This is a genomic window from Sphingobium sp. FG125, assembly GCF_057809795.1.
The window spans coordinates 111,683-223,658 of sequence record NZ_JBMDKQ010000001.1; the positions used below are offsets into that span (position 1 = coordinate 111,683).

Genomic DNA, 111,976 nt, shown 5'->3' on the forward strand with positions numbered 1-111,976 from the left:
CGCGATCTACAGCGTCGAACCAAGCGACTTTGACGACACCGCCCGGTCGCTGCGCAGCGGCGAGCGCGAACAGGTTGCCCCCGGCGCAAGATCGATCTGCGACGCTTTGCTGTCGCCCAGCCCTGGCGAACTGACCCTGCCGATCATGCGGGCGCTGGTGACCGATGGCCTGACCGTCAGCGACGATCAGGTGCGCGACGCGATGCGCTTTGCCTTCTCCACGCTCAAGCTGGTGGTGGAGCCAGGCGGCGCCGTCGCGCTGGCGGCGATGCTGGCGGGGCTTGCGCCGCCGTGCGATGGGGCGAGCGTCGTCGTCATGTCGGGCAGCAATGTCGATCCGGCGATGTTTGCGCAGATCATCGCCCAATGATCGACCCGCGCGCCATCCGCACCTTCCTGGCCGTTGTGCGCAGCAATTCGATCAGCGGTGGCGCGCGCCTGCTCAACATATCGCAGCCGTCCGTATCCAACGCCATCGCCCAGCTGGAACAGACGCTGGGCGTGTCCCTGTTCGAACGGTCGCGCAGCGGCATCCTGCTGACCCCGGAAGGAGAGGCGCTGCTGCGGCGCGCGGAATCGATCGACAGCCTGTTGCGCGATGCGGAGGCGGAGGTGAAGCTGGCGAGTGCGGGGGTCGCCGGGCCGTTGCGCGTGGGTGGTACGCCCGGCGCGCTGGTCAGCCTGTTGCCCGATGCGGTCCGGCGGCTGGAGGAGCAATTCGGCCAGTTTGCGCTCCATGTGGTGGAACGGCCCGACCATGATCTTGCGGCCATGCTGCACCGGGGGGAGATTGAACTGGCCTTCGTCACGACGGGGATAGAGGAGCCGCCGGAGGGGATAGAGGAACGCACCTTCTCACGCGATCCCTTCGCGCTGATCGTCGGGCGACAGAATGATCATCTGCCCGCGCGGGTTTCGCTGCGCGAGATGAAGGCGATGCGCTGGGTGCTGCCCGAAGCGCGCGGCGCATTCCGGCGGCAGATCGATGCTTTGTTCATGGCTGCCAACGTACCCGCGCCGCAGGACATCATCCGCTGCGATTCCCTGCTTACGACCAAGGCGCTGGTGCGGGGCAGCCGCCGCGTGACGATATTGCCCATGCAGGTCGCGTCTGCCGAACTGTCGATCGGGGTGCTGCGCGCTATTCCGATCGAGGAAGCGCAATTTCCCCGCGCCATCGGTGTCCGGCAGGTGGCCGGGCGTCGCTTGTCGCGACTGGGCACGGCACTACTCGACGTGCTTATCCATAGCTCCAAGCTATGACATTGCCAAAAATCATTATTTTTCTTGTGGATCAAATCGCGTCATAAGAAACGCCAACAGAGAGGCTTTCGGGAGAGCGCGCCGTGCGGCAACTGATCCGCAACATCAGCATATTCGACGGCACCGGCAGCGCCCCCGCGCCCGGCGCGGTCCTGATCGACGGCGACCGCATCGCCGCGGTGCTGCGCGACGACGCTGACATTGTGCAGCTCACTGTCGACAAGGTGATCGACGGGCAGGGCGGCACGCTGATGCCGGGCATGGTTGATGCCCACACTCACCTGACCTGGGGCAGCTCGGTCGAAAAAATCTACCACCAGTTCATCCTGCCCGCCAACGAACTCAAGGTCGCGGCATGGCGCAATGCCCGCGTGCTGCTCGACCATGGTTTTACCAGCGCCTATTCGGCGGGCGCGCTGGGCGATCATATCGAACCCGAACTGGCCCGCGCCATTGCAGCGGGTGAAACCCCCGGCCCGCGCCTTGTCCCCTCGACGCTGGAACGCAGCCCGGAAGGCGAAGAGGGGGTGGAGACCGGGGACGTGTTCAACGGTCGTGGCGCACAGTCGATGCGCGACTTCGTCGCCTATTGCGCGGACCAGGGCGTCCAGTCGCTCAAGCTGGTGATTTCGGGTGAGGATGCGTTGAAGCCGGGTTCGTCGGGCGATATCCTCTACACTGACGATGAAATGCAGGCAGCGGGCGAAGCCGCGAGGCAAGCGGGCCTGTGGATCGCCACCCACGCTTACTCGCCCCGCGCCATCCAACTGGCGCTCGAAGCAGGGGCAAGGATTCTCTACCATTGCTCCTTCGCTGATGAAGCCGCGATCGACGCCATGGTCGCGCACAAGGACCAGATTTTCTACGCCCCCGGTCCCGGCGTGTCCGTCGCCGCGCTGGAGGCGACCCCGCCGCCCCATATCAACATGGCGTCGATGAAGGCCAGCGCGGCACAGCGGCTGGAGTTGGAGGCGAAGCTGGTGCCAGAACTCAAGCGTCGCGGCGTGCGTGTGTTGATCGGCGGGGACTATGGCTTTCCGTTCAACCCCAATGGCCGCAACGCCCGCGACCTTGAACATTTCGTGACCCGCTTCGGCTTCACCCCGGCAGAGGCGCTGAGCGCTGCGACGATGCTGGGCGGGCAGCTGATGGGGCTGGATGTGGGCCAGGTGAAGGCCGGTTATCTCGCCGACCTATTGCTGGTGGATGGTGATCCGACGCAGGACGTCACCATTCTGCAAGATGCCAGCCGCCTCAAGATGATCATGCAGGGCGGTAAATTGCACAAAGCCCCCGCGCCCCAGCCGGTAACGGCCTGATAGGGCCCCAAGAAAGACGATCATGTTCGATGTTGCGATTATCGGCTGCGGGCCGGTAGGGGCCTTTGCGGCCAATTTACTGGGCAAAAGCGGCCTGTCGGTCCTGGTGATCGAGAAGGAAGCCAACCCCTATCCGCTGCCCCGCGCGGTGCATCTGGATCATGAGATGATGCGCCTGTTCCAGTCGGCTTGTGTCATTGACCGGGTCGCGGGCGACATGCGCGATACTGAGGGACATCTGCATGTCGGCGCGGACCACGGCGTCATTCGATATATGGGGACGGTTGGCCTGGCACGCCCGTTCAGCTGGTCCAACGACTATTTCTTCTACCAGCCCGAACTGGAACAGCATCTGCGCGACGCGCTGGCGGCCCATAGAAATGTGGCTGTCCAGCTTGGTGTCGGGTTTGAAGGATTGGCGCAGGATGCCGATGGCGTAACCCTGCACCTGTCGGGCGGAGACACTGCGCGGGCGCGCTATGTCATCGCCTGCGACGGGTCGCGTAGCGCCGTGCGCAAGGCGCTAGGGATCGCGCTCGACGATCTGGACTTCGAGGAACCCTGGCTGGTGGTCGATGCCGAAGTCGATGGCCCTGTCCGCTTTCCTGACCTGTGGGGCGTGCCTGAAGCCGCCGACCTGCAAAAATTGTCGGTGATGATGTGCGACCCCAAGCGCCCGGCAACGATCGTGCCGGGGCGTGGCAATCACCGCCGCTGGGAATTCATGTTGCTGCCGGGTGAAGATGACCGGGCGATGATGGAACCGCAAAATGTCGCTGCCCTGGTTGCGCCCTACCTCTCCGGGGTGCCGCACAAAGTGGTGCGCGCGGCGACCTATCGCTTTCATGGCCTGGTCGCCGAACAGTGGCGGCAGGGCGGTGTCTTTCTGGCTGGCGACGCTGCGCACCAGACGCCGCCCTTTTTCGGGCAGGGCATGTGCCACGGCCTGCGCGATGTCGCCAATCTGGCCTGGAAGCTGGCGGCGGTGGTCAAGGGCAACGCGCCCGATGCGCTGCTCGACACCTATCAGCCCGAACGTGACCCCCATGTTCGCGCCGTGATTTCTGCCGCTGTAGGTGCTGGCCGTTACATCTGCGTGCTGGACCCGCAGGCCGCCGCTGCCCGTGACGCCGAGATGCGCGAAGCGGCCAAAGTGACGCAGCAAGGCACGGCTGCCGACCTGATCCCCGCCATTTCGGCTGGCATCGTGGCGCTCGGCACGCCGGGCGCTGGCGAACGCTTCATCCAGCCGCGCGTTGGCGACCAATTGCTGGACGATGTGACCGGCCATGGCTGGCGGTTGTTCGCACGCCACGCCGTCCCGGCGCCCGGCGATTTGACCGTGGTCGCGCTCGACAGGCTGGACGATGGCGGCGCGATCGCCGCCTGGCTCGACGCGAGGGGCGCGAACGCGCTGCTGCTGCGTCCCGACCATTATGTTTTCGGCACCGGCGAACCGGCGGACCTGATCGCGCTGCGCGATGCGCTGATCGCCGGAGCCGTTGCTCAGGAGATTGCGGCATGACGTTGACCCTTGCCCAGGCACGGACGATTATCGACACGGCTTTGGCGCAACCGCGCGGCGACAATCCACCGGCGCTTGCCGTCGTCGTGCTTGACGCGGGCGCACATCCCGTCGCCTTCGCACGGGAAGATGGTGCCAGCCTGTTCCGCTTCGACATTGCCAGGGCCAAGGCCACGGGCGCGCTGGGGATGGGCGCGGACACCCGCGTCATTGCCGGGCGTGCTGCCAACAATCCGGCCTTCTTTCAGAGCGTGGTGGCCGTCACGGGCGGTCAGCTTGCTCTGTCACCCGGCGGCGTCCTGATCCGTGAGTTGGAAGGTGCGGTGATTGGCGCCGTCGGGATCAGCGGCGACACCGGCGATTGCGATGAGGCTTGCTGCATTGCGGGCATATTGGCCGCTGGTCTGACCCATGGAGACGCAAAATGAAGTTGCGCAGCATCGAATTGTTGCTGCCCGGCGCGGCACATGCGGCAGCCTTCCTGACCGACATCTGGGGCATGGCGCCTGCGACAGTCGAAGGCGAAACCCACTATCTGCGCGGGTCGGGCAGCTTTCCCTATCTGATCGCGCTGGAGGAATCGGCGGACTGCTATGTGCGCTCGACGACTTTCGTCTGCACCGCCGATCGGCTGGATCATCTCAAGCGATCGGTGACCGCAGCAGGTCTGAACGCCGCGCCGGTCGTGTCCCAAGATCCGGGCGGCGGCCATGGCATCATCGTCGAACTGGCCGAGGGTGAATTGCTGCGCTTTCTGGTCGATGCGCAGGAAGTCGCCCCGATCGAAGGGCATGATCTGCCGGTCAAGCTGACCCATGTGGTGTTCAACAGCATCGACGCTGAAATGACCGGCCATCTGGTCGAGGATGCGCTGGGCTTCCGCGTGTCCGACCGGACCAAAGGCATGGTGTTCGTGCGCTGCAATGACTCGCACCATTCGACGGCCTTTGCCCGCGCGGGCATTTCCAGCCTGAACCATATCGCGTTCGAGATGGAAGATCTGGACGCGGTGATGCGCGGCATCGGTCGCCTGCGTGATCAGAATATGGCCCCGGCCTGGGGTCCGGGTCGCCATGGTCCGGGCGCCAATGTGTTCGCCTATTTCATTGCCCCGTTTGGCCCGGTCATCGAATTTTCGACCGCCGTGAACAAGGTGCCCGACGATTATCCAGTGGGCGGCCCGGACGACTGGACCTGGCCTGCCAAACGGATCGACCAGTGGGGCATGTCCGACAAGGATTTCGATGGCCTGCGCGCCGCCGAGGAAAAATTCCGCCATCGCCGCGACTGGGAAGCCCGGTCGCTGGACGTCCTGACAGAGGGAAATATCTAATGCGTTACGTCAGCTTCCGCCGCCCCGACGGTACTGCCAGCTTCGGTCGTCTGGACCGCGAAACCATCGTCGAACTGGCGAGCAATGCCGTGCCGAGCCTGAAGGCCGCACTGACCGACGGCAGCCTTGCTGCGCTGGCCGATGGCGCGTCCTTTGCCGCTGCCGATGTCGTGCTGCTGCCGGTCATACCCGATCCCGCCAAAATCCTGTGCGTCGGCCTCAACTATGCCGAGCATGTCAAGGAAACCGGTCGTGAGCAGAAGGCGCATCCCGCCATTTTCGTGCGTTATGCCGACAGCCTGGTTGCCGATGGCCAGCCGATGGTGAAACCCGCCGTGACCGAGCGTTTCGATTATGAAGGTGAGCTTGCGGTCGTGATCGGCAAGCCCTGCCACAAGGTCGCCGCTGCTGACGCCATAGCCTATGTGGCAGGTTATAGTGCGTTCAACGACGGGTCCGCCCGCGATTGGCAGCGCCACAATATCCAGTTCACACCGGGCAAGACCTTCCCCGGCACCGGCGGCTTTGGCCCGGCGCTGGTGACGCCGGACGAGATTGCCGATCTGGGCGCGCTGCGTGTCCAGACCCGGTTGAACGGCGACATTGTGCAGGACCAGCCGGTCAGCGACATGATCTGGGATGTCCCCACGGTCATCGAATATATTTCCACCTTCACCCCGCTCAGCCCCGGCGATGTCATCGCCACGGGTACGCCCGGCGGTGTCGGCGATAAGCGCACCCCGCCGCTCTACATGAAGGCCGGGGACAAGGTGGAGGTCGACATCGGCACCATCGGCACGCTGACCCACCGCATCATCGACGAAGCCTGAATATCTACGGACGACCCAATTAAAAGAAGGGGAGGAGTTACCATGCGTAAACTGACTATTTCGATCGCGGCGCTCGCCAGCGCGAGTGTCTTTGCTCTGGCTGCACCGGCCATGGCGCAGGATGGTGCGCCGCAGGCGGCAGCTGAAACCGCTAACGGCGTCGACATCGTCGTCACCGCCACCCGCCGCGCCGAACGCTTGCAGGATGTGCCGCTCGCCGTATCTGCGATTGGTGCCGATCAGTTGGCCGCGACCGGGTTCAAGGATCTGACCAATATCGCCTACACATTTTCCGGCGTGCAGTTCGGCACGACGCCTAACGATGCTGGCTTTCGCGTCCGCGGTGTTGGCACACTGGGCGGTTTCACCAGCGCATCCGAAGCGCCGGTCGGTCTGGTCGTCGATAACGTCGTTGTCGGCTTCGGTAGCCCGGTAAACAGCCTCGGCGATCTGGAGCGGATCGAAGTGTTGAAAGGTCCGCAGGGTACCCAGTTCGGCAAGAACGCCTCGTCGGGTGTCATCAACATCACGACCAAGCGGCCGGAACTCGGCCAATTTGGCGGCAGTGCTTTCGCGTCCTACGGTTCGCTGAATGAGCGCGACATCCATGGTGCCGTGAACGTGCCGCTGGGTCAGAAGGCAGCGCTCAACATATACGCTTTCGACCGCGCCTATGATGGCTTTATCAAGAACACAGTCCGCAACGAAGAGTGGGGCGGTCAGCATTTCTACGGCACCCGCGCGAAGCTGCTGGTCGAGCCGACCGATGGTTTGTCCATCTATGTGATCGGCGACTATTCGCGCCAGAAGCAGAAGGGGCCGGGCCAGACCTGGACGCTCAACAAGCTGTCAGCCGCGCAGACCGCACCGGGTGGCATTGCCGGTCTGCCCTTCGTCAACCTTGCTGCACTGGGCGTGACGCCGGGCCTTCACAACAATGTGTCGATCGAGAACGGCCAGGGTTTCTATGACGTCGAAAATTACGGCGCGTCGCTTCAGGCCGATCTGGTAATGGGCGATTTTACCCTGTCGTCGATCACCGCCTATCGTGAGTTCAACGAGGCCCCCTATGTCTATTCGATCGACGGCCTGCCTTACTCCAAATTTGCCGCAAAATCGAAGGGCGAAACCAAGCGCTTCTATTCGCAGGAACTGCGCCTGACGTCGCCATCGGGTCAGCCGCTCGAATATATTGCGGGTCTGTATGTGTCGCGGCAAAAGACCGGCCTTGGCGGCGGTCAGAGCGCCACGCTCAGCCCGGCCTTGCCCTATTCGGCATTCCCGACCATCTCTATCACCGGCGGCTATAACGTTACGCGCACGACATCGGACAGCGCCGCGCTGTTCTTCGATGGCAAATATCACATCACCGACACGCTCAGCCTGATCGGCGGCGGTCGCCTAACCCGTGACAAGGTCAAGGCCAGCAACTTCTCCTACGCCGATCCGGCCCTTGCACCGTTCGTGCCGCCGATGCCGTCCAACGGCTTCACCCCGTCTGGCACTTTGCCTTACACGGCACGCGCGCTCCAGACTGGTGTTGCGAAAAAGACGGATATTTCCGGCCGTGCAGGTCTGGAATATAAGCCTGACCGCGACCTGCTGTTCTACGCGACCTATGCCCGTGGTTATCTCGGCCCTACCGTCACTTTCTCCGGGCTGTCCGGCACGCGCAGCTCGGTCGCGCCGCAGACGGTGAACGACATTACGGCGGGTGCCAAGATGCAGTTCCTGAACCGCACCCTGACGCTGAACCTCAATGCGTTCTGGGACAAATATAAGGATCTTCAGACGTCCGTGTTCGATGGTCAGGAATTCCTGACCGAAAACGCCGGTGGCGCGGAAGTGAAAGGCTTTGAGGTCGAGGCGGTGGTGCGTCCGGGCCAGGGCTTCAGCTTCAACACCTCGCTCACCTATTCGGACGCGAAGTTTACCGATTACATCACGGCCTGTCCGGGCGTGATCGTGCGCGCGGGTAATGCAGCGACGCAATGTACCGCGCCCGGTTCGACCGCAGCGACACCGCTTTATCAGGCGGCGGGCAACGTCCTGCCCGGTTCGCCCAAGATCAGCGTCGTCATGGGTGCCAACTGGGAACGCCCGATCACCGACACGCTGACCTTCGATGCATCGGCCAACATCTCGTTCCGCAGCAAGACGCAGAATGCGGTGGCCGACAAGAACACGTTGCAGCCCGCCTATGAGGTGGTGAACCTCAATGTCGGTCTGGGCGATGCGGATGGTGCATGGCGGATCGGTGCGTTCGTTCGCAACCTGTTCGACACCGACTTTAACTCGGCGATACTGGGCCTGCCCTTCTCCGACGGTGGCTATGTGAACTGGCGGACGCGCGAAGCCGAGCGTACCTTCGGCGTATCGCTCGAAGGCCGTTTCTAAAGCATGAGCGGGTCGTCGTCCGGCATGGACGACGACCCCTTCGCATGAATGGCCGCAAAAGCGGTTTGGGCAAGAGGATGAAGCTGCGTGCAACCCATCGACATCAGAGACGCGGTCGCTGCTATGGGGACAGGCCTTGGTCCCGACATTCTGACGCAATGCCGTGCGCTGTTCGATACGGAACAGTCCGCCATTCAGGCCGCCGTGCCGGTGACGCACCACGACATTGCCTATGGCCCGCATGATCGGCACCGGCTGGATATCTACGCACCGCTGGACGCGACCGGCCCCGCTCCGGTGCTTGTCTTTGTCCATGGTGGTGGGTTTCTGAAAGGCGACAAGGGCGGGGCGGATGCCTGGCCCAGTGCCAATGTCGGGCGGATGGCGGCGCAGGCGGGCTTTGTCGGCGTGGTCATCAACTACCGGCTCGCACCCGATCATATGTGGCCTGCCGGGTCGCAGGATGTTGCGGCGGTCGTCGCATGGCTCAAGGCGAATGTTGCGCAGCATGGCGGCGATGCTGACCGGATCGTGCTGGCTGGCACATCGGCGGGAGCCGTGCATGTTGCGGGCTATCTCAAGCTGACGGGCGACGCGGACATTTGCGGCGCGGTGCTGCTGTCGGGCCTCTATGGCTACACCCCGCTGGATGAGCGGGATTTGCTCTATTATGGCGACGCGGCGCTCTATCCAGAGCGGATGCCGATGGAGGCGGTTGCCGCCACCACATTGCCGCTGCTGGTCGCCTGTGCGCAATATGATCCGCCGCGCTTTCAGGCTGAATTTCTGGGGCTGATGCAGGACCGGCTGGCCCGTCACGGCGCGATGCCGCGCTCGGTCATCATGACCGGCCACAATCATTACACGATGCCGATGCATCTGGGCACCGCCGACCGGCGGCTGGCCGACGAGATATGCGCCTTCGTGCGCGACATAAGCCAATGAAGTTGGAGGCGATATGATGTTGGACCGCAGGACGATGCTGGCAGCTGGAATGGCGGTTGCTGGCACAATGGCAGCGCCCGCGATCGGTGCGCGCAAGGCGGCGGCGAACCCGGCTTTTCCCAAAGGCTTTCTATGGGGCGTGGCGACTGCGCCGCACCAGATTGAGGGCAATAATGTCGCCAGCGATTTATGGTTTCTCGAAAATCAGCAGCCCACCATATTTGCCGAACCCTCGCGCGACGCCTGCAACAGCTTTGCGCTGTGGGAAACTGATCTCGACATCGTCAAGACCATGGGTCTCAACTGCTATCGTTTCGGCATCGAATGGGCGCGCATCGAGCCGGAGAAGGGCTTGTTCAGCCAGGCGATGCTGGACCATTATCGGGCGCTGATCGAGGGTTGCCGCGCACGTGGCCTCGCCCCGGTGGTGACGATGAGCCATTTCACCGCGCCGCGCTGGTTCAGTGCGCAGGGTGGCTGGACCAACCCGGAAAGCGCGGACCTGTTCGCGCGCTATTGCGACCGGGCGATGCGGGCGCTGGGCGCTGGCATCCACAGCGTCATCACCTTTAACGAACCCAATATCCTGTTGCTGCTCAAACCCATGCTGCCGCCACAGGTTTGGGAAATTCAGAAACTGACGCTGGAAACCGCGGCCAAGCGCCTGGGCGTGCCGAAATTCCTGTCCGCCAATGTTGCGGGGGTCGACGATCTGCCTGCGCTGCAAAAGGGGCTGCTTGCCGCGCACAAAGCAGGGAAAGCTGCAATCAAGGCGGTGCGGTCGGACCTGCCTGTCGGCTTTTCGCTGGCGATGATGGACGATCAGGCGGTGGGCAGGAACAGCCTGCGCGACGCGATGCGGCAGGAACTTTATGGCGCATGGCTGGACGTCGCCAAGGCCGACGATTTCATGGGCGTCCAGAATTACGAACGCGCGCTGTGGACCGACAAGGGCCGTCTGCCCGCGCCCAAGGGATCGATCGTCAACTGGGGCGGCACCGAAGTGTGGGCGCCTTCGCTGGCGGGCGCAGTGCGTTATGCCCATGAAGCCACGGGCGTATCGATTTTGGTGTCGGAACATGGCGTTGGCACCACCGACGACAGCATCCGCCAAAGCTTCATTCCGGCAGCGCTGGCTGACCTTAAAAAAGTGATCGATGATGGCGTGCCGGTGCAGGGTTATTGCCACTGGTCGCTGCTCGACAATTTCGAGTGGATTTTCGGCTATAAGGTCAAGTTCGGCCTGCACAGCGTCGATCCGCTGACCTTTGCCCGGACGGCCAAGCCAAGCGCGGCGGTCTATGGCGCGATCGCGCGCCGCAACGCGGTCTAAATGCGTGCGCCTGTCCTGTCGATCCCGCGTGAGGCGGGGATCAGCTTTGCCATCAATGCGGCGCTGAGCCTTGCCTGTTTCCTGGCAGTGTTCGGGTTGGATGGACGTTCCTTGTCCTGGGCTATGCCCGATGCGTTGGCGTTCGACTTCGTGCCGCAAAGCATCGCGGTGTCGCTGATGAGCGCGCTGGTTCCTGCGTTGATCGCCCGCAAGCGCCTTGCCATGGCTATCGGGCTGAGACCAATTGTGCTGCGTGCCACTGGCTTCGCGATGGCGGGGGCAGCGATGGGTGGACTGATCGCTTTTCTGATGGGCAGAGGCGCTTTTTCTCCGATCGGCTGGCACGCTGCACTCGCCACGAAGCTGACCTATGGCGGGTCGCTCGGCGCACTTATAACCAGCCTGACATTGCAGAGGATGACCCGATGAAATTGCTTCCCCTGGCCCTGACGCTGGCCGTCGCTACACCTGCTTTTGCCCAGTCCAATGTGCGGATGGAGAGCATAGCTGCACCCGACCACAGCAAGGCGATCGCCCTTTATCCCGACCAGCCAGCTGCCGCAGCGGGGCAGGACGAGCAATGGTCGCATATGCAGGTGACGATCGGCACCAATGCAATGGACAACATCATGGTCCGCAATGTCGTGCGACCCACCATCACCCCCTATTTGCCCGATCCGGCCAAGGCGACCGGCGCCGCCGTGATCGTTGCGCCGGGTGGTGCCTTCATGTCGCTTTCGATGACGAGCGAGGGCGCCGATGTCGCGCGCTGGCTGGCTGACCATGGCGTCGCAGCCTTTGTCCTTAAATATCGGCTGAACCCAACGCCACGCGACGACAAGGCGTTTCTGGGCGCGATGGGCGCACGGTTCGCCGACGCGGCCAAGCCCGGTGCTGTCCGCACAATCGAAGAACCGCGCGCGACGCAGGACGCGCTCAAGGCGCTGGAGATCGTGCGCAGTCGCGCGGCGACCTGGGGCATCGATCCCGCCCGGACCGGCATGATCGGCTTTTCGGCAGGCGCAATGACGACGCTTAACGCCACGCTTGAGGGCAAGGGCGATCAAAGGCCCGCCTTTATCGGCTACATTTACGGGCCGATGACCGACGTAGCCGTCCCCGCCGACGCACCACCAATGTTCAATGCGATCGCGATGGATGATGGCCTGTTCAAGGGCCAGGGTTTCGCCATTGTGGAAGGCTGGCGCAAGGCGGGCCGTCCGGTCGAACTCCACGCCTATGAACGCGGCGACCATGGCTTTGGCGCGGGCAAGCCCGGCACCACGACCATGGGCCTTATGCCCCAATTTTTCGCCTGGATGGAGGCGCGCGGCCTTCTGTCCAAGCGTCCATAATCCAGGGAATCAGTCCATGTCCAAAGCCCTCCGCCTCGCCGCGCTGCTGGCCTGCACCGCCTCTGCGACCCCGCTTCGCGCTGATGATCTGGCCGATGGTTTCCGCAATCCGCCGCAGTCGGCGCGTCCGCGTGTCTGGTGGCACTGGGTGAACGGCAATGTGACCAAGGAGGGGATTTCCAAGGATCTCGACTGGATGGCGCGCATGGGGATTGGCGGGGTCCAGAATTTCGACGCCAGCCTCAAGACGCTGCAGATCGTGCCGGAACGGCTGGTCTATATGACCGATGGCTGGAAGGATGCGTTCCGCCATGCGGTCAGGACAGCGGATGCCAAGGGGTTGGAATTTGCCATAGCGGCCTCGCCCGGTTGGAGCGAGACGGGCGGTCCGTGGGTGAAGCCGCAGGACGCGATGAAGAAGCTGGTCTGGTCCGAAACGCTGCTGGCTGGTGGCCAGCGGGTCAAGGGCGTGCTGGCATCGCCGCCATCGGTGACCGGGGGCTTCCAGAGCGCGAAATTCGTCGATCCATTGGCGATGGGCGCTGAGGTGGCGCAGCAACCCGCTTTCTATCGGGACGCTCTGGTGCTGGCTTATCCAGTGGCGGCAGAGCGGCCGCCTGTCCCGACGATCAGCCAGAGCGATGGCCGACCTGTCGATGCTGCGCCGCTACTCGACACTGAGCTGGACAGTGTTGTGCAAGTTTCAAAAGGCGATCCGGCCAAGCCCGGCACGCTCGTGCTGGACTATGGCAAAGCTGTCATAGTGCGGTCGGCCAGCCTGTTCATACCCCATGCGCGACCGCCCTTTGGCGACCCGGAATATCTGCCGGTGCTGGAGGTGGAGAAAGACGGCGCATGGCAACGCATCGGCGCATTTCCGCTGACCGAGGCGACGACGACGATCGGCTTTGCGCCCGTGACCGCGCGTCGCTTCCGTCTGGTTCTGGCCCCCAACAACGGGGTGAAGGCACCGAGCCTTGGCGATGGTGCGCCCGGTGCGATGAAGTTTGATGTCTTTGCCCAGCCTCCCAAGCCGACGCTGGCGATCGGCGACCTGAGGCTATTTGCCGAAGCGAAGATCGACCAGTATGAGGCCAAGGCAGGCTTTGCGATCGTCGCCGACTATAACAGGCTGAGCGATGGCGCGGCGCAGGGCGGCCCGGCTGTCGATCCGGCCCGCGTTATCGACCTGACCAGTCATTTGCGGCCCGATGGCACGCTCGACTGGACTGCGCCAAAGGGGAGCCAATGGCGCATCGTCCGCATGGGCTATTCGCTGACCGGCAAGACCAACCATCCCGCAACCCCCGAAGCGACGGGGCTGGAAGTCGACAAATATGATGCCGCCGCCGTGCGCCGCTATCTGGAAACCTATCTGTCCATGTATCGCGATACGGTTGGTCCCGAATGGATTGGCGACAAGGGCATCCGCGCGCTGCTGACTGACAGTATCGAGGTCGGGGCGTCCAACTGGACACCGCGCATGGTCGAGGAATTCAGGGCGCGGCGCGGCTATGATCCGGTGCCGTTCCTGCCGACGCTGACCGGGACGATCATCGGATCGGCTGCGCAAAGCGACGCCTTTCTGCATGATTATCGCCAGACGCTGGCCGACCTGCTGGCCGACGCCCATTATGGCACGGTGGCAAAGGTTGCGCATGAGCAGGGGCTGACAGTCTATGGCGAGGCGCTGGAAAATGCGCGACCGGTGCTGGGTGACGATCTGGCGATGCGGTCCCATACCGACGTGCCGATGGCGGCGATGTGGACCTTCAATCGCGGCGGCGCGCCGCGCCCGACGCTGATCGGCGACATGAAAGGGGCCGCGTCGGTCGCCCATATCTATGGCCAGAATATCGTGTCGGCTGAATCGATGACGTCGGCCTTCTCGCCCTGGGCCTTTGCGCCTTCGGACCTGAAGCGGGTGATCGATCTGGAGTTTGCGTCGGGCGTCAACCGGCCGATCGTCCACACCTCGGTCCACCAGCCGGTCGATGACAAACTGCCGGGGCTTAGCCTGATGATATTCGGGCAATATTTCAACCGGCATGAAAGCTGGGCGGAAATGGCCAAGCCGTGGGTCGATTATATGGCGCGCACCGGCTTCCTGCTTCAGCAGGGTCGCGACAGCGCGGACGTTGCCTATTTCTACGGCGAGGATACGCCGATCACGTCGCTGTTCGAACATGGCGTGCCAACCGATCTGCCGACGCGCCATGCCTATGATTTCATCAATGCCGACATAGTGGCGAAGAAATTGACGGTTGAGGGCGGGGAACTGGTCGTGGGCAGCGGTGCGCGCTACCGGGCGCTCTATCTGGGCGGCACGAGCCGGGTGATGACGCTGGCCACGCTCCAGCGGATTGCCGCGCTGGTCGATGCCGGGGCGACGCTGATCGGCATGGTCCCTGAGCGTGCGCCGGGGCTGAAGGATGATGCGACGGCATTCAAGGCGCTGGTCGACAAGTTGTGGAGCGGCGGCCCGACCGGCAAGGGCCAGGTGATCGCCAGCCGCGATGTCGAAGCAGCGCTGGCCAGCGCCGGTGTCGGTCCCGATTTCCGGGTGACGCAGGGTGGGGCGGATAAAGATTATCGCTTCGTCCATCGCAAGCTGACCGATGGCGACCTTTATTTCGTCAACAACCGCACCGACCGGGCAGGGCCGATCGAGGCGCGCTTCCGCGTGACCGGCAAGCAACCGGAAATCTGGCGCGCGACTCATGGCAAGGCAGAGCCTGTTTCCTATCGCACCGAAGGGGGCGAGACGGTGATTCCGATCGACGTTGCGGCGGAGGATGCCTTCTTGATCCTCTTCCGCACGCCTGCCGCTGCGCCGTCGATGACGGTTCCGGCGAAGGTTGCACAGACGGTCGGGACGATAGCCACCCCATGGAGCGTGCGTTTCCAGCCGGGGCGCGGCGCGCCCGTGGGTGTCGAGATGCCGACCCTGACGCCGCTGGAGGCCAGCGCCGATACGGGGGTCAAATATTTCTCCGGCACTGCAACTTACACCACCCGCTTCACCCTGCCCAAGGGCGTCAAGCCGGGCGCGCCATTATGGATTGACCTCGGCAAGGTGGGCGATCTGGCGCAGGTCAGCGTCAATGGACAGGCGGCGGGCACGGTGTGGCTGGCCCCTTATCGGCTTGACATTGGCAAGCTGGTCAAGCGCGGCGCTAATGCACTGGAAGTCAAGGTCGCCAATCTGTGGGTCAATCGCCTGATCGGCGATCAGCAGCCCGGCGCGCAGAAGCTGACCTTTACCGCGGCACCAACCTATATGCCTGACGCGCCGTTGCGGCCTTCGGGGTTGATCGGGCCGGTGACGTTGATGGCGCAATAGAGGTTACATGCGCCGGGCGATCGCGCCCGCCGCCCACCCCATGCCCACCGCCAGAGCAATGGCGGTCAGGCCATAGAGGAAGGACCATTGTTCAGCCGCCGTCGCCATAAATTGTTCAAAGCCCGACTTGCGCACGGTGATGTCGCGGACGGCGGCGGCGACCACGCGGCCATCCTGCACCAGAAACGTCTCGGCAGTATAGTCGCCCACGATGACGCGCGCCGATAGCGGCAGGCGCGCCCGGTAAAGTACATCGTCGCTGATTTCGACGGTGCCGGGGCGCTCGACGAACAGGCCGGATCGTTCGCGCAGGTCCACCAGTCCCTGCTGAAACCGGCTGAGTTCGGCGCTTTCGTTGAGCGAGGAGGGAGATAATTGCAGCTTGTCGACCCCCAGTTCGTAGATGGCGGCGGTGCGTTCATCGACGATGCGGTCGATCGGGCGGGACGACGCCATGGCATAGAAACTGGGCGCTGAACGAAAACTGGCACGATCGGCATTGACCCAGATGCCCGCGACCTTCTGTTTTTCGCGCATCGTGATCGACTGTTCCGGTCCCTTCAGCACGACGACGATGTCGGCGGCTTTTTCCGGGCGCGTGCCATCGGGATAGACGATCGCGCCGAACAGCAGCAGGTCCGCGCCGGTAAAGCTATACTGGATTTCGATGTCCCGCTGCGACACGTCCGGCACCAGTTGCGGCGCGGCGGCCGCGCCCAGCAGCAACAGGGGGGCCAGTCGCCAAAGGTCGCGCCGCTGCATCAGCTGAGTTCTATCGTGAAGATTTCATCGGGGCGCCATGCCAGACCCAGCGCCATCCGCGCGGCAACCAGCAGGACGATGAGCGCCAGCAGCACACGCAGATATTCGGGCCGGATCGTCATCGACAGGCGCGTGCCGACCTGCGCGCCGGTGACGCTGCCGATCAGCAGCAGCATCGCCAGCACCAGATCGACGGCCTTGGTCGTCATCGCGTGCATCATCGTCGTCGCCATGGTGACGAACAATATCTGGAACAAAGACGTGCCGACGACGGACTGGGTGGTCATGCCCAGTAGATAGAGCATGGCGGGTACAAGGATGAAGCCGCCGCCCACGCCCAGCAGCATCGTCAATATGCCGGTCGCCATGCCCAGCAAAAGCGGCGCGAGCGGCGAGATATAGAGACCTGAGCGATAGAAGCGCCAGCGCATCGGCAGCGCGGCGACGAGGGGATGGTGCCGCCGCTTGCGGGCCTGCACCCGCTTGCCGGTCTTGAGCGTGACCAGCGCCTGGATCGATTCCTTGGCCATCAGCAGGCCTATGCCGCCCAGCATCAGCACATAGAGGATGCCGATGACGGTATCGATCTGCCCCAGATATTGCAGCAGGCGGAAGATCAGCACGCCCAGCCCCGCGCCGACCACGCCGCCAGCGATCAGCACGCCGCCCATGCGGAAATCGACCGTGCCGCGCGATATGTGGGTGAATACGCCCGAAACGCTGGCCCCGGTGACCTGCGAGGCGGCGGATGCGGCTGCGACGGTCGGGGGGATGCCGTAGAAGATCAGCAACGGGGTCGTCAGAAATCCGCCGCCCACGCCGAACATGCCCGACAACAGGCCGACGACGCCGCCCAGGCCAATAATGACCAGCGCGTTCACCGAGAGATTGGCGATGGGCAGGTAAAGATCCATGGCTCGTCCGGGGGTAGTGGTAAAATGTGTCGAGTGAAAGCGGCGCGACGCCCCGCGCGTCAAAAATCTGCGGCCAGGGTGATGGCAAAGCCGGAGGCAGGGGCTGCGCGACCGGCAATACGCTCCCGCCATTCGATCGCGATGCGGGCGGGGACGTTGGGCAGGGGCAGGTGGATCTGCATTTCCGGGCCGATGTCGAGCCGCTCGATGCCGGGCTGTGCGCCGCCGGACAGGGCCGCGCCGATGCGCAGCCTTGATGTGCTGACTGGCGAGAGCAGGGAGAATTTGCCGTCAATGAAGGCGTCGCGCCGGTTGAAGCCGACCATGCCTGCCTGCGCATAGGCTTCCGCCTCCAGCCCGTGGCCTACTGGTGTGGGGCCGAAACCGCCGACGGCCATCACGGCATTGGCGTTGCGCGCGCCCTCGCCGAGTGCGATGCGGCGTTCGATGGCCAGGCTGACGGGGATGGTGCGGACGGGCTGGATGGCGAGGCCGATGGCGGCTTCTGGCGCAGCCGGGCGCTGAAGCGCACTGGTTGCGCGGGCATAGGCGACGGTGCGGCTTGGGGCGGCGGGTGTCAGGTCATAATCGAAGCGCAGCCCGGCTTGCGATGCGCCCAGTCGGCCGATGGCGGCGTCGGTCGGGGACGTGCCATTGTCCCGCCACAACATCCAGGCGCTACCATGCCAGCGATCCGTGTGGCTCTGGGTGGACAGGAGCAGCGGCGCGGGGGAGGGGGACGGGCTGCCACGATTATAGTCGGGGTCGGTCGCATAATGGCGGTTGGCGAACGCCATGGAGAAGGCGATGAAATCCAGTAGGCTCACCGGCATGGCGGCTTGGGCCTTGGTGGGAGGGGCGGTTGTCACAGCCGGGGTAGCCGGAGAGATGAGGGACGCCATAGGGGTGGCCCATTGCCTGTGCGGCGAAGGGCTGGCTTTTCCATGGGCATCCACCGACACCGCTGGCGATGGCATGGGCAGGCGCGACGCAACCACTGCCGCGATTTTTTGGGGCGCTATCAATGCCAATGGCGGTCCCGGCTGGCTCCACAGGCGCATCGCTACCCAGCCGACCATCACCAGGCCGAAGAAGCGGAGCGGGCGGCCACTGGCGGACGTGATCATGGGTCGGACCGCATGTCGGGAAAGCGATGCTGGGTCTTGTCCCAGACGAGCGGGCGACCGAGCAATGAGCGGACATATTGGAAGATGGCGCGCCGCGCCGCGAGTATGGCGATGAGGTTGGCGATGAAGGTACGCGGCACCGCGCCCAGCCCGTAGCGCCAGCCATAGGCCTGCCCCACGAACAGCGCCCGCATCAGGCCACGCCAGCTCATCAGCCCGACATTGACCCACAGCAGAGCCACAATCGTAGGGGACAGCGGGCGGGGCGGGATCGGCAGGAAAAGGCCGGTCAGCCAGAGCATCCCCCATAAGGCCACAGTCATATAGGCCGCGAACAGGACGAAGGCGGACAGGGCGGCGCGCCGGTCGCGCAGCCGCATCCACCATTCCGCCGGGCCGCCGCGCCAGCCCATCCGGTCCCATCCGGCCAGCGAAATGCCCACGATCCAGCGGGCCTTCTGCTTGACTGCGCTGTCGATCGTGTCGGGGAAATATTCGCGGGTTGCGACCAGGTCACCGTCGGCGTCGCGCATCCGTACGAATATGCCGCGCCCGCCATTGTCGCGGATGCGCAGCCCGGCTTCATAGTCCTCGGTCAGCGATGACGGGTCGAACGGGCCATGGGCAGGATCGTCGGCCAGCGCTGCCAGCGTGTCCCGCTCGAACGCGCAGGCGACCCCGGCTGAGGGGACCGACGCGCCCAGCGCTTCACGCACGGTCAGATATTTTCCATGGCTCTCCGCAAATTCATCGCAATAATGATTGGCGATCGCGCGGGACAGCCATGTGCCTCGACCGGTAAGCGGCAGCACCGGCAATTGCACCAGCTGGAACCGGTCGATCAGGACGTCGAACAGGCGGATTTCATCGGCATGGACGACATCTTCTGCGTCATGCAAAACGACGGCCTTATAGCGGAATCCGTCCCGCGCCTCCTCGTCCAGCATGGCGCGCCACAGGACATTGAGGCAATCGGCCTTGGTCGTGGGGCCGGGATGCGGGTTGATACCCAGCAGGATGCGGGGTTCGCCCTGCGCCACGGCGGCGATGGCCTCAATCGTAGCGGCATCATTGGGATAGGCACCGACGAAGATGCGATAGTCGGCCGACCCCCAGCGACCCAGTGCAAGGCGCAGCATCGGTCCGATCACATCCGCCTCCCGCCAGGCCGGGACGAAGATGGCGATGCGGCCGGGCGTTGAAGATGGTGGTAGCGTCGCCGTCGTCATCCGGGCATGGCGGCCATAGATGAACAGGTCGCGCCACGCCTTGCGCGCCAGAAACAGCAGGTCGATCAGAAAATCGTCGATCCCGCCAATGGCAAGGCCCACCACGGCAAACAGCAGGATTTCATGATGAAGGATGGCAAGGCTTGCAACCAGCATGTCCCCCAAAGCCTTGACCCCCATGCCTCGACAAGGGAAAGGATGGCATTGGTGTCAGCAGCTTCCAAGTCTTTTGCGCAATTTATGCAAAAGGGCCGCGATAAAACAGGATGAACCGAAGAATGACAAAGCCACGCCCATCAGTATTGCGCGAATTTCTGGCGGGACAGGCAGGCAGCGCGGTATTGCTGATGATCGCGGCGGCATTGGCTATGCTGATCGCCAATCTGCCGGGCGGCGGCGGGCATTTCTATCATGACATCATCCATGCAGAAATCGGGCCGGTCCTGACCCCGAAGCTGGGACCGATGACGGTGCATCTGTGGATCAATGACGGGCTGATGGCGATTTTCTTCCTGCTGGTCGGGCTGGAGATCAAGCGGGAGTTTCTGGACGGGGGGCTGTCCACCTGGGAACGGCGGCGGCTGCCGATCATTGCGGCGATCGCGGGCATGGGGGTTCCGGCGCTGGTCTATCTGGCGGTCACCGGCGGGCAGGCGGAACTGGCCAATGGCTGGGCGATTCCCGCCGCGACCGACATTGCCTTTGCCATCGGCGTGCTGGCGTTGCTGGGCGATCGTGCGCCAGCCTCGCTCAAATTGTTCCTGACGGCTGTGGCGATTGTCGACGATATGGGTGCGGTTGCCATCATCGCGCTTGTCTATACGCAGGGACTGGACTTGGCGGCGCTTGGCGGTGCGGCGGCGGTGCTGGCGGTGATGGTCGGCATGAACCGGGCGGGAGTGAAGGCGCTGATCCCCTATCTCATCGGCTTTGCGCTGCTCTGGTATCTGATGCTCTTGTCGGGGGTCCATGCGACGGTAGCTGGCGTGCTCGCTGCGATGACGATCCCCATCCGCTGCACACCTGGCGCGCCTGATGCGGTCGATAGTCCGCTGCACAAGCTGGAGCATGGCGTGCATCCCTGGAGCGCCTATTTGATCGTACCATTGTTCGGCTTTGCCAATGCCGGGCTGACATTGAACGCGCAGGTGTTCGGCGCGCTGCTGGCTCCGTTACCGCTGGGCGTCGCGCTCGGCCTGTTTTTGGGCAAGCAGATCGGCATATTCGGCAGTGTCTGGATTGCGACGCGGTTGGGCATTGCGGAGCGGCCGACAGGTGCCAACTGGACCCAGGTTTATGGCATGGCGATGCTGTGCGGCATTGGCTTTACCATGAGCCTGTTTATCGGGGCGCTGGCCTTCCCCGGATCGGCGCTGCTGATCGAAGAGGCCAAGGGCGGCATATTGATGGGGTCGCTGGCATCGGCGCTGGCGGGCTATATCGTCCTGCGCTGGGTTGCGCCATCAAAGCGTTAGGCGGGTTCGCCAAGGCGCGATTCCTATGGTATAACCCTACTGCTTTCTTGGATGTGTCGAGCGCGAGGGAGCCAATAATCGACCAATTCTTCTAGGCAAGATACCGGAGGAGGGCGAAATGACTATGGAGACGGACGTTAATTATCTGCTGCATCGTCAGCAGATGTCGCTGATCAAGGCGCAGGCCAGCCCCTCACAGGAGGGGCGGAGCGCATACGAGCATCTGGCGCAGCGCTATATCGAGCAGATCGACGCTTACCGGCAGGAAAATGCAAAGCTGATCGTCCGCGCCCATTGAGTGGGGCGGGCGTCAGCGGCGCTCCAGCAACCGCGCGATCGCCAGATGATGGGCGGCGTCGTCGCCACATTCCTTTTCCAGCACCGCCTTGATCCGTTGCAATTCATCTTCGGTCAGATGTTCGATGCCGATAAAATCGTTGCGGGCATTGTCCACGGCGCGGATCAGTTCGTCCAGTTTCGCCTGGATCGCTGATCCATCGCGATTTTGCGCATTCTGGATCAGGAACACCATCAGGAAGGTGACGATGGTGGTGCCGGTATTGATGACCAGTTGCCAAGTATCAGAATAGTCGAAGATCGGCCCGGTCGTTATCCAGACCAGCACGACGGCGCTTGCCAATATGAAGGCCAGCGGCTGCCCGGCCCAACTGGCGACCCGGTGCGACAGGGCTGCGAAAAATTTGTCCATGATGCTGCCATCCTCTGCGCACCGCGCTGCGGCGCATTTATGCTGCGTTCAGGCATGTGTTGCCATGAAGGGTCCATGACAGCCATCGCTTTCCGTGCCGCCGCCTGCGGCCTTACTGCATCCCTGCTGGCCTCCTGCGCCACCGTCTCCCCCGAATCGCGTCTACGCACGGGGTTGCTGGAAGCTGGATTGTCGCCCCGGATGGCGGGCTGCATGGCCGAACGCATGGTCGATCGGCTGAGCCTGATGCAGTTCCGGCGGCTCCAGTCGCTCGCCTCGCTCCGCAAGTCTCACATGGGCGAGATGAGCGTCGATCGCTTCCTCTACAAGGTGCGTGCGCTGGAGGATCCAGAGATTTTCCTGGTCACCAGCAAGGCAGCGATTGGCTGCGCTTTTTAAGCCCTATTTTGCAATAATCCGGGCCAGCGCTTCGCAAGGGTTTTGCAATTTTGCAAAGTCGTTTTGCGAAATCATACTGGCCCTGCAATCCTGTCTGTGCTTTAGCCGTCGCCATCACGGTTCGACGGAAAAGGACGGCACGCTCCATGAATATTCATGAATATCAGGCGAAAGAACTGCTCGCGAAATATGGCGCGCCGATCGCCGCCGGCTATGCCGCCTTCTCGGTCGAGGAAGCTGTCGAGGCTGCCAAGAAGCTGCCCGGACCGCTCTATGTCGTGAAGTCGCAGATCCACGCCGGTGGCCGCGGCAAGGGCAAGTTCAAGGAACTGCCCGCCGAAGCCAAGGGCGGCGTTCGCCTCGCCTTCAATCTGGATGAGGTCAAGGCCCACTCGACCGACATGCTGGGCAACACGCTGGTGACGATCCAGACCGGCGACGCTGGCAAGCAGGTCAACCGCCTGTACATCACCGACGGCGCCGACATCGACAAGGAATTCTACCTGGCTCTGCTGGTCGATCGTGGCAGCAGCGAAGTCGCGTTCGTCGTGTCGACCGAAGGCGGCATGGACATTGAGGAAGTCGCCCATTCGACGCCTGAAAAGATCCACAGCTTCTCGGTCGATCCCGCGACCGGCTTCATGCCGCACCATGGCCGTTCGATCGCCGCTGCGCTGGGCCTGACCGGTGATCTCGCCAAGCAGGCGTCCAAGGTTGCCTCGTCGCTTTATGCCGCGTTCCTCGACACCGATGCCGAGCAGATTGAAGTCAATCCGCTGGCGCTGACCAAGCAGGGCAATCTGCTGGTGCTGGACGCGAAGGTCGGTTTCGACGGCAACGCGATGTTCCGTCATAAGGACATCGCCGAACTGCGCGACCTGACCGAGGAAGATGCAGCCGAAGTCGAAGCGTCCAAATATGACCTCGCCTATATCAAGCTGGACGGTAACATTGGCTGCATGGTCAACGGCGCTGGCCTGGCCATGGCGACGATGGACATCATCAAGCTGAACGGCGAATTCCCCGCGAACTTCCTGGACGTCGGCGGCGGCGCTACGACCGAGAAGGTGACGGCTGCGTTCAAGATCATTTTGCAGGACCCGGCGGTCAAGGGCATCCTGGTCAACATCTTCGGCGGCATCATGAAGTGCGACATCATCGCCGATGGTATCGTTGCGGCGGCCAAGGAAGTGAACCTGTCGGTTCCGCTGGTGGTTCGCCTGGAAGGCACCAATGTCCAGCAGGGCAAGGATATTCTCGCGGCTTCGGGCCTAGCCATCGTCCCAGCGGACGATCTGGGCGATGCAGCGCGCAAGATCGTGGCAGAAGTGAGGAAGGCAGCCTGAGGCCGCTTTTCACCTGAACTGACACCAAAAGGGGTGCGGGTAGTCCGGTTACGGGCTGCCCGCGCCCGTGTTGGCATTTACAGTGGAGGATGTTGAAATGAAGATCCTTGTCCCCGTGAAGCGGGTGATCGATTATAACGTAAAACCGCGCGTCAAGGCCGACGGAACGGGTGTTGATCTGGCGAACGTCAAGATGAGCATGAACCCGTTTGACGAGATCGCGGTCGAGGAAGCCATCCGTCTGAAGGAAAAGGGCGTGGCGACCGAAGTGATCGCTGTGTCGATCGGCGTCGCCAAGGCGCAGGAAACGCTGCGCACGTCGCTGGCGATGGGCGCTGACCGGGCGATCCTGATCCAGACCGATGATGAGGTCGAGCCGCTGGGCGTCGCGAAATTGCTTGCCAAGGTGCAGGAAGAGGAAGGCGCCGGCCTGATCATCCTGGGCAAGCAGGCAATCGACGATGACAGCAACCAGACCGGCCAGATGCTGGCCGCGCTGCTGAACCTGCCGCAGGGCACGTTCGCATCGAAGGTCGAGGTTGAGGGCGACAGCGTGTCGGTGACCCGCGAAGTCGATGGCGGGCTGGAGACGGTCAAGCTGTCCACCCCTGCGATCATCACCACCGACCTGCGCCTGAACGAACCGCGCTATGCTTCGCTGCCCAACATCATGAAGGCGAAGAGCAAGCCGTTGGCGCAGAAGACGCCTGCCGATTATGGCGTCGATATCAGCGCGCGGCTGGAGACGCTCAAGGTCGTCGAACCGCCCAAACGCACCGCCGGCGTCAAGGTCGCCGATGTCGATGAACTGGTTGCCAAGCTCAAGGCCATGGGAGTTGCCGCATGAAAACGCTCGTCTGGGTTGAACATGAGGGCGGGGCCGTCAAGGACGCCACCCTGTCTGCCGTCACCGCCGCTGCCAAGCTGGGTGAAGTCCATCTGCTGGTCGTTGGCGAAGGCGTCAGCGCCGTTGCCGATGCGGCGGCGAAGATTGCAGGCGTGGGCAAGGTCCATGTCGCTGACGACGCGGCTTTTGGCCATGCGCTGGCCGAAAATGTCGCGCCGCTGATCGTGGAACTGATGGGGCATCATGACGCCTTCATCGCGCCCGCCACCAGCAACGGCAAAAATATCGCCCCGCGTGTCGCGGCTCTGCTCGACGTGATGCAGATCAGCGACATCCTGTCGGTCGAAAGCGAGGACACGTTCACGCGGCCGATCTATGCCGGCAACGCGATCGCGACGGTCAAGAGCAAGGACGCCAAGAAGGTCATCACCGTTCGCGGTACGGCGTTCGAAAAGGCTGAACGCGATGGCGGTTCGGGGACGGTGGAAGCCGTGGCCTCGACCGGCGACAAGGGGCTGTCGTCCTTCGTCGGTGCCGAAATCGCCAAGCTGGAGCGTCCCGAACTGACCAGCGCCAAGATCATCGTGTCGGGTGGTCGTGCACTCAAGGACGGGCCGACGTTCGAGGAAGTGATCTTCCCGCTGGCTGACAAGCTGGGTGCAGCTGTGGGCGCAAGCCGTGCGGCTGTCGATGCGGGCTATGTCCCCAACGACTATCAGGTCGGGCAGACCGGCAAGATCGTAGCACCCGAAGTCTATGTCGCGGTCGGCATTTCCGGGGCGATCCAGCATCTGGCGGGCATGAAGGACAGCAAGACCATCATCGCGATCAACAAGGATGAGGACGCGCCAATCTTCCAGGTGGCCGACATCGGTCTGGTGGGCGATCTGTTCAAGGTCGTGCCGGAACTGACCGGCAAGCTGTAATTCAGCGTCATGCAATAGAAGGGGCGCGGGATCGAAATCCCGCGCCCTTTTTTTGCGTCATTCGCAGTTGACGTCATTCCTGTCGATGGCCCGGCCAGCCAGTGCGCCGGCACCGCCGCCCAAGATCGTGCCGAGGGTTTTGGAGCCTCCCGGAGCGATGACATTGCCCAGCACGCCGCCAGCGATGGCGCCGACGATCGTGCCGGTCGTGCCGTCGTCACGCTTGCAATAATAGCGGCCGTCGCGATCACGATAAATCTGTTCATCGTCGCGGATGGGGCGGCGTTGGTAGCGGGGCGGGCCGCGACGATCATTGGGGCGGTCATAGCCATAGCCACGATTGCCGCCACCGTCGGAGACGCAGGCTCCCAGCGGGAGCATAGCGACCAGGGCAACCGCCAGAAGGGGCTTGCGCATCAGGACACCAGCGGCGTGGCGGTGTGGCTCACCGGCGTAGAGACTTTGGTGTCGGCTGCGCGCTGGTCGGACAGGTCGGCCTTGGCCTGGTTATAGCGGCTGACGAGATCGTCGCGAAACTGGTCCAGCTTGCCGTCGTCATACAGCTTCTTGCCGACATAACCGGCGATAGCGCCGAAAATCAGGGTGCGGATCATGGGGTGGCTCCTTTGTTGGTGTCCAAGATGTCGGCCAGTCAACGGGCGGCGACGCCATGGGTTCCGGCAGAGCGGACAACAAAGAGAGCGGATGAATTACTCGGCGGCGTCGGCCAGCCGTTCGGCGCGGGCGTCGGCAGCGGCGGTTTCGCGGCGGGCGCGGGCGGTGTCGGTCAGGTCCTGGCGCTGGGCCATGGCCAGCCAGGCGGCTTCGGCGCGGAGGCAGCGATCACGGACATTGGCCAGGGTCGCGGCGTCGGCGTCGGTGCGGGCCTGCGCGGCGAGGCTGTGATAGTCGGTAACGGCCATGAGGCTCTCCTCAAAATCAAAAGGATGAATGGGCCGGGCGCGAAGGATGACCCCCGCGCCCGATCCGGCCGTCTGAATTATTCAGCGTGGGCGATGTTCACCGCAGCCATCTTGCCGCGCTTGTCCTGCTCCAGATCATAGGACACGCGGTCCTTTTCACGCAGGGTAGCCAGGCCAGCGCGCTCGACGGCGCTGATGTGAACGAATGCGTCTGCACCGCCATTGTCGGGGGCAATGAAGCCATAGCCCTTGTCGGCGTTGAAGAACTTGACGACGCCAGTGATGCTGCTCATTTGGTATTCCTTCTTTCTGTGCGGCGAACCCCGTGTGGACGCGCCGGGTTGCTAAGGGGCAGGGAAAGAAGGAAGTAGGTGCCGCAAAGCGCCGAAAACCGTCGATTTGCGACTGTAGCCACGCCTATGTAGGGCAGGCAGTGGCAAATAGCAAATCGCATGACGGGATGTGCCGTTCCGGGCAACGCGATTTACGTGGTTGGGTGTGCGGCTCTCGTCTCGCGCAGGTATCCGCAATCAGGCTGATCCGGCCGCAATCGACGCGGCAAAGCTGGCGGCTCAGGCGGCGAAGATGGTGACGGCTGAATATAGGAAAAATGGTAGCGGAGGAACGCTCCCGACGGAAAGATACCTATCCAGCGTTCTTTGCTAGGTTGATGATGTTGGCCATGCGGCCAGTGACTTGGATTTCCACGCCGCGACCTTCGGCATTGGGGGTCAGGGTTATGGTGTCGATCAATTCGCGAATGGCGGATGCGGCGCGCTCTCTGGCGGTGCCTTCGGTTGCAAGGGCTGCGTCCAGTTCGGCGATGTAGAGGCGGTAGCGGTCAGCCAGATCGCTCGACAATTCGAGCGGCACCGCTTCATCCATCGTCGCAAGCTGGCGCTGGACGTCTGCTAGATCGGCGCGGGCTGTGCGCAGGCGATCCTTCACCTCGTGAAATTCGCCCGCGCCGTCCGCAATTGCATCGACCAAGCGCGTGATTTTGCTTTTGAGGTCTGCCGCTTTGCGTTCCAACGGCGCGCGATTCGCGCCGGCTTCTGCCTGACGTTTGCGGATCCCGATGTTGTAGCGGTCTACAAAGAGCGCGACGGCTTCGGGATCTAGCAGGATGTGCTTGATCTGGCCCAACACACGCTGCTCATAGAGCCGCGTGGATATGGTGCGGGTATTGGTGCAGATGCCCTTGGCCTTGCGCGCAGAGCAGCCCCATTTGTCAGGGCCGATAACGGTCCATGTGCCGCCGCATTCGCCACATTTGCCGAGCTTCGACAGGAGGCGCTTGGGTCGCTTTTCCAGCTTGCGAATATCGCCGTCAAAGGCGGAATAGCGTTCCTCGATCGTCGCCCATTGTTCGTCGCTGACGATGCGGAGATGCGGCACTTCCATGAAGCGCCATTCGCTCACCGGGTTGACGCGCGCCACATATCGGCGGGTTTTGGGATGATAGACGCGGCGTGTGCGGCCATAAACCATGACACCACGATAGATATTGTTTCGCAGGATGCCGTTCGCCCGTATGCGGTCGCCGTGGATCACGTTTGTCGCCCATAGCTTCCCGCTGGGAGAGGGGACGCCCTCTTCGTTCAGCGCCTTGACGATCGCGCGGGCGGATACGCCTGCGATCGTGTCGTCAAATATGCGGCGCACGATCGCCGCTTCTTCCTCATTCACTTCCAAGATACCGCGCACAATCTCCCCATCGTCGCCGATTTTTTTGACGACGTTATAGCCGTAGGCGAGGCCGCCAGCATTGAAGCCGCGCCCATGCTGGCCGCGTTGGCCGCGCTTAATTTTCTCGGCCAGATCCTTCAGGAATCGTGCATCCATCAAACCTTTGATGGTGCCGGTGATTTCATCGACATAGCCGTCGCTGAGCGTGAACAGACGCGCGCCGAAATGCTCCAAATGCTCACGGATGGCGTGCGCGTCGCCGATGTGCCGGGCGATCCGGTCTGTTGCTTCGGCGAGGATTTGATCGACGTCGCCGCGCTCGACGCGCGCGAGCATGGCATTCAAGCCTGGGCGCTGCATTTCGCTGATGCCTGCGCGACCGCTGACCTCATCATCGAAATAGGTGTCGATGACGGTCCAGCCTTCGCGGGCGGCGCGTTCCTGCATCGACGCCAGCTGGTCGGCGGTCGAGAGTGGGTTTTGCAGATCCGATGAAAAGCGGGCGTAGAGGATGGTCCGCATGCTCTAGCGTGCGCCCTTCATCGATGCAGACCTGCTTTTGCGAGGCGGTGCCGCTATAAACATGGCGAACTGCCGGCCCTCATTGGGGTGCGCACGATCCAGTGTCCGACATGTCGGACAGTCGCAGATCGAGGGCAGACCGGGCTTCATTGATCAATCGTGGTCGCCGCGCGCTGGGCGGCGGGGGTGGGCGTGGCGGCGCGCAGGCGCGTGATGTCGCGATCGACCATCAGGTCGGCGAGGGCTTCCACTATGCGCGCGACGGCTGGGTCGAGGGGGCGGTGTTGTCCCATGGGACGGTATTCCTTATGCGGGTGGCGCGCGGTCAACTCCGCGCAGTTGGACGGACGCCCGGCAGGATGCCGGGCGTTGCACATCACTCCATGCCGAGGGCGGCCAGATAGGTTTGGAGTATGGCTTCCATTTCCTGCCGGTCGTGCGGAGCCATCTTCCGCAGGGCGACGATCTGGCGCATGATTTTCGGATCGTAGCCGGTCGATTTGCCCTCCAAGTAGACATCCTTAATGTCGTCGCCGATGCCCTTCTTTTCCTCTTCCAGGCGTTCGATGCGCTCGATCAGCAGGCGCAGCTGATCCGCTGCGACGTTCTTTTCCGACATGTCAGTTTCCCTTCTGGTTGGTGAGCGCCCAGGCGATGATGAAGGGCGCGGCGAGTATGCAGGCTATGATCAGGATGACGCGGACAAAGCGGCTCACGCGGCGGCCTGCTGTTCGCAGCGGGTGCAGATGGCTTCGTCTTCGCGCGACCAAGTGATGTAGCCGTCGCGATCATCAGGCAGGGTGCTATGGTCGTCCCACCCGCAGTGCAGGCACAGTCGCGGATGCTGATGCGGGGGCAGGTCGGCCAGTTGGCGATAGACGTCTGCGCTGAACGGCAGTGCCACGTTCAGATCTGCAAGGATGCGGACGCGAATGTTCGGGGTTTCAAGCAGGCGCAGATGGCGTTCATAGGCTCGACCGCCCAGCGCCTGCGCGACTTGTTCGATGGACAGTCCAGCGGCCTTCCGGCGCATGGCAACATAGTCCCACGGCTGGACGACCGGCGTCGATGCGACGGAGCGGGACAAGGTGGCGTGACGCATGTTTGAAACTCCCGAAAATAGAGGGCAAGGAAAGGGCGTTTCCGGCAGCGGGGGTGCCGAATGGATTGGCTTGAGACAGGGAGCGCGGGCGCTTACGCCCGCGTCGGCCTAGCTGAGTATCGTTTGAGCGACGGGATGCGAGGGCGGGCCATCATCGTCATTTGCAGCGCGGTCGTTGGCAGCGGCGTGCCATTGGGTGATCGGCAGGGCAATGAGCGGCTTGGGGAAGCGGCTGACCTTGATCGTGCGGACAGCCTCCATCGACACCACAAACTCGTGCGCGCAGGCGTCGGGGTTGCGGCAATGATAATAGAGTTCGCGATAGGTCGCACTGCGCTTACCGATGGCGCGCGCAAAGGCGCGTCCGCCACAGGCAGGGCAGGTCACATGAGGCATTTGATTAGGTCGTCCCGACATTCTTAGCGTCCCCCGCTATATTCCTGCGCGACCCCATTGCCGGGCAAGAAGGATTTGAGTCGACCCAGAAGGCGGGTCAAGCGGACCCCGGCTTCTTCCGTTTCGGCGATGGCGCGATGCACAGCGGTCGGGGACGCACCGGGCTGAATGATCTGAATGCTGGCGCCTATTGCGTCGGCGGTTTCGCGGGAGGCTGCCGCAATGTCTTCGCCGAGGGCTGCGCGGCAGGCCAAGGATGCAGCGAGGGTGACGTCGAGTTGCAGGGCATAGCTTTCGAGGATCGGCGCATAGTCGCCGCCAGCCGCGATAAAGGCGCGGTCCAAGGCGATGGCCTGATCGAGCGTCGGGGTGCCCTTGCGGTCGCTTTCGCTCCAATGGCGCAGAGTCCGATTGGCGCGACGCGTGATGCGTCCAGCATCTGCCCAGCCCACCACGCCGATAACGGTCGTGATGGCGAGAGAGAATGATAGAGGCGCACGGATCTTGGTCACCAGCCCCAATCTCCCTCGCTGCAGCTTTCGCAGATATCGCCTTCATCGGCAGACGTGCCGCAACCGTGGCAGGGGGCGATTTCCTGTTGGCCTTCGATCAGACGGAAGGCCGCCATATTGGGCAAATCGATCTGATTGGCGCGGCAGTCTTCCAAAACAGTGCCGGTGGGATCGACCGTCATCAGACGGGCGTCGCTCGTCAGATTGGGCAGGGCGAATCGATCGACACACACCATGCGATAGGCGTCGATGAAGGTGTCGAGCGGCATGGCGATGCCGTCGTGTCGAACAAGAGCGGACATCATGCCCCTGGCCTCCCGATGGCGCACATGGCGAATAGGGTGCTGCTGCTTATGAGGAGAAAGCAGGCGAGGCTGTACCAGCGCGGCAGTTCGACAGCCGGGGCGGGTTCATCGCGCGCCGTCAGTTCCTCCGGCACCTCGAATGTCTGTTCCGCGGCGAAGCGACCGCGCAGGCGATAGGCGTTGCGCATCATGCTGCCACCGCCGCTGCACCGGCAAAGCTGCGCGCCGCGATGGCGATATGTCCCGATTTAGTCAGTTCCACCGGTTGACCCCGACGCACGTTGCCGAGCCGGTATTGCGCGGTGATGGCGCGGAACAGGTCGCGGCGGGTGCAGCGCAGCTTCATCTCAAGATCGCTGGGGATCATGGGGCGTGCCGCATCGAACAATACATTGAACAGCGCGACTTCGAGATGTTCGGCATGGGTGAAAGATTTTCCGCATTGGCGCGCGGACATGGCGATGACGTGCATCAGGCAGCATCCTTTCGTTGCGTTTTGCTTTCCTGTTCGCAAGCGACGGTGACGAGGCGCGCGGGTATGATGCCGCCACAGTCTTCGCCGGGGTCGATGCCCTGCGGTGCTTTAGAAAGGGGATAGATATCGGGGCGAAGGAGGAGGCGAGATACGCCTGTCGCGGCTTCGACCGCCAAAACATGTTCAGCGGGAAGCCTTTTGCCAGATTGCAGCCATTTCCAGACTGCGGTGGATGACACACCGCAAACACGCGCCATTTTTCCTTGGGAACCCAAGGTGTTGGTAGCTAGGCGCAGTGCCTCGAAGGGGGTGAGTGGAGCAACCATAGTAGCCTTATGGCAACCTTGGTTGCTGTCGTCAACCACTATTCTCTCATGTCATAGTGGCAACCTAAGTTGTAAGTGGTCAGGATGGTGATCATCCCTGATCGACTGATACAAATCATGGCGGTGCGAGGCTTATCGCAAACCCGCTTGGCTCAGGATGTTGGCGTTTCCTCATCCATGATCGGAAAGCTGGCACGGGGAGAATCGAGGGGATCAACGCATCTTTTCAAAATCGCGAAAGCGCTTCGGACGTCGCCAGAATATCTGATCGGCGAAAGCGACGATCCTGATAGAGATGCGATAATTACCCCTTCCAGAGAAGATATTGCGGAAGAGATGGGCCTCATCAAGATCGAGGAGGTGGATCTCGCAATTGGCATGGGATCAGCATATTCGGATGAATTACCGGTCCATGCCGCGTCCCAGTGGATGCCTGAATCATGGGTCCGCCAATTTACCGACGCTCCAGCGAAGTTCCTGACGATCGCCCGGCCGCGCGGTGATTCGATGTATCCGACGATCAACGATCGCGACATCGTCATCATCGACCGTTCACGCAGATCCATTGATGAGCAGGAAGGCATATGGGCGCTGTTCTATGGCGGTCTGGGCACAATCAAGCGTGTGCGCGCTCTGCCCGATGGCAACTATAAGTTGATGGCCGACAATCAGCAGGTTAGCGATGAAATGGCGGTCGATGGTGAAATGTCTGTTTTCGGCCGCGTGGTCGGTGTGATTCGGCGCACCTGACCGCAATTGCCTTGGGGGACAAGTGAGAGACGTAATCGCATTCTGCACGCTGCTGGCGTGCTTAGTTGTGTTCTGTGCATCGGTGGTTGCGCTGATCCGACCGATGCCAAAACTACGAATGGGAACGCGCAAGCGGGCGCTGAGCGGTTTCGGCGTCGCTCTGGCGCTATTCGTAGTAACTGGCATTGTCATTCCCGTGCCCGAGAAGGGCAAAGGCGACACTAAAAAGCCGTCCGCGCCACAACTACAAACCGAAGTAAAAGCAGATGAGGCCAACGCAGAGCAATATCGCTCGGTGAACAGCACCTTTTTCCGAGGTTATTGGACGAATATATTAGCACATGGGAAAAATTGCGACGAGGCAAGCAGCAAGGCTGTCAGTTCTTTAGGGGAAGTAGCAAAGGGTACAGCAACGACTGTAGATGCATATGCTGCCGCACGCGAGAGCCAGAAAGAGTGCGCGAATTCGGCAGACATGATGACCCGCCTCAATGTTCCCCCATCTTTGTCAGATCAAGACCAAGATGCGGCGAAAGAGGCTGCATCAGCGTGCGAATCCAGTTACCGTCTAAAAGCCGCTGCGCTGCAAACCATGATGGAAGTTATAGACGGCGACACCCGTCCATCGAAAATTCAGTCATATAAGGACGGTTTGCAACAAGCGACGGCAATGACGATTTCATGCGTTGCGGGCTTTTACACCTTGGGCCAAAAATTTGGCCTCGACCTCAGCAAATAGTCGAAATCGACTCCACGCGGCTGACAGATCAGTGCCGCCCTTCAATCTCATTGCGGGCGGCCTGCGTCACAAAGGCGCTACGGGTCAGCTTGCGCATAGCAGCGGCACTGTCGATCGCATCGAGCATGGCGCGATCCATGGACAGGTTGACCTTCGCCAGCTTGCCGGTGTTGCGAATATAGGGGACCATCACGACGAACGCGCCTTCAGGCGGGATCGGCATGTTCGCCATATGAATGCTGTCCAGGGTTTCGGGTGGCATGGGTACATCTTCAAAGAAGAGTGACAAGGCCTCGATCGCGTTGGGTACAATATCACTTTTGTCATCGGCCGCCGAAAAGCAGCCTGGAACATCGGGAAACTCAACGCCATAGGCGCTATCATCGTCCTTATGCACGATGGCGTAGAAATAATGCATATTCGGCCCTCCTTGGCCCTTAATCGATCCAGCCCGCCATCTTAGCTATGCTGCGCGCGGTGCCAGTTGGCAGATCTTTTTTCGGGTGCGGCACGATTACGGTGATAGTGCCCTTGCGAAATTTGTGGTGCGATCCGGCGATACTCACCAGTTCAAACCCGTCCGCGACAAGGCGCTTCACGATCTTCTTACTGTCCCGTTCCATGCGCAATTATTTGCACATTGCCCTGTAAAAGTCAAACGGAATGCGCAAATAGATACGTAACTCTAAGGCGCAATCTCCATCTTCACGTCGGTTGTGTAGCCGCCCGCCTTATCGAGCCGATGCGTCACCTCCGCAATTAGCCACGTCGCCGCGTCGATCTGATCCTTGTAGCCGCTGACCTTCACGCGGGCTTCGGGGATGGTGTCGGCGCGGCCCAGCGCCAGTTTCATGTCCAGGGTTTCCGGTGCCCGCTTGAGTCGGTCCCATTCCGCCCTTGCCGCGCGCTTTGCCGATGCTTCATCGGCATGGACCTTGCGGAGCGTCTTTGCCCCATCTGCCTTGCCCACGGTGAAGGTCTGACGTTTCGCCCCCTTTTTGTCGTGCCAGCTGGCCGTCACGCCCTCCTGCCCGTCGCGCTTCTGCCGCTGCCAATTGTGACGATCGCCATCGGCGCGGCGGATCGTCAACGTGGGCAATGCTTTGCCGCTGGTGGTCGCGCCTGCGCCCTTGCGCGCAAAGATCAGGCGCTTGTCCTTGATGGTGGCCACCGCGTCATTCTCCCGCCCCAGACGCCGCAGGAAGGCGATATCGCTTTCGCGGCTCTGGCTGATCGAGGGCAGCGCGATCGATGCCAGATCGGCGGCGATCTTCAGCGTCAGGTCATTGCGCCCGGCGACGTCCTTTAGCACCGCGCCCAGCGTCGTGTTCTTCCAGCTTTGCTGGTGGCGGTTGCGGATCTGGCTGGTGAAGTCGGCCGCGCGCGCCTTGATTGTGATCTGATCGGGCGGTCCGCTATGCGACACATCGTCCACTTTGAAGCTACCCTTGTCTATCAGACCCACGGTCACGTTGCAGCCCTGTTTCCAGCCAAGCTGCACGTGCAGGACCGCCCCTTCCTTCGGGATGCCCAATTGGCCGTCCGTGTCATTCAGCACAATATCCAGCTGGTCGGCTTCGTCGCCGCGCTTTTCGGATATGGACAGAGAGACCAGGCGCGGGCGCAGGCGGTCCGAAAGATCCTTGCCGTCCATCGTTACGCGCCAGTCGGCGATGTTGCTGATCTTTTCGCTCATCCCGTCGCCTGGACGCTGTTACGGGCCGCCGGATCATCTACCCGCAGAAGGTCGATGCCAAAATCGATGCGCCGCGCGCGGCCATCGGCCATCATAAAGGCATGGCGTTCATCAATCGCGGTGATGACGAAGTTGCCATAGACGGTGCCGGTGCCGTCGACCAAGGGCAGCGCCTCGCCATCGTCGGCCATGGACCGCAGATCATCGAGTGACACGCGGCCATCAGCGATTTCGGCATAGACCGTACCCGACAGGCTGATCGTTTCATCGCCGGGGCCGGTGAATTGCGTGGCATCGCGCGCGCCGACGCGGGCAGACCGAGCGTGTTGCCAGTCGGTTTTGCGCTGCATTTCATCGTGGGCCAGCGTTCCGATTTCGAACAGGAACATGCCCAAAGCCATCAGGTGCATAGTCGCTAATCCGCCATCCATGCCATCTTTGACGTTGCCGTTTCGGCGTCGTCGCCTTTATGAAACTGGCCGTATCGCGTAGCCTTTTCCGCCATGTTAGCGATATTGGTGCGGTCTGCCGGAGTGAGTTCAACAGCGATTGGGCGTCCCGGCGCACATTCGAACCACTGATTTCCTACTTTCACGCGCATAGTCTTTGTCCTCGTGTCAGGCCGCTCATTCGTCGCCGAAGCCGCGACCGCGCCGATCGCGCTCGATCTTTTCCAGGGCTTCACGGACTGCGTCGGCGATGTCCTGCGGATCACCGGTGACGCCGTGGAAATGCAGGTTGTAGGTCCGGGGTGGCGCTTGCGGCGCACCAGCGGCAGCGCTGCCCGGCAACTGCGCAGCTGCTGGCGATGCTGTTGCCATGGCCGTCCCGACAGCCCCAATGCTCAACGCCCGCGTCATCTGCCCCGACAGATCGCTAATTCGCGAAAGCGGCCCGGACGTATTCGCCGCCAGTCCCTGATCCAGCCCGGCCATGACGAAGCCGCCCAGCCCGGCGAAGACGCGGGACGGCGAATGAATACCCAGCTTTTCCTTGAACCAATTGGCGACGGAATTGGCCGCGTTGACGATGGTGGATTTGAGCGCGGCGAGCCTGCTGGTGATGCCCCGGATCAAGCCGTCGATCAGGTTGCGGCCGAAACCGGCGAAATCGAGATTGCGCAGATAGCCCAGCGCGGGCGCGAACGCCCCGATCAGGAGGCCAAGCGGGGTGAAGGTCAGGAAAGCGTCGATCAGGAAGCTGATCGCCCCGCTGACCACAGCCTTGACGCCTTCCCACAGGTCGCCAAACCACGCGGAGATCGCGCCCCAATTGTCGTAAATCAGATAGGCGGCAGCGGCGACGGCGGCGATGGCTGCGACGATCAGCAGCAACGGCCCCAAGGCGATGCCCAGGGGCGCGGCAGCAGCAGTCAAGGCGGCGAATGCAAGCGCAAGGCCGCCCAGCAGGATCAGGAGCGCCGACCCGGCCCCCATGAAGATCATGATGCCCTTTGCCAGCATCGGGTGTTCCTGCGCCCAGCCACGCATGGCGGCAGAGGCCGAACTGATGTAGCTCGCCACCTTCACGACGGTAGGCAGGAGAAATTGCCCCATGGTGATATTGAGCGCCGACAGTCCGTTGGTCGCAAGCCCGGTCGCGCCTTCGCTGGTGGCGATGGCCGACAGAAATTCCTTGTTCATCGACCCGGCGTATTTGCTGCGGTCACCGACCATGCCGAAGTTTGTTTTCAGCTGATCGAGGCTGGTCAGCATCGGCGCGATGGCGGCAACGCTTTCCGACCCGAACAATTCGGTGAGCAGTCCGGCCTGCGCTTCCTTTGGCAGTTTCTGGATACGCTCGAGGACATTGGTGATCGCGCCGCCCGCGTCCTTCTGCATGTCCTTCGACATCTGCACGGCGTCCAAGCCTAGTTCCTTGAAAGCCGCCTGCTGCGATTTCGTCGCCGATGTCCCCTTGGTCAGCGCCAGCATCATGTTCTTGATACCGGTAGCGCCTATCTCCGATTCCACGCCGACGCTGGACAAGACCTGACTCATCGCCGCGATCTGCGAGGCGGCAAGGCCGCCGACCTTGCCCAGCGGGCCGATCCGCGTCACCATTTCGGTCACTGCGCCGACATTGCCGCCATAGCTGTTGGTGAGCGCGTTGATCTGATCGGCGAGATCCACCACGCCGCTTTGCGGCAGGCCAAACGCCGTGCGCCATTTGGCCATGGCTTCGCCCGCCTGTTCGGCCGTGCTGTCGAACGCCACGCCCATTTTGGCCGCATCTTCGGCAAAGCGCATCAGTTCGTCACGTGGGACGTTCGCGCGCCCAGCAGCGGCAACGATCTGGGCAATCCCTTCCGCCGCCATTGGGATCCGCGTACTCATGTCCAATATGTCGTTGGACATCTGGTTGAACGCTTCGGGGGTCGGGAAGTCCACGACCTTACGGACGTCCGCCATGGCGCTTTCCAGCGTCATTGCCTGCCTCGTCGCCATCACGATCGGCGCACCGGCGGCGGTCCCAGCGGCGACCATGCCCAGCCCCATGCCGGTGGCCTTCTGGCTGACATCGTTCAGCTTTTGCGTGTTGCGGGTGGCCTGCGCCACCTTCTCAAGCTGGGCAGTCTGCTGACGGAGCGCCTGATTGGCATCGGCGGTTCGATCGGCAAGACGGCTTTCATGGGTGGCAAGGTCGGCAACGTCGATCCCAGCGGCCGACAGCTTACCCGACAGCTGCTGCAGTTCAGCGCCGCCGGTGTCGATTCGCGCGGTCAATTGGGCGGCCTGCTTCTCCGTGCGAGAGAACTCATCGCGCAGCTTCTTTGTCGGCTTTTCCGTTGCCTCCAGCTGTTCGCGCAGGGAGGCAAGCCGTGTCTGGGTTTCCTTATATTTCCGGCTGTCATCGGCGAAGCGGGTTTCGGTCGCCTTATATTTGCCGACCTGCTGCTGCAGGGCATCAAGCGATTTCAGTTCGGCTTGCGTCTTCGCCAGATCCCGACGCGCGGCGGACGACGCGCCGGTGATATTTTTGAGCGGTGATGTGACCTTGTCCAACGCTTCAAGGATGATCTGAAGACGAAGATTCCTGTCCGCCATTATCGCTTTCCAGTTTTCTCAGGGGGTTTGGAGCGGCGCGCGGCCTGTTCGCGCCAGCCCATCAGTTCGGACAAGCCCATTTTATCCATGGCGGCGGGCGGCCAGTGAAAGATGATCGCCACGTCCGCCATCGCGTCATCTACTGAGCGGGGACATCCATGCGCTGCGACTTCTGCAACAAAAAACTGCCGATCTCCGCACCGCAGGCGAGCAGGTCTGCCGGTTCCATGTTCCCGACTTCTGCTTCAGTCAGCGGCGGCACGGTAATGCGGGGCAGCACCTTGGTCAGGGCGTCCACCTTCAGCTGACCCAGATCGACCAGCGACAGGCCGCGCAGTTCGCCGGAACGGGGCTTGCGCAACTGCAGCTTGTCGATCGTGGTTTCGCCGCGCTGGATTGGGCTGTCGAGGGTGACGGTGCGGAAAAGGGGATCGGTGGGTTCGCTCATGATGCTCTCTCTAATTTCAGGTGGGTGGTCGGCCCGGCGACTTGCGCGGGGCTGCAGGGATCAGAAGATGCCGATGGAGGCGCGCTGTTGCGCGGTCCGGTCCACGCCGCCGACGATCTCGACCAGATTGAGGGGGTCAATCTCGATTTCCGTGCGCCCGTTCCAGACCAGCTTGTAATAGGCAACCGCCATGGTGATGCCGAATTCGCCCGGCTCGCCCACTTCCTGATCACCCATTTCGACTTCGGAATAGCGCCCCCGCACGATGACCTCGATCGTATCGACGGCGCTGGTATCGTCCTGCTGATAGGAACCGGCAAAGCGCAGATAGACGCCATCGATGGTCGGCGCGCCCCACTGACGTAGGACATCACGGACCGGGCCGCCGAAGGTGGCGGACAGCTCCATGGCTTCCATGCCCATATCGATCTGGACTTCGCCACTCATGCCGCCACCGCGATAGCCCTCCATCTTGCGGGTGAGCGTCGGCAGCGTGACGGTCTTGGCTTCACCGCCATAGGCAAAGCCCTCGTTGTAAAAATTCATGTTCTTGAGGATGCGGGGCAGTCCCATCGCTGGCTCCTATGCAAATAGAGGGATGTCGGGGTGTGTCGCGTCAGACGACTTCGGTCAGCTGCTTGGCGAAATCGGCGAAATAGCTGTCGGTGATGCGCTGGTTGAAGCCCAGATCCTCCAGCGGCGGCGGGACCGTGTAATCATAGTCGATGCGCAGCTTGCCCGCCTTGAGGTTGGCGACGCTGTTGGCGGCTTCATCGAACCATGCGTTCGCGCCCAGGATGACGCCTGCGCCCTTTAGCTGGCGGAAGAAGCCGTTGATGGTTTCGATGATGTCCTTGGCCAATGCCGGGGTCAGCGGCTTGTCGATCGCCCACATCATGCCGTTGACGATCGTGTCAGCCAGCAACTGGGCCACGCGCACGGTGCTTTCGAAGACGAACTGGCTGTCAGGTTCGGCGGTGGTGCGGTTGCCCCAGAAGCGATAGCCGCTGTCGGTGCGGATCAGCGCCGTGATTTCCTTGGCATTGAGCAGCCCGGCTTCGCTCGCCTGATCCTCGATATCCCAATGGATATCCTTGGTGAGGCCAACGACGCCTTCCACCACGACGTTCGACAGCGTCTTGTGCGGGCCGGTCTGGGTATCGATCAGGGCGCGCAGGCCCATCGCGCGGGCGGCGGCATAGCTGGTGACGGCCGCGTCGGCCGCCGTATCCCACGCGAGAAAATCGGGCATCAGCAGCATGAGTTCGCGCGCGCTGAAATTGGCGCGGTAGGCGATGGCCGCGCCGACCGTTTCGCCGATGGCGCGCGCGTAGCCGAAGCCGCGCAGCTTCTTCGCCACGACGCCCAGCGCCGTGGTGACGGCCTGCGTTTCGAGGCCGGGAGTGCCGAGAATCTTGGGTTTGACGCCAACCTGCGCCTGCGCGGCCAGCAAGGCCTGCATCCCGGTCTTGAGGCCATTGGCATCCGTGGTGCCGATGACATTGCTGGCGGTCTCCGCCGCGTCATCGCCTTCGGCCACGCGCACCACGACGATCATCGGGCGCGCATGATCGGCGATGGCGCGCAGGGACAGGGCCAGCGTGCCGTCCACACCGGCCTTGCCGATCGCGCTTTCCACGTCGGTTATGAGCGCGGGGCGGTCGAGCGGGAAGACGGCGGGATCAGCGTCGGCCGCGATGGCGACCAGACCGATGATGGAAGTGGATACGGCAGTCAGCGTGCGCGGCCCATCGGCCACTTCGATAAGGGTGATACCATGTTTGAAAGCCATGATCGTTTCCTTGGTTCAGAGGGAGAGAGGCAGGACGAGGCGGGTGCGCGCGTTGGCCGGGGCCACATCGGTCCGGTCTGCAACGAGGGTGAGAACAGCAGCACCGGGGCGCTCGCCCGCGGCTATGCCGACCTGTCGCAGCCGAATGCGGTCTTCATGGCGCGACAGGGCGACAGCGGTCGCCGCGTAGATCCGCAGGATGTTTGCCGCCGTCATGGGCTGGTCGATCAAGTCAGGAATCAGCGAGCCATATTCGCGGCGGCCGAGGCGCGTGCCGATCGGGGTGGACAGGATGTCGGCGATCGACTGCCTGATATGATCGATGCCAGCGAGGGCAGCGCCGGAAAGGCGGGACATGCCAGCCATCAGACCGGCGCTCCGGTTTGGGCGGCGCCTGCCTGAACGTCGCTATGCTTGTGGCCTTTGAGACTCTTGCCGCCGCCGACGACGTCATCGGTCGCGGTAGCGGTGCCATTGACCGTCACATCGTCATTGACGGTCAGCAAGCCATTGATGGTGACGGGACCATTGATGACCGCACCGCCGGGTGCTTCGATCGTTGCCATGCCGCCTGCGGGCAGGATCGCGACGAGAGCATGGGTCGAATGATTGTAGCTGATCGTGGCCCCGTCGTGCATGTCGAGCCGAACGACGTAAGGATCATTTGACGGCGGCGGGTTGGCGTCGGAATAGAGGCCCAGCACGACAAAGCCGTTTTCCAGATCGCCTTCGGGGGCTAGCACGACGCACTGTTCGCCCACAGAGGGCGGCGACCAGCAGCGCATCGCACCCGCGCGCTGGGCGATCCAAGGCAATTCTCCGGTGGTCAGATCGCCCAGCGTGACGGTGCAGGTCGCATTGGCATGATCGACAGACGCGATGACGCCATATTGAATGGCATCGCCAAGTTGCTGCTGTGGATCGGAGGTATAGGCCATGGGGCGACCATGGCGCGGGCGGGATCAGCTTTCGCGCCCCTGCATTTGGACAGGCAGCTATCCAAATGCAGGGCGTTGGCGTTTATCCTGCGGCAGGAACGGTGTCGCCCGGCATTGCGCCGGTGCGGTACTGCACAACGGTGGCGTCAATTTCCATGACGTCCAATTCCGTCAGTCCCAGAGCGGTGGCATTGTCGGCGTAGAGATCCCGCCACGCGGCATGAAAGGCGATCATAGATGGCGAGACATGCTGGTTTTCCGCGTCCGCGATCATACGCGCCATAGTCAGCATGTCTTCGCGTATGGTCGTGGTAGCCAATCGCATCGCGCCGGTGGGGTCGAGGTTATCGATGTCGGACGCGGCCAGTCCCAGAAGCTGGGCATGGCCTACGAGGAAGCGCCGATACTGGTCGCGGATCTCTGCAATCCGATCGGCATCGTGCGCCAGTATGATGGTCGCGATTTTCGACAGCAGGGCAAGGGCTGCGGTGGCCAAGGTCATGATGATATCTCCTGTTAAGCGATGAGGATGGCGGGCGGCGTCCAGGCGTCGCCATGCAGGACGCCCCCGGTCGCGGTGTCGCGCGCAAAAATTTCCCGGTGCTGCTCTTCAAATTCAGCATAGCTGCGGCGCGAATGCAGGCCTTCTTCGATCACGGCATCATAGAAGATATGACTGGCCGCCTTGTTCTGCGCCAAGGACGCGAAGTTGGCAGGGCCGCCCCAGATGCAGAGCAGCGCCTGAAAGCCCGCGATGGCACCGGGCAGATTATTGGCAAAGCGCCAGCTGCCCGACGTGATAAGGAAGGGTATCCCCTCCTGATTGCGGGACGATGCGAAAGAGCCGAGCAGATCCTGTGGCTGCGTGGATCCGCGCTCGATCCCGCCATCGTCGCCCATCAGGAACATCGTGAACATGTCGTTGGTGGTGCTGCCCATCATGGCGAGCAGCGGCAGCGCCTGACCGTTGTAGAGCGCTTCGCGGGTGATGAGGCCGCGCAAGGCGAAATAATAGCGCCAGCGCGGATTAGCGATCATGCTAGCCTTGATCGGGTCAGGCAGCGTGATGACCGAACTGCGCCCCGCGTTCATATTGACGCGCGAACATGCGCCCTGAATCCCCAGATTGGCGGAACGCTCAAAGACGATGTCAGTAGGCAGGAAATTGTTGACGATACGGGCCGACAGGCTTTGTGCATCGCCGGATCCGATGATCGCAGCCGCCTGCCGCCATGCCAAATTGTCAATCAGCTGAATGCCGCCCTGCGTTGGCAACAACAGACGCTGCTCCGCCGACATCGAACTATGCACGGCGCTGGCCAGCATCAGGACGCCGTCATTCAGCCGCTCGTCCATCCAGCTATGTCGCGGAAGAGAAAGCGCTTCACCGGCGATGGCACGGCTTGAAAGATTGATGATGCCCATGGACGAAACTCCGGTTTAGAAATTGAGCGCATGCAGCTGAGCGCGGCCGAGCCACCCCACGACGGCATGACCAAAGCTGTTGAAATGCAGGCCGTCGCCGCGCAGCGACGCGGGCACGCGGTCGGCCGCGATGTCGCCAGCATCCTGTGCATGTGGCGCGTATGACAGCCCGAACGGCGCGAAGTAGCCTCTGGCATCGAGCCATGCCGCGATGTCCTGACCGTCATCGACCAACAAGCGATGCACGTCCATGAATCGGGGGCCGTAGATAGCGGCAAGACGGTCGATCGTGCGGCGCAGTTGCGCGTGGCCGGGCGTCCCGCTGCCTTCGTCGGCATAGGCGGATGGTGCGCCGCTGGGATTGACGACTGATGCGTTGGTCGGCCCCATCACCAGCGTATGGCGCAAGGCTGACTGCTGGCGACGCTCGATCGCCTGAATGTTCGCCAGCAGCGTGTAAAATTCAAAGCCTGCGTCGTTGCGGCCGGCAAAGATGATCTGGGTCCGCGTAGGGGCTATGTCGAGCGACAAGGGCGCGTTAGCAGGGACGTTGACCGCTGGCCCATCCATTGCCCGGACGAAACTGCGCGTGCCGTCGTTTGCCCGAAGCAACATCCCAGCAACCCCGGCAATCTTCACGGCGAACAGCTGATCTGACGTAGCGGTCAGAAAGTCAGGCGTGATCGTCGTAACCGCTACCGGAGTGCCATCGGTCGGGATGATGCCGCCTGCTACCGTGACTGCAATGGGGACAGCATCCATTCGGGCGGCGATCTGGCTGCTATTTTGGCCGCCTGCGCCGCGACTCTGGATTTGTCGCTGATCGCCATCAGCCTGCAGAAAATCGCGCAGCCACTGCCACCATTGGTAAACAGGCTGGCCGGTCTCCGTGGGATAGCCCTGCGTCTGGCTATCGCCCCAGCAATCAATGTCCCTGCTAGGGTAAAGCTGGACCATGCGGTCACCCAATCGGCCTCGCAGCGAACGCTGATCGACCGGCATGGCCGCAAAGCCATCATGGCGCAGGATCGGGAGCGTCCGTCCCGCCACCTGCGCCGACAACGCGGCGCGGCCTTCACGGGGAAGCGTGTCGGCAAGGGTGAGCCGAGAGCCGCACAGGCCGCCCGACCGGTCAAGAATAGGGAGCATATGGTCCCCAGCTACGACGCCGAAGGCAAAACCTCCTTCACGCGCCAATGGGCGATCGAAGGCGAGACTGTGAACCTGATGCGCGCCGTCCTCGCGGATCGCGACGATCACGCGACCGTCGGCGTCTCCCTCGGCCGCAACGAAGCAGCTTTCGCGGCTTAATGCGCGGGCGGTGTATTCAGCGCCGCCAAGTCCGCCCATCGGGCTGGTATAGGTGCGCATGGCCGACAGAATGTCTTCCACGCTCTCCCCATCCAGATTGACGCGGTCCGCGCCCAGACCAGCGCCGTCCATAGCTTCGCGCAGGGTGCCGCGCGCAGTTTCGCCATCCTGTTCCAGGATCAGCATTTCCCCGCCGCTGATCGCACCAATGGAAGGCAGGTCGATAATTTTGGGCATAGGTCAGACCTCCGGCCAATAGGGGTGCGCTGCGATGTCGAGCGCCACCAGCTGCGCCGCATCCGCGGTTGCCACTTCGGCCTCGATCCGTTCGGATGCGGCCCGGATCGCGTCGATCGCGACGAAACGCGCAGCGCCATCGCTCGACGGCGCGCGCTGGTCGTTGATCTGACGCCAAAGCGGAGACACCGTCTCGATCCGGCGCGCGGCTTCGCGTTTGATCCGGCGGACGGCCTGTGCGCGCTGGTCGGTGAGCGTCGCGCGGGGGCGATGCAGGCGCGGACGCCCATCATCGCCAGCGACGATCGTGCCGCCCTTCGCTTGGCCTGCCAGCAACTCGCGATGGCGGGCGGCGCTGACAGGCACGACGTCGGCGGGCATCGCGTCGCCGTGGATAGCTGTCGAGAAGAAACCGGCGGCAGAAGCGGAATAGAAAATGTTCATATCAATATCCGATCGCGATCCAGTCGAAGCCGTCGAGCCGGTTATCGGCGCTGTCGGGAGCCTGCACATAGACGGTGAAGGACGATGCAGATCGTTCGCGCATCTGAACAAACATGTCGCGCAAGTTGTCGGCGGCGGCGATGTAACCAATCGGTCCCGCGTAGAGGCAGGCATTGGGGAAGGTGAACGGCAGAGTGATGCTGACCGACTGTTCGGCCGTGTAGAACGCGCGATGCTCGCCGATCTGGACGATGGCGGGCGTGCCGGGGATCTTGAAAACGATCGGCGAGAGGGACCAGCCACCCAGATTGGCGAGTGCGCCAGCCAGACTTGCAGGCGTCACGGCCTTGTCGGCGATGGCCCCTGCCTCGACTTCGGCTACGCTGGCCGCCGCGACCCCCAGCGTCCTGCTGGCGGTCAGGTCGCCGCCGCCCGTCACCAGTCCATCGCCGGTGATGGTCCGAGCGAGCAATGCAGCAAGGGCTGAGGCAAAATCGGATGCGCCCGGCGCGATCAGCTGGCCCAGCGCGTCGAGGATCTGGCGCAGCTTTTTGGGCGAGATGATCCGCTGGTCATCTTCGCCCGCTGCGGCTTCCTGCGCCGTGGCGATTTCCGCCACGCCCTTCATCGTCTCACTGGCGGGCGGCAACAGGAAGCTGGTGTCCCCAAAGCTGATGTCGCCTGCCACCCCATTGGAAAAAGCGATGTCGAGCGCCAGCAGGAAGAAGGCGATGGAAACCTTGCGGAAGAACGGGTCGGGCTGGCTATAGACCGCGAACAACCGCCCATCGCCCAGATACAGGGCGATGCCGCGCAGATCGTAGATATCCTCGCTGACATCCTGCGCGGTCATATGGATGACCGTTTCGCTCACCGACTGGCCGGATACAGCGCTGATGCGCTTGAATTCGCCGGGCAGCGCCGTCAGCGTCGGCGCGACCACGAAATGCGACTGCGTCAGGCCCACTTCGGTAATGATGATCGGTTCGGTTGAGCCTTCCTGCGCGTTGACCAGAGCGTCGAGGCCGCTGATCGTGATCATAAGTTTGATCGGATCCATTTATGCCTCCAGAAATTGCGAACTGGCCGACAGGATCGGTTCGCCGTTGTTGGTTTGCAGGTAGCTGTCCCAGACCGGGTTGGTGGCGGACGCCATGTCGGCATCGCTGTCGAGGCGAGTGAGGCCGCCCGATTGCGCTGCCGAGAGCAGCCATGCATTTGCATCCGCACGCAGCCGATGGACGGCGAACATGTGGGAACGCACGGGCTTGATCTGCGCGATGTCGCGAAGGATCTGGGCGACCGTCTCTTCGTCATAGATGACGCCGCTTTCAGCCAGCAGAGGCAGTTCCAGGCGGAAACAATATGGGTCGAGATTTTCGCGATCCTCGAACCATTCAACCAGCCCGATCAGCGGATCGAAACGATCCAGCACGGTGCGCAGGGACGCAGGCGACCCCTTGCGCCGCTGGAAGGCGATGGCATCTGCGACGGCGGCGCGTTTCGTTGCCTCGCTCCAGCGGGAATCCCACACGTCGATGGAAAGACCCCATGCCAGCCAAGGCAGCAGCGCGGTCGGGCATGTCTGTGGCGACCAGACGTCGCGGATCGGCGTCGGCAGATCCGTGAGGCCAAGGGCGACCTGTTCAAGCGCTTTTTCCAGCGGCGTCGATGCGGGTGGCAGAAGGGTGGGATAGATCATTCATCTGTCCCCGCATGGACGACGGCAATGCCGGTGCAGTATGGCGCCTGGGTGCGCGAGACGACGATGTCAGCGGCGGGTGAGGCAAGGACGACATTCTGGACGCCGGGGACGTGCAGCGCAGCGAAGATGCCGGAACGTGTAATGTCGCGGCCGAGCTTGTGACTGGCCGCCACATAGGCATCGAGACCAGCGCGCGCGGACTGAAGTACGACGGCACCATCGGGTCCGCTGAATGTCGTGATTGATGCGACAACCGCATATTCAAGGATTTCAGCGGACTGGACGGTGACAAAATCGGTGAGCGGGCGGCGGGTCTGATCCGATGAAAATTCCAGCACGGCGGCGATGAGCGCCGGAGATGCCTGCCCAGATCCGGTGCGCGACAGGACAGAAATCAGCACTTCGCCTGGATTGGGGCTGGTCGCGCTGGCGTCCAGCACGTCGGGATCGGCCGAAAGGGCGTGGAAGATATAAGCGCCTTCCGGCCCAGCGACCGAATAGCCCTCCGGTGCCAACACCATGCGCCGACGGAAATCCGCATCACTTTCCATGACCGCCGGAATCCCCAGCGCTACGTCAGCAGGCGTGATGGTCAGACGAACAATGCCGAACAGAGCCGCGATATTGTCGAGATCGCCCCCGACAGCATATGCGGGCATGACGGCGCGGACCGCATCGTTGACGCGTTGGCGCAGCATCTGAGCGGCATAGGAGAAGAGTTGCAGCAGCTTGGTCGCCGGGTCGCTGTCGCGGTTTTCGAAATCCGGCATGATTGCCCGCATCCGCGTGACCGCGTCCGACAGGATCGTCTCGAAATCCAGCGCCTCGATAATGTCGGGCGCAGGCAGTTCGGACAGATTGACGGCGGTGTAAGGGGTTTCGGCCATGCGGGCCATGTCGTTGCAGCGTAGGGGGCAATACCAGTCCCCGCATTTGGACAGGGGCTAGTCCAAATGCGGGGGCGGCGTCAGGCTTCAGCAATATGGCTGTATAGCAGATCCAGCAGGCTATCACGGTCGGGCCCCGTCATGCCCAGCAGTTCGCGCCGTGCATAAGGGACCGCCTGCGCCCGCAACGACGGCTTGTCGCGTAGGCCATATTGGTGAACGCCCGCGATCTGCGACAGCTTGCCCGAAAAGCCGACCCAAAAGCCCTGATCGTCAACGCCCGTGCGCAGGAATCGTGCGCTTGCCAAGCGCCTGAACATGGCGCGGCGGCGCAGGCCACCCCGGCGGCGCAGCTTGCCGCTGCCCGCGTTTCGATGCTCTTCCGGCACAGGAAGCCATTTGACGACTTTGTCGAACTCGAATGAGCGGATCGCGCCCGCCTCGATATCGAAACCGGTCATCATGCGGCCTGTTGTCCAGGCGAAGCTTTTCATGATGACCTTGCGCGGCTCCCCGCCGCCACCGGCAGGATAGAGGAAGCAGGTCGCGCCCCGGCCCGTCACTGGCGGGGCTTTTTCCTTACGTGCTTCAAACTTGCTGCCATCGGGCTGGCGCTGGGAGGCGACGCGGTCGCGCTGGCTCTGGGCCAAGGTGCGGGCCATGCGGCGCATGAGAGTGCGGCGCTGACCTGACGACAAGCTGCGGATCAGCGCCCCGGCAATGCGTTCGACTTCGGCAAGATCGTCCGTCACGACGCCGGATCCGGGAAGACAGGCTGATCGCCTGCCAGAACCTCTGTGAAGGTCGCACCGCCGTCGCCAAAGCCGCCTGAGTAATCAGGCTCTAGCGGGTGCTGGACGTCGTAACCGCTGCCATCTTCGCGGGGCAGGACCAAGACGGGTTCGGTCAGTTCGATCGAAATCACGATGTCCGACACGTCGCTATCGAGCAATTCGGCTTCGAAGCCAAAGGGCTGCGAATCGGAACGATGCAGCAGCTGGGGCTGTTCCTTTTCGATCCACGCCAGCATCGGCACCATGATCGTGTCGGCGTCCCCGGCAAACTCCCAGATACCGACCTTGAGCGTATAGGCATAGGCAAACGACAGGGTGCGAGACTTGCGCGTACCGATCTGGCCGCCTTCTACCCAGATGTGGAGGCGGTCGGGATGGGTTTTCAAATCCGGCAAGAAGGCGGTGAGCCATTGCCGCAGGCTGTCGGCCTTGCGCATCGTCAGTTCCCTTGCGCGTTCGCCATGCGGGCCTGTGCTTGCAATTCGATCAGGGTGGCGCGGATCTGCCCGGCGACGTCATAGAGGGCCGTCAGGCTCCCCATGCATTGCGCGCCGGTCATGCTGCCCGCGTCAGTCCGCTGGACGGTCGGCAATCGGGCGGGTGTCGCCAGATATGCCCCAGAGATCTTCGCTGTTGGCCGTGGCTGCGGCGCGGTCGAGCAGGCCGACGCCATCAGCATCGACACAGACATTGCGATAGACCGGACGTTCGATAACATGTTGCGTCTCATTATGGATTTCCCTGACACTGCCCTGCCGGGCATATTCGGCCGTCTGCGCGCGGATAGTGGAAGCGTCGATCTGACCTTGCAGCTTTTCAGTCGCGGCCCGGCGCGCATCGTCTGCGCGCTTCTGCGCGGCCTGTTCCTGTGTGACGCCAACCCCGGTTCCATAGAGGATGCCGCCCATTCCTGCGGCGCAGGCGGCCAGTGCGGCGGCCAGGACGAGGTGCGATCTACCGATCATGCCAGCAGCCCCTTGAAATAGGCGCGGCGCGAATAGGTCAGCACATCCTTGCGCAGCCGACCATCGCGATAGCTGACGTGAATCCACCCGCTGTTGGGCTGGCCGCGCACATAGTTTTCAAGGATCAGCTGATCGAAAGGCAGACGATCGCGGATGAAGGTGGCGACGGTGACATTGTCGATGCCGGGGATTTCGAAGTCGGCGGCCTCGCCCTTGGCGTGCTGACTGGTAACGGTCGAGCCGATGGCGAGGCACAATTTGGGCGACCGGAAACCGGAGGTGAGGCGGATCGGCTTGCCGAAATGCGCGCGCAGTGGCTCCAGCACTTTGGTGCAGAGCAGCTTCATCGCCACGATTTGCGCGGCGCTGGGCGTGTTATCGATACGCTGGGCAACGGCGGTCGCCGACGCGGTGAATTCGGCCAGGCTAAAATTGGGGGACAGCTGCATGGTCAGTCCTTCTTGGGGAGGAAGCGGTCAGCGATGCGGCCCGGCACGCTGGTCAGCGTGTCGATCGCGGCCTTGGCGATGCGGGGGGTGGCGTCGAAGGCCAGAAGCGCGACGGCAAAGGCGATCGACTGCGCAGCGAAGTGGCTCCATCCAGTCACCGCAATGACGGCGATCGTCGCATAATAGCTGACGGTCGAGCCGACCACCCACTGGAGGAAGCGCTGCCGGAAGGACAGAGCGGGCTTCCAAGCCTGCGCCACGGCTGAACCGATCAGCGACGGGGTAAGGGAGCCGACGACGTCGGCCGATGTTTCGAGGAAGGTGCGCAAATCCATGAATCAATCCCAAAGCTGAATGAGCGGTAGCGCGCGGCGCGCGCGAGTGTCGGCGGTGGCAGGCACGGTGACGACGGTGCCGAGCGGCAGAATGGAGCCAAGGTCAGCAAGGCCGGGATTGGCGTCGCAGACGCGCGAGATCTCGTCGGGGCCAAGCCCCGCGTCACGCCACAGCAGCTGATCCAGCTTGTCCCCGGAGCGGGCAACAAGGCGCTGCTGCGTCGCCATCAGATCAGATCCACACAGGTGCGGTTTTGGCCCAATATGTCGCGGACAGCATGCATGGCGTCGCGGCGCAGTTCTCCGATGGTCGGGGTGAGTTCGTCAGCCTGACTGCCGCCCGCCGCCGTGGTGTCGAAATCCCGGTGGCGGTCGATCAGTTCGGCTTTGGCATAGAGAGCGACGGCGCGATGATAGCGGATCAGCTGCACGCTCTGGCTGTCCAGCTGGGGCGCGGGGACAGCGGCCAGCGATGCATAACCGGCGGCGATCGACGTCGCGGCGAACGCGCGCAGGTCGATTTCCACGGTCATGATCGCGCCAAGGATGGCAGCGCGCAGGCGGGCGGTCGTAATGCTGTTTGGGATACGAGCAGCTTCACGCACAGCCGCTGGGTCGATATCGGGGAAAAAGCCGTCGTTGATAACGTCGGTTTCTTCTGCCGGAGGCTGCTCGATCTCGGACGCGGGCGGGCGCGCAACGAAACTCATGCCGCCATTACCAGACGCGCCATCTGACAGGCGAGCAGGAAGGCAAGCGCCAGCCAAAGGAGAAGGGCCAGCGCTTTCCCGATCGGGAAACCAATCCAGGCATATTGCTGCCACAGCAGCCGACGGATCGACGCGGGCAATTCAGGCGATAGGCGACGATGAAATGCGATCACGTCAGCCATGACCGCGCGAGCATCGGTCGCGAGAGCAAACAATATGGCTGCAAGAACAATGGCGGTGATGAGGCTTTGCATCATTAGATCCTTGGCAACCGGCCCGCCGGCTTACAGGGGTGAGGATCGGGGAGAGTGCGGCCCTGTGGCCCGAAGGCCTTCCCGCATCGCGCGATCCGCCCCTGAGCGCCGGGGGCGAGCTTGTCAGGCGGCGGTGTCGTCGCCCTGTTTTTCATTCTGTTCGGCAATGGCCTTTTCGCGGGCGGCGGTGATGGCCGCCATCAGCTTGAGGCCGCGCTTGATCCGGTCTTTGACGCCTACCCGTTCATGGAGGCGCTGGGCTTCATTGAGGGTGGACACCGCAGCCGTCAGGGCGGCCATGCCTTCATCGGCGGGAAGATCCTCAGCCTCTTGCAACTGCTCGACGCCGATGGCTTTGAGCAGCTTGGCACGCACTTCGTCATGAATGTCGAGATGGCTGGTCAGATCGGCGACGCGATCGAGGATAGCGATCGGGAAGGATGCGCCTACGCCCTGCGCCTTTAGCGCGGCGGTCGCGATTTCTTCCACGACGATCGTCGCCGCGTCACGCTGATAGCGCGACGGCATAGCGACGCGGTGCTTGAACATGAACGGCACGAGGTCGAGCGCTTCGGCATAGCAGCCGGTGTCGATCAGCCAAACCATGCAGGTCGGCAGGACTTCTGCGGCAACGCCGGTGCCGACGCCAGCATCGGCGGCCAAGATTCCAGCGACCCAATTGCGATATTCCGGCAGGATTTCCCGTTTCACTTCGATCTTCTTGTCGATCGATCGGACTTCCTTCAGACGGCGCAGATCGTGTGTGTAGCGCAGGGCGATCTGCGCGGCGGCGCGGTCTGCCGGGGAGGCGTTGACCGCCCCCGCTGCCGGGAGAGGGGCAGCAGCGGGGGCGGCATCCGCTCCATCATCGGGAGCAGACGCAACAGTTTTTGCAGCAAGGATACGGTCCCTGTGACGGCGAGCGAGGCTCATGTGCGTGTCCTGTCAGGTGGAGGGGATCAGGGGGCGGTGGGCGCTACCGGCGATCAGGCCGGTTTCTTGCCCATCACGACATTTTCAACCAGCGCGCAGCGGCCATAGTCTTCGACAACATAGGCTTCGTTGACGCTCTCGTAGTTTTCGATCTGGTCGAGCGCCGGTTCGTCCTTGATCTGACGGCGGCGGGTTTCTTCCTGCCAATAGATCGAGAGGTTATCGAGGCTGGTGATGAGCATCGCGTCTTCGGGGAAGAAGGGCACGATAACGGCGCGCTTGCCTGCCAGCTGCTTGGGCAGGGTCAGAATGCGGTGCGCGGCTTCATGTTCGGTCGCGGTGTCGCCCGATGCCTGGAGCAGATTGGAATATTTGTCCTTCACCAGCTTCCAGCCAACGATGACCACCAGATCGGTGTCGCTGCGGTGCCATGGGTCGAGCAGATCCAGCGCATCGAAGGCTAGCGCGTCGAGATTGGCGAAATCGGCCTCTGCGGTATCGACATTGGTGGCGTCACCGTCGACCACTTCGACGCCGGATGCGACATAGATCGCCTTCGTAGCGCCAGCAGTCAGCGCGCCGTCGTCAAGGACGCGCTCTTCGGCATGGGTGCGGATCTTGTGCAGCCAGCCCTCATTGACGTCCTGCAACAGCGGGTTGTTACCGACATTGGTCGCAGCGGCGGCGGACGTGCCGTTGAAACCGATCATGATGCGGTCACGGCCCTGCTGTTTCAGGATCACGTCGCGCAGCAAGGTCTGGAATTCGGGGCGGTGGCGCCATGCGTCCAGCTTCGCATATTTGATCGCATGATCGAAATTGGTCTGCTTGCAGGTATAGCCGCCGTCGTCCGTGGTGTCGGTCGGATCAGCCGGGGTTCGGCGCTGGCCGCCTGCGGTGTTGGTGCGGCTTGCCAGCGGGCGCGTGACGGTAACACCGACCTTTTCGCCAGTCTGGTTCGGCACCCCGACCACATTGATCTGGCTCAGAAACTCGCTCGATTCCTGAATTTTCTCTTCCAGCTTCTGCTCGACCGCCGGGGCGACGCTGAATTTGACAGTGGCATCGGCAACGCCGCTCAGCATCGCAATCTGGCTGACATAGGCGGTGAAGAGCAGGCGGGTTTCGTTACGCATGGATGGCTCCTGACGGAATAGGTGCGGGCGGTAGGCGGATAGGCTGGGGTGGTGAGGATCAGCAGTCGGTCTGGATGGAACCGTTGCCGCCGGTCGCGGGGGTGCGCTTGAATTTCTGCGGCTCTTCCGTATTGCCCAGCTTCGCCTCCAGCGCATCAAAGCGGGTGTTGAAGGCGGCGACGGCATCATTGGCCGGCTTCACTGCCGCTGCGATCTCGCTGCCGATGATGCTGGCGAATTTGGCGACGTCAAAGCTGTTGTCGTTCGCAGGGGCGGGCGGCGTCACCGGCTCTTCCTTTTGCTTTTCCGGTACCTTGAACAGGGTAGCGAATGCGCTGATGATGCCTGACTTCGCGGCTTCGGCGATGGTCGCGCCGTCTGTTGACGGCAGGATCTCGATGGCGGTTTCGTGCGCAGCGCTGAAGACGTTCGGGCGCGACATAGCTGCGAATTTCAGGGGTTCGGTGCCGAGCGATGCGGGCATGTCGGTGACAGCCAGGCCAACCAGATAGGCTTTGCCCGCGCCCGCGAAATTCGGGTGGATTTCACAGCTTGTGAACAGTTTCTGCCCGGCCTTGTTGATCGCGACCAGCTGATCGTTGGCGTCGATCTCGGCGTAAAGGCCCAGAAGTTCCTTCTTTTCGCCGTTGATCGTGAGTTCGACCAGTTCGGTCTTGAGCGAGAGAACCGACCCATAGGCGTTGAACGGTTTGTCCGGGCTGTAACCGGCAATATGCTCGCAGTTGATGCGCGCGGTGTAGGTCGCCGGGGCATAGCTGGCCGCCATTTGTTCCAGCCATTCGCGCTCGATGACGCGGCCATCGACGGTTGCCCCTTCGACTGCGACGCGGAAAAATTTGGTCTTTGCCATGATCGGTCCGGTTCCCTTGATTTGACGGCGGTGGCCTTGATGACCGCAGAAAGGGGCTGTCGGGCCGACAGTCTCAAGAGCCTGCACTTGGACAGGCGGCTATCCAAATGCAGGGCGTGGCGCGCCGTCATGCTCTGCCCCGACATGTCTCCACTGGCCCCTGCCGCCCCGGAGACATGAACAATGGCGAAGAGCTTACCCGACATTCAGATCACGCATGAATGGCAGGATCTGACGACACTGTCGGACTATGCGGAAATTGCTGGCCAGGCGGTCACGCTGCAGGCGAAGGATGGAAAGTTCAATCATGTCTATTTCGGTGGTTCGGCTGCCCCCGATCCCCGCGATGGTCTGGTGCTGCCCGCCATTGTCAGCGTGACCGGGACATCCGATCATGTCTGGGTGCGCGGCACGGGTCGCATCGCCATCCTGCTGGAAGACTGACGTGGCGACCAGCAACAGCATTAATGGCAGCGGCGGCAAGATCAGCGAAGCGAAGCTGGATGCGCTGATCGCGGCGAAGAGCGCCGACATGACCACCAGCGCAGCCGCGTTCAAGGCGGATGCACTGGTGCTCGGCTTGTACCGAGGCAGCGCGGCGACTCCAAGGCCGTCAAGCTGGCAGATTATCGGCCAATATAATGACACCGGCATCGGCCCGCAGGTCACGAACAGCATCACCATCCGCGCGCTGACCGTGTCGAAGGCGAAGCTGGCGGCGGACAATGTCACGGCGCTACGATGCTTGGGGCAAGCCTATTATGTCGGCGGGTCGGGCGGGCTGGAAGTCGGCGTCGGCAACGATATACCGAGCCGGGCCGCCGCGATGCACGGTTCGACCCTGCTGGGCATGTCACCATCCCATGTGTCGATCCCCAATGGTGCGGGCGCGGCGCTGGTCGCGGAATTCACTGGCCTGTCGCTAACTGTCGGCGACATTGTAACGCTGCAAAAGGAACGCGTGCTGACGGCGGGACAGCAGTCCGTCCAAACCATTCCCTATGTGGCAGGTTCGTTGCTGCCGGGCGTGGGGCGAAAAGCCGATGACGGGACGGCGGCAAGTGCGCTGGGGACGGCCAACCCAGCGGGCTTGGCAGCAGGCACATTGGAGGGCGGTCTCTGGATCGCCCATGGCGAACATCCGGCCTACACCTTTGGCGCGCTGCTCGACAGCATCGGCTATGGCACTGGCGATGCCGCTTTGGGCGATGGTGGCCTGATCGGGGCTGATGGGCGCACCGCAGAGGGCGGCGGCATGTACCGTCGCGGTTTCAGGGCCGCCGCGCTTGCCACCGGCATCGAAACGCCGTTGCTGATGATGGGCAAGCCTTCCGCGCAGCTGGCCGTCTATCATGCCAACAATGCTGCACGGCGGCAGAAATACCCATTTTTCAACACGCTGATCATCCAGCCCTGCACCAACGATTTTGACACCAGCGCCGGTAACAAGACCGTCGACCAGGTGAGAATGTTGGCCGAGGCAGTGGCCGCAGACCATCGCGCGGCATGGGCGGCAGGTCCAAATGGCGCATTGCCTAGCCATGTCGTCATCGTGACGCCGTTGCCGCGTGGCGCGAATGTCGGCGCGCTGACCACCATGCAGCAGCGCATTGCCGACTTCGTCGCGCTCATCAAAGCCGGTGGCGTCGCCAATATCGACGGCTATTGGGACATTAACAGCCTTTTCTCCATTCCTGGCGAACCGGGGCGGATCGCCAATACAGCGCAGTATAATGGCGATCTGCTGCATCCCTCGCCGATGGGGCATGGGGACGGTCAGGCCTATATCTCGACCATGCTGCAGCAGCCTGTCCCATGGATTGCGCTGTGACGGCCGCCGCATCCCTCAACCGCGCGCTGGCTGGACTCAAGCCGGGCGACACATTCCAGTTGCCAGATCGCGACATCATCGGGAACATCGTGCTGCCGCGCGGCCTGTCAGGCGCACAAGGCAAGCCGATCATCATCCGGGGCGGCCCTGCCACCCGGATCATCGCTACTGACAGGGGCAGGGCGGCGATCGGTGGCGGCGGCTGCAAATGGCTGCGGCTGATGGACTTTGACACCTTGGGTGGGCGGAATGGTGTCCATATCGGGCAGAATGGCGACGACTATGATCCGGCGACAATGATTGCCCATATCTATGTCGTGCGGGTCAACGCATCAGGCCACGCCGAGGATGGGATCAAACTCAACGGGGGCATCGAGGCGCACGTCCACAGTTGCGGCATCGATGGCGGCAAGGATCAGGGGATTGATCTCCTGGGCATCAACCGTGGCAGCGTGCGGAAGAACCTGATCACGCGGTCGCCATGCGCGATCGTCGCCAAGGGTGGCTGCCTCGACATCGATATCATTGGCAACCAGATCAGCGACTGCGTCGATGGTGTGCATATCGGGGAGCGCACGGCCCCGCGCTGGCAGGCGCCCTGGACCGATCGCAACACCGTCCGGGTCCGGCTGCGCGGAAACAAGATCAGCGTGAGCGGCAACCCGGTCTCCGTCGCGCAGTCCGATGAGTGGGAAGTGGACGCATCCAACAGGCTGTGGACCAGCAAGCGTGCCAGGGGCGATATGGCACCGCTGATCGAGACGTTCGGACAAAGAATAGGCTGACAGGTGCCTCCGCCGATCAGCCACCACGCGCTCAATGCCAGCGATCCACTGTCGTCTCTAGCGCGGTTCGATCCGCGCCGCCATGCGCGTAGCCTTTATTGGCGCGGGTGGGGCATCACCCAGATCGCCGACGAATTCGCGCTGCATGGCATCGTCAACGACAAGGGCGCAGCCATCGCCCGCCCGACGATCGAGTCATGGAAACAGCGCGACCGCTGGGATGATGCGCCATCTATCCGCAAGATCGAAGATGGGCTGGAAATCCGGCTTCTGACCCTGATCGCCAAGGAAAAGAAGACCGGTGGCGACTATGTCGAGATGGACGCGCTGTCGCGTCAGATCGAGAGCCTTGCCAAGGTCCGCCGCTATTCCGAGCCGGGCGGCCATGCAGGCGATTTGAACGACAAGGTTGCCAATCGGAACAGCGGCCCGCGCAAGAAGCCCAAAAAGAACCATTTTACGGCCGAACAGGCGGAAGAACTCAAGCGCATCTTCCTCGACGGACTGTATGATTATCAGCACCGCTGGTGGCAGGCGAAGGATCAGCGCACTCGCATGATTCTCAAGTCGCGCCAGATCGGCGCGACCTATTATTTCGCGTTCGAGGCGCTGATCGACGCGATCGAGACGGGCCGCAACCAGATCTTCCTGTCGGCATCAAAAGCCCAGGCGCATCAGTTCCGGTCCTATATCGTCAGCGTCGCAAAGCTGGTCGGGGTGGCGCTGACCGGCGACCCCATGCTGATTACGTCGGATCTGCGTCCCGAAGAGGAAGCTGCAGCCGAGATGCACTTCCTGGGCACCAATTTCCGCACCGCGCAGGGCCGCCACGGCAATTTCTATTTTGACGAATTCTTCTGGGTCCATTCATTCGAGGAACTGAACAAGGTCGCCTCCGGCATGGCGACCCATACGAAGTGGCGGAAGACCTACTTTTCAACGCCGTCCAGCATCGCTCATCCGGCTCACCCCTATTGGACCGGCGAGCGGCGCAACCGGCGGCGCAAAAAAGAAGAGCAGATCAAGATTGACGTCAGCCATGCAGCGTTGGCGATCGGCAGCGTCGGCCCCGACCGGATCTGGCGCAACATCGTCAATGTCCGCGACGCCGAGGCGGGCGGGTGCGACCTGTTCGACATCGCGGAACTGGAAGACGAGTACGCGCCCGACGAATTCGCCAATCTGTTCATGTGCGATTTCGTGGACGACACGCTGTCAGCCTTCAAATTCAACGACATGATCGCCTGCGGGTGCGACAGTCTGATCGACTGGCCCGACTTCAATCCCGAAGCGGCGCGGCCCTATGGCAGCCGGTCGGTCTGGGCCGGGTATGACCCGCAGAACAGCGAGAATGGCGACAATGCCGCGCTGGTCATCATGGCCCCGCCGCTGGTCGAAGGGGGGACATTCCGCGTCCTGGAGCGTCACCAGCTGCGCGGCCTCGATTTCGAGCAGCAAACGGAATTCATCAAGGCGATATTGAGCCGCTACACCTGCACATATCTGGGCATTGACGCCACCGGCGTAGGCAACGGTGTCTATCAGCTACTCGCCAAGCCGGGGGCTTTGCCGGGATGTTCGGTCGCCAAGATCGAATATTCGCTGGAGGTGAAAACCGGCATGATCATGAAGGCGCAGAATGTCATCCGCCGGGGCCGCTTGGCTTTCGATAGCGGGATGCTCGACATCGTGTCGGCCTTCGTTTCGATCAAGAAAACCATGACCAGCAGCGGTCGCAGCGTCACCTTCCAAGCGGGGCGCGGTGGCGCTGACGGCCATGCCGATCTGGCGTGGGCTGCCATGCACGTCCTGATGAACGAGCCGCTAGACGGCAAGGAACAGCCCAAGGGCACAATGGAGATTATCGAATGAGCAAGCGCGCACGCCGTATGAACCGCCGGGAATCGGCCGCCGCGTCTGCTGGTGCGATCGTCGCGGCCAACGATAATCGGTCGCAGGCCGTCGAAGCTTTCACGTTCGGGGATCCTGAGCCAGTGCTGAGCCGGGCGACGATGCTGGACATGCTGGAATGCTGGCACAATCAGCGCTGGTATGAGCCGCCGGTGTCGCTGGACGGGCTGGCGCGAGCGTTTCGCGCATCGCCGCATCATTCGAGCGCGATCATCCTCAAGCGCAACATGCTGGCCGCCAGCCTCGACCCGACGCCATATTTGTCGCGCCGCGCTTTTTCGGGGCTGGTGCAGGACTATCTGGTCATGGGCAACGCCTATGTGCAGGAGGTCCGCAACCGACTTGGCGGGGTGATGCGCCTGGATCATTGTCTGGCGAAATACACGCGGCGCGGCGTCATGCCGGGCAGCTTCTGGTGGGTGCCGGGTTATCGTAATGAGGTCGAGTTCGACGCGGGCACTATTCACCAGCTGATGGCCCCGGACATCAATCAGGAAATCTATGGTCTCCCGGAATATCTGTCGGCGCTGCAGTCTGCCTTGCTCAATGAGAACGCGACGCTGTTCCGCCGCCGCTATTTCGAGAATGGCAGCCATGCGGGCTACATCCTCTACGCCACCGGACAGTTCGCCAACAATGACATCGACAAGATGCGGGAAGCGCTTAAACGCGCCAAGGGACCGGGCAACTTCCGCAACATGTTCGTCCACTCGCCCGAAGGGAAAGAGAGCGGCATCAAGATCATCCCGATCGCCGAGGTCGGAGCCAAGGATGAGTTCCTGGGCATCAAGAACACGACTCGCGATGATGTGCTGGCCGCGCACCGTGTCCCGCCTCAGTTGCTGGGCATTATCCCGGCCAACGCAGGCGGCTTTGGCGATCCGGCAAAGGCGCTCGACAGCTTCTTCGAACTGGAAATCCTGCCATTGCAGTCCGTGTTTCTGGAATTGAACGACCAGCTGGGCTTTGAAGCCGTGCGATTCGGCCAGCGGGTGCGCGCGGCAGAATAACCCTATTTCCGTGAGAACGGGGATGACCGCGCTGCAACGCGGCCACCGACGAGGATCACTCTCGCCACTACCAATCGGCCACCCCGGCCGCCCCGCCCCCTCACCGGGGCGGTGGATCAATTGAGCGAGAAAATCCTACATGTCACTAGAAAATGTTCTCCCTGTGTTCCCGGCTGCTGGATATATCGGCGGCAAGCGCAATCTGGCGCGTCGCCTCATTTCGATCATCGGCCAAGTGCCGCACAGCAGCTATGCCGAACCGTTCGTTGGGATGGGCGGCATCTTCCTGCGGCGGCCGACGCGGCCGAGGGCGGAGGCGATCAACGACATCAGCGGCGACGTCGCGACCTTCTTCCGCATCCTTCAGGAGCATTACCCCTATTTCATCGACATGCTGCGCTGGCGCGTAACGAGTCGCGCCGAGTTCGACCGGCTGCGCGCTCTGCCCGCTGACCGGCTGACGGATCTGCAACGGGCGGCGCGGTTCCTATATCTGCAACGGCTTGCGTTCGGCGGGAAGGTGTCGGGCAGAAATTTCGGTGTCGATCGCGTCGGCGGCGGGCGGTTCAATGTGACGAAGCTGGAGCCGATGCTCGCGGACATCCACGAACGATTGGCGGGCGTCGTCATCGAGCAGCTGACCTATAGCGACTTCATCCGGCGCTATGATCGGGACGGCGCACTGTTCTATCTCGACCCGCCCTATTGGGGATGCGAGACAGACTATGGCCAGGACGTCTTTTCCCGCGACGACTTCGCCCAGCTGGCCGATCAGCTAGCGGGGATCAAGGGCAAGTTCCTGCTATCGATCAACGCTACGCCGGGCGCGCGCGATACGTTCGCTCGGTTCCATGTCTCCGAAGTCCCGACCACCTACACAGTCGGGGCGCAGGCCAAGCCGGTCGCCGAACTGATCGTGAGCAACTTCCCGCTGCCCGGCTGATACTTCGCCAATGCTGAGATGATGAAAGGGTGGTCCGCATAGCGCGGGCCGCCCTTTCTTTTGGCGCGTAACAATATGTCGTCGCCTGCCGGGCCGGTCTGCTGTCATCTTCGACCGTCGAGGCCCGCGGCGACCCCTGACCCCCGGCCACGGCGGCCCTATCGGGCAGGCAGGGGGTGCTGCCCTCGAAAGCGCGCTTTTCCCCCCGCCTCGCCCGCGCGCTTTTTATGTCCCTTTTGATGCAGTGACGGCATGGGCCGCGAGCCGGGGCAAGTCCTAGGCGGATCTAGGTTCCGGTAGGCCGGTCGGCTGATGCGAATAGATGCACCTGAACGCGCTGATCGCGCGGCAATCTCGACGAGGAAGATTTAGGCTCGTTTCGACCTGGGCGCCCCCTGGGAAGCCCCCGGTGGCGCGTAAGCGACACCGGCCCCCGACGGTGCGTCGGGAGTGCTTCTTGGCCCAATTGGACGACGGTGATGGGGTTCCCCTCAAATTAACGTCTCGCGGAGCGAGTCCATTTCCCCTTTTATATTCCTACCCCTGGATAGTGTCGGGACTCCCGACTAGCGCTATCCCGATCATCGAGCGTGTTTTCGAGAGAATTCAAAGCGGCGAGAAGTACCGGATCATCGACCCGTGAGGCCGCCTGCATGCCCTCTGGAGCCTTGCCGCGTCGCTTGATGACCTTGCGCCGTAGTGCCGCTTTGAATGTCGCCCAGACCCGCTTGGGGGCAGAACTGAGATCGAAGAAAAATGCGTTGCTGATCTGCTCACGTTGCGGACCAGCGAGGCCCACCGTCTCTGCGACGACGGTGCGCCTGACCCAGCGAAGGCCGAGCCATTTCGCGAATCGCTTGCAGGCCTCGATAGCGGTGGCGCGATGGCAGCCCGCGCGGTCCGCCAGTTCCTGATAGCTGGGGTCAAGCTGGCCCGTCTTGAAATCGATCAGCTTCAGGAAGCTGAGCAAGATTCGGCGGTCGCCATCCTGAAGCCGGTCGCCTTCCTTATAGCGGCTGACTCGCTGGTCATGCAGCAGTTCATCAAATGCCTGGAGGACAGCGCCGATCCAGTCCCAACCATGATGCACTGGTTGGAAGACCTGCGCTCGCTGATCGTCAATATCATAGCTGTTGCGGCGGGGGGTCCGCTTGCGATCAGGATCTTTGCGATCGGTAAAAGCACCAGCGATGTCACCAAAGGACAGCGCGGTCATGCGCGCGATCCTTCACAATGTGCGGAAAAGTGGAGTTGCGTCTTGCGTTCGGCGAGCACAGTATGCCCCTTAGAAACGCAAAGATCTGGATAGGTATCTTATCGTTGGTAGCGGAGGAGGGACTTGAACCCCCGACACGCGGATTATGATTCCGCTGCTCTAACCAGCTGAGCTACTCCGCCCCATGGGGCCGCGCGGGGCGTGTCGCCCTGCGGTGAGGCGGCGCTATACGCAGCGGGGGCGGGTCGGTCAACGGGGGTAATGCGGGTGGCACGCAACTTATTTGCGGCGTACGCTCCAGCCTGTGGGCAGCGCCGTGGGATAGGCCGCCATTGCGCCCGAATCGATCGCGCCCACGGCTTCGCTCACCAGCGGGCCAAGCTGGCTCATGTCGGGATTATGGCCTGCGCCCGGTACGGTCAGCAGGGTGGCGGGCTTGCCCGCGGCGGCGAACAGCGCGTCGGCCTGGCTCAGCTCAACCCGGTCATCGGCGGTGCCAAGCATCATGACGAGCGGCGCATGAATCTTGGTCGCCGCGTCCAGATTGTTCCATTTGTCCGGCAGCAGTAGTCCGACACCACCGGATGCCGATTCCTCCAGCTTGTCGAACGTGGAAAGTGTGACCACGCCTGTCACTGGCACGGTCGCCCCGACATGCAGCGCCACTGCACCGCCCAGCGAATGGCCGACCAGAAAGACATGCACGCCCGGTCCGATGAGTTCTCGCGCCCGCGCCACGAAGGCGCGGCCATCGGCCATCAGCCCGGCCTGCGTAGGACTGCCCGGATTGCCGCCAAAGCCGCGATAGGACACGACGATGACATGATCGCCGCGCCCGGTCAGATGTTCGGCATAGCGGGCCGCGACCCCCTGGTTCGATCCGCGGCCGTGAAAGAAGAGGATGATGTCGGGATCGCCCGGATCACCCGGCCAATAATAGCCGGTCAGCGCCAGCCCATCCTCGGTCCGCACCGGCAGCGATTGGGGCGGTGCCTTGGTCCATTGCGCGACGCTGATCGGCGTGGCGTCGGCTTTATAAATCTGTTCCCGCACGCCCGAAGCGCAGGAGGCCAGCATCAGTGCCGCCGCAATAAAAGCCGTTTTCCCGCCCCGCATCATCGTCCCCGTGCCGTTCTGTGCCAAGAATAGCGCAATCACGGGGGTCTGCGTCATTTTTCTGTTGCAATCCGTTTTGGGCCAAGTCCTAATGCTGCAATGCACAACCGGCCATGATGGCTGAGGGAGGATCGACAACTTGCCCTTCCATGAAATGTTTGAGCCTGATGGTTCGATACGCCCCTGCTACGCTGAAGTGCAGAAATGGGTGGAGCGAACGGGCATTTCCGGGCTTAACCGTCGACTGGACGAGGCAGAGGCGATTTTCCGCCGCATCGGCATCACCTTCGCCGTCTATGGCGAGGGGGGCGACCCGGAACGGCTGATCCCCTTCGACCTGCTACCGCGCATCTTCACCGCGCAGGAATGGCGCGTGCTGGACAAGGGCATCCGCCAGCGCGCCCGTGCGCTCAACGCCTTTCTGCACGATATCTATCATCGCGGCGAAATCGTGAAGGCCGGCATCATGCCCGCCGACATCATCTATCAGAACAGCGCCTATCTGGCGGAAATGGCCGACTTCTCGCCACCCGGCAAAGTCTATAGCCATATCGTGGGCATCGACATCGTCCGCACCGGGCCGGGCAGTTTCGAGGTGCTGGAGGATAATTGCCGCACCCCGTCCGGCGTGTCCTACATGCTCGAAAATCGCGACATCATGACGCGCATGTTCCCCGAACTGTTTGCGCAGGGGATCGTAGCGCCGGTCGATGATTATCCCGCCGAACTCTTGAAAAGCCTCAAGGAAGTCGCGCCGCCCGCGTGCAAGGGCGATCCGGTCGTCGTCGTCCTCACTCCCGGTTCGCTCAACAGCGCTTATTATGAGCATAGTTTCCTCGCCGACCTGATGGGCGTCGAGCTGGTCGAACCGGCGGACCTGTTCGTCGATGAAGGCCGGGTGTGGATGAAAACCACGCTGGGACCAAAGGTGGTCGACGTCATCTATCGCCGCATCGATGATGAATATCTCGATCCGTTGGTGTTCCGCCCCGACAGTTTGCTGGGTGTGCCGGGCATCTTCAACGTCTATCGCAGCGGCGGTGTCACGCTGGCGTCGGCACCCGGTTCGGGCATTGCCGATGACAAGGCGGTTTATATCTATGTGCCGGAAATGATCCGCTTCTATCTGGGCGAAGCGCCGATCCTGGACAATATCCAGACCTGGCAGTGCAGCAAGCCCGACGAATGTGCCTATGTGCTGGAAAATCTGCACGATCTGGTCGCCAAGGAAGTCCATGGATCGGGCGGCTATGGCATGTTGATCGGGCCGAAATCGTCGAAGGATGAGGTGGAGGCCTATGCCGCCCGCATCCGCGCCGATCCGGGCAAGTTCATCGCCCAGCCGACGCTGGACCTGTCCACCGTGCCAACGCTCGGTCCGGCCAGCGTCGTCGGTCGCCACGCCGATTTCCGTCCCTACTGCCTGGTCGGTAAGCAATTGCGGCTGGTCCCCGGCGGCCTCACCCGCGTCGCGCTGACCGAAGGATCGCTGGTGGTCAACTCCAGCCAGGGCGGCGGGGTGAAGGACACATGGGTCATGCAGGATTGATGATGGCTCGCCACACACACTCACATCCGTTCGGGCTGAGCTTGTCGAAGCCTTCGCCTGAGCGTCAGCGAAGGCACCTCGCTTCGCTCGGTGTAGTCCTTCGACTTCGCTCAGGACGAACGGAATATGGGATAGTCACATGCTGAGCCGGACCGCCGAAAATCTCTACTGGATGGCGCGCTATATGGAGCGGGCGGAGGCCACCGCGCGGCTGCTGACCATGGGGCAGCGCATGGCCATCCTGCCCGGCGCGCATCATCGCGACGAATGGCGCTCCGTCGTGCGCGCCACCGGCAGCGGGCACCAGTTCCCCGAAGGGGTGCAGGTGACAGAAAGCGATGTCGTGTCCTTCCTGATGCTGGACCTCGACAATCCCAGCTCGATCCGATCCTGCCTGCTCAAAGCCCGGTCCAACGCCAAATCGGCGCGCACCATGCTGACGCAGGATATGTGGGAAGCACTCAATGATGGCTGGCGCAAGCTGGACAGCTATGATGTCGGCGAAGCGCGGCAACAGCTGCCCGCCCTCATTGACTGGGTCAAGACGCGGGTGATGACCTTCCGTGGAGCCACGCATTCGGGCCAGCTGCGTAATGAAGGCCATGATTTCCTGCGTTGCGGCTCCGCACTGGAGCGGGCGCAGATGACGCTGCGGCTGCTGGACGTCAAATATTATGTCCTGCTGCCCGAAACCGAAGTCATCGGCGGCAATCGGGATCATTATCAATGGACATCGGTGCTGCACGCTTTGTCGGGCAGCCGCGCCTATCATCATGTCTATGGCGGCACCTATACGCCCTGGCAGATCACCGATTTCCTGATGCTCAACCGCATGTTCCCGCGCAGCGTTGCCTATTGCTACGACCAGCTGGCCTATCGCCTGCACCGGCTGGAGGGCTGGCACGGCACGCGCAATCCCTGCCATGACACGGTGCAGCAGATGGTGGCCGCGCTGGAACAGCTCGACAGCGGTGAAATCTTCCGCTTCGGCCTGCACGAAACGGTGCAGCATGGGCTGAAAATGACCAACCAATTGGGCGGGGAAATCGCCCAGGCCTATCATTTCGGCTGAAGCGGGGAAGGGGGGGCTTTCATGAAATTGCTCGTCCGCCACCAGACCGTCTATCGCTATGACGCCTCGGCCGGGCGGGTGGCGATGCGGTTCAAGCTGATGCCGGTTAGCACACCTGCACAAACGGTGCTGGACTGGCAGGTCAGCGTGAACGGTGATGTGCTGACCGGTTTTCGTCCCAACAGCTATGGCGAGATGGAAACCATCTGGATTCGCCACGACCGGCAGGATCATGCCGTGATCGTCGCCGAAGGGCTGGTCGAGACCCGCGAGACTCATGGTGTGGTCGGCGCGCCGGCCAGCCGCGTCAATCCACTATACTATCTGCGCGAAACCGCGCTCACCCGCGCGTCGGATGGCATCGCCGCCATGGCCCGCGCCACGCCCGAAGGCGACGGCCCGCTGTCAAGGCTTCATGCGCTGTCCGCCGCCGTCATCGAGGCCGTGGGCTATCGCGCGGGTGTCACCAATTCCGCCACCACCGCCGCGCAGGCCTTTGCGCTGGGGGCAGGGGTGTGCCAGGACCATGCCCAGATATTTATCGCCGGGGCGCGATCGCTCGGCATTCCGGCGCGCTATGTGTCGGGCTATCTGCTGGCGGGGGATGGCAGCGAATTGCACGAAACCCATGGCTGGGCCGAAGCGCTGGTGCCGGAACTGGGCTGGGTCGGCTTCGATCCGTCCAACCGCGTGTGCGTGACCGAACGCTATCTGCGGGTAGCCAGCGGGCTGGACGCCGACGAGGCCGCGCCGATCCGCGGGACGATCACGGTTGCGGGCGATATCTCGATTGACGCGGACGTTCGTATCGCGCAGGCGGATGACGGCGTCGAGGAACGGCAGTTGCAGCGGCAACAGCAGCAGTCTATCCCGCCGTCCGACGCGCAGCATTGATCTAAGCTTTCGGGGACGGCGACGAATGACCTATTGTGTGGCGGTGCGGGTTGACCAGGGATTGGTCATGCTGTCCGATACCCGCACCAATGCGGGCATGGACAATATCGCCCGCTTTCGTAAGAGCTTTACCTATCTGGTCGAGGGCGAACGGGCCATCACCCTGCTCTGTTCGGGGAACTTGTCCATCACCCAGGGGGTGAAGGCCACGCTCAGCAAGGCGATCAAGGACGCCAAGCTCGACCCCGACGTCGAAACCATCCTTAATTGCAGCACCATGCACCGCGTCGCGCAGATTGTCGGCGATGCGATGCGCGCGATGCAGACCCGATACCGCGAAAGCATCGAAATGGGCGGCTCCGGCGCCAGCGCCTCGATCATGATCGCGGGCCAGCGGCGGGGCGGCAAACCGCGCCTCTACCTCGTCTACAGCGCGGGCAATTTCATCGAAGCGACCGAGGACACGCCCTTCTTCCAGATCGGCGAGCATAAATATGGCAAGCCGATCCTGGACCGCATCATCAAGCGCGAAACCACGCTGGAGGACGCGACCAAGGCGGTGCTGGTATCGATGGATTCAACCCTGCGCTCCAACCTTTCGGTCGGCATGCCGCTCGACCTGACGGTCATCCCGACCGACAGATTCGACTTCCGCGTCCGCACCCGCATCGAAGCCGATAATGAAGAATTCGCCATGATCTCCCAAAGCTGGAGCGCCGCGCTGCGCAAAGGGTTTGAGGATCTGCCCAACGTATTGGATTGAGCCGGGCGGGACATCGACGAAGCCCGTTTCAATGCAGGATTTTCTCCGATTTCTGGCCGCAGATGGATCATCCGGCGTGCCACCAACACCCCCGCTTCCCACGCCCCAAGCAAATCCTTCGCTTGCCTGTGCGCCGTCACGGCCTATCTCTCCCATCAACACGAATCGCAGTTGAAAGCCTGATATGACCGCCACCCACTCGACCCGTATGCTCATCCTCGGTTCCGGCCCGGCCGGGCTTTCCGCCGCCATTTACGGCGCGCGCGCGGGTCTGGCGCCGATCGTTGTGCAGGGGATGCAGCCGGGCGGGCAGCTCACCATCACCACCGACGTCGAAAATTATCCCGGTTTCAAGGATGTGATCCAGGGACCATGGCTGATGGAGCAGATGCAGGCGCAGGCCGAGCATGTCGGCGCGCAGATGATGTATGATCAGATCGTCGATGTGGACCTGTCGCAGCGCCCGTTCCGGCTGACCGGCGACGGCGGCGTGGTCTATGTTGCCGACACTTTGGTGATCTGCACCGGCGCGCAGGCGAAATGGCTGGGCGTTCCGGGCGAGGAGCATTTGCAGGGCAAGGGTGTGAGCGCCTGCGCCACCTGCGACGGTTTCTTCTATCGCGGCAAGAAGGTGGTGGTCATCGGCGGCGGCAATACCGCGGTCGAGGAAGCGCTGTACCTCACCAACCACAGCCATGACGTGACCCTGATCCACCGCCGCGACACGCTGCGCGCCGAAAAGATCCTGCAGGAACGGCTCCACGCCCATCCGAACATCAAGGTGCTGTGGAACAAGGCGGTCGATAAATTCGTCGGCGGTGGCACGCCCGAAGGGCTGGTCGGCGTGGACCTGATTGACACGGTGACCGGCGAAAAATCGCACGAGCCGACCGACGGCGGCTTCGTCGCGATCGGCCATCACCCCGCGACCGAACTGTTCACCGGCAAGCTGCCGATGGATGAAGGCTATCTGCTGGTCGAAAAGGGCACCACCCGCACGTCCATCCCCGGCGTATTCGCGGCGGGCGACGTCACCGACAAAATCTATCGTCAGGCGGTGACGGCAGCGGGCATGGGCTGCATGGCGGCACTGGACGTGGAGAAATTCCTGGCGGAGGCTGATTTCGAGGCGATGGTCGAGGCGTAAGTTACCGCCGTTCGCCCTGAGCGAAGTCGAAGGGGTCCGCCGAGCGTAGCGAGGTGCCTTCGCCTCCGCTCAGGCAAGGGCTTCGACTTCGCTCAGCCCGAACGGTTAAACACGATATTGAGCAGATCAGCCTGCCACCTTGCCCCGCGCAAAAGCCACCAGCGACCCGAATGTTTCGAACGTATCGCCGTCGATATCGTCGTCCTCGATCAATATGTCGAAGCGATCTTCCATTTCGGTCAGCAGTCCCGCGACCGCCATCGAATCCAGTTCCGGCAGCGCGCCGAACAAGGGTGTGTCGGCGTTGAAACCGTCCACCTGATCCTGCGAAAGGCCCAGCACGTCGCGCAACAGCGCCCGTGTCAGAAGTTCGATGTCGTCGGCCTCTCCGACCGGCTGAGGATTTTGCGCCCGCATGATGGGCGATGTCCTAGTGGCTCGCGGCCTATCCGACAAGCGCGGAAATGGCGGTACGGGCCGCGGGCAGCCAGTTGGACGCATGACGCGGGTTGAAGGCATCGATGCGATGGAGCGGCACCCGTTCCTCCATCCAGTCGGCCTTATAGGCATTGTCGCCGGTGCCATAGTCGATCATCGCCACGCCATCGCCATCAATCGCCTGCGCAAACATCGCATGGCTCAGCAGCGTGCCGGGCGACCCGGCGTCATGGGCGCGATCATGGGAGAGTTTGTGAATGAGGGCCACGTCCTTCTCGACCGTCCACAATTGAGTGGCGACTGCGCGGCCCCTGTCCCCCACTGCGTCCCGCGCAAAGCCCAGCCGCAAGCGTCCTGCCTCACTCTCCCGGTCGGCCAAAGCGCGCAGGAAATCGAGGCCTGGCTCCGGTTGCTTCCAACTGCGCCCATGCACATCGACATAGTCGCGCCACAGATCGTCAGTCAGGTGATCGCTGATCGACAGGTCATAGCGACTGCCCCGCGCCCGGCGCTTGACCAATGTGCGCAGCCGTCCGGGGCGGCTGGCCCAATAGGTTGCGAAATCGCGCCCCGCTACCCGCAACATATGCCGCCCGCCCATTGGCCGCGACAAAGCGAACCATCCGGTCCGGCGCAGGCTGGCGAGCAGGTCGGCACCTGCTTCGACCGGGTAGAGATCAATCTGGCTGGTGGTGCGCAACAGGTGGCCGCTCAGCGCATCGAGCAACCGCGCCCGTTGCCCGGCATCGGGATCACCCGTAAATTGCGGCGACCAGTTGAAACTATACCAGTTGGCCAGCGCCGACACCCGGCGACTGTCGCGGCCAAGCAGGAACAGCCATGCCTGTACGCCGTCAGATTCTGCCACGACCACCCGAACCGGGACGTCGGCAAAGCAATGACGGTGCAGCAAATCGAACCAGTCGAACCTTCCAAACAGACAGGGCATAGCTTCACGGTCGAGACGGCCATGCAGCGTGTCCCGCACATCTGCGAGGCTGTGATATTCCCTTGTCGTCGGCAACCGACTATCTCCGCATTCGTCAGAGAGCGGTTTAGGGGTAAAGTCTGGAAATGGAGTTAAGCGTGCCCCAAGCAGACCAGCCACCGATGATCCTGCCGATCGACCATCTGCTGCTGCGCGCTGATCCGACCCGCGCGGCGCTGGACGGGCGGTCGGGCAGCTATAATTTCGCTGAACTGGAAGAGACGCTGGGGCGGCTGGCGGGCTGGCTGGCGGGGTTTGGGCTGGAGCCGGGCGCGCGAGTGGCCAGCTGGATCGCCAAGGGACCGGTTGCCGCGCTGATGCCGCTGGCTGCGCCGCGCGCGGGTCTGGTCCATGTGCCGGTGAACCCGCTGCTCAAACACGCGCAGGTTGCGCATATATTGGCGGACAGCGGGGCGGCGCTGCTGATCGGCACGACGGCGCGACTCGCCACGCTGACGCCGGGCGAAGTGCCAGACGGATGCCAGCTGCACCGCGAGGATGACGCCGCCTGCGCCATGAGCGGCGGCACCGCGCTGGGGCCGTCGGAAGGCGCGCCGGACGATCTCGCCGCCATTCTCTACACCAGCGGATCGACCGGACGGCCCAAGGGGGTGATGCTCAGCCATGCCAGTCTCTGGCTGGGCGCGGTCGCGGTGGCCGATTATCTCGGCCTCACGCCACAGGACCGCACCGCCTGCGTCCTGCCGTTCAGCTTCGACTATGGGCAGAATCAGCTATTTTCGACATGGATTGCGGGTGGCTGTGTTTATCCGCTCGATTATCTGACGGCGCGTGACGTCATGAAGCTGGTCGACCGGCGCGACATCACGACGCTGGCAGGCGTCCCGCCGCTCTGGGTGCAGCTGACCGAACTGGACTGGCCGCCGGAGGCCGCGGCCAAGCTCAAACGCCTGACCAACAGCGGCGGTGCGCTCACCCGGCCGCTGGTGGCCAGGCTGCGCGCGATCTTCCCGAAGGCCGACCTCTATCCCATGTATGGCCTGACCGAAGCCTTCCGCTCGACTTATTTGCCGCCAGCACTGGTCGATAGTCATCCCGACTCGATGGGATCGGCGATTCCCTTTGCCGAGATACTCGTGGTCCGTCCCGATGGCAGCATCACCGATGACGACGAGCCGGGCGAACTGGTCCATTGCGGCCCGCTGGTGGCGCAGGGCTATTGGCGTGATGCCGCCCGCACCGCCGAACGCTTCAAACCCGCGCCGCCCGCGTCCCGCTATGGCGGGATGGCGGTCTGGTCGGGTGACACGGTGCGGCGCGACGCTGAAGGCTTGCTCTATTTCGTCGGGCGCGATGATGCGATGATCAAGTCGGCGGGCAACCGTATCAGCCCAACCGAAATCGAGGAGGCCGCCGTCGCCGTGTCGGGCGTGGCCGAAGCGGTGGCGCTGGGGATGAAGGATGAAAGGCTGGGGCAGGCGGTGAAACTCCTGTTGCGAGCCTCCGGCCCGGACGTCGCCCCGGCGGTCGCCGCCCACCTCAAGGCGGAACTGCCCAATTTCATGCAGCCGCGCGAAATCCTTGTGCTGGCCGCTTTTCCCCGCAATCCCAACGGCAAGATTGATCGAGTCGCATTGGCGCGGGAGTATGGCATTTGAAACCGATGGGACCGATCCCGCCTTGGTTTGCGGGCGAAGAGGGGATGTTGCTGGTCGGCGGCTATGGCGCGGCCAGTCTGGTGGACGAGGCGGGGGATACGCCGCTTTTTGCCTATGACATGGATATAGTCGCGGCGCAGATCCGCCGCTTCCGCGAAGCGATGCCCAAAGCGCTGCACCTCCATTATGCGATCAAGGCGAACCCCTATGCGCCGCTGCTGAACGCGATGGCAGGACAGGTGGACGGCTTCGATATCGCGTCGGGCGGTGAACTGGAGATGGCGCTGGCGGCGGGGATGGACCCGGCGCGGATCAGCTTTGCCGGGCCGGGCAAGCGCAATGACGAACTGGAAGCGGCGATCTTTGCCGGGGTGACGCTCAACCTCGAATCCGAAGGGGAGGGGCGGCGCGCGCTCGCCATCGGCAGGCGGATCGGCAAGACCCCGCGCGTCGCGGTGCGGGTGAACCCTGACTTTGATCTTAAGGGATCAGGGATGCGGATGGGCGGCGGTGCCAAGCCCTTTGGCGTCGATGCCGACCGTGCCGCCGCTCTCGCCCGCGCGATGATAGACGGCGGCGCGGACTGGCGCGGCTGGCATATCTTTGCGGGCAGCCAAAATCTGGACGCGATGGCGATCATCGAAACGCAGGCAGCGACGATCGCTCTGGCTGCTCGCCTGTCCGAAGCGGTTGGCCTTACCCCGCCGCTGGTCAACCTGGGCGGCGGCTTTGGCCTTGCCTATTTCCCCGGCGATGTGTCGCTCGATATTCGCCCGATCGGCGTCGCGCTCGATACCGCGCTCGAATCGCTGCCGGATAGTCTCAAGGGCAGCGCCTTTGCGATCGAACTGGGCCGCTGGCTGGTCGGGGAGGCGGGGGTTTACCTGACCCGCGTGGTCGATGTGAAGGTCAGCCAGGGCGAAACCTTTGTCATCGTCGATGGCGGACTGCATCATCAACTGGCGGCCAGCGGCAATTTCGGCACCGTGGTCCGCCGCAACTATCCGATCGCACTCGCCAACCATTTTGGCGCAGCACCCGCGGGCGATCCGGTCACGGTGGTGGGCTGCCTCTGCACGCCGATCGACCGGCTGGGCGACAAGATCGCGCTGCCGCCGGTGCAGGAGGGCGACCTGATCGCCATTTTCCTTGCCGGAGCCTATGGCGCATCGGCCAGTCCCGCAGCATTTCTTGGCCATCCAAGTCCTCGCGAAGTTTTACTTGGATGAGTTGTTGGTGACTTAACTCCTAACGGTATCTTTACCCTTTCCCGGCAAGAAGAGGTCGGAAGCCCTGTGCTGACCGACCCGCCTTGCCCTCTTTGGCGGCTGGTCGCGCATGGCCGCACAAAGAGGTGAGATTATGCGTTTCGTGTCGGTTTCCAGGCTCCTGATCGGTGCATCGCTGCCCGCTTTTGTCCTGTCAGGCTGCGCTTCGGGTGGTGCCAGCGGACCGCAACTGCCGCCAGCCTCCTTCGTTTCGACGCGCGAAGGGCCGGGCGAGGAATATATTATCGGCCCATTGGACGACCTCACCATCTTCGTGTGGCGCAATCCTGAATTGGGCGCGAAGGTTCAGGTGCGCCCTGATGGCCGCATCACCACGCCGCTGATCACCGACATGCCAGCCGTGGGCAAGACGCCCAAGATGCTGGCGGACGACATCAAGCTGGCGCTGACCCAATATATTGAAAATCCGCTGGTTTCGGTGATCGTCAATAATTTCAGCGGCACGTTCAGCCAGCAGGTGCGGATTGTCGGCGCGACTGAAAAGCCCGCTTCCATCCCCTATCGCGCGAACATGACTTTGCTCGACGCGATGATCTCGGTCGGTGGCCTATCCGAATTTGCAGCGGGCAACCGCGCGCGGCTGGTCCGGTTCAACAAGAATACCGGCAAGCAGCAGGAATATCAGGTCCGCCTCAACGACCTGCTCAAAAAGGGCGACACCAAGGCGAACGTCATGCTCGCCCCCGGCGACGTCATCATCATTCCCGAAAGCATGTTCTGATCATGGCCGGTCTCTACGACGAATTGCTGCTGCTGCTCCACGGTGTCTGGAGCCGACGCTGGGTCGCGCTGGGCGTGGCCTGGGGCGTGTGCATGTTGGGCTGGCTGGGCGTGGCGCTCATCCCCAACAGCTATCAGTCCAAGGCGCGGGTCTATGTGAACACCCAGTCGCTGCTGGAGGACAAGGTGGGCATCACCCAGGTCCAGTCGCAGCAGGATCTCGACCGGGTGCGCAGCACACTGGCGAGCGCGGAGAATTTGGAAAAGGTGGTGCGCAACACCGACCTGTCGCAGAGCGTGTCCAGCCAGCGCGACATCGCGGCCAAGATCTCCAAGCTGCGTGAGAATATCACCGTGATGGCGCAGGCTGACCCCAGCATGATCGACATCAGCGCGACATCGGCTGACAGCAGCCTGTCGGACGGCGCGAACGCGCGGATTTCGCAGCAGATCGTGCAGAAGCTGATCGACATTTTCCAGGAGGAAAATCTTTCCGGCGACCGCAACGAAACCAAGCAGAGCCTCGCCTTCCTCGACCAGCAGATTGCGGCGCGGGGCAAGCAGCTGGAGGCCGCCGACCAGCGCCGCGTCGAATTTGCGCAGCGCTATGTCGGGCTGTTGCCCGGTGCCGGTTCGATCAGTCAGCGGATGGATGCCGCGCGGCAGGAAATCAACACGATCGATTCGCAACTGGTTCAGGCACAGAGCGCGCTGAGCGCGATGAACGGCCAACTGGCGGGCACGCCGCAAAGCCTGCCGGGCGTTGGCCCGTCGGGCGGGCCTTCGGCACTGGGTCAGGCGCAGGCCAACCTGGCCGGGATGCGCGCACGCGGCTGGACCGCCAATCACCCTGACGTGATCGCCGCCCAGCGTGAAGTCGAAGCCCTGCGCAAGGCAGGCGGCGGCGCGAACGGTGGTGGCGGCAGCACGCCCAACCCTGCTTATCTGTCGATCCGTTCGATGCAGGCCGAACGCGCCGCCACGGTGCAGGCGCTCGGCACGCGCAAGGCCCAGTTGCAGGCCGATCTCAACACGATGATGGCCAAGCAGGTCAATGAACCCGGCGTCGCGTCGGAGCAGGAAAAGCTCGACCGCGATTATGAGGTCCTGAAAACCCAATATGACAAGCTGCTCGCCGACCGAGAGGAAATCCGCCTGCGTGGCGAGGTCAAGACCGAGACCGGCTCCGTCCAGTTCCGCGTCATCAACCCGCCCAGCGTGCCCACTGCGCCTGCAGCGCCCAACCGGCCTTTGCTGTTGCTGGCTGTGCTGATCCTGGGGATTGGCGCAGGTGTCGGCGTCGCCTTTGCGATGGGCCAGCTCAAGGGGACATTCCCTACTGCCGCGCGGCTGGAACGGGCGATCGGCCTGCCGGTCGCAGGCTCCATCAGCCAGACGATCAGTGCGGCGCAGGTTGCCATCGATAAGCAGCGGATGAAATGGTTTGCCGGGGCCAGCGGTGGCTTGGCCGCTGTCTGCCTGCTGCTGATCGTCGTCGAATTCGTCCAGCGCGGTATGGCGTGAAGGAGCCAGGGAATATGAACCAGCATAGCTCCATCAAGGGCGGATCGCTGATCGAGCGGGCGACGGAAATCTATGATTTCTCCGCGGCCCTGCGTGGTCGTGCAGCCCCCGCCGTCGATATCCCCGCCGACCTGCCACCCGCGCCGGTTGCGGCTGACCCTGTGTCGGCTTCACCGTCGGCCTTTCGCGCTTTGCCCTGGACCGGCCCGGTCCAGCCGATCGACCGCATCAAGCTGGAGGAGGCCGGTTTTCTGCGCCCCGACGGCGCCGTCACCGCGATGAGCGAGGAGTTTCGACTGTTGAAGCGCGACCTGCTCGCCCAGCTACAGGGGCAGGAGCGCGGCAATCGCATCCTGATCTGCTCGGCCCATAGCGGCGAGGGCAAGACTTTTTGCGCGATCAATCTGGCGCTCAGCCTGGCGGCGGAAAAGGATCGCGAAATCCTGCTGGTCGACGCCGATTTCGGCAAGCCCGGCATACCTGAAACTTTGGGGCTGGCGGGTGGTCCCGGTCTGATGGACGCGCTGGCCGATCCGACGATTGCGATCGAGGATATCGTCATCCGTACCGACCTGCCGTCGCTGTCGGTCCTACCCGCCGGGCAGCGCAGCAATGCGGACACCGAATATCTCTCATCCGCCCGCACCGAACAATTGCTCGCGCGGCTGACCGAGGGGCGGCCTGAACGCATCATCATCTTCGATTCGCCGCCCTTGCTGGCGGCATCGCCCGCCGCCGTGCTGGCCAGCCATGTGGCGATCGCGCTGCTGGTCGTGCGTGCCGACAGCACATCGGAAAGCGCGCTGCGCGACGCTGCCGGAATGCTCAAGGGCGGGGCGCAGGTCCAGCTTCTGCTCAATGCCGTCCGCTTCCATGGCGGCGGTCGTCGTTTCGGCAGCTATTATGCCAAGGGGAATAGTGCGTCATGACCGTCCGTCAGTGGATCTGCGGCGCTTCGCTCGCCGCGCTGGCCGCAGCGAGTGCGCCAGCATTCGCCCAGACGACCAGCGCGAATCGGCGCGTCAATGTCACGCCCTATATCGGCGTGGATCAGGTGGTGATGGGTCCGCTCAAGGGCGATGGCGACGTGCTGACCTACACCAATGTGACTGCCGGAGTAACAGCCGAAGTCCAGACCCGCCGGGTCGAGGCGGTGATCGACCTGCAATATAATCACAGCTTCAGTTGGAGCAAACAGGTGCCCGATCAGGATGTGCTGAGCGGTATCGCCAGCGCAACCGTCAATGTTGCGCGTGGTCTGTCGCTCCACACCGGCGGCATGGCGTCGCGGGTGCGGACCGATGGCTTGTCGGGCGCATCGACGCTCAATGACAGCTACACCAGCCAGGTCTATGCTGGTTATATCGGCCCGGCCTACACGACGCAGATTGGCGACATCACCGTCAACGGCTCCTATCGGCTGGGCTATGCGCGGGTCGAGGATGACCTTGATTCCAACTTCTCCAACGCGCCCGTCAGCGGCTCTTTCGCAGATAGCTGGACGCATAACCTGACCGGATCGGTCGGCTTTGCCCCCGGCACATTGCTCCCGGTCGGCCTGATCGCCAGCGCGGGCTATGACCGCGAGGATGCAAGCCAGCTCGACCAGCGGTTCGAGGATAAATGGGGTCGGGTCGATGCCACGCTGCCGGTATCGCGCACGGTCGCGCTGATCGGCGGCATCGGCTATGAGCAGATCGAGATCAGCCAGCGTTCGCCTCTGCTGGACCCGGCGGGCGTGCCGGTCATCAGCAACGGTCGCTATGTCACCGACAAAAGCTCACCCCGCGCGCTGATCTATGAATTTGACGACATCATCTGGGACGCGGGCGTATTGTGGCGGCCCAGCCGCCGTACCTCGCTTCAGGCACAGGTCGGCCAGCGTTATGGCGGTATGACCTATCAGGGCCGCTTCACATGGCAGGGCGCAAACAGCAGCTTTGCCGTCATAGTGTTCGACGGTATCGACAGTTTCGGCCGCCTGATCACGGCCAACGCCGCCGCGCTTTCGGGCAACAGCTTTGATGTGGCGCGCAACCCCTTCACCGGGGACATTACCGGCTGCGCCTTCTCCACCACCGGCGGGGGACAGTGCTTCAACGATGCGCTGGCAGGCATCACCGACGCCAATTTCCGCTATCGCGGCGTTTCGACCCAATATTCGCTGCGGCGCGGTCAATGGGGCTGGGGCGTAGGTGCCGGCTATTCGCAGCGCAAGTTCATCACGCCGCAGGGGCAGAGCGTCCTTGTGCGCGGGTCGAAGGACGAGAACTGGTACGGCAATGCGTCGATGACCTATATGTTCAACGATCGCGACAGCATCGATACGGTCGCCTACGTCAATTATTTCGACGCCAGCGGCGGTCGCCCCGACGTTCTCAATTATGGCGCGTTCACCAGCTATTACAAAAGTCTGACCCGTCGCCTGTCGGCATCGGCATCGGTCGGTGTGGATGGCGTGCAGGCTGATGACATCGACACGGTGATCAACGCGATGGGCCAGGTCGGCCTGCGCTACAGCTTCTAACGGGTCGGTTGGAGAATTTAGATGTACGATCAATATTATGGATTGCAGGGCCGCCCGTTCCAGCTGACGCCGGACCCGCATTATTATTTTGAAAGCGCGACCCATCGCAAGGCATTGTCCTATCTGGGCTATGGTCTGGCGCAGGGCGAAGGCTTCATCGTCATCACCGGCGACATTGGTGCGGGGAAGACGACCCTTGTTGGCCATTTGATGCAGACGATCGACCCGGTGCGGCTGACGGCGGTGAAGATCGTATCGACCCAGGTGGAGGGCGACGACATGCTGCGCCTCGCCGCGCAGAGCTTTGGCCTGACGACCGATGGCCTGCCCAAGGCCGCGACGCTGCAAAAAATCGAAGGCTTCCTTCACGCCCAAGCGCGCGCCGGACGGCGTACCCTGCTGATCGTGGACGAGGCGCAGAACCTGCCCGTGTCCGCGATCGAGGAATTGCGGATGCTGTCCAATTTTCAGCTGGGCGGGCAATCGCTGCTCCAGATTTTCCTGCTGGGTCAGCCGGAATTTCGCGACCTGCTCAAATCGCCGCAGTTGGAGCAATTGCGCCAGCGCGTCATCGCCACCCACCATCTCGAACCGATGATGGCCAAGGAAGTCGAGCCTTATATCATCCATCGCCTGACCGTGGCGGGCTGGGTCGGCAACCCGACCTTCACGCCTGCCGCCTTCGCCGCGCTCTATGCCGCGACCGGTGGCGTGCCGCGCCGTCTGAACGCGCTGGTCAGCCGCGTGCTGCTGATGGGCGCGATCGACCAGTTGCGCGAGATAGACGCAGATGTGGTGCAGGCTGTCGTCGCCGACATGGGGCTTGATGTCGATGTCGCCCCCGAACCTGTTGCGCCGTCGCTGCTCGACACGGTCGAAGAGGCTGAGGAAGCAGCTGTGGCGGAAGCCGAGGTAGAAGCTGTCGCCGAGCAGGAAGAGGCAGAAGAGGCAGCACCAGCGCCTTTCGCTGCCCCCTTTGCCGCGCCAGTGATCGATGATGCGCCGACGGTTGAGCTATCGCCGGACATCGAAATGGACGAACCCTTTTATACGGCGTTCGACGCTGTGGAGGAACCGGCTGAGATCTGGGCCGCCGAGGACGAGCCAGCGGTGGAAGAGCCGGTGGCTGTCGAACAACATCAGCCGGAACAGGCCATGCCGCAACCCGTCGCCACGATCGACGCGGCACAGGTCGAAGCGCTGCGCCACGACATGCTGGCGGAGATTGAAGGGCTGCGGGCGGAAATCTCCTCGCTGCGGGCGGTGCAGGCCCATGTGCCTTTCGCCCCTGCGCCGACGGTCGATCCCGAAGCGCTCAAGGACTGCTTCACCCTGATCGAGGAACGGCTGCAATCGCTGGAGTTCCGCGCGGAGGAACAGGACACGGCGCTGCGCCGGGTGCTGACGCTGCTGGTCGACTGGGTCGAGCGGGAAGAACGAATGGCCGCGCCGCGCGACAGCGCTGCCGCCTGACACAGGACTTGCCCCCGGCGGGCGGCCCGACCAAGGTGCGCAACATGATACAGAACGCCCTGTCCGTCGATGTCGAGGACTGGTTTCAGGTCGGCGCATTTGAGCGCACGATCCGGCGCGCCGACTGGGACGGCCTGACCCACCGTGTCGAGGGCAATACCGACGCGGTGCTGGACCTGTTCGCGCAAGCGGGCGTAACCGGCACCTTCTTCACGCTGGGCTGGGTCGCGGAACGCTATCCCGCGCTGATGCGCCGCATCGTCGAGGCGGGCCATGAGGTCGCCAGCCATGGCTATGATCATGCCCGCGTGTTCACCTTCACGCCGGAGCAGTTTCGCGCCGACCTGCGCAAATCACGCGCGATCCTGGAGGATGCCAGCGGGCAGGCCGTTACCGGCTATCGTGCGCCCAGCTTCTCCATCGACCCGCGCACGCCATGGGCGCATCCCATATTGGCAGAGGAGGGCTATCGCTATTCCTCCAGCGTCGCGCCGATCCGGCACGATCATTATGGCTGGCCCGATTCGCCGCGCTTTGCGTGGAAACCGGTGCCGGGGTCCGATCTGGTCGAACTGCCCGTAACGACTGCAAAGCTGGGCAAGCGCACGCTGGCGGCCGGGGGCGGGGGCTTCTTTCGCCTCTTGCCCTATGGCTTTTCGCGCTGGGCGATCCGGCAGGTCAATGCGCAGGCGGGGCGGCCCGCGATCATCTATTTCCACCCATGGGAGATCGACCCCGACCAGCCGCGCCGCGCCGACGCGCCGCTGCGGTCGCGGGTGCGCCACTATACCAACCTGTCGGTCATGGCGGCCAAGCTGCGCCGCCTGACCCGCGATTTTGCCTGGACGCGGGTGGATGCGCTGGCCGATGCGCAGGCGGCGCTCGCGCCATGATGCTGGGCAACGGCGCAGGCATGGCCGTCACCATGATGGACCTGGCCGATCCGGCGCAGGCGCGCGCGGTCGATGCTTTTGTGCTGGGTCATGCCGACGGATCGCCCTTCCATCGCCCCGCCTGGCTGAACGCGATCGAACAGGCCACCGGCAATCGCGCGCTGCTGCTGGCGGCGGTCGGGCCGTCGGGGCGGATCAGCGGCATCCTGCCTTTGCACCATGTGCGCAGCCGCCTGTTCGGTGCGGCTCTGGTGTCCACCGCCTTCGCCGTCGATGGCGGGATATTGGCGGACGACCACCGCGCCGTTGCTGTGCTGGCGGCGGCGGCCCAGACTCTGGCGAGTGAGCGCGGTGGCCTGTCGCTGGAATTGCGAGGTGGCCCGGCGCCGGGCGACCATTGGCAAAGACTGGAAGGCGCGCATGTCGGTTTCGTCCGTTCGCTGGCCGCCGATGACGAGGCGGAATTGCTGGCCGTCCCGCGCAAGCATCGCGCCGAACTGCGCAAGGCGCTCGCCAATCCAGCGCTAAACGTGGATATCGGTCGCGAGGCACGCCATCTGCACGACCATTTCCATATCTACGCCACCAGCGTTCGCAATCTTGGCACCCCGGTTTTCTCGCCGCGCCTGTTCCGCGCGGTGCTGGACCATTTCGGCGAAGATGCCGATATATTGATCATCCGGGAGGATGAGCGGCCAGTTTCCGCCGTCCTGACGCTCTATCACAATGGTCGGGTCATGCCCTATTGGGGTGGCGGTCTGGCCGACGCGCGGCGGCTGCGGTCCAATGAACTGATGTATTATCGCCTGATGGCCCATGGCCGCGCGCGCGGCATGACCCATTTCGACTTTGGCCGGTCCAAGGTCGGCAGCGGGCAGGCGGCGTGGAAAAATAGCTTCGGCTTCGAACCCCGGCCTCTGGTCTATCATGGCTGGTCGGCGGACGGCGCGCAGCGCGACGTCGATCCCGGCAGCGCCCGCTATCAGCGCCGCATCGCGCTGTGGAAAAAATTGCCGCTGCCGATCGCCAATCTCATCGGCCCGTTCATTTCACGCGGTCTTGGTTGAAACGGATACGAAATGTTCAGCCCCAGCGTGTAGATCGGGCGGCAGGGTGGTAACAGGAATGACGTCCATGAATATGATTAGCGGACTGGCCGTCATCGTCGAGGAGGCGCGTCTGACCGACGCCGCCTGCGTCGCTGAACTGGACGCCTGGGTCTGCGCGCATCCCGATTCGACGCCCTTCCACCGCCCCGCCTGGATCATGGGCGTGGAGGCGGGAACGGGCCAGAAAGCCAAGATGCTGGTCGCGCGGATGGCGGATGGAGAGATTATCGGGCTGCTGCCGCTCACCTATATCCGGTCCGCCCTGTTTGGCCGGGCGTTGGTCGGCAGCGGTTTTGCCGTCGATGGTGGCCTGCTGACAACCCATCGCAAGGCTGGCCCTGCGCTCACCGATGCCGCCTGGACGCTGGCTGAAAAACTGGGCTGTTCGACGCTGGAACTGCGCGGCGGGGAGGCGCCCGATGGCACGGTGTGGCAGGAGAAAGCCGACGCCTATCTGGGCTTCTCCCGACCGCTGGCCGCCGATGACGAGGCGGAACTCAAAGCGGTGCCCAAGCGCCATCGCGCCGAAATCCGCAAAGGGCTGGGCAATGATCTGACCTTTGAATGTGGCCGCGACAAACGGCTGCGTGACATTCATTACCGGCTGTACGCCCACAGCGTTCATAATCTGGGGACACCGGTTTTTCCCCGCGCGCTGTTCGACGCCATGCTCGACCGGCTGGGCGAGGACGCGGACATTGCTGTGGTGTCGAAGGACGGCAAGCCACTGTCGGCCGTCATCAGCTTCTATCATCGGGGTGCCTGTATGCCATACTGGCACGGCGCGGCGGAAGGGGCGCGGCCGATGCGTTCCAACGAAGTCCTTTATTTCCTGCTGATGCGCCAGTCGCGTGAGCGTGGCTTGACGACCTTCGACTTTGGCCGGTCGAAGGTCGGCACCGGCCCTGCCGCCTGGAAAAGGACCTGGGGCTTTGAAGGCGAACCGCTCGGCTATTATCTGCGCACCGCGCCCGGCAAGGAGACGCGCGACGTCAATCCGCTCTCGCCGCAATATCGGCGCAAGGTGGAATTGTGGAAGAAGCTGCCCGAATCGATCGCGACCTGGATCGGCCCGCATATTGCGCGGGGGCTGGGATGACCGGCGACATATTGTTTCTGTGTCATCGCATCCCGTTCCCGCCCGATCGCGGCGACAAGATCCGTTCCTACCATTTGCTCAAGCGCCTCGCGCAAATCGCGCCGGTCCATGTCGGCTGCTTTGGCGATGATGATCGCGACATGGGCTATGCCGCCGAACTGGCGCAGGTCGCGGCCAGCCAATGCCTGCTTCGCCGCGACCGGTCGAAGGTCGTGGCGGGGCTGACCGGCCTCGCCAAGCGTCAATCGTTGCTGGTGTCGCTGTTCGATCATCCCGGCCTGCATCAATGGGTGGCGCAGACATTGGCGCAGCGGCCCATCCGCGCGGTCGTCGCTTATTCGGCGCAGATGGCGCATTTCGTGCCGACACTGGCCGCCAATGTCCGTTTCCTGATGGATTTCGTCGATTTCGATTCGGCCAAATATGCCGCTTATGGCGCGGAAGGCTCCGGCCCGATGGCCTGGATCAACCGGCGCGAAGGGCGGGTGCTGCTCGATTTCGAGCGCGCCATCGCTCAGCGCGCCGATGCCTGCTCCTTCGTCAGCGAAGCCGAAGCGGCACTGTTCCGCAAGGCCTGCGGCCTTGGACCGGACCGTATCGTCGCGCTGGAAAATGGTGTGGCGCTGGATTATTTCGATCCCGCCACCGCCTTTCCCACTGTTGACCATGGCACCGGCCCGCTGCTCGTTTTTACCGGCCAGATGGACTATCGCCCCAATGTCGAGGCGGTCGAAAGTTTCGCGCGCCAGACTTTGCCCGCCATCCAGACCGTCCACCCGCAGGCCCGCTTCGCTATCGTTGGCCGTAATCCGACCAAGCCTGTTGAAGCGCTGGCCGACCTGCCCGGCGTGATCGTAACCGGCGGTGTCCCCGATGTGCGCGGTTGGCTGGCGGCGGCAGATGTCGTCGTCGCGCCATTGCGGATCGCGCGCGGTATCCAGAATAAGGTTCTGGAGGCGATGGCGATGGCCCGGCCCGTCGTCGCCTCTCCGCAGGCTGCCGAAGGGATAGACGCTGCGGACGTCACCGAATTTCTGGTCGCCGCCAATCCGGCGGAAGAAGCCGCCAAGGTCATCGCCCTGCTGGCCGATCCCGCGCGCGCTGGCCGGTTGGGTGTGGCTGCGCGCGAACGGATGGAGGCGCGCTATCGCTGGTCGGCGACGCTGGCCGGATTGCCCGATCTGCTGTTCGGGCGCGAAGCGGGGTCGCAGGCCGCATGACCGTTCGCGCACTTCCCCTTGGCCGGTTGCCGCTGGTTGATCTGACCGGATGGCGCGGCCATCTGATCGCGCTGGGCGTGGTCGCCTTTGCCATATTGGCGCTGTTCCATGCCGATGTCTGGTCGATGGTCTCGATCTGGTGGAACGCCTCCACCTTCGGCCATTGCCTCTTCATTCCGCCGCTGATCGCCTGGCTGGTGCAGCAACGACTGCCCGGCCTGCGCCAGTTGGAACCGGTTGCGTGGACGCCGGGCTTGATCTGGCTGGCGCTAGGCGCACTCGCCTGGCTGGTCGGCGCGGCAGCGGGCGTGGCGATGGTGCGCCATGGCGCGCTGGTCGTGATGCTACAGGGCGCGACCATTGCGCTGCTGGGACCGGCGGTGGCGCGGGCGCTGATCTTTCCGCTCTTCTACGCCTTCTTCATGGTCCCGTTCGGTGAGGAGATCGTCCCGCCGCTCCAGCTGGTGACGGCGCGCCTGGCCATGATCTTCCTCGACCTGTCGGGCGTGCCTGCCCATATGGAGGGCATATTCATCACCACCCCGACCGGCTATTTCGAGGTCGCCGAAGCCTGTTCGGGCGCGAAATTCCTGATCGCCATGACCGCCTATGGCGTCCTGGTCTGCAATGTCTGCTTCCGCACCTGGCCGCGCCGCATCCTGTTCATGACCGGCGCGCTCGGCCTGTCGGTGCTGGCCAATGGCGTGCGCGCCTTCGCCACCATCCTCGTCGCGCACCTGACCAGCGTGGACGCCGCGGTAGGCTTCGACCATGTCGTCTATGGCTGGGTCTTTTTCGCGATCATCATGGTCGTAGTCATGGCCACCGCCTGGCCCTTTTTCGATCGCAAGCCGGGCGATCCTTGGTTCGATCCCTCGCATTTGCAGGGCGCGGTCCGGCATCGGACATCGACCGGCACGGTGGGGGGGATCGCCCTCGCGTTGATCGTCGCCGCGCCGCTTTGGCTGACAGCGACTGCCGCGAGCGCCGATCCTTTGCCTTCACGAATCGATCTGCCGGTCGTGAAGGGCTGGACCCGCACCGACCCGGCGCGAATCTACCCCTGGAAGCCCCGCTTCGACGGCGCGGATCATCGCGTCACAGGCCATTATCGCAACGGCGCAGGGCAACTCGTCGATCTCACCATCGTCGCCTATGCCCGGCAGGATGAAGGCCGCGAACTGGTCGGCTTTGGTCAGGGCGCGGCAGACCCCGACAGCCAATGGGTCTGGTCCTCACCCGCCCGCGCGCCCGCCAACGCGCGCGGTGAACAGATTACAGCGCCCGGCCCGGTGGTCCGCCATGTCGTGAGTTTCTATATCGTCGGGCAGGGCGCCCCCACCGGCAGCAGGCCCAAGGTCAAGATCGAAACGATGAAGGCGCGCCTGCTGGGGCAGGACCAGCGCGCCATTGCCATCCTCGTGTCGGCGCAGCAGGGTGAAGGCCAGCCCGCCGACGCCGCGATCAGCGCCTTCCTGACTGATTTGGGCGACGTGCAGCTTTTGGCTGACCGCGCCATGGGCTTGCGCTAGGGCGGTTGCCATGTGCGGCATAGCAGGCATCTTCCATCTCGAAACGGCCAAGCCCGTCGATCCCGCGCGGGTGCGCGCCATGCTCGACGCGATGCCACATCGCGGGCCGGACGGCAGCGGCATCTGGACCGCGCCCGGCGTAGGGCTTGGCCATCTGCGCCTGTCGATCATCGACCTGGAGGCCGGCGCGCAGCCGATGCTGACCGAGGATGAAAGTCTGGCGGTCATCTTCAACGGCGAAATCTATAATTTTGCCGAAGTGCGCGCCGAACTGGAGGCCAAGGGCCATATTTTCCGCACCCATAGCGATACCGAAGTCATCCTCCACGGCTATCGCCAATGGGGGGAGGATTGCGTCCATCGCTTCAACGGCATGTTCGCCTTCGCCCTGTTCGACGCGCGGGCGCAGTCGCTCTGGCTGGTGCGCGACCGGCTGGGGGTCAAACCGCTCTACTATGCACTGCTGTCCGACGGCAGCCTGATCTTCGGTTCCGAACTCAAGTCGTTGCTGGCCCATCCGCTGCTGCGCCGCGCGCCGGACCTGTCAGCGGTCGAGGATTATATGGCCTATGGCTATGTCCCCGACGACGCTTGCATGGTTGCGGGCGTGCGGAAACTGGGCGCGGGCGAAACGCTGCGGCTGGTGCGCGGTCGCCCCTTGCCGCAGCCGCAGCGCTATTGGGACGTCAGCTTTGCCGATCGGACGAAGGCGAAGCCGCAGGAACTGGAAGAAGAACTGGTCGCGCTGATGCGGCAGGCGGTCCGGTCCCGCATGGTGGCGGACGTGCCGCTCGGCGCGTTCCTGTCGGGCGGGGTGGACAGCAGCAGCGTGGTCGCGCTGATGGCCGAAGCCTCGTCACAGGCGGTCAAAACCTGCACCATCGGCTTCGACGTCGCCTCGCTCGACGAAACCGCCTTTGCCGACCGCATCGCCCGCCGCTTTGCGACCGACCACCGCACCCGCATCGTCTCCCCCGATGATTATGGCCTGATCGACCGGCTCGCCTTCCATTTCGACGAACCCTTTGCCGACGCCTCCGCCCTGCCGACCTTCCGCGTGTGCGAACTGGCGCGCGAACAGGTAACGGTGGCACTGTCGGGCGACGGCGCGGACGAGGCGTTCGCAGGCTATCGCCGTCACCGCTTCCAGATGCAGGGGGAACGGCTGCGCGGCCTGATCCCGGCTTCTCTCCGTCAGCCCTTGTTCGGGACGCTCGGCAAATATTATCCCAAGGCCGACTGGGCACCGCGCGCTCTGCGGGCCAAATCGACCTTCCTCGAACTGGCGGGAGAGGGCGGGGCCGCCTATGCCGCGTCGGTCGGGGTGACGCCGCACGCGCTGCGCCATCGTCTCTACAGCCAGGACATGAAAAGCCGTCTGGGCGCCTATCGCGCCGAAGATCGCTATATCAAGGCGATGGCCGACGCCCCCGCGCGCGATCCGCTCGACCGCGCCCAATATGCCGACATCCGCATCTGGCTGCCCGGCGACATCCTCACCAAGACCGACCGGATGAGCATGGCCGTCAGCCTGGAAGCGCGCGAGCCATTGCTTGACCACCGGCTGGTCGAATTTGCGGCGCGCCTGCCAGTCAACCAGCGTATCCGGGGCAATAGCGGCAAATATCTGCTGAAAACGGCGATGGAACCCTATCTGCCGCAGGACATACTCTACCGCCAGAAAATGGGCTTCGTGACCCCGATCAGCGCCTGGTTCCGCGGCGCACTGGCAGGCGAGGCGACGGCGATCGCGGGCGGATCGTCACTGGCGCGGACGGGCTGGTTCGATACCAAAATGCTGGCGAAGGTCGCGGCGGATCATAAATCCGGCATGGCCGATCATGGACGGTTACTGTGGCAATTGCTGATGCTCGACAAGTCGCTGGAGCGGCTGTTCGGGATTTAACGCGAATATACGCCCACAGCCGTTCGTTTCGAGCGAAGTCGAGAAACCCTGCGATGCGCCATCGGCTTCTCGACTTCGCTCGAAGCGAACGGATGGAGTGGCGAGTCTCCCCCCTTGCAACCGGCCGCGCCCGGTGCCAACGGGGCGCATGGCGATAATCGGGGCGCACCAGTGACAGTCTCCAAGGAAATGGTCCGGCTGCGGCTTTACGCCTTGTGCCTGGCTGGCGACATGGCGGGGCTGTTCGGCGCGTTTCTGGCGGCCAACTGGTTCGTGCTGGGCGCGCTGTGGGGGGAGCCGGGCAAGCCGCACGGCCTTGTCATGTTCGCGATGATCGCGCCGCTCTATGCGCTGCTCGGCGTGCAGGGCGGTGGCTATGGCATCCACAGTCTGGAAAATGTCCGTCGCGGCATAGTCCGCGCGCTGCTGGCGCTGGCGCAGGCGGCGTTGCTGATGCTGCTGATCGTCTATCTGGGCAAGATTGCCGAGCAACTGTCGCGCCTGACCTTCATCGCCGGGCTGGCGCTGGGCGCGGTTTCGGTCGCGCTGGTGCGGCTTGTCGTCGTGCGACTGGCCAAAAGGTTGTTGGGCGAAGTGCCGCATCTGACCGCCGTGATCATGGATGGGGTCGCCATCGAAACCGGCCCCCACATGCTGATCATCGAAGCCGACGCTGCCGATCTGCGCCCCGAACGCCATGACGCCGATATGGCGGCGCGGTTGGCCCAGGCGGTCGGTATGGCGGAGCGAGTCATCGTCGCCTGTCCGCTCGATCGGATGGACGACTGGTCCGCCGCGCTCAAATCGCTGTCGGCGCGGGGCGAGATCGTCGTCCCCGAACTGCTCCGCTTCGCGCCTGCGCGGGTCGATGAATTTGACGGCCAGCCGACTATCATCGTCGCGGGCGGCCCGCTCCAGTTCCGCGACCGGCTGATCAAGCGCCTGTTCGACCTGATCGTCGCGGGTGCTGCGACCATCCTCCTGTCGCCAGTGTTGATCGTCGCTGCGCTGGCGGTAAAACTCACCAGTCCCGGCCCGGTCATCTTCCGCCAGCCCCGCATCGGCAAGGATGGGCGATCTTTCCAGATCTACAAATTTCGGTCGATGCACGCCGACGCCAGCGACCGCAAGGCCGAGACGCTGACTGCGCGCGACGATGACCGGGTCACCCGCGTCGGCGCCTTCCTGCGCAAATCCAGCATCGACGAACTACCCCAGCTTTTCAACGTGTTGAAAGGCGATATGAGCATTGTTGGCCCGCGTCCCCACGCCGCTGCGGCCAAGGCAGGCGACACGCTCTATTGGGAGGTTGATGCACGTTACTGGGCGCGCCATTGCATCAAGCCGGGCATGACCGGCCTGGCGCAGGTGCGCGGCCATCGCGGATCGACCGACCATCATCAGGATCTGATCGACCGGCTCCAGTCAGACCTTGAATATGTCACCGCCTGGTCGGTCTGGCGCGACCTGCGCATCATCGTCGCGACGCTGGGCGTGCTGTTTCACCACAAGGCCTATTGAGCATGACCGACCTGTGGCTTGGCGCACTGCTTATCGTCTCGCTGGCCGCCATAGTGTGGCCGTTCCTATTCTATCCGCTCATCCTGCGCGTGCTGCCGACGCGCCCGGAACAGCCGGTCACGGGGCCGGTGCCGACCGCGTCGCTGCTCTTCTGCGCCTATAATGAAGCCGATGCGATGCCCCAAAAGCTCGCCAATCTGGCGATGCTCAAAGGGCTGCATCCGACGCTCGAAATCCTCGCTTTCGATGACGGATCGTCCGACGGCACGGGCGACCTGATCGCGGCGCAGAGCGATCTCGTCACGCTGATCCGTGGCCCCGGTCGCAGCGGCAAGGCGCACGGCATGAAGCAGCTTGCCGCCCGCGCACGCGGCGATGTCCTAATTTTCACCGACGCCAATGTGCTGCTGGACTCGGAAGCCGTCGAACGGTTGTTGGCCCGCTATGCCGACCCCGACGTTGGCGGGGTGCTGGGGTCGCTCCATTATGTCGGGCAGGGCGAAAGCGCGACCGCTTCGGTCGGTTCGCTCTACTGGCGGATCGAGGAGCGGTTGAAGGATGAGGAATCGCGCACCGGCAATGTGCTGGGTGCGGATGGCTCGATTTTCTCGATCCGCCGCAGCCTCTATCCCGATTTCCCCGACAGCGTGCTGGATGACCTCACCGTCTCCATGGCGGTGGTTTTTGCGGGCAAGCGCCTGGTCAAGGCGAAGGACGTGATCGCGCGCGAACGGCTGGTGACGGCGCGCAAAGATGAATATCGCCGCAAGGTCCGCATCGCCGCCCGCGCCTGGCATACCCACAGCCATTTGCGCCCGCAATTGCGCCGCATGGCCGCGATCGACCGGTTCAAATATGCCTCTCGCAAGATCGTGCGCTGGTTCGGCGGGCTGTTCATCCTGACAGGCGCCGTCGCGGCGGGGGCGCTGGCGATGCGTTTTTCGCCGATGCTTTATATGGTCGGTGCGCTGGCTGTGGCGCTGGTCATCTGGCGGGGCATCCGTGCCAAGAGCGGACCATTCGCTGCGCTGGTCGATGTGCTGATAGCCTACGCCGCGACCCTACAAGGCGTTACCAAAGCGATGACCGGTCGCACCGTCACCATCTGGAATCCCGCCAAGTCGCGCTGAGTGATTCAGCGTCCAGTTCAATAAAATTTGAACGGCTTTCAATCCTCCCCTGCAAGGCAGGGCTATCGCATATGAAAATTCCGTTCGTCCTGAGCCTGTCGAAGGACTGTCCTTTTCTTGGCGCGGACGCTCGGAACAAAGAAAAAACGGCCCTTCGACAGGCTCAGGGCGAACGGAGACTTTGCCAAATCCTTCTTCACACCAAGGGCAAATTCCATATGCGATAGCCCTGCCCTGCAAGGGGAGGGGGACCGCTGGCGTAGCCAGTGGTGGAGGGGTGTCACCCTATCGAGAGCGCAACACCCCTCCGTCATCGCTCCGCGCTGACACCTCCCCTTGCAGGGGAGGATGCTTCGATTGCACAGTCTTGATCGGTTTTGCCTCCAGCATGTGCGAAGGCAGACAGTCAAATATGCTGACCCTCTCGTCAAAGCCGTGCGATCTTGTATAGCGCCAATGCTGTTCCCCAGTCGGAGAATGACGTGATTACTGTTCAGCGGGTGGCCAAGGCTGCCGGCAAGCATCTGACCCGAAGCGCGCTCAAGCTGCGCAAGGCGCTGGGCGCGCGCGCCAACCGGGGGTGCCCCGCCTGTGGCGCGACCGTCGTGGGCTTCTTCCGCTATGGCGATAACGGCGAATGGGGCTGCCCGGACTGCGGCGCGTCGCCGCGCGAACGGCTGATGAACTGGCTGATCGCGCAGGGGATGCTGACTGTGCCGACCGACGGCGCGATCCTGCACATGGCGCCCAATGAAGCTAGCCTCGTCCGCCGTTTCTCGGCTGCTGCCGATTACAAACCAGCCGATCTTGATCCGGCACGCTACACCGTGCCGAACATGCACCGCGTCGACCTGATGGAACTGGCAGACGCTGATCACTACGACCTCTTCTACGCCAGCCATGTCATGGAGCATGTCCCGGACGATATGGCCGTGCTGCGCAACATATTGCGCGCGCTCAAGCCCGGCGGCGAAGCCTGGCTGATCGTGCCTTTGTGGGAAAAACCAACCGAGGATGGCAGTTTCGCGATGCCCCCGCGCGAACGCGAACGCCGCTTTGGCCAGTGGGACCATGTCCGCCAATATGGCCCGGATTTCGCCGACCGCATCCGCGCGGCAGGCTTTGATCTGGAGGAGATCGACGCCGCCGGGATCGACGTTGCGACCCGCCATTTCTATGCGCTGGACGACCGGCTGTTCCGCGCTCGCAAGCCGATCGCCCAGTGAGCATAGTCGCGCGGATGGAGGCGTCCGCCCGCATCCTTGCGCTGGTCAAACTCGCCAATGTCGGCCTCGTGCTGGTCTGGGGTTTCGCCGTTACCTTCGTGTTCGTGCGTGCACTGCCGCTGGCGGAATTCCAGTCCTTCCTGCTCCTCGTTGCCTTCGGCAATTTCACTATCTCGGCCGAATTTGGCCTGACCAGCATCATCTATGCCCGGTTGCGGCGGCACTGGCTGGGCGACGGTGAAGCCGACATAGGCGCGTTCCGGCTGGAGGAGATGGGGGTGCTGTTCCTGTTCCTCGGCCTGATCGTCGCGGGCGGCACGCTGATCCTGCTCATGGCGCTGGCCGCGGGTTGGATCGGTACGGCCATGCCATTGTTATTCCTACTCTTCTTCCTGTCTGCCTGCCTCAACCTGCCTGGCCTGCTTGCCAAGCGGGCGCTGGCGGCGGTGGACGGCAATTTCCTGTGGGAAGCGCTCGATTGCGGGCGGCGGGTCATCACCATCGCGCTGCTGCTGGCGATATTGGTAGGCCTCGATCCGCGCCTGTCCCTCGCCCTGCAACTGGCGGTCAGCATCCTCGTGATCGGTTGGGCGATCAGCCATGTCCACCACCGCCTTGGCATGAAGCCGCGCCACTGGATTGCCTTCCGCGTCGGCGGCGGCCATGTCCGCGCCCATTATCTGCGCGACATAGGCGCGTCCGCGGCTTTCACCGTCTCCGACATCATCGCCTATAATGCGCCCTATTTCACCATCGCCCTGGCGACCAGCGATGCCCGACCGATGCTGCTGTTCGATTTCTTCTTCAAGATGTCCAGGTCACTGTCGATGTTGGTCCGCGCCCTTGTGGAAGCCGCGTTGCCGCGCATCACCCGCGCCTATCATGCCGGGGACAGAGTGCGACTGCGCCAGCTGCTGGGCCGGGCGCTGGGCGCGGCGATGGTCTTTGCGCTGGCGCTATCCGCCGTGCTGCTGAGCGGCGGCGACTGGCTGTTCGCCGTCCTGTTCGACGGCCGCGCCAGCATCGACCAGGCCGACCTGATGCTGATCATCATCGCTTTGCTTGCCCTCGCGCTGCTGTGCGTCTCGGTCTATGTGCAGGCGGCGCTTGGCCGCTTCTCGCATCTTCTCGCCCGCTCGCTTCCCTTTCTTGCCGGATCGCTGCTCAGCGTCCCACTGGCCCGGCTGCTCTGGCCGGAGCGGTTCGACCTCGCATTCCTCGGCCTCTATGCGCTGACCCTGCTGTTGGCTGCGGCCCTGCACGCCGTCTCACTGCGCCGACTGGTGCGGTCATGAAGGTGGCGATGCTCGATCCTTCGCTCTTCACCGGGCGCTATGACGACAGCCTGTGTGCGGCGCTGGCGGGAGAGGGGGCGGACGTCACCCTATGCGCCCGCCCGATGCGAACGACCGACGCGATTGAACCGCAAGGCTACAGCTACGCCCCGCATTTCTTCCGCCGCAGCGAAGCGTTGCGTAATCGGCTTGGCGAAGGCCGCGCCTTTCGCCTCGCCAAGGCGGCGGAATATGGCCTGTCTTGCGCGCTGGGCGACCTGACGCCGCTTGCCGCTGCCGATGTCGTCCATGTCCAGTGGCTGCCGCTGGCGCCCGCCGATCAGCTTATGCTGCGCCGCCTGAAGGGGCGCGCCGCGCTGGTCCATACCGTCCATAATGCCGACGCTTATCATGCCGATGCCGGGGTGCAGGGCCGGGGTTACCGCGCGCTGCTCGACGAGTTTGACGCGCTGATCGTTCATGGCGACACCACCCGCGCGGCGTTGGTGGGGCAGGGCATCGACCCGGCACGCATCCATGTGACGCCGCATCCGCCGATGCGTCTCGCCGCAGCCACCCCCGCAGACCTCGCCGCCATTCCCGATCCGGCGATACCGCGCATCCTCTTCTTCGGCACGATCCGCCCCTATAAGGGCGTCGACCTGCTGATCGATGCCTGCCTCCAACTCTTGCAGTCGGGCCACGCCTTTGAACTGGTGCTAGCGGGCAAGCCGTTCATGGATGTCGCGCCTCTGCTGGAGAAGGTCCGCGCTGCCGGGTTTGCCGACCGCCTGTTGACCGATTTCGGCTTCCTGACCGAAGGCCGCCTCGACGCGCATATGGCCAAGGCCGACATTATCGCCTTCCCCTATCGCCACATCGATTCCAGCGGTGCATTCCTGTCCGCACTCCACCATGGCAAGGCGATGGTAACGTCCGACGCCGGCATGTTCGGCCTGTTGCCCGATGGCGTCGCGACCCGCTTTCCGGTCGGAAATGCGACAGCGCTTGCCCAAGCCCTCTTGCCGCTGGTGCAAAGCGCCGCCATCAGGCAGGAACAAGGTGCGCGCGCGCGCGCCCATGGAGCGAAAATGGGGGACTGGACGGATATGGCGGTGGCGACGATCGGCATCTACGAAGCAGTGCTGGCCGCGCGCGCATGAACCGCTACGTTCGTGAAGCCGCCGACCGCCTGCTCGCGCTGCGTCTCGCGCTGGCGGGGCGGGTGCATCAATATCCCGAAATTCAGGCGTTGAAGCGCTTTCTGTCCGGCTTCCATGTCGACTGCCTGTTCGACGTCGGCGCCAATCGCGGCCAATATGCAACGATGGCGCGCAAGGATGCAGGCTATCGCGGCCTGATCCTCTCGTTCGAGCCGAACCCTGCCGTGTTCGCCGAATTGCAAAAGCGCGCAGCATCCGATCGTCACTGGCATGTGTTCAACATGGCGCTGTCCGATTTCGACGGGACCGCTGATTTCAACATCATGGCCGCCGATCAATTCTCCTCGCTCAAGACTCCGTCGGGCGCGCAGGATGATATTTTCGCGAACCGTAACAAGGTGACGCAGACGGTCGCGACGCCCTGCCGCCGCCTCGATACGCTACTGCCTGAATTGGTGGGCCAGCATGGCTTTGCCCGACCATTTCTGAAGATGGACACGCAGGGCCATGACCTGTCGGTCTGCCAAGGGGCGGGCGCTGTGCTGGCGCAGATGACGGGCGTGCAGACCGAATTGGGTGTGCGCCCCATTTATGAAGGCGGCACCGGCTATCGCGCGATGATCGACTGGCTGGAGACGCGGGCTTTCATCCCTTCCGCCTTCTTCGCCAATAATAAGGGCCATTTTCCGCTCCTCGTCGAAATGGACGGTATATTCGTCAATAGGGCGCTGGTGCAGGGCTGACCATGGGGGAAGCCGCTTCCTTTGTCAGCGCGCGCCGCCTGTTTCTGGCAGGGGCGATCGGCCTGACATTATGGCTGGGCGCGACTTTCCTGTGGCATGTCACCTACCGGCAGGGGATCAGCCTGGCGGTGATCCTGTTCCTGGATCAGGATTTCCCGGCGCTTATCGTCCCGCTGTTGTTGTTGGCGCTGGCGGCGCCCTTTGCCGAAGGGCGCGGGATCATCCTGCCGCGCCCGACGGCGCGGATCGTCGTGCCTTTGATCGTACTGATGGGGCTGGCCGCCTGGGCGGGCCATTATGCCCTGTTTCAGGATTATGCCATTTCTCGCGATGAGGAGGTTGCCCGTTTCGCCGCCGCCTATATGCGCGAAGGGCTTTTTGCGCGCCCGATCCCGGTCGAATGGGAACCCTATCGCCGCGCGATCATGCCCGAATTCTTCTCCCCCTTCGGCGCGGCGGATTATTGGACGGCGGCCTATCTGCCGGTGAACAGCGCGATCCAGGCGCTGTTCTGGCAGTTGGGCGATCCCAATATGGCAGGACCGGTGTTGCTCTTCACCGGCCTGTTCGCGCTCTGGCGCGTGGCGCTGCATCTGATGCCCGATCGGCCGGATGCGGTGTGGGTGACGGTGCTGCTGGGCTGTTCGTCCAGCCAGCTATGGATCACGGCGATGACGCCCTACGCCATGACCGGGCATTTCGCGCTCAACATGGTGTGGCTGGCGCTGGTGCTGCGAGGCGGGGTGGTCGGTCATGGCAGCGCGGGCCTGGTCGCATTGGTCGCCGCGGGGCTGCACCAGTGGCATTTCCCGCCCATCTTCATCGCCCCCTTCATCCTGTGGATGCTGCTCGCCCGCCGCTGGACCGTCGCGGCCTTCCATGCACTGACTTTGGTGGCGATCGTGGTGGTGTGGGCCAAGATCTGGCCCGCTTTCCTGCTCGATATGCTGGGCGCGCCTGCCGATGTCCGCCCCTCCGCCGGGGTGGCGGACAAGGTGGGCAGCTTGTTCCAGCGGCTGGGCGATCGCTGGCAACCCTTGGTCAATCTCAGCCGCTTCGTCGCGTGGAACAACATATTGATGGTTCCGTTGGCGGCGCTCGGCATCGCCGCGATGCGCTGGCGGCGGGCGATACGGGGGCAGGAAATCGCGTTACCGCTGGCGCTGGGCTGTGTGGCGGGATGTGCGCTGGCGCTGGCGCAGGGCTATGGCTGGGGTTTCCGCTATGCCCATGGCTATATCGGTCCCTTCTGCCTGCTGGCGGGGCTTGGTTGGGCGCGCTTTCGGCAGCAGGGCGCGCTCCGGCCACTGGTCATCGGCCTGGTCATCACGGGGCTTGCCAGCATCTTCCTGGTCTGGCGCACCCATGCATTCGTCGCGCCCTATGCCGCCAGCCACCGGCTGATCGATTCCAGTCAGGCCGATGTCGTATTGGTCGATCCGCGCGGTGGCCTCTATGTCACAGATCTGGTGCGGGGTCGCAATGGCGTGCCGGGCAAGCCGATGGTCATGAACATGGCGATGCTGACGCTCGATCAGGTCGATGAGCTATGCCACAATTATGTCGTCGAACTGTTCGATCGCGCCGAATTCCGGCCCTTGGGCGTCCCGCTGGCGCGCTGGAATCTGGGCCGGATGGACGCCCTGCGCGCGCATATGAAGGAAGAAGGCTGCGACAAACCGGTTCAGCCACCGCTGCCCGAAAGCTTCGAGGATGCGCTCAATGCAGCCGATAACGCGATGTAATTATTGCCCCTTCACATAGACCCGCTTGCCGCCGATCCATGTTTCCAGCACTTGCGTGGCGCGAATGTCCGCAGGGCGCGCCGTCGAAATATCCCGGTCGATCAGCAGGAAATCTGCCCGCTGCCCCGGCACCAGACTGCCAAAGCGTTTCTCGGCGAACCCGGCATAGGCCGCCTGCCGGGTGAAGCCATCCAGCGCTGCCTCGAAAATAACCCTTTGCTGCGGCAGCCAGCCGCCAACCGGATCGCCCCTGGCGTCCTCGCGGCTCATGGCGACGGCGATGCCTGCAAAGGGGTTGGGACTTTCGACCGGCACGTCGGATCCGAAAGCCAGTGGCACCCGATTGTCCAGCATCGCCTTCCACGCATAGGCACCCGCCAGCCGGGTTTCGCCCAGGCGCGCGGTCGCCATGCGCCAGTCCGACGCCTCATGCACCGGTTGCATCGACGCGACGATGCCGAACTGGCCGAAGCGGGGAAGATCGGCAGGGCTGACGATCTGCGCATGTTCGATCCGCCAGCGCCTGTCGCCCTTGTATGTTTCCGACAATTCCTGAATCGCGTCGAGTATCTCGCTATTCGCCGCGTCGCCGATGGCATGGGTGGCGATCTGGAAATTGTCCATCGCCGCCCGGCTCATGATGTTGCGCAGCTGCGTGTCGGGGATCATCGGCAGGCCGCGCTGGCCCGGCGCATCGGCATAGTCGGCCTTCAGCCACGCGCCGCGCGACCCCAGCGCGCCGTCCAGCACCAGCTTGATCCCGCCCAGTCGCAGCCTGTCGTCATAGAGCCATGGGGTCGGTTCCGGCCCCGCGATCAGCGTCATATTTTCCAGCCCGGCGGCATAGGCCATGATCCGCACGCGCAGCGCCCCGCGATCGGCCGAGCGGCGGAACGCCTGCCAATCCTCTATGCTGGTCCCCATGTCGGCAATGCCGGTAATCCCGGTCGCCAGCAGCGCACGCTGCGCCTTTTCAAAGGCGATGTCGCGGTCCTTGGGCGCAGGCGCTGGAACGACCTTGGCGATAAGGTCCATCGCCTTGTCCACAAACACGCCAGCCGGCTTGCCCGCTGTCATTTCGATCCGCCCGCCGACCGGTGCCTTGGTGGTCGCTGTCACGCCCGCCGCGCGGATCGCGGCGCTATTGGCCCAGCCCGCATGGCCGTCGATCCGCTCCAGCCATACCGGAATATCGCTGACCGCGGCATCCAGATCAGCCGCCGTTGGGAATCGACCTAGCCCCCATTGTTCCTGATTCCAGCCCGTGCCGATGATCCATTTGCGCCCTGCGCCATCCTGCGCATAGGCCCGGATTTTCGCTTGCGCCTCGGCCAATGACGTTGTGCCAGACAGGTCGAGCGTAATGAGCGACAGACCCAGCCCCATGACATGGCCATGGGCGTCGATCAGTCCGGGAATCAGCGTCTTGCCGCCTGCATCCATTCTGAACGACAGCCCCTTGGGCCGTTCGGGCCAGGGCTGGCCGTTTTTGGGCTTTTTGGGCTTATATTCCGGCTCCTGATAGCGGCCGGGCAGTAATTTTTCGACCTTGCCCTCATCGTCGATCAGCAGCGCGCGGAAATGCACGATCCTGCCATTGGGATCGACGGCCATGCCGTTCACATTGTCGATCACGCCGGAAGCGAAGGCGGGGAGGGGCAGGGCGAGGGTCGCGATAATCAAGCAACGGAGCATTACAATCTTCACGCCCGCGTAATCCGTCGCACCAGCGCGCTCGTATCCTGCCGGTTGCCGCCCAGCGCCTGCACATCGGCGTAAAATTGATCGACCATCGCGGTCACGGGCAGGGTTGCGCCGTTGGCCCGCGCTTCTTCCAGCGCCAGCCCCAAATCCTTGCGCATCCAGTCGACTGCAAAGCCGAAATCGAAACTGTCCTGCGCCATCGTTTTCCAGCGATTGTCCATCTGCCAGCTTTGCGCCGCGCCGCCCGAAATCGCCTCGAAAACTGCGTCCAGGTCCAGTTCCGCCGCTTGCGCGAAGCGCAGCGCTTCGGCCAGCCCCTGCAATACGCCGCCAATGCAGATCTGGTTCACCATCTTGGTGGTCTGGCCCGCGCCAGCGCCACCGACATGGACGATCCGCGCAGCATAGGCGTTCATGACGATCTTTGCGGCAGTGACCGCCGGTTCGCTGCCCCCGCACATGATCGACAGCTTGCCATTTTCAGCCCCCGCCTGACCGCCCGATACCGGCGCGTCGACGCTGTGAATGCCGCGGCTTTCGCCCTCGACGAACAATTGCCGCGCGATCCGGGCTGATACTGTCGTATGGTCGATGAACAGACCGCCCGGCTTCATCGTGCGGAACGCGCCTTCGCGGCCCAGCGTCACCTGGCTAAGATCATCGTCGGTGCCGACGCAGCTGATGACGATGTCGGCTTCCTCGGCTGCCTTGGCCGGGCTGATCGCCACCGTGCCGCCATAGGCCTCCGCCCAGCTTTTCGCCTTGCCGATGGAACGGTTATACACCGTAAGGCTATGCCCCGCCTTTGCCAGATGGCCTGCGATCGGGCCGCCCATGACGCCCAGGCCGATAAACGCGATATTAGCCATATGCCCCGTATATTTACTGCGCCAGACCCAGCCATAGGGCCAGATTTCCGACAGTGCCAGTTTCTTCACGCGCAATTTTCCGCTAGGAGGCGGCTCCATGAACAGCTTAGCCAAGATAGAGAGCGCCTTGCCGCTGCCGATCACCGTCGATGACATACTTGCCGCGCGGACCCGGATTGCCGGTTCCATCGTCAAGACGCCGACGCTGATCAGCCAGACGCTGTCGACCATGCTGGGCTGCAACGTCTATCTGAAGTTCGAAAATCTCCAGTTCACCGCCGCCTATAAGGAGCGCGGTGCGCTCAACCGCCTGCTGCAACTGGACGATGCAGCCAAGGCGAAGGGCGTGATCGCCGCGTCGGCCGGCAATCATGCCCAGGGGCTGGCCTATCATGGCAAGCGGCTGGGCGTGCCTGTCACCATCGTCATGCCCACGACGACGCCCACGGTGAAGATCACCCAGACGCAGGGCCATGGTGCGACCGTGGTGCAATATGGCGAGAAATTCGACGACGCCTATGCCCATGCCCGGTTGCTGGAGGTGGAGCAGGGCTTGACCTTCATCCATCCCTTTGACGAGCCGGACATCATGGCCGGGCAAGGGACAGTCGCGCTCGAAATGCTGGAGGATGCGCCGGAAATCGACACGCTGGTCATCCCGATCGGCGGCGGTGGCCTGTTTTCCGGCATGGCGACAGCGGCGCGGGCGATGAAGCCGGATATAAGGCTGATCGGTGTGCAGGCCGAACTATATCCGTCCATGTATGATTTCATCAAAGGCGCGGATCTTGCCTGCGACGGCGATACGCTGGCGGAGGGCATCGCGGTCAAGCAGCCGGGCGAACTGACCCGTCGCTTCGTCGAGCGGCTGGCGGACGATGTGCTGCTGGTCACCGAACGGCGGCTGGAAGAGGCGCTGAGCCTGCTGCTCCAGATCGAAAAGACCGTGGTGGAAGGGGCAGGGGCCGCTGGCCTTGCAGCGCTGCTGACCTATCGCGAACAATTTTTCGGGCGCAATGTCGGGCTGATCCTGACCGGCGGCAATATCGATACGCGGCTGCTGGCCAATGTGCTGCTGCGCGACCTTGCCCGGTCGGGGCGTCTGGCGCGGCTGCGCATCATCCTGCAGGATCGGCCGGGCGCGCTGTTCCATGTTGCCAAGATTTTCGATCAGGAAGCGGTCAACATCCTGGAACTGGCGCATCAGCGCATTTTCACCAACCTGCCCGCCAAGGGGCTGAGCCTCGACGTGGAGTGCGAAACCCGTGATCGCGCCCATCTCCAGCGGTTGATCGCGGCACTGGGCGAGGCGGGCTATGAGGTCGCTCCGATTGAGGTCGCCTGATACACGAACAGCCTGTTATCTTTTCGTGGTAAACGCTCTTTTCATAGGGACGCGGCAACGGCATAGTCGGGACATGATCCACCCGCGCCGCCGCCACGAAGGGGATATTGGAGCGTGACTGCACCTTTTCGTTTTCCCCGCTTCTTCGTGACCAATCCTTCGCCCTGCCCCTATCTGCCGGGGCGGAGCGAGCGGAAGGTGTTTACCGAACTGAACGGGGACAATGCCGCTGAACTGAATGATGCGCTGGGCCGCATCGGCTTTCGTCGCAGCCAGAATGTCGCCTATCGCCCCAGTTGCGCCGACTGTTCGGCCTGTGTGTCGGTGCGGGTCGTCACGGATGAGTTCCGCCCCAACGCGACCCAGCGCAAGCTGATCCGTCGTAACAGCGACCTGACCGTCACTGCCTGCAAGCCCTGGTCGACCGAGGAGCAATATGCGCTGCTCCAGCGCTATCTGTCGGCGCGGCACCCCGGCGGCGGCATGACCGAGATGGACGAGATGGATTTTGCCGACATGGTCGAACAGACCCCGGTTGACAGCCATATCGTCGAATATCGCGAACCCGGCATTGATGGGCGCGTCGGCAAGCTGGTCGGCGCCTGCCTGACCGACCGGCAGGGCGACGGGCTGTCGATGATCTACAGCTTCTTCGACACTGAGTTGGACAATCGTCCGGGGCTGGGCAATTTCATCATCATGGACCATATTCTGCGCGCTTCGGCGGCGGGGCTGCCCTATGTCTATCTGGGCTATTGGGTCGATGGATCGCAGCGGATGCAATATAAGGTCCGCTATCGCCCGCTTGAAAAATTGAGTCGGGCTGGCTGGGTCCGCTTCGATCCTGATGAGCAGGATCAGGCTATTCGTGACGTGGCCCAACGGGATGAACCCCCGCTGCCAGTCGAACTGGCGAGCATGTTTCGCAAATAGCAGCCTGATTACATCGATTTCTGGCGATTTTCATGCGCGCCAAGTAAATCCGACCAAAATGACAGGATGGTGAGGAGGTTATTTAACTTTCTGCGCTAGTCCTGCCATGATGAACGCAATGACGGCGACATGGGCGGGGGCTGGCGATGGATCGCTTTGCTGAACGCCGCTTTGACGAGTTCCGGCGGGTGCTGGAAAACGGCCAGCACATTGACAATTCATTACCATATCGAAATGAAATACTCTTTTCGCCGGTCTTTGACCATCTGTCGCCATCCGTGTCGCGCTGGATTGCTGATGCGCGGGGCCGGATATTGTCGACCGACCAGGATGGCAGCCTAACTGGTCGGACATGGCGCGCCTTGCTGGATCGCGCAGACCGCCGCACCCTGCTGAGGGCGGCGATTGCAGAGGAACAGCCACAGCCCCTGACAGTGCGTCTGCTGGGTGCTGACGGAGAACGGCGCTGGTGCCTGATTCGTTTGCGGCGGATGACCGGTACGGATGCTCTTGTCCGCTATTATGGTACGGTCGAGGATATTCACGATCGCCATGATCGTGACGCACGCGCACTGCAAAGGGCGCTGGCCGAAAGCCGCGAACATTATCGCTGGTCGGTCGACCTCAGCCCGCTGGTGCCATGGACTGCCGGACCTGACGGCGCGATCGAGGAAGTCGGGCCGCTGTGGCTGAATCTGACCGGCATGACAGCGCAGCAGGCGCTGGGGACGGGCTGGCTTGCCGCACTGCACCCCGATGACCTGACCCGCACTATCGCTGTGTGGAGCGCGCATCTGGAGTCCGGCGCACCGATAGATGTCGATTATCGCATCCGGCTGCGCGACGGCGGCTATCGCTGGATGCGCGCCCGCGCAGCGGCGCGCCGCGATGCGCAGGGGCAGATCGTCCGCTGGTATGGGACGCTGGAGGATGTCCACGCACAAAAACTGGCCCAGCAGGCGTTGGCCGACAGCGAGGAGCGTTCCCGTCTGGCTGTGCAGGCGGCGCGACTGGGCATTTGGGATTTCGACGCCACGACCGGGGAACGGCGCTGGTCGGCTGAATTTCGCCAGATGCTGGGTCTGAGCGAGGATCAGTCGGCGACCAGCGAACTGGCATTGTCGCTGGTCCATCCCGACGATCGCGAAACCCTGCGTGCCATGCTGGACGCGGTGGCAGCCGGAGCCGTGCCGCCGCATTTCGAGGCGACTCTGAGAGTTCACCGCGCCAATGACGGCGCCCTGCGCTGGATCAGGAGCAGCGGTTGGACCACGCGATCGGAATCGGGACGGGCGCTGCGCGTCATCGTCACCTTTCTGGATGTCACCGAACAGCGTGACGTGGAGGACCGCATCCGCTGGGCCGCCACGCATGACCCCATGACCCGGCTGCCCAACCGTGCCTTGTGGCAGGCGACGCTGGACGAGATGGCGGAACGGCAGGCGCGCACTGGCAACCGCTTTGGCCTGTTGCTGCTCGACATTGACGATCTCAAGCGCACCAATGATTCGCTGGGCCATGATGCGGGGGACGCCCTGCTTTGCGCCTTTGCCCGGTGTTTGGCCGCCCTCGCGCCGCCTGACGCCGTGCTGGGGCGGTTGGGGGGCGACGAATTCGGCCTGATCGCGCCATCATTGACCGATAGCGCAGCGCTGGAGGTGTGGTGCGCCAAACTGATCGAAAGCCTGCGCATACCCCATGTCCATAATGGCCGAACGATCGATTGCGGGGTCAGCATTGGCGGCGCATTGTTCGGCGATCATGGGGACCGGGCGGCGGATCTGCTTAAGGCGGCCGACCTGGCACTTTATGCGTCGAAAGCGTCTGGACGTGGTCGCCTGACGCTGTTCCATTCCGACCTGCGGGCGCAGGCGCAGCAGCGCAGTTCGATGATCGGCATGGCAAGGAAGATCATCGCCGATCGGCTGGTAATCCCCTATTATCAGCCCAAGGTCGATATGCGCAGTGGCCGGGTGCTGGGCTATGAAGCGCTGTTGCGCTGGCACCATCCGCGTTTGGGCCTGCAATTGCCGGGCAGCATAGCGGCGGGTTTTGAAAATGCTGAAATCGCTGTCGCGCTGACCGGGCAGATGCTCGACGCGGTGTTGCGCGATGTGCGCAACTGGTTGCAGGCCGGGCATGATCCCGGTCGGGTCGCGATCAATGCGTCCGCCGCCGATTTCGCCCGCGACGACTTTGCCGAACGCGTGCTGGAGCAACTCGCCTTGTTCGCGGTGCCGCCGGAGCATCTGGAAATAGAGGTGACCGAGACTGTTTTTCTGGGCCGGGGTGCAGGGCAAGTCGGGCGCGTGTTGCGGCATTTTTCAGATGCAGGGGTCCGGGTTGCGCTGGACGATTTCGGCACTGGCTTTGCCTCGCTCAGTCACCTGAAACAATATCCGGTCGATATCCTCAAAATCGATCGCAGCTTCGTGTCGAACATCGAACAGGATGCAGGCGACGCCGCGATCGTCGACGCCATCGTCAAGCTGGGCGGCAGTTTTGGCATGGATGTCGTCGCCGAAGGGGTGGAAAGTGCGGCCCAGTCCGATCGCCTGCTCGCCCATGGCTGTATCATCGGCCAGGGTTTTCACCTGGGCCGCCCGCAGCCCTTTGCCGTTATCACGCCACCCAAGGCATAATGAAAAGGCCGCGCCCCTTGCAAGGCGCGGCCCTGATTTGTCGCCCTCAAGCGCTTATTTGCAGCGGCACGCCCGGCGCGCTGGCTTGCGATAGCCGACGCGCTGGGTGACATAGCTTGTCGTGGTGGTGGTTGTCGTCACCGCAGGCGCGATCGTCACCGTGGTCACGATCGGCGCGGGATAATAATAGCCGCCTGAGACATAGCCACCACCACCCTGGGTCGTGACATGCGCTGGGCCTCCCTGCGCCCAGTGGGGCTGGCCTGCATATGCTGGCTCATCATAATCAACGCCCGCGCCCCGCACTTCGCCCTCGAACCGGCCTTCATAGGTGCCACTGGTGCGCCTGCCATCGGCGGTAGTCCAGGTGCCGGTCCAGCGGCCTTCATAATCATTCTGTGTGGTCACGCTGTCGTCGGCATAGCCATAGCCATAATCATAGCCCGCACCCGGACGACGCGGCGGCGGTGCAGCGCCCCGACGGGGTGCATCCTCCGCCTTGTCGATCACTGCGCCAGCGATCGCGCCAACACCGGCACCGATCAGCGTGCCAGCGGTACGGTTGCCGCGCCCGGCAATGCGGTTGCCCGCAACGCCGCCGACCACCGCGCCGATGGCCGCACCGCCAAGGCCGTTGTCGGGCCGCCGATACGCATCACGATCGTCATAATAGCCATCGTCGCCATAGCCTCCCTCATACCGGTCCCACGCGACATTGCTGCGGCTGTCATAGACCCGGCCATAACGGTCGGTCATGACCGCATCGTCATAATAGCGCGACCAGCCATAGCCAGTGGCAGGGGCGGGCAGGCCATAGGCGCCGTAATTGCCGATATAATAAGAAGGGCTGATCCAGTAGCGCGGCAGGACATAGCCATAGACCGGGCGCTGATAGCCGTTCCAGCCACCCGGCGCGCGCCAGCCCGCATACCAGCGACCATTTTGGCGCGGACCCCAGCGATGTGCGCCACTCCAACTCATGCCCGGTCGGGGTGCGTGGGTCATCGGCCGACCGCCACCCTTCCATCCGCCACCTGACCAGCCACCAGTCGTGCCGTGGCCCATGACCGGGCCGCTGCCCGCTAGTGCCGGGCTGGCCGCGCCCGCCAGCGCAATGCTCGCGCCCAGAAGGAGAAGGCCGGATGTCCGCATGGTTAACGCTCCCTGTTTTCCCGCGGCGGGAAAATGCCAGGCGGGTCAAAATGCTAACGCTCTGTTTAGCATGGCGATCCGCGCCTATCCATGAGTCGGAGGGCTAAATCCTGTCCCGAAACGGGGCGGAAACGCGCGACTGTAGCGGGAAAGAGGGTTAACGCCTCAACCGATCCGCGCCGCAATCCGTGCGACGAGTGCCTCCAGCCCATGCGCATCATCCGAGTCGAAGCGGGCGGCAATCGGACTGTCGAGATCCAGCACGCCGATCACCGCGCCTTCGACCACCACCGGCACGACGATTTCCGACGCGCTGGCTGCATCGCAGGCGATGTGCCCCGGAAAGGCATGGACATCGGCCACCAGTTGCGTTTCGCCTGTCGCTGTGGCCGTGCCGCATACGCCGCGCCCCAGCGGAATGCGAATGCAGGCTGGCTTGCCCTGAAATGGCCCCAGCACCAGTTCGCCCCCCACCATGCGATAAAAGCCCGCCCAGTTGAGGGCAGGCAAATATTGCCAGATGAGCGCGGCGATATTGGCCATATTGGCGACCTGATCCGGCTCGTCGCGCGTCAGCGCATCGGCGGCGAAAAGCAGGTCGGCGTAGAGCGTTGCCTTGTCGGCGGTATCGGTGGGAGCAAAGTCGAACATGCGGCGGATATAGGCGCGGTGGCGGGGCAGGGCCAGAGGGCTTACTCCACCCGCACCTTCCCACGCCCCTGTTTGACGCTAGCGCGCTTCACCTTGCCTTCGACCCGGCGCTTTTGCGAGGCTTTGGTGGGTTTGGTGGGGCGGCGCTTCTTGGGGACGATGGTGGCTTCGCGGATCAGGGCGATCAGGCGGTCGCGTACATCCTGCCGGTTGAGCAATTGCGACCGCGCGCCTTCGCTGCGCAGGATCAGTATGCCGTCGCGCGTCATCCGCGATCCGGCCAGATCCGCCAGCCTGTTTTTCACGGCATCGGGCAGGCCGGGCGAGTTGGCGACGTCGAAGCGGAGCAGCACGGCGCTGTCGGTGGTGTTGACATGCTGCCCGCCCGGTCCCGATGCGCGGGTATAGCTTTCGACAATCTCTTCGCTGTCAATCGCGATGGATCGGGTGATGGCGATGGCGACCATGGCGGGATTGTATCTGTTCGACCGCGCCGGTCAAAGCCCCGCTTCATCCAGCAGAGCCTGTCCGAACCCGGCGTCGGCAAAGGTAGCGGGTAGAGGGGCTGTTGCCTCGGCGGCTGGCTTGTCGCCGCGCGGGATGCTCAGGAAGCGGCTGTGCAGCAGCATCGGCACGCCGCCTGCACCATAGACCGGATCGCCGACGATGCCAAAGCCCAGACCATGCAGCGCATGGACGCGAATCTGGTGGGTGCGACCGGTCTGCGGCGTGAAGGCGATCAGCGCGCGGCCGTCCTTCTCCGCAACCTTGCGCCAATGGGTGACGGCGACCTTGCCCGCCTTGGCCGGGATCATGCGCCAGCCTTCGCTTGCGCTGCTGATCTTGGAGAGGGACAGTTCGATCGTGCCGCTGTCTTCGGCGGGGATGCCGTCAACGACCGCGACATAGCGTTTGGCGACCGTCCCGGCCTCGAACGCGCCGGCGAAACGCTTGTGCGCCTTGGGATTGCGGGCGAGCAACAGGCAACCGCTGGTGTCGCGGTCCAGCCGGTGGACGGGCAGCGGCCAGCGGGCAAAGCCGAAGGTCAGCGATTGCAGGTGGTTTTCCAGCGCAATCGACCCGTCGCGCGGCGCATCGACCGGCAGGCCGGCTGGCTTGTCGAGAATGATGGCCTCGCCATCGATGAAGAGGACATGGTCGGTAAGCAGGGCCAAGGGAGTGGGGTCCGATCGGGAAACAGGGCAGGGGCGCATTGACGCGCGCGTCCCGTCCTATAGGGCGTGGAGGCGATGGAGCATAGGGGGGCGATCGATAAGGAAGCGGGCGACCGGCTCGATTGGGTCGATGTCGCGCGCGGCATCGGCATCGTCGCCGTCGTGATCGGTCATGTGTGGACGCGCGGGCCGGTGCGCGATGCGCTCTACGGCTTTCACATGCCGCTATTTTTCCTGCTGTCGGGGATGTTGTCGCGACCGCAGCCGGTGGGGCGTTTCACCCGCCGCCAACTGGTCAGCCAGATGCGGCCCTATGCCATCTTCCTGACGCTGCTGATCATCGCGGACCAGATTATCGAGCCGATGAAGGGCGGCCGGCCGATTTTTCACCAATGGCCAAATGATCTGCTACCGATCCTGCTCGGCGGCTTCTGGCTGCGCGGGCCTTATACGATTTTCTGGTTCGTCCCCTGTCTTATGGTCGCGCGCATCCTGTTCAATGTTGCGCTGTGTCGCTGGCCCAATCTGCTGGATCGGCGCTGGGCGCTGTTGCTGGTTCCGGTGACGGGGGCGGCCTATGCGTTGGGCTGTATGACGCAGGCGTCGCCGCTGGGCTTGCTTGCCGTGCCGATGGCGTTCGTGTTGCTCTGGATCGGCGCGGCATGGGCGCGGGTCGGCTGGCACATGCGCCTGATCGGACCGCTGGCGCTGCTGTCGGTGGCGGGTCTGGCGGGGTGGTTTGCAACGCTCAACATGAAGGTCGCCGATTATGGCTGGCCGCTATTGTCGATCGGGTCGGCGATCGCGACATCGCTGATCATCGTCGCCATCGCCCGCCGGATCGCGGGGCGCGTCGCACCGCTGGCGTCGCTAGGCCGCGCGTCGCTGGTGGTCATGTATCTGCACGTTGCCTTCATCCACTATCTCTCGCCCTATTTGGGCAAGATGTGGTTGCTGGCGATTGCGCTGGTCGTGCCATATATGTTGTGGCGGCTTATCGGCACCTGTCCACCGGCAAAGCGTATTCTGCTATAGTTGGTGGCAGATCGCCCCTCATCCGTTCGTTTCGAGCCCTTCGACTGCCTGCAAGGCAGGCGCTCAGGACAGGCCAAGGTCGAGAAACAAGACGCTGCGCCACCGTTTCTCGACTTCGCTCGAAACGAACGGAGGTTGGTATTTCGACCTAAATCGTCATCAGATGTCCTGCGCGATCCGCCCGTAAAGGTCGGGCCGCCGATCGCGGAAGAAGCCCATGCCCGCGCGGTGGGTCCGCGCCTGTGCCAGATCGAGCGTCGCCACCAGCGCGCCTAAATCCTTGGCGTCGGCTTCGGCGGCAAAATCGCCCCACTGGTCGCTGATGAAGCTATGGCCGTAGAAAGACTGGCCATCCTCCTCACCGATGCGGTTGGCGGCGATCACGGGCATACAGTTGGACACGGCATGGCCGATCATCGCCCGCCGCCACATCCGGCTGGTGTCGAGGTCCGCATCATAGGGTTCGGAGCCGATCGCGGTCGGATAAAACAGCATTTCCGCGCCCATCAGCGCCATCACCCGCGCACATTCGGGATACCATTGGTCCCAGCAGATGCCGACGCCGATCGTGCCATATCTGGTCGGCCACACCTTGAATCCGCTATTGCCGGGACGGAAATAATATTTCTCCTCATAGCCCGGCCCGTCGGGAATATGGCTTTTGCGATAGACGCCCATAATCTCGCCCTGATCGTCGATCATCGCGAGCGAATTATAATGATGCTGCCCGTCCCGCTCGAAAAAGCTAGTCGGGATATAGACGCCCAGATCCTTGGCCAGCTTGCGCATTTCCTGCACGGCGGGATGCTCGTCGACCGGCTGCGCCCGCGCGAACAAAGCCTCATCCTCGACCCGGCAGAAATAGGGCCCCTCGAACAATTCGGGCGGCAGGATGATCTTTGCCCCGCGCGCGGCGGCCTTAGCCACATGGGTCGCGACGCGGGCGATATTCTCGCCCATGTCGTCGGTGAAAGCGAGCTGGAGCGCGGCAACGGTTACTTTGGTCATATCGTCTGCTTCTCCGTTCGCCCTGAGCCTGTCGAAGGGCTCTACCGAGCGATAGCGAGGTGCCTTCGCTTGCGCTCAGGCGCGGGCTTCGACTTCGCTCAGCCCGAACGGTAGATGTTAAACACTTGGCATTTGCTGGCTGCAACAGTGGAAGCTGCCGCCGCCCGACAATATGGCATCGCTGCGCAGGCCGACAATATCCCGCCCCGGAAAGAAAGGCGCGAGCGTATCGAGCGCCGCCTGATCATTGGGCTGGCCATAGATCGGCACGATGACGGCGGCGTTGCCGATGTAGAAATTCATGTAGCTGGCCGGGATCGGCTCTCCATCCACGATCACCAGGCCGGGCGAGGGGATGTCCACCACCTCCACGCCATGCGCTTTGGCCCGCGCCCGTGCATCGGCGTAGATCGCTGTGTTGGGATCATCATCGGTCGTTGCGATCGGCAGCGCCAGCAGGCCTTCGCCCACGAACCGCGCCAGATTATCGACATGGCCGTCGGTATGATCGTTCAGCAACCCGTCGCCCAGCCACAACATATCGGAGAGGCCAAGGCTACCGGCCAGCAACGTTTCGATCTTCCCCCGGTCGAGGTCGGGATTGCGATTGGGGTTGAGCAGGCATTGCTCGGTGGTCACGAACAGGCCGCTACCATCGGTATCGACCGCGCCGCCCTCGAATATCCAATTCTGCGTCGATGTCGGCAGGCCGGTGGTCGCCGCCAGCCGTGCGCCGATATCCTCGTCGCCGGGCATCTGATATTTGCCGCCCCAGCCGTTAAAGCCGAAATCGACCAGCGCCCGCGCATTGCCGTCCAGCACCGCGATCGGCGCGGTGTCGCGCAGCCAGACATCGCCCAGTGCCTGCTCGACGATCGTGACGCCCGGCGCGACCAAAGCCCGCGCCGCGTCCGCATCTGCTGCATTGGCGACAACGAGCCGCACATCCTCGCCCTTGCCCCCGGCATGGAGCGCGCTGGCGAAGGCGGCGATCTGTGCCCGCGCTTCATCGAACGCGCCGGGCCATTCGGCGGGGTTGGTCGGGAAGCCGATCCAGGTCCAGTCGTGCGGCGCCCATTCGGCAGGCATACGGAAAGTCATCTGTCTGTCCTCACTCGGCAGTCGCGGCGATGCGTGATATTATGGGTCGGGGCGCTCCATAGCGTGGCGCGTCCGGTCTGGACAGGGGGAGAGCGGATCATGCGCGCACTAATCATGAGCCTCATGCTGGCGATGACGCCTGTGACGGCGCAGGCGGACGAGCTGCCCGGCTGGATCGCGGGGGCATGGGTCGAACGCAACGGTGAGAATTGGTCGGAGGAGTATTGGTCCGGCCCGCGCGGCGGCATATTGCTGGGCGCGGCGCGCACGGGAAAAGGGACGGTGCTGGAGTTTTGGGAGCAGACCCGCATCCAGATCGACCCCGACGGTAGCATCGCCTTCTACGCATCACCCAAGGGCGCGCGCGCCGCACGCTTCGCCATCGAATCGCAGAGCGCGACCGAGATTGTGTTTGCGGACGCCACCCATGATTATCCCCAGCGGATCCGCTACTGGCGCGATGGCAAGCTGCTCAAGGCCGAAATCTCGAAGATCGACGGCAGCGAAAAGCAAGGCTGGACCTACGCGCCGATGGGGGAGTGAAGTCTCCAAATTCCGTTCGTTTCGAGCGAAGTCGAGAAACGCATAGCCGGTGTTTGCGGCTTCTCGACTACGCTCGAAGCGAACGGAGGTAGAGTTAGATTACTTCCCAGCCCGATCCTTGTCGCGAATACCCCGGAACTCGTCGCCTTCGACCCAGTTGGGCCAGTCGCTGCCGGTCGCCAGATCGCGGCCCACGCTGTAATAGAGTTTCAGGTCGGCCAGCACCCCGGTCCAGTCCCAGTTGGGATCATATTCATCCTTGGGTCCGTGATAGCGGTTCTTGGTATAATCTTCCGCTGCGGCCATGCCTGCCGCCGTGCCGCCATTGACCAGATCCTCGCCGCCCTCGAAATAGAGCATCGGCAGGCCGTGCTTGGCGAAGCTGAAATGATCCGATCGGTAATAATAGCCCTTCTCCGGCGTCGGCTCCAGCGTCGCGACGCGCCCCTGCGCGCCAAGCGCCCGGTCGAGATAGGCGTCTAGCTGCGACTTGCCCTTGCCGATCACCACGACATTTTTGGCCAGCCCCGCGACCGACAGCGCATCCATATTCACGCCGCCCACAGTCTGCGCGAAGGGAAAGACGGGATTGCTGCCATAATAGGCTGATCCCAGCAGCCCCGATTCCTCCGCCGTCACCGCCAGGAACACCTGGCTGCGGTCGGTCGGCCCGGCCTTCACATTGGCCTCCGCCAGCGCCACCAGCGCCGCCGTGCCGGTCGCATTGTCGACCGCGCCGTTGCAGATGTCGTCGCCATCGGGCGCGGCCTGGCATCGGCCCAGATGGTCCCAATGCGCGCTGTAGAGGACATACTCATCCGGCCGCGTCTTGCCGGGCAGCATTGCCACGACATTTTTCGACATATGTTTGCGCAGGTCATTGTCGAACGACACCGACGCCTTGACCGCGCCCAGCGGCACGGCCTTGAAGCCCGGCTTTTTCGCAGCGGCCATTTGCGCGTTCAGGTCCAGCCCGGCGCTGGCGAACAGGGCCGCTGCCTTGTCCTTCTGGATCCAGCCGATCGCGGCGGAGAGGCCTGCATTACCGTCCGCACTGTCGGCGACATGCTGCGCCCCGGTCCAGCTCGACTGCACGACATTCCAGCCATAGGCGGCGGGCATGGTGTCATGGACGATGATCGCGGCAGCCGCGCCCTGCCGCGCGGCTTCCTCATATTTATAGGTCCAGCGGCCATAATAGGTCATCGCCCGGCCATTGAACGGCCCGGTCAGCCCCGGCGTCTCATAATCAGGATCATTGACCAGGATGATGACCGTCTTGCCCTTCACATCGACCCCGGCATAGTCGTTCCACCCCTTTTCAGGCGCGTTGATGCCATAGCCGACGAACACCACCGGGCTGTCCTTGACCGCAATTTTCGGCTGGGTGGTGCGGTAAGTGCCGACGACCATTTCGGGGCCATAAGTCGCGCTGACCGCGCTCTTGCCGCCGGTGAAGCTGAGCGGTGACACATTCTTCGCGTTGATCTCGACCAGCGGCACATCCTGAAACCAGTTGCCCTTGTTGCCGGGTTTGAGGCCCAGCTTGCCGAACTCGGCGGCCAGCAGCGCCAGCGTCTTTTCCTCGCCAGCCGATCCGGGCGCGCGGCCTTCATAGGCGTCCGACGACAATTCCTTTACCAGCCGCTTCATCGTGTCGATCGACGGTTCGACCGTAGCCGGAGCCGTGGTGGATGCCGAGGCGGGCGGTGTGTCCGCACCGTCGCTGGTGCAGGCGGCAAGTGGCAGGGCCAGGATGGCCGCAAGGGCCAGCAAAGATGTTCGCATCAGGGCATATCCCTCAAAAAAATCATTGTTATACGGTTGTGATGTCCCGTGATGCCATTGTGCGCGGGTAAGGGCAAGCAAGGGGATTGCGCCATTCTATGGCTTCGCTTAGCCCCTGAACCAACAGGAAGAATTTGGGGGCAAGGCGGGGTATGATCCGTTTCGGCAAGGCAATGATAATGGCGCTACTGGCGGCTGGAACTGCGCAGGGCGCAATCGCCCAGACGCAACCCGACGCGCTGGCCAAAGCGTTCGGCGCGCGCGAGACGGTGATTTCTGCCAGCATCTCCCCGGATGGATCGAAAATCGCGCTGGTCTCCGCCGGGCCGGGACGGAGCAGCCGTGCCTATGTGCTGGAAGCGAAAGAAGGCGCGGAACTGGTTGTCGCCGCGACGACGACTGGCAAGCCTGAATATCTGTCGCGCTGTGACTGGGTCGCTGCCACACGGCTTGCCTGCCAGATTTATGGCGAGACCCGTTATGCCGACGATGTCTATGGATTCAGTAATGTGTTTGCCGTCGATGCGTCCGGCGGCAATGCGAAGTTGCTGAGCCAGCGGCGTGGCCAGAATGCCCTATCCTACGATTTTCGTGGCGGTGACATTGTTGACCTGCTGCCCGGTCAGGACGGCGCGATCTTGATGACCCGTTCCTATGTCCCCGAAGCCAAGATCGGCAGCCTGGTCGAAAAGCGGCTCGAAGGTCTCGGCGTCGATCGGATCGACACGCGCAGCGGCAGCGGGAAGCGGATCGAGACGCCGACCAAATTGGCGATCGATTATATCTCCGATGGGATCGGCACCGTCCGGGTCATGGGACTGCAAGAAATCAAAGGAACGGGCTATTCCAAGGGAACCTACAAATTCCTCTATCGGTCCCAGGGCAAGACGGGCTGGAGCGACCTGTCCACCTATGACGTGCGCGACAATAGCGGTTTTTATCCGCTCGCCGTCGATCCGCAGAAGAACATCGCCTATGGCTTTGAAAAGACCAATGGGCGCGATGCACTGGTGTCGATCGCGCTTGATCCCGGCCTGGAAAAGACGGTCGTTTTTGCCCATCCGCAGGTCGATGTCACCGGGTTGATCCGGGTCGGGCGCGAACGGCGGGTTGTGGGAGCGAGCTACGCGCTCGAACATCGCGAAGCAGTCTATTTTGACC

The 111,976-nt window shown here is 63.2% G+C and carries 120 protein-coding genes and 1 tRNA gene (2 of these 121 cut by a window edge); 58 read left to right on the plus strand and 63 right to left on the minus strand.

Annotated elements, in window-relative coordinates; genetic code table 11:
- The 13 genes from ACODSR_RS00600 to ACODSR_RS00660 all read left to right on the plus strand — a co-directional run.
- Nucleotides 1–370 carry the final stretch of a threonine ammonia-lyase gene (locus tag ACODSR_RS00600; protein WP_489072734.1) on the plus strand. It extends 617 nt beyond the left edge of the window, so only the last 370 of its 987 coding nucleotides appear in the window; the start codon falls outside the window, past its left edge; the stop codon is at nt 368–370.
- Complete coding sequence (locus ACODSR_RS00605) at nt 367–1,263, plus strand: LysR family transcriptional regulator (protein WP_489072736.1); 897 nt, start codon at nt 367–369, stop codon at nt 1,261–1,263. The genes ACODSR_RS00600 and ACODSR_RS00605 overlap by 4 nt, the downstream gene beginning before the upstream one ends.
- Nucleotides 1,264–1,346: 83 nt before the next feature.
- On the plus strand, nt 1,347–2,582 hold the full coding sequence (locus ACODSR_RS00610) for an amidohydrolase family protein (protein WP_489072738.1): 1,236 nt from the start codon (nt 1,347–1,349) through the stop codon (nt 2,580–2,582).
- Between the two features lie 22 nt (nt 2,583–2,604).
- Entirely contained in the window at nt 2,605–4,107 is a 1,503-nt protein-coding gene (locus tag ACODSR_RS00615) for a bifunctional 3-(3-hydroxy-phenyl)propionate/3-hydroxycinnamic acid hydroxylase (protein WP_489072739.1), read from the plus strand.
- A complete protein-coding gene (locus tag ACODSR_RS00620) occupies nt 4,104–4,535 on the plus strand; it encodes a GlcG/HbpS family heme-binding protein (protein WP_489072741.1) in 432 nt (143 codons plus the stop codon). Before ACODSR_RS00615 ends, ACODSR_RS00620 begins: the two co-directional genes overlap by 4 nt.
- Nucleotides 4,532–5,440, plus strand: a complete 909-nt coding sequence (locus ACODSR_RS00625; protein WP_489072743.1) for a VOC family protein — start codon at nt 4,532–4,534, stop codon at nt 5,438–5,440. The genes ACODSR_RS00620 and ACODSR_RS00625 overlap by 4 nt, the downstream gene beginning before the upstream one ends.
- Entirely contained in the window at nt 5,440–6,270 is an 831-nt protein-coding gene (locus ACODSR_RS00630; protein WP_489072745.1) for a fumarylacetoacetate hydrolase family protein, read from the plus strand. Before ACODSR_RS00625 ends, ACODSR_RS00630 begins: the two co-directional genes overlap by 1 nt.
- Nucleotides 6,271–6,312: 42 nt before the next feature.
- A complete protein-coding gene (locus ACODSR_RS00635) occupies nt 6,313–8,667 on the plus strand; it encodes a TonB-dependent receptor (RefSeq protein ID WP_489072747.1) in 2,355 nt (784 codons plus the stop codon).
- Between the two features lie 123 nt (nt 8,668–8,790).
- Complete coding sequence (locus tag ACODSR_RS00640; protein WP_489073142.1) at nt 8,791–9,612, plus strand: alpha/beta hydrolase; 822 nt, start codon at nt 8,791–8,793, stop codon at nt 9,610–9,612.
- Nucleotides 9,613–9,628: 16 nt separating this feature from the next.
- Nucleotides 9,629–10,945, plus strand: coding sequence for a family 1 glycosylhydrolase (locus tag ACODSR_RS00645; RefSeq protein ID WP_489073144.1), 1,317 nt, complete (start codon nt 9,629–9,631; stop codon nt 10,943–10,945).
- Nucleotides 10,946–11,374 carry a hypothetical protein gene (locus tag ACODSR_RS00650; protein WP_489072749.1) on the plus strand — a complete coding sequence of 143 codons (429 nt, stop codon included), beginning with the start codon at nt 10,946–10,948 and terminating at the stop codon, nt 11,372–11,374.
- Complete coding sequence (locus ACODSR_RS00655; RefSeq protein WP_489072751.1) at nt 11,371–12,300, plus strand: alpha/beta hydrolase; 930 nt, start codon at nt 11,371–11,373, stop codon at nt 12,298–12,300. The genes ACODSR_RS00650 and ACODSR_RS00655 overlap by 4 nt, the downstream gene beginning before the upstream one ends.
- Before the next feature lie 16 nt (nt 12,301–12,316).
- Nucleotides 12,317–15,643 carry a glycosyl hydrolase gene (locus tag ACODSR_RS00660; RefSeq protein WP_489072753.1) on the plus strand — a complete coding sequence of 1,109 codons (3,327 nt, stop codon included), beginning with the start codon at nt 12,317–12,319 and terminating at the stop codon, nt 15,641–15,643.
- A 3-nt stretch (nt 15,644–15,646) separates the two neighbouring features.
- Here ACODSR_RS00660 and ACODSR_RS00665 read toward each other — a convergent pair whose 3' ends face one another.
- The 4 genes from ACODSR_RS00665 to ACODSR_RS00680 are packed head-to-tail and all read right to left on the minus strand — an operon-like array spanning nt 15,647 to nt 19,831.
- Nucleotides 15,647–16,405 carry a TIGR02186 family protein gene (locus tag ACODSR_RS00665; protein WP_489072755.1) on the minus strand — a complete coding sequence of 253 codons (759 nt, stop codon included), beginning with the start codon at nt 16,403–16,405 and terminating at the stop codon, nt 15,647–15,649.
- Complete coding sequence (locus ACODSR_RS00670; RefSeq protein ID WP_489072757.1) at nt 16,405–17,319, minus strand: sulfite exporter TauE/SafE family protein; 915 nt, start codon at nt 17,317–17,319, stop codon at nt 16,405–16,407. Before ACODSR_RS00670 ends, ACODSR_RS00665 begins: the two co-directional genes overlap by 1 nt.
- Before the next feature lie 59 nt (nt 17,320–17,378).
- Nucleotides 17,379–18,446, minus strand: a complete 1,068-nt coding sequence (locus tag ACODSR_RS00675; RefSeq protein WP_489072759.1) for a hypothetical protein — start codon at nt 18,444–18,446, stop codon at nt 17,379–17,381.
- A complete protein-coding gene (locus tag ACODSR_RS00680) occupies nt 18,443–19,831 on the minus strand; it encodes a glycosyl transferase family protein (RefSeq protein ID WP_489072761.1) in 1,389 nt (462 codons plus the stop codon). Before ACODSR_RS00680 ends, ACODSR_RS00675 begins: the two co-directional genes overlap by 4 nt.
- 122 nt (nt 19,832–19,953) lie before the next feature.
- Here ACODSR_RS00680 and nhaA point away from each other — a divergent pair, with 122 nt between their 5' ends.
- Nucleotides 19,954–21,150: a Na+/H+ antiporter NhaA gene (gene nhaA / locus ACODSR_RS00685; RefSeq protein WP_489072763.1), complete on the plus strand. Its 1,197-nt coding sequence runs from the start codon at nt 19,954–19,956 to the stop codon at nt 21,148–21,150.
- 118 nt (nt 21,151–21,268) lie between these two features.
- Entirely contained in the window at nt 21,269–21,448 is a 180-nt protein-coding gene (locus ACODSR_RS00690; RefSeq protein ID WP_489073160.1) for a hypothetical protein, read from the plus strand.
- 12 nt (nt 21,449–21,460) lie between these two features.
- Here the strand turns inward: ACODSR_RS00690 and ACODSR_RS00695 are convergent, their stop codons facing one another.
- Complete coding sequence (locus ACODSR_RS00695; protein WP_489072765.1) at nt 21,461–21,859, minus strand: low affinity iron permease family protein; 399 nt, start codon at nt 21,857–21,859, stop codon at nt 21,461–21,463.
- Between the two features lie 75 nt (nt 21,860–21,934).
- Here ACODSR_RS00695 and ACODSR_RS00700 point away from each other — a divergent pair, with 75 nt between their 5' ends.
- The 4 genes from ACODSR_RS00700 to ACODSR_RS00715 all read left to right on the plus strand — a co-directional run bounded on the left by ACODSR_RS00700 (nt 21,935) and on the right by ACODSR_RS00715 (nt 25,377).
- Nucleotides 21,935–22,258, plus strand: coding sequence for a hypothetical protein (locus ACODSR_RS00700; RefSeq protein ID WP_489072767.1), 324 nt, complete (start codon nt 21,935–21,937; stop codon nt 22,256–22,258).
- 146 nt (nt 22,259–22,404) lie between these two features.
- On the plus strand, nt 22,405–23,604 hold the full coding sequence (sucC, locus tag ACODSR_RS00705) for an ADP-forming succinate--CoA ligase subunit beta (protein WP_294131159.1): 1,200 nt from the start codon (nt 22,405–22,407) through the stop codon (nt 23,602–23,604).
- A gap of 97 nt (nt 23,605–23,701) precedes the next feature.
- The gene (locus ACODSR_RS00710; protein ID WP_489072769.1) at nt 23,702–24,451 is read left to right on the plus strand and encodes an electron transfer flavoprotein subunit beta/FixA family protein; all 750 of its coding nucleotides are present in this window, start codon (nt 23,702–23,704) and stop codon (nt 24,449–24,451) included.
- Nucleotides 24,448–25,377, plus strand: a complete 930-nt coding sequence (locus ACODSR_RS00715; RefSeq protein WP_119743995.1) for an electron transfer flavoprotein subunit alpha/FixB family protein — start codon at nt 24,448–24,450, stop codon at nt 25,375–25,377. The genes ACODSR_RS00710 and ACODSR_RS00715 overlap by 4 nt, the downstream gene beginning before the upstream one ends.
- 57 nt (nt 25,378–25,434) lie before the next feature.
- Here the strand turns inward: ACODSR_RS00715 and ACODSR_RS00720 are convergent, their stop codons facing one another.
- The 14 genes from ACODSR_RS00720 to ACODSR_RS00785 form a co-directional block, all read right to left on the minus strand.
- Nucleotides 25,435–25,794 (minus strand): glycine zipper 2TM domain-containing protein, encoded by a 360-nt coding sequence (locus ACODSR_RS00720; protein ID WP_489072771.1) that lies wholly within the window; start codon nt 25,792–25,794, stop codon nt 25,435–25,437.
- On the minus strand, nt 25,794–25,991 hold the full coding sequence (locus ACODSR_RS00725; RefSeq protein WP_489072773.1) for a hypothetical protein: 198 nt from the start codon (nt 25,989–25,991) through the stop codon (nt 25,794–25,796). The genes ACODSR_RS00720 and ACODSR_RS00725 overlap by 1 nt, the downstream gene beginning before the upstream one ends.
- Before the next feature lie 96 nt (nt 25,992–26,087).
- The gene (locus ACODSR_RS00730) at nt 26,088–26,300 is read right to left on the minus strand and encodes a hypothetical protein (RefSeq protein WP_217675011.1); all 213 of its coding nucleotides are present in this window, start codon (nt 26,298–26,300) and stop codon (nt 26,088–26,090) included.
- A 77-nt stretch (nt 26,301–26,377) separates the two neighbouring features.
- Complete coding sequence (locus ACODSR_RS00735; protein ID WP_006948571.1) at nt 26,378–26,593, minus strand: cold-shock protein; 216 nt, start codon at nt 26,591–26,593, stop codon at nt 26,378–26,380.
- A 352-nt stretch (nt 26,594–26,945) separates the two neighbouring features.
- Nucleotides 26,946–28,511 carry a recombinase family protein gene (locus tag ACODSR_RS00740; protein WP_489072775.1) on the minus strand — a complete coding sequence of 522 codons (1,566 nt, stop codon included), beginning with the start codon at nt 28,509–28,511 and terminating at the stop codon, nt 26,946–26,948.
- 146 nt (nt 28,512–28,657) lie between these two features.
- Nucleotides 28,658–28,804, minus strand: coding sequence for a hypothetical protein (locus ACODSR_RS00745; protein ID WP_489072776.1), 147 nt, complete (start codon nt 28,802–28,804; stop codon nt 28,658–28,660).
- 83 nt (nt 28,805–28,887) lie between these two features.
- On the minus strand, nt 28,888–29,130 hold the full coding sequence (locus tag ACODSR_RS00750; RefSeq protein ID WP_489072778.1) for a DUF2312 domain-containing protein: 243 nt from the start codon (nt 29,128–29,130) through the stop codon (nt 28,888–28,890).
- Between the two features lie 93 nt (nt 29,131–29,223).
- Nucleotides 29,224–29,613 (minus strand): hypothetical protein, encoded by a 390-nt coding sequence (locus tag ACODSR_RS00755; protein ID WP_489072780.1) that lies wholly within the window; start codon nt 29,611–29,613, stop codon nt 29,224–29,226.
- A 108-nt stretch (nt 29,614–29,721) separates the two neighbouring features.
- The gene (locus tag ACODSR_RS00760; RefSeq protein ID WP_489072782.1) at nt 29,722–30,009 is read right to left on the minus strand and encodes an ogr/Delta-like zinc finger family protein; all 288 of its coding nucleotides are present in this window, start codon (nt 30,007–30,009) and stop codon (nt 29,722–29,724) included.
- Nucleotides 30,010–30,032: 23 nt separating this feature from the next.
- Nucleotides 30,033–30,521 carry a hypothetical protein gene (locus tag ACODSR_RS00765; protein WP_489072784.1) on the minus strand — a complete coding sequence of 163 codons (489 nt, stop codon included), beginning with the start codon at nt 30,519–30,521 and terminating at the stop codon, nt 30,033–30,035.
- Nucleotides 30,518–30,826, minus strand: coding sequence for a hypothetical protein (locus ACODSR_RS00770; protein WP_489072786.1), 309 nt, complete (start codon nt 30,824–30,826; stop codon nt 30,518–30,520). The genes ACODSR_RS00765 and ACODSR_RS00770 overlap by 4 nt, the downstream gene beginning before the upstream one ends.
- Nucleotides 30,823–31,017 (minus strand): hypothetical protein, encoded by a 195-nt coding sequence (locus tag ACODSR_RS00775; RefSeq protein WP_489072788.1) that lies wholly within the window; start codon nt 31,015–31,017, stop codon nt 30,823–30,825. The genes ACODSR_RS00770 and ACODSR_RS00775 overlap by 4 nt, the downstream gene beginning before the upstream one ends.
- Nucleotides 31,014–31,298 (minus strand): hypothetical protein, encoded by a 285-nt coding sequence (locus ACODSR_RS00780; RefSeq protein WP_489072790.1) that lies wholly within the window; start codon nt 31,296–31,298, stop codon nt 31,014–31,016. Before ACODSR_RS00780 ends, ACODSR_RS00775 begins: the two co-directional genes overlap by 4 nt.
- Nucleotides 31,298–31,666, minus strand: a complete 369-nt coding sequence (locus ACODSR_RS00785) for a transcriptional regulator (protein ID WP_489072792.1) — start codon at nt 31,664–31,666, stop codon at nt 31,298–31,300. The genes ACODSR_RS00780 and ACODSR_RS00785 overlap by 1 nt, the downstream gene beginning before the upstream one ends.
- 45 nt (nt 31,667–31,711) lie before the next feature.
- Between ACODSR_RS00785 and ACODSR_RS00790 the strand changes: the two genes are divergently transcribed.
- Together ACODSR_RS00790 and ACODSR_RS00795 are read left to right on the plus strand one after the other, a co-directional pair.
- A complete protein-coding gene (locus tag ACODSR_RS00790) occupies nt 31,712–32,377 on the plus strand; it encodes an XRE family transcriptional regulator (RefSeq protein WP_489072794.1) in 666 nt (221 codons plus the stop codon).
- A 22-nt stretch (nt 32,378–32,399) separates the two neighbouring features.
- Entirely contained in the window at nt 32,400–33,116 is a 717-nt protein-coding gene (locus ACODSR_RS00795; RefSeq protein WP_489072796.1) for a hypothetical protein, read from the plus strand.
- Nucleotides 33,117–33,144: 28 nt separating this feature from the next.
- Here ACODSR_RS00795 and ACODSR_RS00800 read toward each other — a convergent pair whose 3' ends face one another.
- From ACODSR_RS00800 to ACODSR_RS00945, 30 genes are all read right to left on the minus strand, one after another.
- Nucleotides 33,145–33,534 carry a type II toxin-antitoxin system HicB family antitoxin gene (locus ACODSR_RS00800; RefSeq protein ID WP_489072798.1) on the minus strand — a complete coding sequence of 130 codons (390 nt, stop codon included), beginning with the start codon at nt 33,532–33,534 and terminating at the stop codon, nt 33,145–33,147.
- A gap of 19 nt (nt 33,535–33,553) precedes the next feature.
- Entirely contained in the window at nt 33,554–33,739 is a 186-nt protein-coding gene (locus ACODSR_RS00805; protein WP_489072800.1) for a type II toxin-antitoxin system HicA family toxin, read from the minus strand.
- A 62-nt stretch (nt 33,740–33,801) separates the two neighbouring features.
- A complete protein-coding gene (locus ACODSR_RS00810; RefSeq protein WP_489072802.1) occupies nt 33,802–34,812 on the minus strand; it encodes a contractile injection system protein, VgrG/Pvc8 family in 1,011 nt (336 codons plus the stop codon).
- Nucleotides 34,809–35,222, minus strand: coding sequence for a phage tail protein (locus ACODSR_RS00815; protein WP_489072804.1), 414 nt, complete (start codon nt 35,220–35,222; stop codon nt 34,809–34,811). The genes ACODSR_RS00810 and ACODSR_RS00815 overlap by 4 nt, the downstream gene beginning before the upstream one ends.
- A 5-nt stretch (nt 35,223–35,227) precedes the next feature.
- Nucleotides 35,228–35,413 (minus strand): hypothetical protein, encoded by a 186-nt coding sequence (locus ACODSR_RS00820; protein WP_489072806.1) that lies wholly within the window; start codon nt 35,411–35,413, stop codon nt 35,228–35,230.
- A 25-nt stretch (nt 35,414–35,438) separates the two neighbouring features.
- Nucleotides 35,439–37,859, minus strand: coding sequence for a phage tail tape measure protein (locus tag ACODSR_RS00825; RefSeq protein WP_489072808.1), 2,421 nt, complete (start codon nt 37,857–37,859; stop codon nt 35,439–35,441).
- A complete protein-coding gene (locus ACODSR_RS00830; RefSeq protein WP_489072810.1) occupies nt 37,859–37,990 on the minus strand; it encodes a GpE family phage tail protein in 132 nt (43 codons plus the stop codon). Before ACODSR_RS00830 ends, ACODSR_RS00825 begins: the two co-directional genes overlap by 1 nt.
- A gap of 8 nt (nt 37,991–37,998) precedes the next feature.
- Nucleotides 37,999–38,307, minus strand: coding sequence for a phage tail assembly protein (locus tag ACODSR_RS00835; protein ID WP_489072812.1), 309 nt, complete (start codon nt 38,305–38,307; stop codon nt 37,999–38,001).
- Between the two features lie 60 nt (nt 38,308–38,367).
- On the minus strand, nt 38,368–38,880 hold the full coding sequence (locus ACODSR_RS00840) for a phage major tail tube protein (protein WP_489072814.1): 513 nt from the start codon (nt 38,878–38,880) through the stop codon (nt 38,368–38,370).
- Between the two features lie 43 nt (nt 38,881–38,923).
- A complete protein-coding gene (locus tag ACODSR_RS00845; protein WP_489072816.1) occupies nt 38,924–40,099 on the minus strand; it encodes a phage tail sheath subtilisin-like domain-containing protein in 1,176 nt (391 codons plus the stop codon).
- A 15-nt stretch (nt 40,100–40,114) separates the two neighbouring features.
- The gene (locus ACODSR_RS00850) at nt 40,115–40,465 is read right to left on the minus strand and encodes a GPW/gp25 family protein (protein WP_489072818.1); all 351 of its coding nucleotides are present in this window, start codon (nt 40,463–40,465) and stop codon (nt 40,115–40,117) included.
- Nucleotides 40,465–41,037: a phage baseplate assembly protein V gene (locus ACODSR_RS00855; protein WP_489072820.1), complete on the minus strand. Its 573-nt coding sequence runs from the start codon at nt 41,035–41,037 to the stop codon at nt 40,465–40,467. Before ACODSR_RS00855 ends, ACODSR_RS00850 begins: the two co-directional genes overlap by 1 nt.
- A gap of 82 nt (nt 41,038–41,119) precedes the next feature.
- On the minus strand, nt 41,120–41,539 hold the full coding sequence (locus ACODSR_RS00860; protein ID WP_489072822.1) for a hypothetical protein: 420 nt from the start codon (nt 41,537–41,539) through the stop codon (nt 41,120–41,122).
- Between the two features lie 14 nt (nt 41,540–41,553).
- Nucleotides 41,554–42,462 carry a hypothetical protein gene (locus ACODSR_RS00865; protein ID WP_489072824.1) on the minus strand — a complete coding sequence of 303 codons (909 nt, stop codon included), beginning with the start codon at nt 42,460–42,462 and terminating at the stop codon, nt 41,554–41,556.
- 15 nt (nt 42,463–42,477) lie between these two features.
- A complete protein-coding gene (locus ACODSR_RS00870; protein ID WP_489072826.1) occupies nt 42,478–44,010 on the minus strand; it encodes a hypothetical protein in 1,533 nt (510 codons plus the stop codon).
- Nucleotides 44,011–44,013: 3 nt separating this feature from the next.
- The gene (locus ACODSR_RS00875; RefSeq protein WP_489072828.1) at nt 44,014–44,454 is read right to left on the minus strand and encodes a hypothetical protein; all 441 of its coding nucleotides are present in this window, start codon (nt 44,452–44,454) and stop codon (nt 44,014–44,016) included.
- 1 nt (nt 44,455) lies between these two features.
- Complete coding sequence (locus ACODSR_RS00880; RefSeq protein WP_489072830.1) at nt 44,456–45,514, minus strand: gp53-like domain-containing protein; 1,059 nt, start codon at nt 45,512–45,514, stop codon at nt 44,456–44,458.
- The gene (locus ACODSR_RS00885) at nt 45,515–46,156 is read right to left on the minus strand and encodes a phage tail protein I (protein WP_489072832.1); all 642 of its coding nucleotides are present in this window, start codon (nt 46,154–46,156) and stop codon (nt 45,515–45,517) included.
- Entirely contained in the window at nt 46,153–47,046 is an 894-nt protein-coding gene (locus tag ACODSR_RS00890) for a baseplate assembly protein (protein WP_489073146.1), read from the minus strand. The genes ACODSR_RS00885 and ACODSR_RS00890 overlap by 4 nt, the downstream gene beginning before the upstream one ends.
- 80 nt (nt 47,047–47,126) lie before the next feature.
- Entirely contained in the window at nt 47,127–47,798 is a 672-nt protein-coding gene (locus tag ACODSR_RS00895) for a phage virion morphogenesis protein (RefSeq protein WP_489072834.1), read from the minus strand.
- Nucleotides 47,795–48,277 (minus strand): phage tail protein, encoded by a 483-nt coding sequence (locus ACODSR_RS00900; protein ID WP_489072836.1) that lies wholly within the window; start codon nt 48,275–48,277, stop codon nt 47,795–47,797. The genes ACODSR_RS00895 and ACODSR_RS00900 overlap by 4 nt, the downstream gene beginning before the upstream one ends.
- Nucleotides 48,278–48,409: 132 nt before the next feature.
- Complete coding sequence (locus ACODSR_RS00905; protein WP_489072838.1) at nt 48,410–48,805, minus strand: hypothetical protein; 396 nt, start codon at nt 48,803–48,805, stop codon at nt 48,410–48,412.
- The gene (locus tag ACODSR_RS00910; protein WP_489072840.1) at nt 48,802–49,254 is read right to left on the minus strand and encodes a D-Ala-D-Ala carboxypeptidase family metallohydrolase; all 453 of its coding nucleotides are present in this window, start codon (nt 49,252–49,254) and stop codon (nt 48,802–48,804) included. Before ACODSR_RS00910 ends, ACODSR_RS00905 begins: the two co-directional genes overlap by 4 nt.
- A 2-nt stretch (nt 49,255–49,256) precedes the next feature.
- Nucleotides 49,257–49,589, minus strand: coding sequence for a hypothetical protein (locus ACODSR_RS00915; RefSeq protein WP_489072842.1), 333 nt, complete (start codon nt 49,587–49,589; stop codon nt 49,257–49,259).
- A gap of 3 nt (nt 49,590–49,592) precedes the next feature.
- Nucleotides 49,593–49,817 carry a tail protein X gene (locus ACODSR_RS00920; protein ID WP_489072844.1) on the minus strand — a complete coding sequence of 75 codons (225 nt, stop codon included), beginning with the start codon at nt 49,815–49,817 and terminating at the stop codon, nt 49,593–49,595.
- Complete coding sequence (locus ACODSR_RS00925; RefSeq protein WP_489072846.1) at nt 49,817–50,299, minus strand: head completion/stabilization protein; 483 nt, start codon at nt 50,297–50,299, stop codon at nt 49,817–49,819. Before ACODSR_RS00925 ends, ACODSR_RS00920 begins: the two co-directional genes overlap by 1 nt.
- On the minus strand, nt 50,296–50,556 hold the full coding sequence (locus ACODSR_RS00930) for a hypothetical protein (RefSeq protein ID WP_489072848.1): 261 nt from the start codon (nt 50,554–50,556) through the stop codon (nt 50,296–50,298). The genes ACODSR_RS00925 and ACODSR_RS00930 overlap by 4 nt, the downstream gene beginning before the upstream one ends.
- Before the next feature lie 120 nt (nt 50,557–50,676).
- Nucleotides 50,677–51,486, minus strand: a complete 810-nt coding sequence (gene gpM / locus ACODSR_RS00935) for a phage terminase small subunit (protein ID WP_489072849.1) — start codon at nt 51,484–51,486, stop codon at nt 50,677–50,679.
- A gap of 53 nt (nt 51,487–51,539) precedes the next feature.
- Entirely contained in the window at nt 51,540–52,622 is a 1,083-nt protein-coding gene (locus tag ACODSR_RS00940; protein ID WP_489072851.1) for a phage major capsid protein, P2 family, read from the minus strand.
- 58 nt (nt 52,623–52,680) lie between these two features.
- A complete protein-coding gene (locus ACODSR_RS00945) occupies nt 52,681–53,493 on the minus strand; it encodes a GPO family capsid scaffolding protein (RefSeq protein ID WP_489072853.1) in 813 nt (270 codons plus the stop codon).
- A 183-nt stretch (nt 53,494–53,676) separates the two neighbouring features.
- Between ACODSR_RS00945 and ACODSR_RS00950 the strand changes: the two genes are divergently transcribed.
- The 6 genes from ACODSR_RS00950 (at nt 53,677) to ACODSR_RS00975 (ending at nt 59,973) form a co-directional block, all read left to right on the plus strand.
- Nucleotides 53,677–53,937 (plus strand): hypothetical protein, encoded by a 261-nt coding sequence (locus ACODSR_RS00950; RefSeq protein WP_489072855.1) that lies wholly within the window; start codon nt 53,677–53,679, stop codon nt 53,935–53,937.
- Nucleotide 53,938: 1 nt separating this feature from the next.
- Nucleotides 53,939–55,324, plus strand: a complete 1,386-nt coding sequence (locus ACODSR_RS00955; RefSeq protein WP_489072857.1) for a hypothetical protein — start codon at nt 53,939–53,941, stop codon at nt 55,322–55,324.
- Entirely contained in the window at nt 55,321–56,109 is a 789-nt protein-coding gene (locus tag ACODSR_RS00960) for a hypothetical protein (protein ID WP_489072859.1), read from the plus strand. Before ACODSR_RS00955 ends, ACODSR_RS00960 begins: the two co-directional genes overlap by 4 nt.
- A gap of 3 nt (nt 56,110–56,112) precedes the next feature.
- Nucleotides 56,113–57,981, plus strand: coding sequence for a terminase large subunit domain-containing protein (locus ACODSR_RS00965; protein WP_489072861.1), 1,869 nt, complete (start codon nt 56,113–56,115; stop codon nt 57,979–57,981).
- Nucleotides 57,978–59,030, plus strand: coding sequence for a phage portal protein (locus tag ACODSR_RS00970; RefSeq protein ID WP_489072863.1), 1,053 nt, complete (start codon nt 57,978–57,980; stop codon nt 59,028–59,030). Before ACODSR_RS00965 ends, ACODSR_RS00970 begins: the two co-directional genes overlap by 4 nt.
- Before the next feature lie 139 nt (nt 59,031–59,169).
- Nucleotides 59,170–59,973 (plus strand): DNA adenine methylase, encoded by an 804-nt coding sequence (locus tag ACODSR_RS00975; protein ID WP_489072865.1) that lies wholly within the window; start codon nt 59,170–59,172, stop codon nt 59,971–59,973.
- A gap of 529 nt (nt 59,974–60,502) precedes the next feature.
- On the opposite strand, the gene ACODSR_RS00980 is transcribed toward ACODSR_RS00975, so the two are convergent.
- The 3 genes from ACODSR_RS00980 to ACODSR_RS00990 all read right to left on the minus strand — a co-directional run bounded on the left by ACODSR_RS00980 (nt 60,503) and on the right by ACODSR_RS00990 (nt 62,362).
- Nucleotides 60,503–61,189, minus strand: a complete 687-nt coding sequence (locus tag ACODSR_RS00980; RefSeq protein WP_489072867.1) for a hypothetical protein — start codon at nt 61,187–61,189, stop codon at nt 60,503–60,505.
- A 105-nt stretch (nt 61,190–61,294) separates the two neighbouring features.
- Nucleotides 61,295–61,371 (minus strand) — tRNA-Met (locus ACODSR_RS00985).
- 97 nt (nt 61,372–61,468) lie between these two features.
- Nucleotides 61,469–62,362, minus strand: a complete 894-nt coding sequence (locus ACODSR_RS00990; protein WP_489072869.1) for an alpha/beta hydrolase — start codon at nt 62,360–62,362, stop codon at nt 61,469–61,471.
- Nucleotides 62,363–62,444: 82 nt separating this feature from the next.
- Here ACODSR_RS00990 and ACODSR_RS00995 point away from each other — a divergent pair, with 82 nt between their 5' ends.
- From ACODSR_RS00995 to trxB, 5 genes are all read left to right on the plus strand, one after another.
- Complete coding sequence (locus ACODSR_RS00995) at nt 62,445–63,854, plus strand: circularly permuted type 2 ATP-grasp protein (protein WP_489072871.1); 1,410 nt, start codon at nt 62,445–62,447, stop codon at nt 63,852–63,854.
- A 139-nt stretch (nt 63,855–63,993) separates the two neighbouring features.
- Nucleotides 63,994–64,926, plus strand: a complete 933-nt coding sequence (locus tag ACODSR_RS01000; protein ID WP_006953330.1) for an alpha-E domain-containing protein — start codon at nt 63,994–63,996, stop codon at nt 64,924–64,926.
- Nucleotides 64,927–64,947: 21 nt separating this feature from the next.
- Nucleotides 64,948–65,820, plus strand: coding sequence for a transglutaminase family protein (locus ACODSR_RS01005; protein WP_489072873.1), 873 nt, complete (start codon nt 64,948–64,950; stop codon nt 65,818–65,820).
- A 25-nt stretch (nt 65,821–65,845) separates the two neighbouring features.
- Nucleotides 65,846–66,583, plus strand: a complete 738-nt coding sequence (locus ACODSR_RS01010) for a proteasome-type protease (RefSeq protein ID WP_217675016.1) — start codon at nt 65,846–65,848, stop codon at nt 66,581–66,583.
- A gap of 184 nt (nt 66,584–66,767) precedes the next feature.
- Nucleotides 66,768–67,730 (plus strand): thioredoxin-disulfide reductase, encoded by a 963-nt coding sequence (gene trxB, locus ACODSR_RS01015; RefSeq protein ID WP_489072875.1) that lies wholly within the window; start codon nt 66,768–66,770, stop codon nt 67,728–67,730.
- Nucleotides 67,731–67,856: 126 nt separating this feature from the next.
- Here the strand turns inward: trxB and ACODSR_RS01020 are convergent, their stop codons facing one another.
- The gene (locus tag ACODSR_RS01020; RefSeq protein WP_489072877.1) at nt 67,857–68,147 is read right to left on the minus strand and encodes a phosphopantetheine-binding protein; all 291 of its coding nucleotides are present in this window, start codon (nt 68,145–68,147) and stop codon (nt 67,857–67,859) included.
- A 28-nt stretch (nt 68,148–68,175) separates the two neighbouring features.
- The gene (locus tag ACODSR_RS01025) at nt 68,176–69,192 is read right to left on the minus strand and encodes a GNAT family N-acetyltransferase (RefSeq protein WP_489072879.1); all 1,017 of its coding nucleotides are present in this window, start codon (nt 69,190–69,192) and stop codon (nt 68,176–68,178) included.
- A 50-nt stretch (nt 69,193–69,242) separates the two neighbouring features.
- Between ACODSR_RS01025 and ACODSR_RS01030 the strand changes: the two genes are divergently transcribed.
- The 20 genes from ACODSR_RS01030 to ACODSR_RS01125 all read left to right on the plus strand — a co-directional run bounded on the left by ACODSR_RS01030 (nt 69,243) and on the right by ACODSR_RS01125 (nt 94,869).
- Nucleotides 69,243–70,775, plus strand: a complete 1,533-nt coding sequence (locus tag ACODSR_RS01030; protein WP_489072881.1) for an acyl-CoA ligase (AMP-forming), exosortase A system-associated — start codon at nt 69,243–69,245, stop codon at nt 70,773–70,775.
- Nucleotides 70,772–72,004, plus strand: coding sequence for a pyridoxal-dependent decarboxylase, exosortase A system-associated (locus ACODSR_RS01035; RefSeq protein WP_489072883.1), 1,233 nt, complete (start codon nt 70,772–70,774; stop codon nt 72,002–72,004). The genes ACODSR_RS01030 and ACODSR_RS01035 overlap by 4 nt, the downstream gene beginning before the upstream one ends.
- A gap of 133 nt (nt 72,005–72,137) precedes the next feature.
- Nucleotides 72,138–72,785 carry an XrtA/PEP-CTERM system exopolysaccharide export protein gene (locus ACODSR_RS01040; RefSeq protein WP_489072885.1) on the plus strand — a complete coding sequence of 216 codons (648 nt, stop codon included), beginning with the start codon at nt 72,138–72,140 and terminating at the stop codon, nt 72,783–72,785.
- A gap of 2 nt (nt 72,786–72,787) precedes the next feature.
- Entirely contained in the window at nt 72,788–74,308 is a 1,521-nt protein-coding gene (locus ACODSR_RS01045) for an XrtA system polysaccharide chain length determinant (RefSeq protein WP_489072887.1), read from the plus strand.
- Between the two features lie 14 nt (nt 74,309–74,322).
- The gene (locus ACODSR_RS01050) at nt 74,323–75,237 is read left to right on the plus strand and encodes an AAA family ATPase (RefSeq protein WP_489072889.1); all 915 of its coding nucleotides are present in this window, start codon (nt 74,323–74,325) and stop codon (nt 75,235–75,237) included.
- Entirely contained in the window at nt 75,234–76,835 is a 1,602-nt protein-coding gene (locus tag ACODSR_RS01055; protein ID WP_489072891.1) for a hypothetical protein, read from the plus strand. The genes ACODSR_RS01050 and ACODSR_RS01055 overlap by 4 nt, the downstream gene beginning before the upstream one ends.
- A 21-nt stretch (nt 76,836–76,856) precedes the next feature.
- Nucleotides 76,857–78,308 carry an XrtA/PEP-CTERM system-associated ATPase gene (locus tag ACODSR_RS01060; RefSeq protein WP_489072893.1) on the plus strand — a complete coding sequence of 484 codons (1,452 nt, stop codon included), beginning with the start codon at nt 76,857–76,859 and terminating at the stop codon, nt 78,306–78,308.
- A 44-nt stretch (nt 78,309–78,352) separates the two neighbouring features.
- Nucleotides 78,353–79,201 carry an XrtA system polysaccharide deacetylase gene (locus ACODSR_RS01065; RefSeq protein ID WP_489072895.1) on the plus strand — a complete coding sequence of 283 codons (849 nt, stop codon included), beginning with the start codon at nt 78,353–78,355 and terminating at the stop codon, nt 79,199–79,201.
- On the plus strand, nt 79,198–80,268 hold the full coding sequence (locus ACODSR_RS01070) for a FemAB family XrtA/PEP-CTERM system-associated protein (RefSeq protein WP_489072897.1): 1,071 nt from the start codon (nt 79,198–79,200) through the stop codon (nt 80,266–80,268). Before ACODSR_RS01065 ends, ACODSR_RS01070 begins: the two co-directional genes overlap by 4 nt.
- A 67-nt stretch (nt 80,269–80,335) precedes the next feature.
- Entirely contained in the window at nt 80,336–81,409 is a 1,074-nt protein-coding gene (locus ACODSR_RS01075) for a FemAB family XrtA/PEP-CTERM system-associated protein (RefSeq protein WP_489072899.1), read from the plus strand.
- On the plus strand, nt 81,406–82,629 hold the full coding sequence (locus ACODSR_RS01080; RefSeq protein ID WP_489072901.1) for a TIGR03087 family PEP-CTERM/XrtA system glycosyltransferase: 1,224 nt from the start codon (nt 81,406–81,408) through the stop codon (nt 82,627–82,629). The genes ACODSR_RS01075 and ACODSR_RS01080 overlap by 4 nt, the downstream gene beginning before the upstream one ends.
- The gene (gene xrtA / locus ACODSR_RS01085) at nt 82,626–84,161 is read left to right on the plus strand and encodes an exosortase A (protein WP_489072903.1); all 1,536 of its coding nucleotides are present in this window, start codon (nt 82,626–82,628) and stop codon (nt 84,159–84,161) included. The genes ACODSR_RS01080 and xrtA overlap by 4 nt, the downstream gene beginning before the upstream one ends.
- A 10-nt stretch (nt 84,162–84,171) precedes the next feature.
- The gene (locus ACODSR_RS01090; protein WP_489072905.1) at nt 84,172–86,067 is read left to right on the plus strand and encodes an XrtA/PEP-CTERM system amidotransferase; all 1,896 of its coding nucleotides are present in this window, start codon (nt 84,172–84,174) and stop codon (nt 86,065–86,067) included.
- A gap of 189 nt (nt 86,068–86,256) precedes the next feature.
- Nucleotides 86,257–87,588 carry a sugar transferase gene (locus tag ACODSR_RS01095; protein ID WP_489073148.1) on the plus strand — a complete coding sequence of 444 codons (1,332 nt, stop codon included), beginning with the start codon at nt 86,257–86,259 and terminating at the stop codon, nt 87,586–87,588.
- A gap of 2 nt (nt 87,589–87,590) precedes the next feature.
- Nucleotides 87,591–88,718: a glycosyltransferase family 2 protein gene (locus ACODSR_RS01100; RefSeq protein WP_489072907.1), complete on the plus strand. Its 1,128-nt coding sequence runs from the start codon at nt 87,591–87,593 to the stop codon at nt 88,716–88,718.
- A 482-nt stretch (nt 88,719–89,200) separates the two neighbouring features.
- On the plus strand, nt 89,201–89,944 hold the full coding sequence (locus ACODSR_RS01105) for a class I SAM-dependent methyltransferase (RefSeq protein ID WP_489072909.1): 744 nt from the start codon (nt 89,201–89,203) through the stop codon (nt 89,942–89,944).
- Between the two features lie 14 nt (nt 89,945–89,958).
- Nucleotides 89,959–91,239 (plus strand): hypothetical protein, encoded by a 1,281-nt coding sequence (locus ACODSR_RS01110; protein WP_489073150.1) that lies wholly within the window; start codon nt 89,959–89,961, stop codon nt 91,237–91,239.
- Complete coding sequence (locus ACODSR_RS01115; RefSeq protein ID WP_489072911.1) at nt 91,236–92,381, plus strand: glycosyltransferase family 4 protein; 1,146 nt, start codon at nt 91,236–91,238, stop codon at nt 92,379–92,381. The genes ACODSR_RS01110 and ACODSR_RS01115 overlap by 4 nt, the downstream gene beginning before the upstream one ends.
- Entirely contained in the window at nt 92,378–93,124 is a 747-nt protein-coding gene (locus tag ACODSR_RS01120) for an FkbM family methyltransferase (protein ID WP_489072913.1), read from the plus strand. Before ACODSR_RS01115 ends, ACODSR_RS01120 begins: the two co-directional genes overlap by 4 nt.
- Before the next feature lie 2 nt (nt 93,125–93,126).
- Nucleotides 93,127–94,869 (plus strand): MFS transporter, encoded by a 1,743-nt coding sequence (locus tag ACODSR_RS01125; protein ID WP_489072915.1) that lies wholly within the window; start codon nt 93,127–93,129, stop codon nt 94,867–94,869.
- Here ACODSR_RS01125 and ACODSR_RS01130 read toward each other — a convergent pair whose 3' ends face one another.
- The gene (locus tag ACODSR_RS01130; protein ID WP_489072917.1) at nt 94,870–96,564 is read right to left on the minus strand and encodes an amidohydrolase; all 1,695 of its coding nucleotides are present in this window, start codon (nt 96,562–96,564) and stop codon (nt 94,870–94,872) included.
- Nucleotides 96,565–96,572: 8 nt separating this feature from the next.
- On the minus strand, nt 96,573–97,442 hold the full coding sequence (locus tag ACODSR_RS01135; protein WP_489073152.1) for an NAD(P)-dependent oxidoreductase: 870 nt from the start codon (nt 97,440–97,442) through the stop codon (nt 96,573–96,575).
- 97 nt (nt 97,443–97,539) lie between these two features.
- On the opposite strand from ACODSR_RS01135, the gene ACODSR_RS01140 reads away from it, so the two are divergent.
- The 3 genes from ACODSR_RS01140 to ACODSR_RS01150 all read left to right on the plus strand — a co-directional run bounded on the left by ACODSR_RS01140 (nt 97,540) and on the right by ACODSR_RS01150 (nt 102,362).
- On the plus strand, nt 97,540–98,787 hold the full coding sequence (locus ACODSR_RS01140) for a threonine ammonia-lyase (RefSeq protein WP_489072919.1): 1,248 nt from the start codon (nt 97,540–97,542) through the stop codon (nt 98,785–98,787).
- Between the two features lie 114 nt (nt 98,788–98,901).
- Nucleotides 98,902–99,720, plus strand: coding sequence for an arginyltransferase (locus tag ACODSR_RS01145; RefSeq protein ID WP_294131302.1), 819 nt, complete (start codon nt 98,902–98,904; stop codon nt 99,718–99,720).
- Between the two features lie 146 nt (nt 99,721–99,866).
- Entirely contained in the window at nt 99,867–102,362 is a 2,496-nt protein-coding gene (locus ACODSR_RS01150) for a sensor domain-containing protein (protein WP_489072921.1), read from the plus strand.
- Between the two features lie 54 nt (nt 102,363–102,416).
- Here the strand turns inward: ACODSR_RS01150 and ACODSR_RS01155 are convergent, their stop codons facing one another.
- The 4 genes from ACODSR_RS01155 to ACODSR_RS01170 form a co-directional block, all read right to left on the minus strand.
- The gene (locus tag ACODSR_RS01155) at nt 102,417–103,514 is read right to left on the minus strand and encodes an RcnB family protein (protein ID WP_489072923.1); all 1,098 of its coding nucleotides are present in this window, start codon (nt 103,512–103,514) and stop codon (nt 102,417–102,419) included.
- A gap of 165 nt (nt 103,515–103,679) precedes the next feature.
- The gene (locus ACODSR_RS01160) at nt 103,680–104,165 is read right to left on the minus strand and encodes a GAF domain-containing protein (protein WP_489072925.1); all 486 of its coding nucleotides are present in this window, start codon (nt 104,163–104,165) and stop codon (nt 103,680–103,682) included.
- Nucleotides 104,166–104,206: 41 nt separating this feature from the next.
- A complete protein-coding gene (arfB, locus tag ACODSR_RS01165; RefSeq protein ID WP_489072927.1) occupies nt 104,207–104,632 on the minus strand; it encodes an alternative ribosome rescue aminoacyl-tRNA hydrolase ArfB in 426 nt (141 codons plus the stop codon).
- 30 nt (nt 104,633–104,662) lie between these two features.
- Entirely contained in the window at nt 104,663–105,340 is a 678-nt protein-coding gene (locus tag ACODSR_RS01170; protein ID WP_489072929.1) for an RluA family pseudouridine synthase, read from the minus strand.
- 75 nt (nt 105,341–105,415) lie between these two features.
- Here ACODSR_RS01170 and ACODSR_RS01175 point away from each other — a divergent pair, with 75 nt between their 5' ends.
- Nucleotides 105,416–106,375 carry an acyltransferase family protein gene (locus tag ACODSR_RS01175; protein WP_489072931.1) on the plus strand — a complete coding sequence of 320 codons (960 nt, stop codon included), beginning with the start codon at nt 105,416–105,418 and terminating at the stop codon, nt 106,373–106,375.
- 159 nt (nt 106,376–106,534) lie between these two features.
- On the opposite strand, the gene aguB is transcribed toward ACODSR_RS01175, so the two are convergent.
- Both aguB and ACODSR_RS01185 read right to left on the minus strand, forming a co-directional pair.
- On the minus strand, nt 106,535–107,383 hold the full coding sequence (gene aguB, locus ACODSR_RS01180; protein WP_489072933.1) for an N-carbamoylputrescine amidase: 849 nt from the start codon (nt 107,381–107,383) through the stop codon (nt 106,535–106,537).
- Between the two features lie 117 nt (nt 107,384–107,500).
- Complete coding sequence (locus ACODSR_RS01185; RefSeq protein ID WP_489072935.1) at nt 107,501–108,484, minus strand: agmatine deiminase family protein; 984 nt, start codon at nt 108,482–108,484, stop codon at nt 107,501–107,503.
- A gap of 99 nt (nt 108,485–108,583) precedes the next feature.
- On the opposite strand from ACODSR_RS01185, the gene ACODSR_RS01190 reads away from it, so the two are divergent.
- The gene (locus tag ACODSR_RS01190) at nt 108,584–109,027 is read left to right on the plus strand and encodes a DUF6265 family protein (protein WP_489072937.1); all 444 of its coding nucleotides are present in this window, start codon (nt 108,584–108,586) and stop codon (nt 109,025–109,027) included.
- 99 nt (nt 109,028–109,126) lie between these two features.
- Here ACODSR_RS01190 and ACODSR_RS01195 read toward each other — a convergent pair whose 3' ends face one another.
- Complete coding sequence (locus ACODSR_RS01195; RefSeq protein WP_489072939.1) at nt 109,127–110,815, minus strand: M28 family peptidase; 1,689 nt, start codon at nt 110,813–110,815, stop codon at nt 109,127–109,129.
- A 173-nt stretch (nt 110,816–110,988) separates the two neighbouring features.
- Between ACODSR_RS01195 and ACODSR_RS01200 the strand changes: the two genes are divergently transcribed.
- Nucleotides 110,989–111,976: the 5' portion of a S9 family peptidase gene (locus ACODSR_RS01200; RefSeq protein WP_489072941.1), read on the plus strand. The gene runs 971 nt beyond the window's last position; 988 of the gene's 1,959 nt are visible here — the first part of the coding sequence; it begins with the start codon at nt 110,989–110,991; its stop codon lies off the right edge, out of view.

Coding starts and splice junctions, on each gene's coding strand:
- ACODSR_RS00675 (WP_489072759.1), bottom strand. CDS start 18,446: ATGATCACGTCCGCCAGTGGCCGCCCGCTCCGCTTCTTCGGCCTGGTG.
- ACODSR_RS00665 (WP_489072755.1), bottom strand. CDS start 16,405: ATGCAGCGGCGCGACCTTTGGCGACTGGCCCCCCTGTTGCTGCTGGGC.
- ACODSR_RS00770 (WP_489072786.1), bottom strand. CDS start 30,826: ATGATGTCCGCTCTTGTTCGACACGACGGCATCGCCATGCCGCTCGAC.
- ACODSR_RS00750 (WP_489072778.1), bottom strand. CDS start 29,130: ATGTCGGAAAAGAACGTCGCAGCGGATCAGCTGCGCCTGCTGATCGAG.
- ACODSR_RS00655 (WP_489072751.1), top strand. CDS start 11,371: ATGAAATTGCTTCCCCTGGCCCTGACGCTGGCCGTCGCTACACCTGCT.
- ACODSR_RS00695 (WP_489072765.1), bottom strand. CDS start 21,859: ATGGACAAATTTTTCGCAGCCCTGTCGCACCGGGTCGCCAGTTGGGCC.
- ACODSR_RS00940 (WP_489072851.1), bottom strand. CDS start 52,622: ATGCGTAACGAAACCCGCCTGCTCTTCACCGCCTATGTCAGCCAGATT.
- ACODSR_RS01070 (WP_489072897.1), top strand. CDS start 79,198: ATGATGCTGGGCAACGGCGCAGGCATGGCCGTCACCATGATGGACCTG.
- ACODSR_RS00905 (WP_489072838.1), bottom strand. CDS start 48,805: ATGATCGGTAGATCGCACCTCGTCCTGGCCGCCGCACTGGCCGCCTGC.
- ACODSR_RS00840 (WP_489072814.1), bottom strand. CDS start 38,880: ATGGGACTGCCCCGCATCCTCAAGAACATGAATTTTTACAACGAGGGC.
- ACODSR_RS00870 (WP_489072826.1), bottom strand. CDS start 44,010: ATGCCCAAAATTATCGACCTGCCTTCCATTGGTGCGATCAGCGGCGGG.
- ACODSR_RS00630 (WP_489072745.1), top strand. CDS start 5,440: ATGCGTTACGTCAGCTTCCGCCGCCCCGACGGTACTGCCAGCTTCGGT.
- ACODSR_RS00670 (WP_489072757.1), bottom strand. CDS start 17,319: ATGGATCTTTACCTGCCCATCGCCAATCTCTCGGTGAACGCGCTGGTC.
- xrtA (WP_489072903.1), top strand. CDS start 82,626: ATGACCGTTCGCGCACTTCCCCTTGGCCGGTTGCCGCTGGTTGATCTG.
- ACODSR_RS00650 (WP_489072749.1), top strand. CDS start 10,946: ATGCGTGCGCCTGTCCTGTCGATCCCGCGTGAGGCGGGGATCAGCTTT.
- arfB (WP_489072927.1), bottom strand. CDS start 104,632: ATGGTCGCCATCGCCATCACCCGATCCATCGCGATTGACAGCGAAGAG.
- ACODSR_RS00980 (WP_489072867.1), bottom strand. CDS start 61,189: ATGACCGCGCTGTCCTTTGGTGACATCGCTGGTGCTTTTACCGATCGC.
- ACODSR_RS00790 (WP_489072794.1), top strand. CDS start 31,712: ATGGTGATCATCCCTGATCGACTGATACAAATCATGGCGGTGCGAGGC.
- ACODSR_RS00970 (WP_489072863.1), top strand. CDS start 57,978: ATGAGCAAGCGCGCACGCCGTATGAACCGCCGGGAATCGGCCGCCGCG.
- ACODSR_RS00865 (WP_489072824.1), bottom strand. CDS start 42,462: ATGGGCATCATCAATCTTTCAAGCCGTGCCATCGCCGGTGAAGCGCTT.
- ACODSR_RS00890 (WP_489073146.1), bottom strand. CDS start 47,046: ATGGCCGAAACCCCTTACACCGCCGTCAATCTGTCCGAACTGCCTGCG.
- ACODSR_RS00620 (WP_489072741.1), top strand. CDS start 4,104: ATGACGTTGACCCTTGCCCAGGCACGGACGATTATCGACACGGCTTTG.
- ACODSR_RS00910 (WP_489072840.1), bottom strand. CDS start 49,254: ATGCAGCTGTCCCCCAATTTTAGCCTGGCCGAATTCACCGCGTCGGCG.
- ACODSR_RS00720 (WP_489072771.1), bottom strand. CDS start 25,794: ATGCGCAAGCCCCTTCTGGCGGTTGCCCTGGTCGCTATGCTCCCGCTG.
- ACODSR_RS00700 (WP_489072767.1), top strand. CDS start 21,935: ATGACAGCCATCGCTTTCCGTGCCGCCGCCTGCGGCCTTACTGCATCC.
- nhaA (WP_489072763.1), top strand. CDS start 19,954: ATGACAAAGCCACGCCCATCAGTATTGCGCGAATTTCTGGCGGGACAG.
- ACODSR_RS01090 (WP_489072905.1), top strand. CDS start 84,172: ATGTGCGGCATAGCAGGCATCTTCCATCTCGAAACGGCCAAGCCCGTC.
- ACODSR_RS00730 (WP_217675011.1), bottom strand. CDS start 26,300: ATGGCCGTTACCGACTATCACAGCCTCGCCGCGCAGGCCCGCACCGAC.
- ACODSR_RS00645 (WP_489073144.1), top strand. CDS start 9,629: ATGTTGGACCGCAGGACGATGCTGGCAGCTGGAATGGCGGTTGCTGGC.
- ACODSR_RS01175 (WP_489072931.1), top strand. CDS start 105,416: ATGGAGCATAGGGGGGCGATCGATAAGGAAGCGGGCGACCGGCTCGAT.
- ACODSR_RS01005 (WP_489072873.1), top strand. CDS start 64,948: ATGAAATTGCTCGTCCGCCACCAGACCGTCTATCGCTATGACGCCTCG.
- ACODSR_RS00615 (WP_489072739.1), top strand. CDS start 2,605: ATGTTCGATGTTGCGATTATCGGCTGCGGGCCGGTAGGGGCCTTTGCG.
- ACODSR_RS00745 (WP_489072776.1), bottom strand. CDS start 28,804: ATGGGACAACACCGCCCCCTCGACCCAGCCGTCGCGCGCATAGTGGAA.
- ACODSR_RS01065 (WP_489072895.1), top strand. CDS start 78,353: ATGATACAGAACGCCCTGTCCGTCGATGTCGAGGACTGGTTTCAGGTC.
- ACODSR_RS01195 (WP_489072939.1), bottom strand. CDS start 110,815: ATGCGAACATCTTTGCTGGCCCTTGCGGCCATCCTGGCCCTGCCACTT.
- ACODSR_RS01040 (WP_489072885.1), top strand. CDS start 72,138: ATGCGTTTCGTGTCGGTTTCCAGGCTCCTGATCGGTGCATCGCTGCCC.
- ACODSR_RS01000 (WP_006953330.1), top strand. CDS start 63,994: ATGCTGAGCCGGACCGCCGAAAATCTCTACTGGATGGCGCGCTATATG.
- ACODSR_RS01160 (WP_489072925.1), bottom strand. CDS start 104,165: ATGTTCGACTTTGCTCCCACCGATACCGCCGACAAGGCAACGCTCTAC.
- ACODSR_RS01095 (WP_489073148.1), top strand. CDS start 86,257: ATGGTCCGGCTGCGGCTTTACGCCTTGTGCCTGGCTGGCGACATGGCG.
- ACODSR_RS00780 (WP_489072790.1), bottom strand. CDS start 31,298: ATGCACGTCATCGCCATGTCCGCGCGCCAATGCGGAAAATCTTTCACC.
- ACODSR_RS00885 (WP_489072832.1), bottom strand. CDS start 46,156: ATGATCTATCCCACCCTTCTGCCACCCGCATCGACGCCGCTGGAAAAA.
- ACODSR_RS00755 (WP_489072780.1), bottom strand. CDS start 29,613: ATGCGTCACGCCACCTTGTCCCGCTCCGTCGCATCGACGCCGGTCGTC.
- ACODSR_RS00880 (WP_489072830.1), bottom strand. CDS start 45,514: ATGGATCCGATCAAACTTATGATCACGATCAGCGGCCTCGACGCTCTG.
- ACODSR_RS01155 (WP_489072923.1), bottom strand. CDS start 103,514: ATGCGGACATCCGGCCTTCTCCTTCTGGGCGCGAGCATTGCGCTGGCG.
- ACODSR_RS01135 (WP_489073152.1), bottom strand. CDS start 97,442: ATGGCTAATATCGCGTTTATCGGCCTGGGCGTCATGGGCGGCCCGATC.
- ACODSR_RS00830 (WP_489072810.1), bottom strand. CDS start 37,990: ATGGCGGACGTGGCGATCATCTTTCACTGGCCGCCCGCCGCCATGGAT.
- ACODSR_RS00815 (WP_489072804.1), bottom strand. CDS start 35,222: ATGCACCTGATGGCTTTGGGCATGTTCCTGTTCGAAATCGGAACGCTG.
- ACODSR_RS00715 (WP_119743995.1), top strand. CDS start 24,448: ATGAAAACGCTCGTCTGGGTTGAACATGAGGGCGGGGCCGTCAAGGAC.
- ACODSR_RS00930 (WP_489072848.1), bottom strand. CDS start 50,556: ATGATGCAAAGCCTCATCACCGCCATTGTTCTTGCAGCCATATTGTTT.
- ACODSR_RS01020 (WP_489072877.1), bottom strand. CDS start 68,147: ATGCGGGCGCAAAATCCTCAGCCGGTCGGAGAGGCCGACGACATCGAA.
- ACODSR_RS01050 (WP_489072889.1), top strand. CDS start 74,323: ATGAACCAGCATAGCTCCATCAAGGGCGGATCGCTGATCGAGCGGGCG.
- ACODSR_RS00640 (WP_489073142.1), top strand. CDS start 8,791: ATGGGGACAGGCCTTGGTCCCGACATTCTGACGCAATGCCGTGCGCTG.
- ACODSR_RS00760 (WP_489072782.1), bottom strand. CDS start 30,009: ATGCCTCATGTGACCTGCCCTGCCTGTGGCGGACGCGCCTTTGCGCGC.
- ACODSR_RS00990 (WP_489072869.1), bottom strand. CDS start 62,362: ATGACGCAGACCCCCGTGATTGCGCTATTCTTGGCACAGAACGGCACG.
- ACODSR_RS00725 (WP_489072773.1), bottom strand. CDS start 25,991: ATGATCCGCACCCTGATTTTCGGCGCTATCGCCGGTTATGTCGGCAAG.
- ACODSR_RS00850 (WP_489072818.1), bottom strand. CDS start 40,465: ATGGCTGGCATGTCCCGCCTTTCCGGCGCTGCCCTCGCTGGCATCGAT.
- ACODSR_RS00835 (WP_489072812.1), bottom strand. CDS start 38,307: ATGAGCGAACCCACCGATCCCCTTTTCCGCACCGTCACCCTCGACAGC.
- ACODSR_RS01190 (WP_489072937.1), top strand. CDS start 108,584: ATGCGCGCACTAATCATGAGCCTCATGCTGGCGATGACGCCTGTGACG.
- ACODSR_RS00690 (WP_489073160.1), top strand. CDS start 21,269: ATGACTATGGAGACGGACGTTAATTATCTGCTGCATCGTCAGCAGATG.
- ACODSR_RS01045 (WP_489072887.1), top strand. CDS start 72,788: ATGGCCGGTCTCTACGACGAATTGCTGCTGCTGCTCCACGGTGTCTGG.
- ACODSR_RS00825 (WP_489072808.1), bottom strand. CDS start 37,859: ATGGCGGACAGGAATCTTCGTCTTCAGATCATCCTTGAAGCGTTGGAC.
- ACODSR_RS01110 (WP_489073150.1), top strand. CDS start 89,959: ATGGAGGCGTCCGCCCGCATCCTTGCGCTGGTCAAACTCGCCAATGTC.
- ACODSR_RS00855 (WP_489072820.1), bottom strand. CDS start 41,037: ATGGCCTATACCTCCGATCCACAGCAGCAACTTGGCGATGCCATTCAA.
- ACODSR_RS00710 (WP_489072769.1), top strand. CDS start 23,702: ATGAAGATCCTTGTCCCCGTGAAGCGGGTGATCGATTATAACGTAAAA.
- ACODSR_RS00775 (WP_489072788.1), bottom strand. CDS start 31,017: ATGATGCGCAACGCCTATCGCCTGCGCGGTCGCTTCGCCGCGGAACAG.
- ACODSR_RS00945 (WP_489072853.1), bottom strand. CDS start 53,493: ATGGCAAAGACCAAATTTTTCCGCGTCGCAGTCGAAGGGGCAACCGTC.
- ACODSR_RS01055 (WP_489072891.1), top strand. CDS start 75,234: ATGACCGTCCGTCAGTGGATCTGCGGCGCTTCGCTCGCCGCGCTGGCC.
- ACODSR_RS00875 (WP_489072828.1), bottom strand. CDS start 44,454: ATGAACATTTTCTATTCCGCTTCTGCCGCCGGTTTCTTCTCGACAGCT.
- ACODSR_RS00735 (WP_006948571.1), bottom strand. CDS start 26,593: ATGAGCAGCATCACTGGCGTCGTCAAGTTCTTCAACGCCGACAAGGGC.
- aguB (WP_489072933.1), bottom strand. CDS start 107,383: ATGACCAAAGTAACCGTTGCCGCGCTCCAGCTCGCTTTCACCGACGAC.
- ACODSR_RS01060 (WP_489072893.1), top strand. CDS start 76,857: ATGTACGATCAATATTATGGATTGCAGGGCCGCCCGTTCCAGCTGACG.
- ACODSR_RS01130 (WP_489072917.1), bottom strand. CDS start 96,564: ATGCTCCGTTGCTTGATTATCGCGACCCTCGCCCTGCCCCTCCCCGCC.
- ACODSR_RS01115 (WP_489072911.1), top strand. CDS start 91,236: ATGAAGGTGGCGATGCTCGATCCTTCGCTCTTCACCGGGCGCTATGAC.
- ACODSR_RS00950 (WP_489072855.1), top strand. CDS start 53,677: ATGGCGAAGAGCTTACCCGACATTCAGATCACGCATGAATGGCAGGAT.
- trxB (WP_489072875.1), top strand. CDS start 66,768: ATGACCGCCACCCACTCGACCCGTATGCTCATCCTCGGTTCCGGCCCG.
- ACODSR_RS00975 (WP_489072865.1), top strand. CDS start 59,170: ATGTCACTAGAAAATGTTCTCCCTGTGTTCCCGGCTGCTGGATATATC.
- ACODSR_RS00820 (WP_489072806.1), bottom strand. CDS start 35,413: ATGCGCGTGAAAGTAGGAAATCAGTGGTTCGAATGTGCGCCGGGACGC.
- ACODSR_RS00625 (WP_489072743.1), top strand. CDS start 4,532: ATGAAGTTGCGCAGCATCGAATTGTTGCTGCCCGGCGCGGCACATGCG.
- ACODSR_RS00660 (WP_489072753.1), top strand. CDS start 12,317: ATGTCCAAAGCCCTCCGCCTCGCCGCGCTGCTGGCCTGCACCGCCTCT.
- sucC (WP_294131159.1), top strand. CDS start 22,405: ATGAATATTCATGAATATCAGGCGAAAGAACTGCTCGCGAAATATGGC.
- ACODSR_RS00915 (WP_489072842.1), bottom strand. CDS start 49,589: ATGGATTTGCGCACCTTCCTCGAAACATCGGCCGACGTCGTCGGCTCC.
- ACODSR_RS01080 (WP_489072901.1), top strand. CDS start 81,406: ATGACCGGCGACATATTGTTTCTGTGTCATCGCATCCCGTTCCCGCCC.
- ACODSR_RS00925 (WP_489072846.1), bottom strand. CDS start 50,299: ATGAGTTTCGTTGCGCGCCCGCCCGCGTCCGAGATCGAGCAGCCTCCG.
- ACODSR_RS01120 (WP_489072913.1), top strand. CDS start 92,378: ATGAACCGCTACGTTCGTGAAGCCGCCGACCGCCTGCTCGCGCTGCGT.
- ACODSR_RS01010 (WP_217675016.1), top strand. CDS start 65,846: ATGACCTATTGTGTGGCGGTGCGGGTTGACCAGGGATTGGTCATGCTG.
- ACODSR_RS00810 (WP_489072802.1), bottom strand. CDS start 34,812: ATGAGCGAAAAGATCAGCAACATCGCCGACTGGCGCGTAACGATGGAC.
- ACODSR_RS01140 (WP_489072919.1), top strand. CDS start 97,540: ATGAACAGCTTAGCCAAGATAGAGAGCGCCTTGCCGCTGCCGATCACC.
- ACODSR_RS01125 (WP_489072915.1), top strand. CDS start 93,127: ATGGGGGAAGCCGCTTCCTTTGTCAGCGCGCGCCGCCTGTTTCTGGCA.
- ACODSR_RS00920 (WP_489072844.1), bottom strand. CDS start 49,817: ATGGCGACGCAGCAGCGCCTTGTTGCCCGCTCCGGGGACAAGCTGGAT.
- ACODSR_RS00740 (WP_489072775.1), bottom strand. CDS start 28,511: ATGCGGACCATCCTCTACGCCCGCTTTTCATCGGATCTGCAAAACCCA.
- ACODSR_RS00805 (WP_489072800.1), bottom strand. CDS start 33,739: ATGGAACGGGACAGTAAGAAGATCGTGAAGCGCCTTGTCGCGGACGGG.
- ACODSR_RS00680 (WP_489072761.1), bottom strand. CDS start 19,831: ATGCTGGTTGCAAGCCTTGCCATCCTTCATCATGAAATCCTGCTGTTT.
- ACODSR_RS00845 (WP_489072816.1), bottom strand. CDS start 40,099: ATGGCTTTCAAACATGGTATCACCCTTATCGAAGTGGCCGATGGGCCG.
- gpM (WP_489072849.1), bottom strand. CDS start 51,486: ATGAGCCTCGCTCGCCGTCACAGGGACCGTATCCTTGCTGCAAAAACT.
- ACODSR_RS01030 (WP_489072881.1), top strand. CDS start 69,243: ATGGAGTTAAGCGTGCCCCAAGCAGACCAGCCACCGATGATCCTGCCG.
- ACODSR_RS00605 (WP_489072736.1), top strand. CDS start 367: ATGATCGACCCGCGCGCCATCCGCACCTTCCTGGCCGTTGTGCGCAGC.
- ACODSR_RS01185 (WP_489072935.1), bottom strand. CDS start 108,484: ATGACTTTCCGTATGCCTGCCGAATGGGCGCCGCACGACTGGACCTGG.
- ACODSR_RS01150 (WP_489072921.1), top strand. CDS start 99,867: ATGGATCGCTTTGCTGAACGCCGCTTTGACGAGTTCCGGCGGGTGCTG.
- ACODSR_RS00800 (WP_489072798.1), bottom strand. CDS start 33,534: ATGCATTATTTCTACGCCATCGTGCATAAGGACGATGATAGCGCCTAT.
- ACODSR_RS00860 (WP_489072822.1), bottom strand. CDS start 41,539: ATGACCTTGGCCACCGCAGCCCTTGCCCTGCTGTCGAAAATCGCGACC.
- ACODSR_RS00900 (WP_489072836.1), bottom strand. CDS start 48,277: ATGCGCAAGGCCGACAGCCTGCGGCAATGGCTCACCGCCTTCTTGCCG.
- ACODSR_RS00635 (WP_489072747.1), top strand. CDS start 6,313: ATGCGTAAACTGACTATTTCGATCGCGGCGCTCGCCAGCGCGAGTGTC.
- ACODSR_RS01075 (WP_489072899.1), top strand. CDS start 80,336: ATGAATATGATTAGCGGACTGGCCGTCATCGTCGAGGAGGCGCGTCTG.
- ACODSR_RS01100 (WP_489072907.1), top strand. CDS start 87,591: ATGACCGACCTGTGGCTTGGCGCACTGCTTATCGTCTCGCTGGCCGCC.